The organism is Erythrobacter sp. S227 (genome assembly GCF_057364925.1).
Genome location: NZ_CP200280.1, coordinates 454,736 through 566,329, shown reverse-complemented (window position 1 = coordinate 566,329; position 111,594 = coordinate 454,736). Strand labels below are relative to the sequence as shown.

Sequence of the window (111,594 nt, the reverse complement as noted above, 5' to 3'; positions counted from 1 at the left end):
GCCTTTTCGAAGCCATGGCCACCCCGTTCGCCCTTGACCAGGTGACCATCGATGCGACCCTCTCAATGGGGCTTGCAAGCGACTATGATCCCGCTGGTCTGGACCCGACCCAGCGCACGCCAGAGGCCTTGATGCACCGCGCAGACATCGCGATGTATCAAGCCAAAAAAGAGGGCAAGAACCGCTATTTCTGGTTTGAGCCAAGCATGGAAAGCGAACTGCGTTTCCGCAACGAATTGGAAATGGGCATCCGCAGCGGCCTGAAGTCGAGCGAGTTTGTCCCCTATTACGAACAGCAGGTCGACCTCGAAAGCGGCGAGCTTATGGGCTTTGAAATGCTCGCTCGCTGGATTTCTCCCGAGCTTGGCGTGATCAGCCCGGAGGTATTTATCCCGGTTGCCGAAGAAATTGGTGTGATCACCGAACTTTCGGACCAGCTGATTGCCCGCGCCTTGAAGGACGCAGGCGAGTGGCACGATAGCATCACCTTGTCGATCAACATTTCTCCGGTGCAAATGCGCGACCCGTGGTTTGCGCAAAAGCTTTTGAAAATGCTGGTGCAACACAATTTCCCGCCACGGCGCCTTGAGGTGGAAATTACCGAGAGCTGTCTGCACGACAATGTCGACATGGTGCGCGGCATGATCCGTTCACTGCGCAATCAAGGGGTTCAGATCAGCCTCGATGATTTCGGGACAGGCTATTCCTCGCTCGAACAATTGCGCACTCTTCCCTTTGACCGGCTGAAAATTGACCGTTCGTTTGTGGGTGAGCTTTCAACACCGAGTGCAAGATCGCCGATTGTGGATGCGATTGTGTCGCTTGGCCGCGGCTTGGATCTGCCGATGACTGTTGAAGGGATTGAGGACGAGGTGATCCTCGGCCAGCTCAAACAGATGGGCAAATTGAAAGGCCAGGGTTTCCTTTATGGCCGGCCTGAAAGCGCCGAACAGGTTCGCAAGCGGTTGGCGCGGGCAGGCAAGCTTGCCCGGCCAAGTGAAGGCGATCTAGAGGCGCGCAAGCCATCGTCCACACCCATCACTCAGGACATTGAGGCAACAAAGTCGCGCAGTGCTTAGGAAGCGCGCTTAAGGGCGCTTGAGAGCGAATTCGCCGGTAAGACTGGACGCTAGCCCCCGCGATGCATAGATGCGCTCTCACTATGCGCACGCCCTTCATCAAGATGCACGGACTTGGCAACGATTTTGTCGTGCTTGACGCGCGCGAGACGCCTTTGCCAACGCTTTCTTCCAAGATCGCGAGCGCGATTGCGGATCGGCACACCGGAATTGGCTGTGATCAGCTTATCGTTCTGGAGCCGAGCGAGGACCATGCTTTTCGGATGCGCATCTTCAATTGCGACGGCAGCGAAGTTGAGGCCTGCGGCAATGCGACCCGCGCTGTGGCTCTCCTCCATGGTGAAGCTGCAATGATTGAGACCGCTGGCGGTGTTTTAGCGCTGGAACCGTCCAAGGGCGGCGCCACGGTCGATATGGGACTTCCCCGCTTCGATTGGGACGCAATTCCGCTGGACTATGCGATGGACACTTCCGCCATGCCGGTTGGCTGGGGCGAGCTCGAACATCCCGCCGCGGTGAATGTCGGCAATCCGCATGTGATCTTCTTTGTCGAGAATGCGGACGCGGTGGACTTGGTCGCGATTGGGCCTGAGATCGAAACCGACGCGCTTTTCCCGGCCCGCGTGAACGTCAACGTGGCGAGCCTTGCTGGCCCCGATCATCTGAAACTCCACGTTTGGGAACGCGGCGCGGGCCTGACGCGCGCTTGCGGCACGGGGGCGTGCGCAACGGCCGTTGCAGCAATCCGTCGCGGTCTTGTTGGCAACAGGGTCACCGTAACCCTCCCCGGCGGCGATCTCATCATCGAGTGGCGAGAGGGCGAGAGTATTCGTATGACCGGCCCTGCGGCAGAGAGCTTTCGCGGTGAGTTTGAATGGGAGGACTTTGCGTGAGCAAGCCTGAAGTCATCTCGCCCGAAGTCATTTCCTTGGGCTGCCGCCTCAACATTGCCGAGAGTGAGCGCATGAAGGCCATGCTCGGCGATGCTGGCGACGTGGTGGTCATCAATTCGTGCGCCGTCACATCCGAGGCTGTGCGCCAGACCCGCCAAGCGATCCGAAAGGCCCGCCGCGAGCGTCCCGATGCGCGCCTTATGGTGACAGGATGCGCCGCAGATATCGAGCGCGAGCAATTGGCCGACATGCCCGAGGTTGACGGCCTGATCGCTAACGAGCGCAAGCTGGACCCGCGCGTGTGGAATGTGCCTCTGCCAGAGGCCCCTCCCCCGCCCACGCGCACCAGAGCCTTTATCGCGGTCCAGAACGGATGCGACCACGCCTGCACCTTCTGCGTCATCCCGCAAGGGCGAGGCAAAAGCCGATCGATGACCATAACCGAGGTCCTGCGCGAGGTGGAACACCACCTTGAACTTGGTGCGAAGGAAGTGGTTCTGACCGGCGTTGATGTGACCAGTTGGGGGCATGACCTGACCGATACGCCGCCTTTGGGCGCGCTGGTCGAGGCTGTGCTCACCCGCTTCCCCGCCCTTGACCGCCTGCGGATGTCATCGCTCGACGGGATCGAGATTGACGACGTGCTGTTTGAGCTTTTCGCGAGCGAAGAGCGCCTGATGCCGCACCTGCACCTGTCGATGCAGCATGGCCACGATCTGATCCTCAAACGCATGAAGCGCCGTCATCTTCGCGGTGATGCGGTTGATCTGGTCACACGGCTCAAGGCGCGGCGCCCAGACATTGCCATTGGCGCGGACCTTATTGCAGGTTTCCCGACTGAAACCGATGAGCACCACGCAGCCAACCTTTCGATCATCGAAGAGCTGGATATCGTCCATGGCCACATCTTCCCCTATTCACCGCGCCCCGGCACACCCGCCGCCCGTATGCCGCAATTGGACCGCGCGATTGTAAAGGCCCGCGCGGCTGAGCTGCGCGAGACAGTGAAGGCGCGCCGTACGGCTTGGCTGAACACGCTTGTGGGCGAAACTCTCCCAGTCCTCGCCGAAAGAGACGGCACCGGCTATGCCCCCAATTACGCGCGGGTGACATGCCCGCCAAACGCCAATCCGGGCGAGATCATACCCCTCACCCCGCACGCCCTTGAAGGAGGAATGCTCATATGACGCAGAGCTGGAGCGAACGGCTCTTTAGCGGCTTTCGCAAGACCTCTGAGCGTATCGGCAGCAATCTGACGGGTGTTGCGACGCGCCTTGACGATGCGACGCTGGATGATCTGGAAGATGCGCTAATCGTGTCGGACCTTGGCCCGGCGGCAGCCGCGCGGATCCGCAAGAAGCTGTCAGACAAGAGCTTTGGCCTCGAGATCACTCAACAAGAATTGAAAGAGGCGGTCGCAGAGGAAATTGCAGAAATTCTGCGCCCTGTGGCAAAGCCGCTGGAGATTACCGCATTCCCCCGCCCGCAAGTCATCCTTGTCATCGGGGTGAATGGCTCGGGCAAAACCACCACCATCGCCAAACTCGCGCACCTCTTTACCGAAGATGATTACGGAGTGCTTCTAGCAGCCGGCGACACCTTCCGCGCCGCCGCGATTGGACAGCTTGCCACCTGGGCAGAGCGCGCTGGCGTGGACCTTGTGCGCGGGCCAGAGGGCGGAGACCCTGCGTCTATCGTCTTTGACGCAGTGAAGCAGGCAACCGACACCGGTATTGATGCACTGGTCGTGGACACCGCAGGGCGCTTGCAGAACAAGAAAGAGCTCATGGAAGAGCTCTCCAAAATCCGGCGCGTCTTGGGCAAATTGAACGAAGAGGCCCCGCATGACGTGGTGCTCGTGCTGGACGCGACCAATGGCCAGAACGCTCTCAGCCAGATCGACGTGTTCAAGGAAGTGGCGGGCGTCACCGGCCTGATCATGACCAAGCTCGACGGCACAGCGCGCGGCGGCGTTCTGGTCGCAGCGGCGGAGCAATACGGCCTCCCCATCCATGCGATTGGCGTTGGCGAAAAAATGGAAGACCTGCGCCCGTTCGACCCCGATCTGGTCGCGCGCGTGATTGCAGGGGTTGCCTGATGAACGAGACCACCGAGACAAAGAAGCAAGGCTCGGGCTGGCTAAATGTAGCGGTCGATTATGGCCCGCTGCTCGTGTTCCTTGGCGTGTACCGTTTCAACGCGCCCGCTGAACCGAACGCGGCAGGCGAACTCCTCGCCATCATCTATGGCACAGGCGCCTTTATGGTCGCCGCCGTCGCCGCCCTTCTCTTTTCCAAGTTTCGCCTTGGCAAAATCTCGCCGATGTTGTGGCTCTCCACCGTATTGATCGTAGGGTTCGGCGCGCTGACGATCTTCTTCGGCGATCCGGTCTTCGTGCAACTCAAACCCACCATCATCTACGCCTTCTTCGGCGTGGCGTTGCTGGCCGGGTATTTCAGAGGGAAGGCTCTCCTCAAAATCCTGCTCGAGGCTGCGTTCGAAGGGCTTTCGGAAGAAGGCTGGCTCAAACTCTCGCGCAATTGGGGCGTGTTTTTCCTGATGCTTGCAGGCCTCAACGAAGGTTTACGCGCCTATCTCGATTTCGAAGGCTGGCTCTGGGCAAAGCTCTGGGTGTTCCTGCCGCTCACCTTCCTCTTCACCTTCACGCAATTGCCCATGTTGCTCAAACACGGGCTCGATGTGGGGCAGGATGAGGACGAGAAAGACAGCGCCGCGGGCGAGTGAGTGAGCCCCGGTTCGCAGCGCTTTCCTACTTGGAAAAGAGCCGCGATACTGCCGCCCGCTCTTTCACAACTGAATCCCGTTTTCGCGCTCTGGCGCAAATGTGTCTCATAGCGTTTTGCCTACAAGGCGCTATTTTTTCATAGAGTTAACCGATTTCGTGTTGGGCCCTATGAGACACCGGTGTCTCATAGGCACGGTGCAAGCTTACTGGGGAGTGCCGGAATCACTGCCATATCCAAGCCGCAAATACGCCGCCATTGCCGCTTTGAGAAAGTCCTCTGCATCCTCGTGGCTGAAGAGAATTCCGACATCTTTGAAATTCAGAAACAACCGGTCGCCATCTCCGGTGAAAGTGGTGGTGCCAATAGAAATGACCGCCTCACCCTCAAGCTTGGCATGGTCACGTACGGTGCGCTTGAAATCAACTTTGGTGGGCATTCGGAATGACTTCCATTCAAAAATGAATTGGTGTACTACACTTGCAATACACCATGGAGAGTAACGTGCCATTTCCTTTGCTACCCGTCGATCAAGTTCGCCGAGAACTGCGTCGAATGGTCCAAGCTAACAAGCGGGATATGATCAGGAAGCTCGAAGATGTCTTAGATAAGACCAAAGGAATAGCCGCGACAGATGACACCAAGGGCGGCGAAGAAAAATTGCTCGCTTTCGAAGCTCATATGCAGGGTAAGATTCAGGATATCGATGGCCTTTACGAGCAGCTCTTTGCTTTCATCGAAAATGCCCAATTTCCAAAAGACTCAGCCTAAATCTCGACCTGACTGCCCAATTCCACCACGCGGTTAGTGGGCAGTTTGAAGAAGTCCATCGCGCTTGCCGAATTCCTCAGCATCCAGGCAAATATCTTCTCTCGCCAGATCGGCATGCCCGGCTTGTCGCTGGCCAGCAAAGTCTGGCGCGAGAGGAAGAAGCTGGTGTGCATCATGTCGAAATGCCCGCCGCAATAGACGCCCATGCCCTTAAGGCCCTCGGGCACATTGGTGTCTTCCATAAAGCCATAGCGCAGCACCGCGCGGTAGAAGCCATCGCCCATGTCGGTGTACTCGCACCGTTTGTCAGGATCGACGTAAGGCTCGTCCTGAATGTCGACGGTCAGGATCACGACGCGTTCGTGCAGGATTTTGTTGTGCTTGATATTGTGGAGCAGCGCGGATGGAACGCCCGCCTGGCTGCTCGCCATAAAGATCGCGGTGCCGGGGACACGCAGGGCGGAGTTCTTGGCAGATTTCGCGAAAATTTCCATCGGTAGGCTCCCCTCGCTCATCCGCGCACGCATCAACTTGCGACCGCGCGCCCACGTGGTGAGAAGGGTGAACGCCACAAAACCAACGGCCAGAGGGAACCAGCCACCGTCCGGCACCTTGGTAAGGTTCGCTGCAAAGTACGCTCCGTCAACGATCAGGAAGAGAAGCACAACGGGCGCTGCGTACCACCACTTCCACTTCCACACGCTGACGAACAAGAGGCCCATCAGAAGCGTGTCGATCGTTACCGCGCCTGTCACCGCAATGCCGTAGGCGCTCGCCAAACTGGAGGAACTCTGGAAGGTCAGAACAAGCACAATCACTGCCACCATCAGCGCCCAGTTGACGATGGGAATGTAAATCTGACCGCCCTCGGTCTCTGACGTGTGGAGGATCGAAAGGCGCGGCATAAAGCCCATTTGCACCGCCTGATGTGTGATGGAGAACGCGCCGGAGATAACCGCCTGGCTGGCGATAAAGGTCGCGACCGTGGCGAGGAATACGAGCGGCAAGCGCCATTCTTCGCTCGCGAGGAGGAAGAAGGGGTTCTGCACCACCACGGCGGCTTCTTCAGCCGGAAGCCCCGCAATCATGGCCCCTTGGCCAAAGTAATTGAGAAGGAGACACGGCATGACAAAGCCGAACCACGACAGGCGCATCGGTCCGCGGCCAAAGTGGCCCATGTCCGAATAGAGCGCCTCAGAGCCCGTCACCGCGAGGACGACAGCGCCCAAAGCAAGGAAGGCCACGAACCCGTCGGTGACAAAGAACATGACGGCGTAATAGGGGTTCAGCGCCCACAAAATGTCCGGGTTCTGGATGATCTGCCATCCACCCAGCCCTGCGAGCACGGCGAACCAGACGATCATGACCGGCGCAAACAGAGCGCCGACTTTGGCCGTCCCCCTCGCCTGAAGCATGAAGAGGAATACAAGGAGACCGAGTGCAATGGGGATCACATATTGCTGCAATCCTGCATCCACCACGGTGAGCCCTTCGACCGCCGACAGAACGGAAATCGCCGGCGTAATCATGGAATCGCCATAAAACAGCGAGGTCGCAAACACGCCCAGAAGGATCACAAGCCAGCCATAGGACGATTTGCCCATGTGCCGTTGCAACAGCGCCACCAGAGCGAGGCTGCCGCCCTGGCCCTTGTTATCGGCGCGCATGAGGATCGTCACATATTGGATCGCCACCACAAGCAGCATCGACCAGAAAATGAGGCTGACGACGCCAAGCACATGCATACGGTCAATCGCAACATTGGCGGTTCCGGCAAAGGTCTCACGGAAAGCATACAGCGGGCTGGTGCCGATATCGCCAAAAACGATGCCGATCGCGCCAACCGCCAAAGCGGCCTTGGAACCATTATGCGCATGGCCGCTGGAATGGGTATCCAGCGAAGAGCCGTCTGGTGTTGCTGAGGTTTCGCTCATTGTGTGCGATTATCCCGTGTCGTTGCCCGAACGAAGAGACTCAAGTGAGCCTTGCCCGCGTCCAAGGCCGCGCGCTCTACCACCGAGGGTTCGCCCCTGCAACACTGGCCTAGGGACAAGCCCCCTGTTGAAGCACCTACTGCAGCATGGGCGCATTGGCGATCATCTGATCGAGCCGCTCAACACGCGATTCAATCTCGGCCTTCCAAGGCGCATCATCGGGTGAGTTTTCAAGCAGGCGGGCCCACACCTCGCGTCCCGCAACAATCTGCCCGGTTTGAACCAATGACGTGCCCATGAAGAAGTCCGGACCAGGGTTCGTGGGGTCAATTTCACGAGCCTTTCCATAGGCATAATTCGCAGCAGGTGTCACAAACCCATCGGCATGCCCGGTAAGGGCCATGCCAAGCGCAAGCCAGCCTTCAAGGTGCTGAGGGTTCTCGCGAAGCCCTTTTCGAAGAAGTCCGGCGGCCTCGTCGAATTTGCCGCGGCGGGCATATCCATCGGAGAGGGTAAGATAGTCGGGCTTGGCGCGGGTTGGATCAAAAAGTGCAAGGCGCGCTTCGACCATTGCTTCGCCTGACTGCGCCTCAACCTGTGTCTCAGGTTGTTTGGGACTGCCGCTTTGGCCGGGCGATCCTGCCCATGTGTACCCCACAAGGCCAAGCAGAAGAGCCGCACCAAACACTGCAAAGCCCTGTTTTGGCATGCGCAGATAAAAGGCAGCGAGCGCAAAACTCACCAGAGTGAGGGCGAGGATGGCAAGCCATTGACCAATCATGCGGGCTCATCCCGATCCGAGCCGCGTTTGCCCAAGCGGCGCAGGAGCACAAAGCCAACAATCGCCAGCAGCAACAGCGGAATGGCGAACAGCGGCCATGTGGTGGAGCTCACGGTCGGCTCATAACTCACATAATCACCATAGCGTTGTACCAGCCATTCGCGCACTTCCTCTGGGCTTTCACCGGCAAGGAGCCGCGAACGGACCTGGTGGCGCATATCGCCAGCCATTGGCGCGTCACTATCGGCAATGCTCTGCGACTGGCATTTAAGGCAGCGCAAAGTGTACATCAGAGCGGTAGCCTCGGCCTCGAGAGCGGGGTCGTCCAGCTGGGTGTAGGCGTAAGGCGCTGGCGGCATGGCGCTTTGTGCGGCAAGCGGCGCAGCGATGAGCGCGAGAAGAACAACTAGCAAACGCATCATCCGACTTCCTCAAGCTTCTCAAGCAGCAGGTCGACATGGTTTTCCCGAATATCGCCAATGTGTTGGTATCGGATATTGCCCTCGGCATCGATTACGTAGGTTTCCGGCACACCCGATGCGCCAATAGCCAGCATGAGCTCGGAAATGTCATCGGCGCCAATGCGGGTGTAGGGATTACCATAGCGGCTGAGGAAACCGGACACGGCCTCTGGGCGGTCGCGAACGGCGATACCGATGATTTCGACGCCCTCTTCTTTCAAGCGTTCAAGGTGCGGCGCTTCGGCAATGCAAGGCACGCACCAGCTGGCCCAGATGTTGAGCAATTTGGGCTTCCCCCCGAGAAAGTCTGCACGCGACGCGCCGGGCATGCCGTCGAGCGCAGGAGGCAGTTCAAAGTCAGGCAGCGCCTCTTCGACCATTTGCGACGGGATCGCGGTCTGCTTGGGCTGGGTCAGTTGGTAACCGGCCACCCCTGCAAAGAACAGGAACAGCGCAAGCGGGATAAGGTAAAGAGGACGCATTATTCCGCAGGCTCCGGAGCTACGTCACCAGTGATAGCGTCTGCATCCTCGCGGCGCTCTTTGCCACGTTTGACTGCGCTGCGACGTTTGAGATCAACCCGCAAGCGTCCTATGATCGACAAGATACCGCCAAACGCAATGAGAAGGCCGCCATACCAGATGAAAGTCACAAACGGCTTCCACCAGATGCGCAGCTGCCAACGCGGATTGCCATTTGCATCAACCCCTGCCTGGTCGCCGATCACCGCATAAAGCTGGCCGTCCCAAGTGGTGAGGAGTGCGCTTTCGCTGGTCGCTTGTGATGGCGCCCAGAAATTGCGCGCCTGCGGGGTGAGGAGCACGCCCTCGCCATCGCCGCGTGTCGCAATCACGCGCGCTTCCACCGCGGTCCAGTTGGGTCCTGCGATTGGGTCAACGCTCTCCAATTCTATGGTCCAGCCTGCCACTTCCTCTTGCCCGCCTGCAGAAACTGCTGCGAGCTTTTCGGCTGTGAACGCGCTTTCGCTGGCCATGCCAAAAAGTGAGACAGCGACGCCGAAATGCGCCATCACCATACCCCATGTCGCCGTCGGTACACGCGAAAGTTTGCGCCCGCGAAGAGGCAGCAGCGCCCCAACGCCCAACGCCCCTGCAAAGGCGAGACCCAGAAGCGGGAGAATGTCATAGCTGCCAAAAAATGCGACAGCTGCAATGATGGCAATCGCGATAGCGGCAAGAAGCATCATCTCGAACTGGATGCGCGCAGGCTTGTCATCCTTCCAGCGCAGCAATGGGCCTACCGCCATCACCACGAACATGGGGATCGCAAAGATTGCACCGGCGGGGTTGAAGTACGGCGGCCCAACAGAAACGCGTACATCGAACGCCTCGGTAAAGACCGGGTAGAGCGTACCCAGCAAAACGATCGCAAGGATCGCGGAAAGCATCACATTGTTGAAGACAAGAGCACCCTCGCGGCTGGTCGCGGTAAAGCGCTTGCCTTCGGCGATGTGCCCTGCCCGCATGGCAAAGATGATAAGAGCGCCCCCAATGTAGAGGCCCAAGAGCGCGAGGATAAAGCTCCCCCGCTCCGGATCGACGGCAAACGCATGGACGCTGGTGATGACGCCTGAGCGGACAAGGAATGTGCCCAGCATCGACATGGAGAACGCGAGCACGCCCAGCATGATCGTCCAGGTCCGAAGGGCGTCTCTCGCCGCGAGGACGCTTACCGAGTGGAGCAGAGCGGTCGCTGCGAGCCATGGCATTAGCGAGGCATTCTCGACCGGATCCCAGAACCACCAGCCACCCCAGCCAAGCTCGTAATATGCCCAGTAGGAGCCAGCGGTGATGCCGAATGTGAGGAACACCCAAGCCCCCAGAACCCAAGGCCGCATGACCTTGGCAAAATCGGGCGTGACCTGCTTTGTAATAAGCGCGCCCATGCAAAGACTGAACGCAACCGACAGCCCGACATAGCCAATGTAAAGCGTGGGCGGGTGAATCGCGAGACCGATATCCTGCAATAGCGGGTTGAGGCCGGACCCTTCGGGCGCTGGCACTGGCAGACGCTCAAACGGATTCGAGGAGATCAGAAGGAAGGTATAAAAGCCAAGCGCAACAAACCCTTGAACGCTTAAGGTAGCAGACATGGTCTTTTCTGGCAGACGCCGCTCAAGCCCTGCGAGTAGGCCGCCGGAAAGCGCCAGAACCGCGACCCACAAAAGCATTGAGCCTTCGTGGTTCCCCCAGGTGCCTGTAAGCTTGTAGATGAACGGCTTCATCGAGTGGGAATTGGTCGCGACCAGCTTGATCGACAAATCGGTAATCGCAAAAGCGTAAAGCAGCAGGAAGAACGAAAGCGTTGCCAGAAACGCCTGCACCACCGCTGCGGGCCGCGCCAAGGCAACAATCGCCTCATTCCCGGTGCGTAGACCAAGCGCTCCGCCCACCATTTGCAAAACCGCAAGCGCGGTGGCGAGCCACAGGGCAGCGTGTCCGAGTTCAGCGATCATGTGGCTTTACTCCAACCCCGCCACGGTTTCCGCGTAAGCGTCGCTATTCTTGTGACCTTCTAGCCCTTCAAGCTCGCGCGGGACGTAATTCTCATCGTGCTTGGCAAGCAGATTGCTTGCAAGGAAGGTCCCATCCTCTTGCAAAGAGCCTTCGGCAACAACACCGGACCCTTCGACAAACAAATCAGGCAAAATGCCGCTGTACGTCACCGGGATCATGTCGTCGGTGTTGCCTGTGACCAGAAAGTTCACCGTGATCCCATCATCGGCCGTCTTGATGGAATCCGCTGCCACCATGCCGCCAAGGCGCACTGCTTGACCGACCGCTGGCGGCTCGGCTGCCATTTGCTCGGGCAGGTAGAAATAGTTCGCTTGGCTGCGCAGCGCCCAGGCCGCGATGAGGCCTGCGGCCACCACCGCAATCAAAGCAAGGATGACCAAGGTCATTCGCTGATGTTTGGCCTTCATTTGCGCTTCATCTCCTCGCGGCGCTTTTCCGCTTTACGCATCGTGGTGTAACTCCACGCGATAAGAAATCCCATAGCGACCCCGCCGACGGCGTACGCGCCGATCACAAAGGGCCAATGGTCCAATGCCTCACGCATTACGCGGTCTCCATGCCAGAGGGTGTGACAGGTGTCACATCTTCGTCCAAAGCGCGGCGGCGCAGACGCGCCTCGACCTGTTGTTCTGCAATAAGGGCGCGCATCCGCATCAACACAATCGCACCGAACAAAAGCGAGAAGCCCAAGGTCGAGATCAGCAGCGGCCAGAGGTATTCGGGATCAATCGAGCTTTTGCCAGCGGTCAGACTGGGGGGTTGGTGGAGCGAATTCCACCACACGACCGAACGGTTGATAATCGGCACAATAATCGCGCCCACAATGCCAAGGATTGCCGGGATCTTGGGCGAGCCACCCTCTCGCGCGGTTGCCTGCGCGAGGGCGATATACCCGCCGTAAAGGAAGAGCAGCACCAACATGCTGGTAAGCCGTCCATCCCATTCCCACCAGGTGCCCCACGTCGGACGGCCCCAAATGGAGCCGGTGGCCAGACAAATGCCGGTAAACACCATACCCGGCACCGCAATCGCGCGCGCAGAAAGACCTGCGAGCGGATGCTTCCAGATAAGCAGCGCAGCTGAGGAAATCGCAATTCCGGTCCATCCACCCATACCCAGCCAAGCGGCAGGCACGTGAATAAAGAGAATGCGGACAGTCTCGCCCATCAACCGGTCAGGCGCGACCGCCAAGAGGCCCCAGCCTATCGAACCAACAACCATAGCCAGCCCGCTCCAGAAGAAGAGCGGGGTCATCCAGCTTGCCAGTGACAAAAATCGTTTCGGGTTCGCGTAAATATGCAACGGACGTTTACCTCTTGCGAACCGTCATAGAGTGCTCAGCCGCCCTCGCAAGAGCGCAAACTTTGCAACAGCCCACGCAAACGTACTTATGCGCGGCCAATAAGTTCCTGAGCCATGCGATCAGCGACCAGATCGGGTGATTGGCCTGATTTGTCGCTTTCGTCCCAGACTTGGGTCAAACGGCCGGGAATACGGTCGATGCGCGCATTGATCTCTGCATCATCGGCGTTGTCGACGTGCCGCAGAACGTTGATGATCCCGCCTGCGTTGATCACGTAATCGGGCGCGTACAAAATACCGCGATCTTGTAGCATCTTTCCTTCGCTGCCCGTGGCGAGTTGGTTGTTGGCACCACCAGCGATGACTTTTGCCTTCAAGGCTTCAATCGATTGCTCGGTGATGATCGCACCCAAAGCATTGGGACTGACAATATCGGCCTCCGCGCTCAGAATTGCATCGGTGGAAACGGCAGTTCCGCCCAGTTCCTGCGCCATCGCGTTTGCGCGGTCCTGGTTGATATCTGCAAGAATAAGCTCAGCGCCCTCTTTCGCAAGATAGCGCGCCAAACCGCCGCCAACACTGCCCAGCCCTTGAACGGCAACGCGTACGCCGCGCATATCGGTCGCTCCAAGAGCGCGCTCGGCTGCAGCCTTTACACCAAGGAAAACACCGCGCGCCGTGTAAGGCCCCGGATCGCCGCCCTGCCCGGGAAGCCCCGCGACATGATCTGTGTGCGATTTGAGCGCAACCATGTCATCCTGCGACATGCCCACGTCCTGCGCGGTAATATAGCGACCATTCAGCCCTTCAACGGCGCGAGCGAAGGCTGCGAGCATGTCGGGCGTTTTGGTACGCGCTTCATCAGCAAGCAGCACCGCTTTCCCGCCACCAGCAGGAAGACCCGCCATGGCGTTCTTGTAACTCATCCCGCGCGACAGGCGCAGAGCATCGCGAAGACCGTCTTTGGGGTTTGGGTAATGCCAAAAGCGTGTGCCGCCGGCACCCGGCCCAAGATGGGTAGAGTGGACTGCAATAATCGCTGTGAGACCCGATGCATGATCGCGCACAAAATGCACGAATTCATGGTCGTCAAAATCGGCTTCGGTCCAAAAAGCAGTCATAAATCAAGGCCCCGCACATTGTCGGCGCGCCTCTTCATTGGACCCAGACGGGACAGTCCAAGGGGGAAAATGGGGCGATCGAGGGGTCTCGAACCCCCGACCTCCGGTACCACAAACCGGCGCTCTAACCAACTGAGCTACGATCGCCACATGCCCCGCACCATTGGATGACCATTGGGTCCTCTGCAAGAGAGCGCTGCGATGGGCGCCATTGCTCGAACAAGTGCCAAGGTCAAGACCGCTTTAGGCGGGCGCGAGCCAATTGCACAATGTCGCCAGCATTGGAAGCGAAAACTGCCATCAATCGCACTTTGCGCAATTATATTACACAAGGGTTTGTGCTCTATGCAGTCTTGCTTAGGCGCGCCCCGCTCCTAAACTCTCGAAATCATGGATGTGACCACTGATTCTGTTGCAGCAAACCTTGAAAAGCAGGCGGGCGCACAGCGCGTGCCCCACTCCAAGGTTGAGCTGTTTCAGATAAAGAACTTCCTCACGCCTGAGCACTGCAAGCAATTGATCGCGATGATCGATCATGACCGGCGGCCGAGCACAATCGCGGACCCCAATGGCGATGATTACTTCCGTACCAGCGAAACCTGCGACCTCGCGCGCAGGGACCCAGTGGTTCAGAAGCTCGATGCGCTGCTGCATGATCTGAACGGCATCAACCCGGCTCTGGGCGAACCGGTTCAGGGGCAACGCTATGACGTGGGACAGGAGTTCAAGCCGCACACGGACTATTTCACGCCCGGCACAGCGGATTTCGAGAAATTCTGCAGTGATTCTGGCCAGCGCACATGGACCTTTATGATTTATTTGAACGAGGTCGAAGCAGGCGGAGCAACCCGGTTCAAAGTCGTAGGCAAAACCTTTCAACCCGAGATTGGAAAACTCCTGTGCTGGAACAACAAACGCCCTGACGGAGAGCTAAACCCCAACACGCTGCACCACGGGATGAAGGTGAGGAAAGGCGTAAAATACGTCATCACCAAATGGTATCGGGAACGGGAATGGCCGTGGTAAACGGATCAGAGATTGTAAAAGCGGTCCATAAAGACAGCACGCACGCTTTCTCCAAGCGTCCCGTCTCCTCTATCCGCATCATTGCTGGCTTTGGTGTCGAAGGCGATGCTCACGCAGGTGACCGGGTCCAGCATTTGAGCCGAGTACGTGCGGACCCCACTCAGCCAAACCTGCGGCAAGTCCACCTCATGCACGCCGAATTGTTCGATGAGGTGGCGGAGAAAGGTTTTGCCATCAATCCCGGCGACTTGGGTGAAAACGTGACCACCCGAGGGTTAGACCTGCTTGCGCTTGGACGGGACACGGTCCTGCACATTGGCGAAGAAGCCGCGCTCAAGGTCACCGGCCTGCGCAATCCATGTGCCCAGATTGACGCATTCGCACCCGGCCTTCTCAAGGAAGTTGCGCTTAAGACGCCGCAGGGGATCGTGCGCAAAGCAGGTATTATGTGCGTTGCGATAAAAAGCGGCGAAGTGCGTGCAGGTGATCCGATCCGGGTGGAGCCGACCAAAGGCCCGCATATCCCGCTCGAACGGGTCTAACCAAACCGCCAAAAAGAAAGGGCGGCCCCGCAGGACCGCCCTCTTTCAATTCCAATCGGAAGCCGATTACTTTTTGAGTGTAAGGCCACCAAAGCGCTTGTTGAACGCTGCCACACGGCCGCCTTCCTGGATCTGACGGTTACCGCCGGTCCATGCAGGATGGCTTGTCGGGTCAATGTCGAGTGCGAGTGTCTCGCCCTCATTGCCCCAAGTCGAGCGTGTTTGGAACTCGGTACCATCGGTCATTTTGACCGTGATCATGTGATATTGTGGGTGCCCTTCGGCTTTCATCATCTTTATCCTTGTGAGCGTGCTCCGGTACCGACCGGAGTTGCTATAAAACTGGAAGAAGCGGCGCACATAACGCCGCCTCCGAAAATTGCAAGCAAACTTGCAAAATCAATCCTTGGGCGGATCAGCAATCATTGCGGTGAATTCGCATTCACATGTGGTTTTGCCCTCAACGCTGGCTTTGCCCTTGAACTTATAGATCGTGCGGCGTTGCTGCAGGAACTCAACTTCAAGGTCGAGCAGACAGCCCGGCGTCACAGGTGCGCGGAATTTTGCTCCGTCAATGCCCATGAAAATCACCAGCTTGCCAGTCCCGGAAAGGCCCAACGTCTCAATCCCGAGTATCGCCGCCGCCTGAGCCAAAGCCTCGATCTGAAGCACGCCGGGCATGATGGGAGCGCCGGGGAAATGCCCCTGGAAAAACTCCTCATTCATGCTCACGGCTTTCACCGCGTGGATGCGTTCATTCAGATGAATTTCGCGCACCCGATCCACAAGCAATAGCGGATAGCGATGTGGCAACGCCTTGAGGATTTTGTGAATGTCGTAGTCGGTTATCGGCTGCGCCGAAGTCTGCTCTTCACTCATATCCTGCCCCCTGCTCTTTCGCGCGGCTTAGCGGCCCGAAGGCGCAGCGGCTGGCTGCTGTTGCTGCTGCTGTGCGGCTTGTTGCTGTTGGATCAGCTGGGCACGAAGGAGGGTTTGCTGGATCTCCTGAAAGACCTGCGCTGCGTTCTGGGTCGGGCGATAGTTCGCTGGCGGAACGATCTGAACAGACGGCACGCGGGTGTTGAGCGCTGTCGTAATCTGCTGCGTGATGTCCGCGCCCTCTGCTGCGAATTGCAGCGTTTCCGGCTGCACAACGAGCACGATACGCTGTTGTGTCGTCACATCGGTCAGAGCCGTTGGATATTGCGCCAGAATTTGGTCCACTGCGAAGATGCGCGCGGCGTTCACCTGACTGCTGAGCGCTGCAACTTCCTGTTCAAGCGTCTGAATTTGTGGGAAATTCGCTGCACCCTGAACAGCAGGAAGTTCAGCATCGTCAAGCTGGCCGTTGCCGTTTGTGTCAAACGGCTGGAGCAGCTGTGTCAATTGCTGCTGCTTTGTCGTGCGCTGTTCGATTTGCGCAGCATAAGTCGTGCCTATCTGGTTGTAGGCGGTTTGAAGCGCGCTTGAACCAATGATGGCGCGGCTCACATCAGCGGTCGCGATGCGGCCTTCGACTTGAGCAGTCGCTGGCGAATCAGCGGCGAAAACGGCGCAAGCGGCGAGGCCTGCAGCACGCAGTGTTTTGGTGAAACGGGTCATTAGAATTGTGTTCCTACGTTAAACGTGAGTGTCTTTTCATCATCTCCCTCGACCTTGCGGATCGTTTGGGAGAAATCGATGCGGAAGGGACCAAAGGGCGAATTCCAGTTCACGCCGATCCCTGCGGTGACGCGAGGGCTGGACGAATCGCCAACAAAAATCTCGCGAACATTGTTTGAGCTAATCGCATTTGGCGTAACGCCATCAGCCGCGATCGGGTTGAGAGTATCAACAAAGTTGACCGATACGATCGGATTGCCGTTGTCATCAAAGGTCGGGTCACCATTGTCATCGAGGATCGGCGTCTCAATACGCTCAGCAAATACTGCGGTGCTATCCAGGACGGGTGTTTCCAGACCCCAAAGTGCGCCCACATCAACCCAAACTGATGGACGAAGACCCAATTCGCGTGCGCCTGTGCCCAGAGGGATCTCAATTTCGGCGCGGCCAAGGTAGTAGTAACGGCCGCCCAGCGCGTCATCACGCTGTTGCCGCCGCTCCTGGTTGAAGAGAACATTTCCGTCATCGTCGAGCAAAGCCAAAGAGCTCACATCGGGATTTGGAAGGGCAGCCTGACGCAGCACACGCGGCCCTACACCGCGAATGTCAAAGCCGCGGAATTGTGGTTCACCAAGGAAAAACCGGTCGGTGAGGAACACGTCATCAACGCCGACACCTTCGCGGTCACGCAAAGGAATAACCGCCCCGCCTTCAAGCGCGAGCGAGAAGATAAATCCGGTGTTGAACAGGTTCCAGAACTGACGCCCCTGACCTCGGAAACGCAGGTAGCGAACATCGCCGCCAAGTCCTGCAAATTCCGTGCTGAGCGAAACTTGCCGCCCCGCTGTTGGACGGAAGCCCGAATTCAAGGTGTTGTAGTTGACGCTAACGCCCACAATCGAGCTTAGGCGATTACCAAGTTGGTCACAAAGGAAGCGGCCAGCGCGTGCCGGATCACAAAAATCATCCGGGCTGTTCCCGAGAATGCCGTCGCCATCATTATCAGTAAAGAAGATGCCTTCATCCAGGCTGACTTCGTCATAGTTCAGCGTGTAGCTACCAACCAGGGACATGAACTCGGTCAGAGGCACACCGGCACGGAACGCGCCGCCTGTGGTGGACTGTTCAAACGTGTTGTTACGGTTGCCGTCAAACCGGTTGAAGCTGTTGAAGTCGCGGCGATAAATGTCCGCGCCTGCCGAGATGTTGCGGTCGAACAGATATGGCTCGGTAAAGCTTAGCTGTGCCGAACGCGAAAACTGCGAGAAGTTCAGCGACAGGCCAACAGTCTGGCCCCGGCCACGGAAGTTACGCTGGCGGATGGAGCCTGCGAGAATGAACCGCTCGATCGAGGAGAAACCGGCCGAAAATTGAAGTTCGCCGGTGGGCTGTTCTTCAACATTCGCTTCGAGCACGATCCGGTCAGGCGCGGAGCCTTCTACCTGGCTGACTTCGAAGTTTTCCTGGAAATAGCCAAGAGAGTTGATCCGTGCTGTGGTTCGCTGAACGCCAAGAGAGTTAAACGCATCACCTTCCGACAAACGGAATTCACGGCGGATAACCTTATCCTGGCTCAGCGTGTTGCCGTTCACATCGACGCGCTCGACATAAACACGCGGCGCCTGACGCAGGATGAAGGTGATATCCATCGTCAGATCTTCGGGATTACGGTTAAAACGCGGCTGTACGTCCGCAAATGCGTAACCGAACCGGCCTGCGAGCTCCGTCAGGGATTCGACCGTATCTTCGACGGTCTTCGCATTGTAAAATTCACCGGTCTGGATGCTGAGACCGCTTGCGAGCGCATCACCGTCAAAGTCGCGCAGCTGGCTATCCACTTCGACCTCGCCGAAGTTGTAGCGCTCGCCCTCCTCCACCACATAAGTGATGATGAAGTCCTGCTGGTCCGGCGTAAGCTCGGCCACGGCCGAGACAACGCGGAAATCGGCATAGCCTTCGGTCAGGTAAAACTGACGCAGCTTTTGCTGGTCAAAGGCCAGACGGTCCGGGTCATAGCTGGTGTTGGAACTGAAGAAGCGGAAGAAACGCGATTGCTTCGTCACCATCTCGCTACGCAGCTCGCTGTCAGAGAATTGCTCGTTGCCGATGATGTTGATCTGACGAACTTTAGACTTGGGACCTTCGGTAATTTCGAAGACGATATCGACCCGGTTCTGCGGGAGCGAGACCATCTGCGGCTCTACGGTCGCAGCAAAGCGGCCCTGACGCTTATACAGCTCGATAATACGAGCAACGTCCGCGCGGACTTTGGAGCGGGTGAAAATCTGGCGCGGGGCAAGGCGAATTTCCGGCAGGATTTTGTCGTTCTTGATCCGCTCATTGCCTTCAAGAACGATGCGGTTGATCACCGGGTTCTCGACAACATTGATGACGACATTGCCATTTTCAGCGCTGATATTGAAATCAGCAAAGAGCTCGGTCGCGCCCAAATCCTTAAGGGCCTCATCCGCGGCAGCAGATGTATATTCCTGCCCAACGCGAAGGCGGATGTAGGAAAGGATCGTGGTCGGCTCGAGACGTTCGGCGCCAATCACGTTGATCGAACGGATCGTGTTTGTTGATGGCGCTGGAGCCGGTGCAGGAGCGGGCGTAGGCTGTGCAGCAGGTGCCGTCCCATCTTGTGCGAAAGCCGCAACAGGAACACCAGCCAGCATAGTGGCACCAGAAAGAGCAAGACCAAAACGGCTCACTGCAGATTTGGCACCGGTATTTTTAGAAGACGCAAGGCTAACGCCTGCTTGCTCACAAAACTTCATGGATGATCTATCCCGTCCAACCCGTAGTCAATGCGCCTGCCCGAAACGCGTGTGGCTTGGCCAGATGGCCTCACCGCTCATTAAACAGCTTTCGCCTCTGCCCGATGCTGCGTGCAACGGTCAAGAAGGCTAAGCGCACTATGACCGGACAATACACGATTGCCCGCCCCCTTTCTTCGATGACCTGTGCCTCTAACCAAGCACACTCACGAAGCAAGCCCGATTTACGGGGCCCGGTTAGCTGCCGATTGGCAACAGATCTGTGATGTCATTCCAGGTCACAACGACCATGAACAACAGCACAAGCGCAATGCCGGTGCGATAGGCCCATTCTGTCGCCTGCGCTCCAACCGGTTTGCGGCGGATCGCTTCGGCGGCATAAAAGGCCAGATGCCCGCCATCGAGGGCAGGGATTGGCAAGAAGTTGATGAATGCCAAATTAAGCGAGATCAGAGCTGCGAAATTCACAAAGGCGAGAAAACCAAGACTCATCTGCTCGCCCGAGTATTTGGCGATCTTGACCGGTCCGCCCAACTCCTTGATCGAACGCTCTCCGGTGAAGATTTGCTTGATGCCTGTGACCATCATTCCGGTGATCTCCCAGCATTGCTCTGCGGCAAGCGGAATAGCGCCGAGAAGGCTAACCTCTTCAAATTCATACCGACCGCCCGCAGGGCCAACGCCAATCCGGCCAAGGACACTGACATTGCCAAAAGCGTCGACGTCTTCGACCCGCGCGGTGGTCAGAGGAATGTCCACTTCACTGCCATCGCGAAGGACGGTGAGGACCATTTCCTTGCCCGGATAAAGCAGGATGTTGGTGCGGATCTCCTCAAAATCGGAGACTGCTTCTCCGTCAATCTCGGTTATGGTATCGCCGATCTGCATGCCCGCATCGCGCGCGACCGATTCTTCGGCAAACTCACCCACGGTGCGCGAATCTTCGGCTCCTACAATGGTGGGATTGCCGTAAATGGCGAAAAACGCTGCGAAAATTGCGATTGCCACCACAAGGTTCGTGACCGGACCTGCGGCAACGATCAAGGCCCGCTTCCAAAGCGACGCGTTCTGGAAACTGCCATCATTGGCATGACCTTCAAGCGGCGCATCAGCGTTCGGAATGCTCGCGGGGTTCATATCGCCCTTGAACTGAACATAGCCACCCAGCGGCAGCCAGGAGAGCTTCCAGCGCGTGCCCTGCTTGTCGGTCCAACCCGCGATTTCCGAACCAAAACCAATGGAAAAGGCTTCCGCCTTTACTCCAAACCACCGACCGACAAGATAGTGGCCAAGCTCATGGACAGTGACCAGCGGCCCCAGCAAAGCCAGAAAGCCGATGAAGTACATCCAGAAAGGGGGCTGCTCAAACAAGGGGTGCGTGCTCCAAAGCCTCAGCGGCGCTTATCCGCGCTTCGCTATCTATTGCGAGCACATCTTCCAGAGTGCCCGGTGACCCGGCGTCATAGCGCTCTAACGTCTCCTCGGCTACTGCAGTAATGCGGCTGAACCCAATCTGACCAGCGAGGAAAGCCTCGACCGCCACTTCATTCGCAGCATTAAGAATAGCAGGAGCCGCCCCGCCCGCCTCAATCGCCTCGCGCGCAATACGGGTGGCGGGGAAAAGCTCTTCATTGGGCGCCTGGAATGTCAGTTCGCCAATGCCGGCCAGATCGAGCGGCTCGAGCGGGGTTTCCATTCGGTTAGGGTACGCAAGGCACGAAGCAATCGGCACGCGCATATCCGATGGGCCAAGCTGCGCCAGAGTTGAGCGGTCGCGGTATTCGACCATGGAATGAATGACGCTTTGCGGGTGCACCACGATCCTGAGGCGTTCCAGCCCAACCGGAAACAGGTGATGCGCCTCGATGTATTCAAGGCCCTTGTTCATCATCGTGGCGCTGTCGACGCTGATCTTTGCGCCCATTGACCAATTGGGGTGAGCCACCGCCTGCTCGGGCGTTGCGGCATGGATCGCAGCGGCATCCCAGGTGCGGAATGGGCCACCGCTTGCCGTCAAAGTGATCCTTGCGACATCTTCGATCTTTCCGCTTGCAAGGCATTGGAAGATGGCATTGTGTTCGCTGTCTGTGGGAAGCAGGGTTGCACCGTGCTTGGCGACAGCGCTTGTCATCACCGCGCCTGCAGAGACCAGCGCCTCTTTATTCGCAAGGGCGATAGTTCCCCCGCGCTCCACCGCTGCCATTGTGGGTGCCAGACCTGCGCATCCGACGATCGCGGCAACGGTCATATCAACCGGGCGTTTGGCCGCATCACACAAGGCCCCTGCCCCGCCAGCGGCAATAACGCCGCTGCCCTCAAGCGCGGATTTCAGCTCGGGCAGCGCGCTTTCATCGCTGACGACTGCGAACTTTGCCCCAAATTCGCGAGCAAGCTTTGCAAGCTCAGCAGCACTCGAGTGGGCGGTAAGCGCATCAACCTGCCAGTCATCCGGATTGCGGCGGATTAGATCGAGGGTCGAGGCCCCGATAGAGCCCGTCGCGCCTAAAACAGTGATTGTACGCACGATCAGAACCCCGCAAATGCTGGAACAAAGGCGAAGAGAAACAGCACGAAGAACACTGCGATAAATCCGTCGAGGCGATCAAACACGCCGCCATGGCCGGGAATAAGGTTGCTTGAATCTTTGACGCCCGCGCGCCGTTTCATCCAGCTTTCGAAGAAGTCTCCCCCTTGCGCGATGACCGCGATCAGAACGCCAGCGATCACGGCCCCTGCAAGGCTTCCGATCGAATAACCCGGCATTGCTGCTGCCGGTCCGAAATCCGCGGCTTCCACTGCCAAAGCCACAAGTGCCGCCGCCCCTGCCCCGCCGATAAATCCGGCCCAGGTTTTTGAAGGGCTGATAGAAGGGGCGATCTTGGGGCCGCCGATCAATCGGCCCGAGAAATAGGCGCCAACATCAACCGCGATGATGGGCACGAAGAATGCGAACAGCACCGACCACATGTCATAGCCAAGCGTTGCGCCATCTCCAAGCAGGAAACCCCAGCCATTGCGTACCGCAATCATCGCAAGAGCAGCCCCACCGACGTAAATCGCGCCAAAGAACTGCCATACAACCTCGCCTATGGCAGAAATGCCAAAGCCGCGTGCCAAGAGGTTCCATTCCCAAAGCACTAACCCTGCAAGCAAGATGACAAAGCCGATCCAGAACCAGCCGCCCAGCCAAAGAGCAATCACCGACACGGCGATCATCGCCACGGCCGACACGAACCTTACAGGCAGATCAGATGTTCTGGAGGGTTGCGCGTTATTCTGCGCAGCCTTTTGACCTTCAGCGTCCCCCATAGCGCCTCTCCCTTTGCGCAAAGTCTTCCAAAGCTTTGCTTAGGTGCTCAGGTTTGAAATCCGGCCAAAGCGTATCAACAAACAGCATCTCCGCATAGGCAGACTGCCACAGCAGGAAGTTCGAGAGCCGGATTTCGCCGCTGGTGCGGATCAGCAGGTCGAGCGGCGGCAAGTCTGCGGTATCGAGCTCGGCTGCGATAGTCTCAGGCGTGATTTCGCCTTTGTCCGCTGCCTTTGCCGCGGCCCGCGCAATCTCGTTTTGTGACCCGTAATTGAGCGCCACTGCCAGCGTCTGTGTGCCGCCTGCGGTCCGCTCCAAAGCATCTTCAAGCATGGCCACAATGTCAGGCGCAAGCCCGCGCCAATCGCCGATAATTTTCAGCTTCACATCGTTGGCGACAAACTCGGCCAGGTCCGATTTGATGAACTTGCGCATCAGGTTCATCAGGTCATCGACCTCATCGGTCGACCGTTTCCAGTTTTCCGAACTGAAGGCGTAAAGCGTCAGGCAATCGAGGTTCATCGGCTCCAGCGCGCGCACAAGGCGACGCACCGCTTCGACCCCGCGCTGATGGCCAAGGGCGCGCGGCATCGCCCGCTTCTTCGCCCAGCGGCCATTGCCATCCATGATGATAGCGACGTGCCTGGCACCTGTGTCTGAGCTCTTGCTCAAGCTCCACCCCTAAGTTCGCAGCCCGATGCCCATTATTGCGTCAGGATTTCCTGAACCTTCTTTTCAATCGCAGCGTCAATGTCCGCGACATATTTGTCGGTAAGCTTCTGAACCTCGTCTTCCAAACGCTTGCGCTCGTCTTCCGAGATTTCCTTGGCCTTTTCGTCGGCCTTGAGGCTTTCCATCCCGTCGCGGCGGACATTGCGCGCGGCGACTTTCGCCTTCTCGCCATATTCACCGGCAAGTTTTGCCAAGTCCTTTCGGCGATCCTCGGTAAGATCGGGCATCGGCAAGCGGATGGTTTGGCCGTCTGTCATCGGGTTCAAACCAAGGTTCGCTTTGGAAATCCCTTTCTCGACCGCACTCACATTGCTTTTGTCCCACACCTGCACGGCCAGCATGCGCGGCTCTGGTGCGGAAACGGTGGCAACTTGGCTAAGCGGCATCATCGCGCCGTAAACCTCGGCGACAACCGGATCGAGCAGCGCCACGTTCGCGCGTCCTGTGCGAAGACCCGAAAGGTCCCCTTTGAGCGATTCCACAGCGCCAGCCATACGGCGTTCGATGTCTGACTTGTCATACTGAGCCATTGCCCATCAGTCCTTTTGTACGATCGTTTGGGTGCCCTCGCCTGAGAGCACCTTGGCAACATTGCCTTTTTCACGGATTGAAAAGACCACTAGCGGGATATTGTTCTCGCGGCAAAGCGCAACGGCGGTTGCGTCCATTACCTTGAGGTTATCGGCTAGCACTTGGTCGTAAGTGATTGTGTCAAAGCGGGTGGCATCGGGGTTGTGCTTGGGGTCGCTGTCATAGACGCCGTCAACGCTGGTGCCTTTCAATAGCGCATCGCAGTTCATCTCAGCCGCCCGCAAGGCCGCGCCGGTATCAGTCGTGAAGAACGGATTGCCCGTGCCCGCTGCAAAGATCACGATCCGCCCTTTCTCAAGGTGACGCTCAGCGCGCCTGCGAATATAGGGCTCACACACGCTCGCCATCGGGATTGCGCTCTGCACCCGGGTTTGCACACCCGCCTGCTCCAAGGCGTTTTGCATCGCCAGCGCGTTCATCACTGTCGCGAGCATACCCATGTAATCGCCCGTCGTCCGGTCAAGCCCCTTGGCCGCCGCCGAAATACCCCGAAAGATATTGCCCCCGCCTATCACAAGGCAGACTTCGATGCCGCTGTCCTTGGCCGCCTTCACCTCTTCAGCAAGGCGCGCGACATATTCAGGGTCGATGCCATATTCCTGGTTTCCCATCAGCACTTCGCCTGAAAGCTTAAGGAGAACGCGTTTGATGGGAGGAAGGGTCATGACAGGATCGGTCTCCATGCAGGAATTTGCGCTTGACCCGAGCCCTTATCCGGCAGGCGCGATTATGCCAAGAGGGATGGTGTTAGGCGATGAGGATTACGGGTAAGAAAGGGAACACCAAACCCCAGGCTTTTGGAAAGTTCGGGTTTTCGGGTTTTCACTTATAGTTCAGAGCCCTGACCGGGAATTGACGCGATCAAGTGTCAACTTGCGTTTCGCCAGCTGCAAGCAGCAGCGCGCGGACGTTTAACCGCCGCCGAAATGCAAAGGGGACCAACGAGGAGAAAGAGCCGCGCTTGGGTTAGCAAATCAGGGGTATGTAGGAAAAGTGGACCTCGCCTGCCCCGCGCTCGTTCGGCCTGATGCTTCGACTAGCTCACAATGGGCGAGTGGTTTGCGGCAAGCTCTCCATCACCTCGAACCGAACTTTCGGCCATCCTGAACCCCTAATCCCCGAGTGAGCCGCAGCTACACAGCGCCATGGGGTGTCTTTGTCCGCTCTTAGACGCGCAAGGATGCCGTTAAACCACTCGAGATCATTGAGGACAGCTTCCGTGCCACCCTTTTCTTCCACCAAAGTGTCTAGTGCGCGGAACCCATTCTCGTAGAGCTGTTCGAAGGAGACTATCTCGCCGTCGAGAAAAGCCCTGCACACCCCATCGGCCTTGGAATAGCGCACAAGAACAGCAAGTTCAGTCTCTGCTACTGGTCCGTCAAATTCGCTGCCCTTTGCATCGGTAGAAAGTTCGTCGGAGGAGCTCGAAAGTAACTGCAAGTACTGTTCGGATCCCTCGAAGCCAATCTTGGTGTATGACGGCATTTCAGGCCGAAATCTCTGTTTCAGGAATGACATTTGGCTCACGACGTCGATAAAACGAGTGTCAGCCTGAGGTCTAATTCCAAGCTGGTAAATGCCCTTTGCCTCTAGTTTCTCAAAAGCCAACTGCCTCTCAGCGTTCGGAATCTCTTTGGCATCAAGCCTCAGTTTGCCGTTTTTAGTTATCTCAAGAATTAGGTAATATGGATCCTCACCATGAAGGATGGTTGGATCGGGATCACCCAACATTTCCCAGTCAAAAGTGGCAATAGGGTCAGCCGCTTGCTCCTGCGCACAAGAAGGAAGCAGAGCCAATACGGCAATTGTCGATGTAAAAAGGCTGCGCTTCAGTTCCATGCACCCATGACTAACAAAACAAGAGACAAACAAAAAGGCCGCCGCAGGTTTCCCCGCGGCGGCCTTGCCAATTCAATTGAAAGCGTATGTTGGCGCTTACCCGCCGACGGCCGCTGCAACTTCTGCTGCAAAGTCGCTTTCTTCTTTCTCGATGCCTTCGCCCAGCTGGAAGCGGACGTAGTCTTTCAAGACAACCGAACCGCCATTGTCCTTGCCGAACTTGGCAACCGTGTCTTCGACAGAAGTCTTGTTGTCCATCACGAACATCTGGCTGAGCAGAGCGTTTTCTTTGGCAAACTTCTTGATCGCGCCTTCGACCATTTTCTCTTGCACATTTTCAGGCTTGCCGCTTTCGGCTGCCTTTTCCTGTGCAATCGCGCGCTCGCGGGCGATAACGTCTTCGTCGAGACCGTCAGCGTTCAGCGCCTGCGGGAACATCGAAGCGATGTGCATGGCAAGCTGCTTGCCAAACGGCTCGAGCTTGTCGGCTGCAATGTCGCTTTCCAAAGCCACCAGAACACCGATCTTGCCGAGGCCTTCAGCGGCTGCGTTGTGGACGTAGGAAACGATTGCACCGCTTGTCACAGTCACGGTTTTCATGCGGCGAACCTGCTGGTTCTCACCGATGGTTGCGATGTTGTCGGTGAGCTTATCAGAAACGCTGCCACCGTCTGGGTAGCCAGCAGCTTTGAGAGCTTCAACATCGTCACCGTCTACGCCAAGCGCAACGGTGGTCGTCTTGCGAACGAAGTCCTGGAACTGGTCGTTCTTCGCAACAAAGTCCGTCTCTGAGTTTACTTCAACAGCAACGCCGCGCGTGCCTTCAACAGCAACGCCTACGAGGCCTTCAGCAGCGGTGCGGCTGGATTTCTTTTGAGCGGTTGCAAGGCCTTTTGCGCGCAGCGCGTCAACCGCTGCGTCGATGTCGCCATCAGCTTCGGTCAGGGCTTTCTTTGCATCCATCATGCCTGCGCCAGACAATTCGCGCAGTTTCTTCACATCAGCAGCGGTAAAAGCAGCCATGGTGATTTCCTTTTGATAGTTTGGGGGCGCCGGGTTGCACCCAAGGGAGGGTTCAAGCCCGGCGCGCTAGATTGGTTTTATGACAGCGCTCTGACGCGCTATCAGAAATGCGAACTTACGCTTCTGCAGCGGGTGCTTCTTCAGCGGCTGCCTCGGCAGGAGGCGTATCCATCGCACCGAAGTCTTGGCCAGACGTTTCAACAGCCTGACCACGACCAGCATTCGCTGCATCAGCAATCGCCTGACAGTACAAACGCACAGCACGGCTTGCATCGTCATTGCCCGGAATCGGGAACGCAATGCCGGTTGGGTCGGTGTTGGTGTCGAGCACGCAGATCACAGGGATACCCAGAACAGCTGCTTCTTTAATCGCGAGCTCTTCCTTGTTGGCATCGATCACGAACATCACGTCAGGGACGCCGCCCATATCGCGGATACCGCCAAGTGAAAGCTCAAGCTTGTCACGCTCACGGGTGAGTTGCAGAACCTCTTTCTTGGTGAAGCCGCTGGTGTCGCCTGAAAGCTGCTCTTCAAGGGTCTTGAGACGCTTGATCGAACCGCTGATGGTTTTCCAGTTTGTGAGCATGCCGCCCAGCCAACGGTGGTTTACAAAGTGCTGGCCCGATTGACGCGCCATCTCAGCGATAGGCTCTTGCGCCTGACGCTTGGTGCCAACGAACAACACCTTACCGCCAGCGCGAACGGTGTTCTCGACAAAGTCGAGAGCGCGCGCAAAGAGCGGAACGGTTTGTGACAGGTCAAGAATGTGAACGCCGTTGCGCGCGCCGAAGATATACGGCTTCATACGCGGGTTCCAACGGTGGGTCTGGTGGCCGAAGTGTGCGCCGGCTTCAATCAATTGCTGCATGGTGACGGTAGTGGTCGCCATAGGGTATTTCCTTTCCGGTTAGTCCTCTGGAAGGGCGTTTGTGACCGTTGGCGGAGATCCCGCCGTGGCACCGGTATGTTGCGCCTGCCATGTGAATTTCGCTTGCAGGTGATTCGCGCTGATTCGCGGACCGGTCGAAGCGAGTGCGGCGCACATAGGCGGGCTTGCACACAAAATCTAGTGTGTTCTTCAAGGAAAAGAACACAAATGGAACAAACTGCTTGACTAGGGCGGAACACTTAGTGAACAAGGCGAGAGAACAAAGACCGAACGAAACGTAAGACTCTAGGAGCCCATTGATGATTATTGCCATGATTGTGACATGCCTTTTTGTGATCACCGCTCTGGCGACAGGGCTCACGCTCCTCGACACATGGGTGCAGGCGCGTGCCGCATTCTGGCGCACGTTTCGTGAGCAGCAGCTCCTCGACGCAGGGTTTGTACCTCAAGTTGAGGCGAGCGAGCTAAGACTGCGCCAACCACTTCATCGCACTGCCCGCAGAACATCGGTTTCGCGGGCACGGCAGAGCGGCTTTGGTGGAGCAAAGCGGTCGAAACTCGGCGCTGCCCAGGCGTTTGGTTGATTTTTCAGTCACTACCAAGAACACGGTCATCGGCGGCTTTGGCGCGCTTGATCTTTCCGTATCGGATCAACGAATAGGGCATAAAGACGAGATAGCTCACGCTGATCGCACTCATGGTCCACCATGGCTCTAGTAATGCCGCAGCAAACCCGATTGCCACGAGTGCGATAAGCCAAATGCGAATATCGCGCTGAGGCCTGATCGCTGTCCAACTCAACGTCGCCATATTCGAGATGAAGAGCACACCGATTGTGCTGATCCAGATGGCATTGAAAACGGGATCACGAAAGATCTCCAGGCCCGTCTCAATCCATAGGCACAGCGGGGTCAGCGCAAGCCCGGCGCCAACAGGCGCAGGCACACCGGTCAGGAACCCCGCTAATTTGTGAGGCTGGTCATCGACATCAAGCTGCGCATTGAAGCGGGCAAGCCGCAAAGCGCAGCAAATGGCGAAGGCCAAGGCGGCAAACCAGCCGAAGCGGGTCAAATCATTCAACGTCCACAAAAACAGGATCAACGCAGGCGCCATCCCGAATGAAAGGGCGTCAGCCAGACTGTCGAGCTCTGCCCCAAAGCGCGATTGCGCGTTTAAAAGCCGTGCGATCCGCCCGTCCATTCCGTCAAGAATGCCAGCAACAACAATCGCCAAAACCGCAAATGACCAATTCTCGTCGATTGCGAAGCGAACACCGGTAAGCCCTGCACAAAGGGCAGCAGCGGTTATCGCATTGGGGACCATGCCCCTTAGCGACAGCCCGCCCTTTGCCTCGACGATGTCATCGTCCTCAAAGGTCGGCTCAATTGGCAGAGGGCCGTCAGCCTCGGCGGCTTTAGGCCCTACACGGGCAATGTTCGAGCTGCCCTCGTTCGCAGATGAAGGCTCGCTCACAGAAGGCCCGGCAGCGCAGCTATTGCGCTATCCCTTCAAGAAGTGCGGTGGCCCCAACCTCGGCAAGGATCGTCTCACCTGCCACAATCCGTTGTCCCATAAGGACCTTGGGCTGCGTGCCCGCAGGAAGATACACATCGACCCGGCTACCAAAGCGGATGAGGCCAACGCGCTGCCCTTTTGCAACCGTATCGCCCGGTTTCACAAATGGTACGATCCTGCGAGCCACAAGACCTGCAATCTGGGTAAATCCGATCATCAGACCATCGCTGCGTTCGATCAGGACAAGCTGGCGTTCGTTTTCTTCGCTGGCCTTGTCGAGGTCGGCATTCACAAATTTGCCGGGAATATAAACCACGCGCTGAACCGTGCCCGCAATGGGTGCGCGGTTGATGTGGACGTCAAAAACGCTCATAAAAATGGAGACACGCGTAACCGGCCCGGGCGATAAGCCAGGGACGCCCGACCCGTCATTACCCAGCATTTCCGCAGGCGGTTCGACCTCCTGGATAAGGGTCACAAGCCCATCGGCAGGCGCGACAATCGAGTTTTCATCCTGCGGCACGACACGCTCCGGATCGCGGAAAAACGCGAGGACGCCCAGTGACAAAAGCAGCAAAGGCCAGCCAATGAACTGCCATCCAAAGAATAGCGGAACCAGTGCAATCGCTGCTGCGATTACGCCGTATTTGCGCCCTTCGGGATGGATTGGGGGCCAACCCCAGCTTGCTTCGCCGCGGCCCTGATTATCGAGAATTTCACCTGCCATAGATCATCCATTTAGGCACTGCTTGCCTCGGGGACAACTGCCCCGTGATCAGCCTTGCGCTTTATCCCTTACCAATTGTGTGCTGAGCGCCTGCGATCAAGCAGTCTTGCGAACGAAGACAGTTCCAGCCGAATAGCCGGCACCAAAGCTGCAAATCAGCCCGGTATCGCCCGCCTTCAAATCATCGCTATGCGAGTGGAAGGCGATGATCGAGCCTGCTGACGAGGTGTTGCCATAGGTGTCGAGCACAGTCGGGCTTTCGTCATCATTGGCCTCGTGTCCCAAAACCCGCTGCGCAATCAAACGGTTCATCCCCGCGTTCGCCTGGTGCAGCCAAAGCCTGCGAAGGGTTGTTGGATCCATCTGGAGGCGCTTTGCTTCTTCGATGATCATCTCGGCAACCATCGGTACAACTTCTTTGAAAACCTTGCGCCCTTCCTGAATGAAAAGCTTGTCTGCATTGCCAGCATTCTCCGGCGATGCACGGTTCAAAAAGCCGAAATTATTGCGAATGTTGTTCGAGAAAACAGTTTTGAGCTTGGTGCTAAGGATTTCCCAATGCGTCTTGGGAGCGATCGCTTCATCCTCGACCAATACCGCCGTTGCCACATCACCAAAGATAAAATGGCTGTCCCGGTCGCGCCAATTGAGGTGACCTGATGTAATTTCCGGGCTCACCACCAGAACAGATTTTGCATTGCCAGCGCGCACATAATCAGCAGCGGTTTGGATACCGAATGTCGCCGAAGAACACGCCACATTCATATCAAAGCCAAAGCCCTCGATCCCGAGCGCCTGCTGAATTTCGATTGCCATGGCAGGATAAGGCCGCTCCATATTGGAAGCAGCGCACAGCACCGCGTCGACATCCTTCGGATCGCGCCCTGCCCGCTCCAGCGCCTGAAGCGCGGCGGTCACGCCAATCTCGCACATCATGGAGCGTTCATCATTGGAACGCTCATCCCAGCGCGGGCTCATAATGTCCGGATCAAGGATCGGTGCCTTGCTCATGACGTGGCGCGCTTTGATGCCGCTGGCCTTCTCGATGAAGCCCACAGAGGAATATGTGAGCGCTTCTACATCGCCCGCCTCGATTGCATCGGCATTGGCGGCGTTGAAGCGGTCCACATATTCGTTGAAGCTGGCGACGAGTTCCTCGTTGGTGATAGAATCTTCCGGGGTGAATAGCCCGGTTGAAGAGATAACAGGGCGACCGGTGAGCACCGCACCCTCTACCGAAATGTTTTCGTTTGTGACTGTGTCTTGCATGACGCGCACGAATAGGGCCGCTCTCGGTGTGCTGCAAGCCACCATTTCCGGCAAAGCCACAACCACGCGCCCGGCTCCACAAGAAGGCCATGCAATGCAGCACTGCTTGCAAACTCCTTGAGTTTGCGGCTCGGCCCGTCATAGCTCACTAGCATGACAGAATTCCTTTTGCTCGCCACTATCCTTCTTGCAGTCGGTGTTGTCGCAGTGCCGATCGCCTCACGCCTCGGTCTTGGATCGGTCCTTGGCTACCTAATTGCGGGTATGGCGATCAGCCCGGCGCTTGAGACGCTTGGCGTGGATGTGATCTCGCTTCAGCACTTTGCCGAATTTGGCGTGGTCATGATGTTGTTCCTCATCGGTCTTGAGCTTGAACCTCGAAAGCTATGGGAACTGCGCGTACGGCTTCTTGGCCTTGGCGGCGGGCAGGTGCTTATCACTATGGCGATCATGGCGGGCTATGCGCTCTTGGTGGACAATGCATGGCAAACCGCGCTTGCAGTGGGGATGATCCTCGCCCTGTCGTCGACAGCTATCATCCTGCAAACGCTCGATGAAAAGGGTCTGATGAAGACAGAAGGCGGGCAGTCCTCCTTCTCGGTTCTCTTGTTCCAGGACATTGCGGTCATTCCGATGCTGGCGATCATCCCGCTCCTCGCGATTCCCGAGCTGGCGGCGGAAGCTGCGAGCGCGGCCGGCGAACATGGCGGGGACGACCACGGGGGTGGTATCAATATCCTTGAAGGCCTCCCCGCTTGGGCTGCGGGCCTTGCGACCCTTGCCGCTATCGCCTTTGTGGCGTTTGCCGGAAATTACCTCACCCGCCCGCTTTTCCGTTTTATTGCAATGGCAGGCCTGCGCGAATTGTTCACTGCGACCGCTCTGCTGGTTGTGGTCGGTATCGCTTTGCTGATGACCGTGGTCGGTCTCTCCCCTGCGCTCGGGACATTCCTTGCAGGTGTTGTGCTCGCGAACAGTGAATACCGGCACGAGCTTGAGAGCGACATTGAACCGTTCAAGGGTCTTTTGTTGGGCCTGTTCTTCATCACCGTGGGCGCAGGGATCAACTTCACTCTATTGTTCGACAGTTATGCCAGTGTTCTGGGTTGGACCGCGGTATTGGTCGGCACCAAGATCGCAGTGCTTTACGCACTAGGAACCTTTTTCGGCATCAAGGGACAGGATCGCTGGCTCTTCTCACTGGGCCTTGCCCAAGCGGGCGAGTTTGGATTTGTTCTACTGAGCTTTGCCGTGGGCGCGCATGTTCTGCCCGTCCCTCTTGCTGATCAACTGCTTCTGATCGTTGCCATGTCGATGCTTATCACGCCGCTTCTGTTTATCTTCTACGACAAGGTGATCTTGCGGTATTATCAAAAAGGCCGCGAGCGTGCCTTTGATGATATCGACGAACCTTCCGACATCATTTTAGCGGGGCGCGGACGTGTTGGCGGGATCGTCGACCGTATGCTTGAAACCGCTGGATATCGCACGACGGTGATCGACTATTCCTCTGCCCAGATCGACCGTTTGAGCAAATTTGGCATTCGCACCTATTTCGGAGATGCCGCGCGGCCTGACCTGCTGAAATCGGCTGGAATTGATCAGGCCCGCCTGCTGGTGATTGCAATCGACGACAAAGAGGCAACCAACAAACTTGTCTCCCACGTCGTGAAGAATTTCCCCAATGTGCACATTGTCGCCCGCGCCTACGACAGAAGCCACGTGTTCGAGCTTTGGTCCCTTGGCTGCCGGGACATTATTCGCGAGACCTATGACAGCAGCTTGCGCATGGGACGGTCAGCATACGAAGCTCTCGGCATTTCAAGTGATCGGGCCAATGCGATGACCCAGAAATTCGAGGAACTGGATCGCAGCACTATGCTTCCGATGGCCGAGGCCTTCGATTTTGGAACGCCGCCATGGGAAAATGAGGAAATGATCGCTTTGATCAAAAAGCTACGGACCGAATGGGATCCTCTGTTCCGGGAGCAGATGGCCGAAATCATGGGCCAAGACGATCTGGAAGAATTGGATGAGTTCGACCAATTGGCAAAATCCGGCAAATCCTAGAAAGCCGGTCGGCTACTGACGCAGGAGATAGAAGCTGGTTTGGGAGCCTTTAGTGGGAGCCGGTGGTGGACAGGGCTGGATTCGAACCAGCGTACGCTTGCGCGGGCAGATTTACAGTCTGCTGCCTTTAACCACTCGGCCACCTGTCCACACATGGGCCTTGAATTAAACGCCGCTTCGGGCGTTTGCTCAATGAAGTAAGGCATATGCCTTGCTGCCGAGAGGCGCCCCTTTGGCGAAGCTGTGCTTGCCTGTCAATGGGGGTACTGGCACAGGCGCACTCGAAACACACATTAAGTGAGAGAGATATGGCAAAAGGTGATCGCAAACGCGTGCTGCGAGGTCGGGCTGGCCGGATGAAAGGCGGGCGCGGTTCGGGCAAAGGCACTGCGGGGGCTGTCCGCCTATGGGGCCGTCACCCGGTCGAGGCAGCATTGAAAAACCCCAACCGTCAGCACCGCAAGCTGTGGGCAACGCGCGAGGGTATCGAAACCTTGGACGGCGAACTACCCGCCGATTTCCCCGTGGAATATGCAGATGTCAGCGATCTTGCTCGCCTCGTCGCCAAAGATGCCCCGCATCAGGGCCTCGTGCTTGAATGCGAGCCTCTACCTGACGTGTTCCTTGATGAAGTGGCCACAGGTGATCCTGCGCGGCCGGTGGTGATTCTCGATCAGGTTACCGACCCGCACAATGTGGGAGCGATTCTGCGTTCGGCCGCCGCTTTCGGTGCTGCCTGCGTACTTACGCAGGACCGTCACGCCCCTCCCGAAGGCGGCGTGCTTGCCAAATCGGCATCGGGCGCGCTGGAAACCGTGCCTTGGGTGCGCGTGGTCAATCTGGCCCGCGCTATGGATGAATTGGCCGAGGCTGGATATTGGCGCATCGGGCTTGCCGGAGAGGCCGAAGCGACACTTTCAGACAGCCTTTCAAGCGGTCCGCTTGCTATCGTGCTGGGCGCCGAAGGCGAAGGTATGCGGCACAATATTGCTGGTCACTGCGATGCACTGGCGCGTTTGCCTATTTCTTCAAATATCGAAAGTCTTAACGTTTCAAATGCAGCAGCTATTGCACTATATGCTGTAGCAACCCGCTCATCCGATTGAGCGGGCATCTCGCAGGGGGAAGACAAATGACCATCGCGACCTCGACACGCACCTATGCAACCGCTCTTGTAGCGGGGCTATCGCTCCTCTTGACCGGCTGTTTCATTACGCCTGGCAAGTTCACATCCGAGCTTGTGCTTACACAAGATGACCGTTTCACCTTCACTTATGACGGCGAGATATTCTTCCTTGGTCTATCGAGTCTGGCCGGAATGGGTGCGGCAAGCGAAGAGTTTACGCCTGACGAGTGTTATGACGAAGAAACCTTTGAAGGCCGCGATTGCACCGAAGCCGAGCTTGCCGAGCAAAGGCAGGTTTGGGAAATGAACGCCCCTGTGCGGGCAGCCCAGGCGCAAGAGCAAGCGCAGCAAATGGGCGCCGTGATGGGCGGGATTGATCCCAGCGACCCACAGGCCTCTGCCGAATTGGTCGAGCTTCTTTCGCGTCAACGCGGATGGGAACGGGTTATCGACAAAGGCGATGGCGTCTTCGACGTCCGCTATTCGACCAGTGGTAGCCTGAGCCACGACTTCATGTTCCCGGTTATCGAAGGCTTCCCTACGACCAATCCATTCGTCCAGATCATCCTACGTGAAGGCAATCTGGTGCGGGTCAATGCGCCCGGCTTTGCCGCGCAAGATGGCTCCAACCCGATGGCGGGAATGATGGGTGGCATGGCCAGCCTTGGCGGCATGGCAGCTATTGCCAATCAGTCTCCTGATGGAGAAGAAATGCCGAACATTCCGACGCTTGAAGGAACCTTTACAATCATCACCGATGGTCAGATCAAGGCCAACAATACGGATGAGGGATCAAGCACTGGCGCCGTTGGCGAAAGGCTGGTCTGGGAGATTTCGTCGCGCACCAAATCTGCGCCAACCGCTCTCATCGACCTCGCCCCATAACTCGCCCCGTAAGGCGCACAAAAGAACAAGGCCCCGCCAGCTTTACGCTAACGGGGCCTTCAAATTCTTGTCTACGCTGTTTGCGTTTTCCATGCGCGCAAACGCGCGCAGAAACACTCAGTTCACAGCGTCTTTAAGACCTTTGCCTGCCTTGAACTTCGGCTGATTGGAAGCCTTGATCGGCATTGGTTCACCGGTGCGCGGATTGCGCCCCATTGATGCCTTACGCTTTGCAACTGCAAAGGTGCCAAACCCGACCAGTCGCACTTCGTCGCCGCCTGCAAGAGCTTTCTGAATTGCGTCAAAAACACCTTCGACAGCATTTGCCGCATCGCTTTTGGAAAGTCCGCTAGTCTCGGCGACCGCGCCGATCAGATCATTCTTGTTCATTCGCTTTTTCCCCTCGTACATCTAAGAACGTTCAGAGTGAATCATCCCCCTCGCATCGCGGGAATTGAGCCGTTTTTTTATGGGCTGTCAAAGCCTAATCGGGGTCAAAAGGCACTAAAAAGAGCCAAAAACCGCCATTTGCGATGAACTGATACCCGATTTTACAACACAAAGGCCGCCAGACGCATGATGCCTCTTCAACCGGCCAAATTCCCTAGCGTCAGTCAGCTTGGGCGATATCTCCTGAAAACACTTAGTGCGCAGTCGGGTTATCGCCGCCCGCAAGCACCTGAGCACCGGGCTGAGACGCAAGATCATCCGCTTCCGTCCATTCAATCGGCGCAGGCCGATCGATCAGAGCATGCTCCAGCACCTCGTCAACGTGGGCGACAGGAATGATCTCGAGCCCCTCTTTGACGTTCTGGGGTATCTCGGCAAGGTCTTTTACATTTTCCTCAGGGATGAGCACTTTTGTGATGCCACCGCGAAGGGCTGCGAGGAGTTTTTCCTTGAGCCCACCAATCGCAAGTACACGGCCACGCAAAGTGACTTCACCGGTCATAGCGATATCAGCATCAACTGCCGCACCCGTCAGGGTTGAAACGATACTAGTGACCATGCCCACGCCTGCGCTCGGACCGTCTTTGGGAACCGCGCCCTCGGGCAAGTGGATGTGGATGTTCTTGCGCTGGAACAGCGATGGTTTGATCCCGTACTGGGGTGCTCGGGCCTTCACGAATGAAAAGGCCGCAGAGACGCTTTCCTGCATCACATCGCCGAGTTTACCTGTTGTTTTGATCTCGCCTTTGCCCGGCGTCGTGACGCTTTCAATGGTGAGCAGTTCACCGCCAACGCTGGTCCATGCAAGGCCTGTAACCGCACCAACCTGAGGCTCGTCATCGCTCATCCCGTGCTTGAATTTGCGCACGCCAGCAAACTCGCCGAGGTTTTCTGGCGTGATTTTGATGGAAGTTGCCTCTTTCTCGAGGATTTTGCGAAGCGACTTTCGAGCCAAACGCGCAATCTCACGCTCGAGCGTGCGAACGCCGGCTTCACGCGTGTAAAAGCGGATGAGATCGCGAAGGCCCTCTTCAGTGAGCTCAAACTCGCCTTTCTTGAGCCCGTGCGCCTTCACCTGCTTTTCGATCAGGTGGCGCTGGGCAATTTCGACCTTCTCGTCCTCGGTATAGCCTTCAAGGCGGATGATCTCCATCCGGTCAAGCAGCGGTTGAGGCAGGTCGAGGCTGTTTGCGGTAGTCACAAACATGATGTCCGACAGGTTGAGATCAAGCTCAAGATAGTGATCCTGGAACTTGTCGTTCTGCTCCGGATCAAGCACCTCGAGCAGCGCCGATGCCGGATCACCGCGGAAATCCTGACCCAGCTTGTCGATCTCATCGAGCAGGAACAGCGGATTGCTCGTGCCCGCTTTCTTCAGATTGTTGACGATCTTACCCGGCATGGAACCGATGTAAGTGCGGCGGTGACCACGAATTTCCGCCTCGTCACGCACCCCGCCAAGCGATTGGCGCACGAATTCGCGGCCCGTCGCCTTGGCAATCGACTTGCCCAGCGAGGTTTTACCCACACCAGGAGGACCAACAAGGCAAAGGATCGGACCCTTTAGCTTGTTGGTGCGTGCCTGCACGGCGAGATATTCGATGATGCGGTCCTTGACCTTCTCAAGACCGTAGTGGTCTGCATCCAGAATCTCTTGCGCCTTCCCGATGTCTTTTTTGACACGGCTTTTCTTGCCCCAGGGAAGTCCCAAAAGAATGTCGAGATAGTTGCGAACAACCGTCGCCTCGGCGCTCATCGGCTGCATGCCCTTGAGCTTCTTGAGTTCAGCCTTCGCCTTGGCCTTTGCTTCTTTTGAAAGCTTGGTTTTCTCAATCTTTTCGGTGAGTTCGGCGATCTCGTCGCCCTCACCATCGTCAGAGCCGCCAAGCTCGGACTGGATCGCTTTCAATTGTTCATTGAGATAGTATTCGCGCTGCGTCTTTTCCATCTGGCGCTTTACGCGGCCACGGATTTTGCGCTCCACCTGAAGGACGGAAAGCTCGCCTTCCATAAAGGCCATGACCAGTTCCAGCCGCTTGAACGGGCTTCCCTCTGTCAGGAGCGATTGCTTGTCTGAAACCTTTGCACTGAGCGCGGCGGCGATGGTGTCAGCAAGCTGTCCCGCGTCATCAATATCGGACAGATCGACATTGTTCTCTTCGCCCATCTTCTTGTTCAGTTTTGCATATTCGCCAAACTGATCGGTCACCTGCCGCATCAGCGCAATGACCTCGGTTCCTGCAACAGTCTCCGGCTCCAGCACCTCGATCTCGGCGATCACATGACCGTCTTCGCTATGCAAAGCGGCAAGCTTCGCACGCTCTTTACCTTCAACCAGGACGCGAACCGTGCCGTCGGGCAGTTTGAGCATCTGAAGCACTTCAGCAATCACGCCAACATCGTAAAGGTCTTCGCCGTCTGGATCATCGCAAGCCGGGTCCAGCTGCGCGAGAAGGAAGATATCCTTGGAATCCTCCATCGCGGCTTCAAGAGCAGCAACGGATTTGTCGCGGCCAACGAACAGGGGCACGACCATACAGGGAAACACGACGATGTCGCGAAGGGGGAGAAGAGGGAATTGTGTAGTCATAATGTGCGATCCGAGACGGCCATTGGGGCGCGCCGTTTCATGGAATATGGGTAGCAGGGTTAAAGCCTGCAATGGGCGGCTGGACGAAGCTGTGCACAGTCTTGATCAAGACCGGAAACTACGCCCACTCATTGATATCGATCGCAGCCAAAGCCGCAGACATATCAGGGTGGCGCTTGGTGAAGTAACGTCTCGCCTTGCGGTGCACTGAACGAAGATAGGGCTTAAGTGCAGCGGGGATTTCTTCGTGACTCCCGAAATGGGCCTCAAAGACGGCAAGTGCTGTAACAAGCGCATTTTCAGACAAATATCCTGAAGCTTCAGAACTCCAGCCATGCATCGCACCATCCGAAAACTGGCTAAAATTGCGCGAGCTGTTCGCGAGGAAGACTCCAAACCCCAGATAGACTGCCATACAGTCTGTAGCATGTTCTTCTAAGTCATGACCGCCAGGCGGCATCCCAAGAGTGTGGATCAGTAAATGCGAAAGCTCATGCGCAAAAGTGGACACTAAGGCGTCCGGATTACTTAGAAGCGTGGGATCATAGCTGATCACCGGAGTGTTGCCTTCAACCCGGAACAAGCCCAGCGTGTTGCTCTGAGAATACGGACCCGTGGGCAGCCCCAAATCAAGGCGGTCACGGCGAGGCTCACCCTTCTCCAACCTGCATTCCCAAGCCGCGAGGCCTGCGAGCCGCTTGACTGCATCAAATAACACTGAGGCGGTCGATGCGCTTGTTAGAGCTTCATCATCGGGAAGAATAAGGCGAGGTTCGAAGCCGTCTAACCGGTCTTGCTCGCCCAAGGTTCGGTCGATCCACGCAAAGCATGCAAGCAACCATTCCAGTTCGTCACGATCAATGGGTGGAGATGGACCAAACAGCCCCATTCAATTGATCACCCCATTCCGGGCAGATTGAACCCCGGTGGCAGGCCCATTCCGCCTTGCATTTCTTTCATCTGCTCTTCTGACACGCGGTCGGCCTTGTCGCGCGCATCGTTGAATGCAGCGGTTACGAGGTCTTCGACAATGTTCTTTTCTTCGACCTTCATCAGGCTGTCATCGATGCTGACGCCCAGAATGCGGCCCTTGGCTGATGCGCGCACTTTGACAAGACCGCCGCCTGCTTGACCCTCGACTTCGATCGAGTCGAGTTTGACCTGCATATCGCCCATCTGTTTTTGGATGGTCTCTGCTGCCTGTTGTGCAGCTTGCAACATTTCTTCCATGCTTTTCATGGGGATACTCGTCCTTTTCTTAGTTCCAGTTACGCCCTGCCCTCGCGGTGCGGGCGACTTTTTCATCGGGGTCAATCAGTTCGCCTTCGGGGAAGGCTTCCAAGGTTGCTTGTACCAGCGGATGGGAGCGAATGCGATCCTGTGTTGCCTTAGCCTCGGCCTCTTGCGCCTCCCGCAGGCTCGGCTGGGCGTCCCCGCTTCCGCGTTCGATCTGCCAGCGTTTGCCCGTAAGCTTGAACAAAGCATCGCGAATGTCTGGGATCGGATCATCGTTGTATTCGTCGGCCTGCTCGAAAATCAGCCGTTCTGGCGCAAGTTCGATCACCCGAATACGGTCGCGCATCATTTGAGCCACGCGAAGTTGACCGCTGTTATCAACCTGATCGACAATTTCGCTCCAATCGAGAGACGATGCCAGCGATGCGCTGGCCACGGGTGCAGGAGCTTCCCCGGCGGAAGGCGTGACAGTCGGCGCAGCGCCGGTTGCTGCAATCTCTTCGATGCGTTTGGCAAGTTTGCCCGGATCAGGAAGCTCGCTCGCGTGGAGCACCCGCAAAAGCGCCATCTGCAAAGCCACCAATGGGTCAGGCGCCTGGCGCACTTCGTCATGGCCTTTAAGCATCAATTGCCAAAGCCGGTGCAATTCGCCTGCGCCAAGTTTCGATGCAAACTCGGCCAGAGCAACGCGCTCTTCCTCGCTTGGTGCATCGGGCTCGCCGCCGGAAACCTGTGCCACAGTGATCCGGTGCACCAGATCCATCAACGTGCGCATCAGTGCGAGTGGTTCGACGCCCAGCGCATATTGCTCATCGACCCCGGCAAGCAGGGCCTTCCCATCACCTGAAAGCAGGTGGGAGAGAATGCGCCGCTGTGCGCCTTTGTCCGCAAGGCCCAGCATATCGCGGACCCGCTCGGCGCTTACTCCGCCCGATGCGTCCATATCCGCATGGGCAATCGCCTGGTCGAGGATAGAAAGACCATCACGGACCGAGCCTTCGGCAGCCGCCGCGATGATATTGAGCGCCTCTTCCTCGGCCTCAACCCCTTCGAGCGAGCAGACTTTGCCAAAGTGCTCGGCAAGCAAATCTGCGGGGATACGGCGAAGGTCAAAACGCTGCGTCCGGCTGAGCACCGTTACTGGCAGCTTCTCAACCTCGGTGGTCGCAAACAGGAATTTGACGTGCGCAGGCGGCTCTTCAAGTGTCTTGAGCAAAGCATTGAAAGCATTGCGCGAAAGCATGTGCACTTCGTCGATGATATAGATCTTATAGCGCGCAGAGACCGCCGCATAGCGGACCTGCTCTATGATCTCGCGCACATCATCAACGCCGGTATGCGAAGCCGCATCCATTTCGATCACGTCGATATGGCGGCCTTCGGCAATGGCGGTGCAATACTCGCATTTGCCGCATGGATCGATTGTTGGCCCGCCCTGCCCGTCCTCGCCCACGCAATTGAGCGCCTTGGCAATCAGGCGCGCAGTCGAGGTTTTCCCGACACCGCGCACCCCGGTCATCAGGAAGGCATGCGCCAGACGGTCCCGCTCAATCGCATTGCCAAGCGTGCGCACCATCGGCTCCTGGCCAATCAGCTCGGAGAATGTCTGAGGCCGGTATTTGCGCGCAAGCACGCGGTAAGGCTGGTTTGTTTCAGTGGGTGTTGGAGCAGCCACCGGAGCGGGCGTTGGAGTCGGTGCAGGCGCAGGAGCGGCTTCCCCCATATCCCCTCTGCCAAACATCGAGTTTTGTCCCGCCGCCTCAAGCTCAGCAGCGCTCGGCCCCTTTTCCTCGGAACTATCGCCTGTATGCGTTTCGGGCAGGTCTGGGTCGGAATCGGTCATCACCCGACAAGCTAGGCGTTCGGCCCGCGTTTGTCATGGCAGTTAATGCAATGGAGCCCGACTATCCTCAACCTTGCCGATAGCTTCAACGATCGGTTCGTTTAGGCAAATAAACTCGACGCAATCCCAGCCGGTTGCGACTAGGTATGTTGGCTCTTCGTGGTTCATAAAACTCGAGAGTGTCCGATGTAATTCTGTCCCGGTCAGCCGCATCGTCGTCTTACCGACATCTGGCGACCATTCGTCCACCTGTTCTAAGTCATGTTCGTCATGAATCCGAACTGTGTCGGCGTCGGCCCGGATGCGATAGACGGTGCAGTCTACTTCACTGAAGACGAGAATTTCACAATCGCCCTCGTCGGTGTATTCTGAAAAATCGTACCGCGTTCCGTCAGCCAAGTGGATCCAGGCGCAGGACGGATATGTTACCCTTAGCAAGCTTAGCTTATCAGGGTGCACAGCCTCGAAGGGAGTTTCCCATCGGCTTGCCACAACGCGCGGTTTCTCAGTCATGCTGGAAATATAAGGAGCCGAGCGACCCGTCGCAATCCACCTGGGCTGCTTCCTTCCGGACCTGACCCGGTGAGCGAACGCAAACGTCCACCCGACTCCCAAGCCGACATATGGCGTGAAGCGGGCCGCGATTCAAGTCACTGTTTGGCCAAAATTAGCGGAAATTGTCGGCGTAGGCTTGAAGCTTGAGCCTCTTGGGAGGGGTCGCATGAATACGAACGATCAAGCCTTGCTTTTCCGCGTATTCCTTCGCAGCCTCTTTGCTAGGGAACTTCAGCTTCACCTGAGCCTGCGTATCACCGCTTCCGGTCCACCCCATAAGCGGGTCCGCGCGGCGCGCCTCGGTTTGCTCGAACTCAAGAATCCAGGTGTCGACCTTGGCCTTGCCAGACTGCATCGCGCTTTTGGGCTGCTGATAGATAATCGCGGTCATTGTGTGTCCCTTTGTCTTGGCAGCGCCCATAATCCAATATCATCCGCGATTGAAGGCGTTTTTGGTCCGAAGGCTGGGGATTTCCCCCCATGGTTCTTCTGGCCAGCGGTGTTTTGGGTATCTCCCCTTCATATCCTTTGCGACATCCGCCCACGATCCGCGCCAAAAGCCGGGCAGATCGCGTGTGGATTGGATCGGCCTTCCTGCGGGACTAGTAAGTTTTAATAGCAACGGTGTACGCCCGATCATCGGATGCGTATCAAGCCCGAACAAAGCCTGCACCCGAACCTCGACACTGGGCGCGTCATCGCTAGCGTAATCGACTGCGTGGCTTGTAGCGGCGGGCGATGTGAATTTGAGCGGGGCCTGCGCGTCGAGTTTCTGGCGCTCGTTCCAATCGATCACTCCCAATGCTGCATCGGCAACGCGCGCTGGAGATAGGTCCAGATCGCGGCGACCTTCGAGAAGCGGCTCCAGCCACAGCGCGCTCTGAGCTTTGAGATGCTCGACACCAAGCCCCTCCACCCCGGCAAATTCAGCGCGCGCAAGAAAGCCGCTGGGTAAAATTGCCCCCAAGTCATCCAGAGCCTTCTCCACAAGGATATCCACAAAAGCTTGGGGGTCAGGATCAGGTTCGGGACCAGTTGCGAGGACAATTGCACCAAGCCGACGCTCACGCTTGGCCTCGGCTCGCTTTTTCTCGGAATTCCAGCGAGCTATCGTGCGTTCCCGAAGTTCATTGGCAAAGATTGCTTCGACGCGTGCCTGCGAAAGCTCGGCAGCAGCAGTTATTCTTGCGCCTTTCGCCTGACCTTGCGCATCACCGATGACAATCCAATCGGCCCGCGCCAGAGGAGAGGCCGGATCAAGCTGGAACCCGCGTCCGCCAGCGCTGAGCCAGTTCTCCCCCGTCGCATCGCGCCTGCGCGCCACAAAATCGGGCCGCGCAAGGGCCAGGCACTCGGCAGCGTCGCAGTCGAATTGATCGCCCTCGTTGGTGTGCTTGCTGGCAAATTTGCTTGCGGTTTTGGCCCAGCCCGACGCGATGCGGCCGGCGCTTTGGGCTCTCCTCCCCCTGTCCCCGCGCCAACGCGACACGCGCTGCATCAGGTCTTCGCTGCGCCCGCCAAGCCCGCGTTCTTGCAAGAGCATGACCAGCCGGGCTGCTTCCTCGCCGCAACCCGCTCGCGCCCCATTCAGCACACAGGCGGCATGGTCCGGCGCCATCGGCATCGCTGCAATCGCTTCGCCCCATGGGGTAATGCGACCATCTGCGTCCAGCGCGCCCAGCTTGTTCAATGACGACTTGGCAGCAGCCACAGAGGCAGCAGGCGGCGCATCAATCCATCGCAACTGGGTGGGGTCACTCGACCCCCATTTCGCTAGTTTCAACACTAACGCGGTGAGATCGGCGGTCTCTATCTCCGGCGGTGCAAATTCAGGACGACCCAGATGTCCGCCCTCTTCCCAAAGGCGATAGGCGACACCCGGACCTTGCCTTGCCGCGCGCCCTGCCCTTTGGGCGGACGCCGCTTGGGAGGCGCGGCGGGTGACGAGATGCGTTGTGCCAGCGGCACGGTCATATTCGGCCATGCGCGCAAGGCCGCTATCGACCACCATGCTGACCCCATCCAAGGTGAGCGAGGTTTCAGCGATGGCGGTTGCCAGCACGACGCGCCTGCGGCCTTGCGGGTCGCGCGCGACTGCCTCGCGCTGCGCCGCCGGTTCGACCTGACCATGCAGAGGCAAAATGGGGGTGTCGGGCAGTTTGGCTTCAAGCCGTTCACGCGTGCGTTCAATCTCTCTCAAACCGGGAAGAAAGGCGAGGATATCGCCGCCCAGCACCCCAGCCTGCGCCCCAGCTCCTGCTCCTGCCCCATCGCGCCATGCCTGCATCACTCCGTTCACAACCTGATCCTCAATTCGTGCATTGGGATCGCTTCCCAGCCATTTGATCTCCAACGGAAAACTGCGTCCTTCGCTCTCGATCACGGGCGCATTGTCGGCAAGCAGCCCTGCAAAGCGCGTCCCATCAATCGTAGCCGACATGACGAGGACGCGCAGATCATCGCGCAGCACTTCGCGCGTCTCCAATGCAAGCGCGAGGCCAAGATCGCTGTCCAGATGCCGCTCATGCGCTTCATCGAACAATACCGCAGAGACATCGGCAAGCTCAGGGTCTTCGATCAGACGGTTCACAAGGATCGCCTCTGTCACAACGAGAATGCGGGTTCTGGCCGAGGTCTTGCTGTCGAGGCGGGTCATATAACCCACTGTCTCACCCGGCTTTTCGCCTAACATTTGCGCCATACGTTCGGCCGCGGCGCGCGCTGCGACCCGGCGCGGCGATGTCAGGATAATCTGCCCTGTACACCATTCCTGACTGAGCAGATCAGGCGCAACCGCGGTGGTTTTACCCGCGCCCGGCGGCGCGATCAGAACAGCGGCACCTTCACGTGACAAAGCCTCCCGCAAATCAGGAAGCACGTCATAAATAGGAAGATCAGGCATCACGCCCGGCTAGTTAGCGCGATCAGTACCCGCGCGCGACCGCAAATTGCGCGGCTTCTGCCATTGCTGCACGCGCCTTGCTGTCGGGGAAGATCGAGATCGCATCAATCGCCCGCTGTGCAAAGTGACGGGCCTTTTCGCGCGTGTCTTCAAGAGCATTATGCTTTTCAATGAGGCCGATTGCATGGGCCAGATCCTCATCGGAGGAACGGTGACCGAGGATCGCGTCTTTCCAGAACTTGCGCTCTTCAACATCGCCGCGAGCGTGGGCGAGAATTACCGGCAGGGTCATTTTGCCCTCGCGGAAGTCATCGCCCTGATCCTTGCCCATCTGTGCGGCATCGGAATCATAGTTGATTGCATCGTCAACCAGCTGGAACGCCACGCCCAAATTGCGGCCATAGTCTTCGAGGGCGCGCTCCTGCTCTTCGCTGCATTCAGCGACAACCGCGCTAATCTGGCTGGCGGCTGCAAACAGAGCGGCGGTTTTTGCGCCGATGATGTGGAGATAGCGCTCTTCGCTTGTCTCGATCTGCCGCTGAGACGACAATTGCGCGACTTCGCCCTCTGCAATCACAGCGGATGCATTACTAAGGATTTTGAGAACCTTGAGGCTTCCATCCTCTGTCATCAGCTCGAATGCGCGGCTGAAGAGAAAATCACCGACAAGAACCGTCGCAGGGTTGCCGAAAATAATATTGGCAGCCGCTTTTCCCCGGCGAAGCTCGCTCCCGTCGACTACATCATCGTGGAGGAGTGTTGCAGTGTGAATAAACTCGACCGCGGCGGCCAGCTTGTGGTGGCGCGTGCCCTGATACCCGACCAACTCCGCTCCTGCGAGCGTCAGCATGGGCCGCAGGCGTTTGCCACCACCTGAAATCAGATGGCCGGCAAGGCGCGGGATAAGCGGTATCTCGCTCTGCATCCGTTCGAGAATCACGGTGTTCACCGAGTTCATGCCATTTGCCGTCAAAGACAACATCGGCTCGATCGTCGGCTTCTTGCGGGGGAGAGGGACTACTTCCGCTGTCATGTTATCGGCCTTAGGGGGAGCGCGAGCCTGTTGGCAAGCGCTGAATTGTTGCTAGGTTTGCATGATATGTCTGACGATCCAAAACTCGCGAAGTTCCGCAAAAGTATCGACAATATCGATGCGGCCATCATCCACATGCTTGCAGAGCGCTTTCGGATTACGCAGGCGGTCGGGGAATATAAGGCGAAAGTGACGCTTCCCCCAGCCGATCCGGCACGCGAGGAACGTCAGATAGCGCGGCTGCGCAAGCTTTCGGAAGAAGCGGACCTCGACCCGGAATTCAGCGAGAAATTCCTGCGCTTCATAATCGACGAAGTGATCCGGCACCATCAGAAAGCGCGCGGGGAGTAGAACTCGCTTAGGCGTCGTTCTCATTAAGAAAGGGCACGGAGAGGGTTGTTACTCCGTGCCCTTCTTCAAGGCAGCCCGCGGGTCGGTTAGACCGCCTTATTCAGGGCTTTGGGGCACTTCCAGCCAGCTACGGGAGCGTTTGTAACCGTTGGATGCGCAGCGCCAGAATTGGTCCTTTTACCTTGGGCGACGTTGACGCGCACCGGTTGGACGGCTGCGCGTGGTGCTGCGGGTGACTGTCCCCTGGCTGCGTGTTCTGCTTGTCGAGCGCGAACCAACCGTTTTGCCGGCTGAATTGGTTACCGTCTGAGAGGCAGAACGGTTGCCGCGCCCGTCGCGGGTGCGCTCGCCGGAAACGCCAAAGGTGTTGCCTCTGCGGCCAGTGGCGGTGCCTTCAAAGGTTGAGCCATTTTCGCCGCGAACACGCTCGCCCGAAAGAGACCGGCTGTTGCCGCGCGGGCCGGTTTGGACAACGTCAACTGTCGCACCTGTATCTGTGCGCTGACGCACTGCACTGCTGGTAGCGGTGTTGCCATTGTTGAGGTTGGTTGCACTGCGTTCACGCGTCGCGGTGCCAGTTTCTGGATTGACCGTGGTTGTGGTGGCTGCACTTACGTTGGGGCCATCAAAGGTCCGTGTCCGGGTCTGCTCCTGAGCCACTGCGCCAGAAGCGGCGAGCGCAGCGATAGCAACAAATGTCATTGGGGTTTTCATATCGGGTGATCCTCATCTCTATGTGTCGGGTCCGTTTGTTTGCCAGCCATTGCTTGGTCCACCATCCGTGCGGGGCTGATACTTCTAAAGACGAAACAGTCCCGGAAACCCTTCGCGGCGCTTCAAAAAAGCTTGCGGGCTAAATTTTTGGATCAGGAGAGGGAGGGCCATCTTGTGCCTCCGCCTCGGCAGGGTCTGTCTGGGGTTTGACCTCTTCGACGGGCTCCTGCGATAATGGAGCCACACCACCCCCGCTGCGCCGTTCGCGAAACTGGCGAATTCTTTCCCGCCGCTCTTCAGGGGACATCTCGCGGAAACGACGGAGCCGGTCTGCGCCAAGACCCTCGGGGATATCCCTGCGAATGATATCGTCGCGCGATACTTGCCCCTCTTCCTCGAGAGTATTGCGCAAGGCATCGCGGCGTTCCTGCGTGCGCTCTTCGCGCCGCGCGTCTGCACTGTCGCGAAAACGTTCGATCCCTTCACGCAATCTCTGCTCTTGTTGGGGGGTCGGCGTGGGCAGACCCTGCGCTCCGCGTCGTTCAATCACTCTGTCGATGCGCCGGTCCACCCTGTCGCGGCGGTCCTCGCGGCGAATGTTGCGTTTGTCATCAACGCGGCGGAAAACCTCTTCGAGTTCCTCGGGCGTATCAATCGGCCCTTCGATCCGGGTGGGCCCTTCGCTTGACGGGGTAAGCGTTTCGACTGGACCTGAGCCCGGCGCAGAAGCTTGTGACTTTTCCTCAAACGTGATGGCGGACCACACTTCATCAGCACTGGGCACCTCGATACCCAGTTCATCCAGAACGCCAGTGGCGGCAGCGGTGGACGCAATGGCACCGGCAGTGACAACGCCGACAATGACCCGCCGAGTGCGCTGCCACCGGGGTTTTCGGGTAGGACGCAAGGATGGGAGCGCTGACGCACGGCCTCGCGTTCCCGCCACAACGCGATCCGCAAAGTCTGCGGACAGCTCTGGCACAGCGAAGTCGTCGAGGGTCTGCCTCATCGTCTCGTCCAAGGGGAATGGCTCTGTGCTCATCGTGCATCCCCTTGTTCGTGTGCCTCATAGGCATTTCGCAAGGCTGTTCTGGCCCGGTAAAGCAGCGATTCAAACGCTTTGATGTTCAAATCCATTGCCTCAGCCGCCTCAGAATTGGGCATTTCTTCGTAATATGTGAGAACAATCGCAGCGCGCTGTTTCTCTGGCAGCTGTTTTATCATTGTTCGGGCAAGGCTAACCTGCTCGCTCTCGACAATCCTTGCATCGCTCAATGGCGCGCCGTCTTCCTGCTCTGGCACTTCATTGCCCGCAATCCGTTTCGCAAGGCGTATCCGATCAAGCGCCAGATTAACCGTAACCCGCTTCAGCCAAGCCCCCAGATTGATCGAGCCTTGCGCATTCTGCGACAGTTTCGGAGCGTTGTCCCACAATCTGAGCAGCGCCTCTTGCACGATATCTTCAGCCTCCTGTGCCTCGCCAATCATGCGATAGGCGATGCGGTGTAGAATAGGTGAATGCTCTACGATCACCTCTCGAAACGCCGCTTCCTCGCGCTTCGCAATCCGCGCTGGGAGCCCAGCATCACGCGCAGCACTTTGGGCGGCAGAGTGCCTGCCGGAAGGTTCGCAGTCTGGGCTGGTCTGGTCGCCAGTCATCACGTTTTCGTCATCTCTGCTCTCTATAACGGAGCACAACGAAAAACCCTTCGCGCCTCACTGACACAAAGGCGATTAAGCGCGTGGCAGGCTGAGTTCGACCAGCAATCCGCCCAGATCCTCGCTCTCGTCAAGCGTGACTGAACCGCCGTAAATTTCGGCGACATCGCGTACAATCGCAAGGCCAAGTCCTGTGCCAGGTTTGCCAGTATCCAGCCGCGCACCGCGATCAAAAATGCGGTCCCGCTCTTCTTGGGGAATGCCCATGCCGTCGTCTTCGACCCAGATTTGGCACTGCTCTGAATCAGGCTCCACATCGAGGGTGACAAATACACTGCCACCGCCATATTTGGCCGCATTTTCAATGAGGTTGCCAAGGATTTCGTCCAAATCCTGACGCTCTATCGCGACCAGCGCGTCCTTGGTCCCGGCAATATCCAGTCGGCCGTTGGGATAAAGGCGCTCCACCGCGCGGCGCACAGCCTCTGCGCTTGCCCGCAGGTCGCTTCTTGCTTGACCAACCGCGCGTCTTCCGACCGCCCTTGCGCGGGCCAGATGGTGATCGACATGACGCTGCATCGTGCGGGTTTCGCGAAACACCGCTTCGTTGAGGTTGGGATCGCGCGCGGTCGCTGCATTGGTGAGCACCGTTAGCGGCGTTTTCAGTGCATGAGCGAGATTGCCAGCGTGCATGCGCGCCTCTTCGGCCTGACGCTCTGTGTGATCGAGCAGCGCGTTCACCTCATCGACTAGCGGTTCGACTTCGGCAGGAAGCGGTTCTGTGATGCGATTCTCGCCTGTGGTGCGCAGTTTCTGGATCGCTGCCCTCACGCGGCGAAGCGGTGACAGGCCATAGCGGATCTGCAAAAGCGCCATCACGATGAGGCCAAGACCGAGAACTGCAAAGCTCCAGGTGAGGATCAGGCGGACCTGCTGGATCTGATTGTCGATCTGGTCAGTCGCGCTTGCCACTGCAAAGGTCCAGCGCGTCTCGCTTCCCGGCAGGATCACGGTCCGCTCCGCAATACGAAGGGGCTCGCCTTCGAACTGGGAGGAATTGTAGATGCTGACATCGCTATTGAATGCCTCTGCATCGCCGCTCGCCTCGCGGCCATCCGCCTGCAAGGCCAAGGTCCGATCCCAAAGACTGCGCGATGGATAGGGTTCGTACCCTTCCCCGCTGATCTGCCAATAAAGTCCGCTGCCCGGCTCCAAGAACCGTTGATCACCAAGCGTGCGGTAGAACCAAACCTCGCCAAAACTGTCGATCTCGGCCGAAGCAATCATCGCAGTCAGCTGATATTCCAGCTGTTCATCGAAGTTGGAGACAACTTGACGCGTCAACGTACGCTCAAGCGCGATACCTCCGCCAAGAAGCAGTACGATAATCCAGACCGCCGCAATAAGGCCCATGCGCCGCGCAAGACTTGCGCGCGGCTCAGGTATGGCAGGTTTCACCGGCTCGTCCTGCACCTCGGCCTCAGGCGCAGATGCACCTTTGGAGACTTCGCGTGCAGACGCGTCTTTACCCTCAGTCTTGCCCTTAGGCTCGAGGTTGGTCTGCTGGGTCGTCGAGGCTGTAACCGAGGCCACGGATAGTTGTGATTACCTCTGCACCTAGTTTCTTGCGGATGCGGGTGACGAAGACTTCGATCGTATTGGAATCGCGGTCGAAATCCTGGTCGTAAATATGCTCGATAAGCTCTGTGCGGCTCACCACCTTGCCCTTGTGGTGCATAAGGTAGGAGAGCAGCTTATACTCTTGCGCGGTGAGCTTCACCGGTTCGCCATCAAGCGTCACCCGGCCAGAGCGCGTGTCCAGCCGGACCTGGCCAGCGGTAAGCTCTGATGAGGTGTTGCCCGACGCACGGCGGATAAGCGCGCGAAGGCGAGCGATGAGCTCTTCGGTCTGGAATGGTTTTGCGAGATAATCATCGGCGCCAGCATCAAGGCCGGCAACCTTATCAGACCAGCTGTCACGCGCGGTCAGCACCAAAACAGGGAAAGTCCGGCCTTCCTTGCGCCACATGCCAAGAACGGAAAGCCCGTCGATCTCGGGCAGGCCCAGATCAAGGATGCACGCATCGTAATCCTCGGTGCTGCCAAGGAAATGGCCGTCTTCGCCATCAGTTGAAAGATCAACCGCGTAGCCGTTTTGCTCAAGCGTCGACTTAAGCTGTTGTCCAAGGGTCGGTTCGTCTTCGACGATCAGGATGCGCATATTCCACCATCTTTACGTATGTTAGCCTCGAAAGGACTGCGCGTTTGCACCTCTCGCGTCAAGCGAGCACCACGGCGCAACCGCGCATTCGTCCCCGAGGAATTGAAAAGACTATTCATAAACGGACAGATCGTGACCGTTATTTCGACCGGCTGATGATACGGCCAGTGCGCGCATCGACGTCAACATAGCTTACCCGGCCTTCGCGGATGAACTTGAGCCTGTAGGCGCGTGCAGTGCTGTCATAAGAGGGGCCGAGATATTCGCTGCCGCCGCGCTGCATGCGCGGGACGATGCGGTTTTCAATCTCGCTCAAGGACAATTGGTTGCCTGCACGCATTTCGCGGCGAGCCGTGCCTTGATCCGACAGGCTTTGTTCCTGTGCCGTCACGCCAGCGGCAACAACCGAGGTTGCGCTGCCTGCGCCCAGCATCACCGTCAAAGCGGCACCGCCCATTGCGGCAAAAAGAAAGCGACGTTTCGTCATCGTGATACCATGCCTAGACTGCGCGCCTTGAACAAGTAGTGAATGTGCCCCGCGCTGGCCGTTCATAAAAGGGGCGCTTATTCACCGGCGCGCACCATCTCGTACTTGATCGAAAGACTGACGCCGGTGCTAACTTGCCCGGGCTGGACGGGGGCAGAAGCAACCATGTCCGCTTCGACCGGGGACGAACGCATCGCCATTTGCGCGACCGGACCTCGGCCTTGAATGCTCTCACTGACAGCAAGCACCGTCACCCCATCATATCCAAACATGGCGGCGTATTCCGACGCTCTTTCCTGTGCGCGCTCAATGGCGCGTTTGCGGGCCAGAGCCTTTGCTTCGGTATCGTCTTCAATGCTGAAACTCGGTCCCGAAAGATCCGTCGCGCCTGCCACCACCAATGCATCAAGCACAGCGCCCGTTTCCTGAACATCGCGCAGCTTTACGCTCACCCGGTTGGACACTTGATAGCCGCGAAAGACTTGGCGTTGATTGGGCCTATCGTAATCATATTGCGCGTTGAGATTGATGCCCGTGGTCTGGATATCCTTATCCGGTACGCCCAGCGCCTTGATCCGGTCGATCACGCTCTGCATTTGGCGCGCATTCATTCGCATCGCTTCAACAGCGGTTTTTGCCTGGGAGGTTACCCCCGCCCCGATCGTCACGAGGTCGGGCTGCGCCGTCACGCTTTCATACACCGAAAGTTCGATCACCGGTCCATTGGCCGAAATCTCGACCTCTTGAGCGTTGGCTGGAACGGGGGCCACAAGCAGTGCGGCGGCAGCGGCGCTAAGTGCGTAACGGATCATCAAAAATTCCTCCCTATCGCAGCTGCGTCTACAGCTTTGTGCATGAGCGCGCACTGAACCGGCTTGGCAGGCGTGATGCAAGCCCCTACTTGCGCAAACCCATGGCACAACCACCAATCCTCTCTTGGGAAGGTCTTTCCCTCCAACAAGGCGGCCGCTGGCTTTTTGGCGGACCTCAGCCGGGGCAAGGTGCCGAGCCGATTGACCTGCACATCCTGCCCGGGGACCGATTGGCTCTGATAGGGCGCAATGGAGCCGGTAAGACGACGCTTTTGAGGCTGATCGAGGATCGCATCGAAGCGGATCGGGGACAGCGCCGGGTAAAGCCGGGCACGCGCATCGTGTTTCTTGAACAAGAGCCCGATTTTGGCGCATTCGATACGCTTATGGATTTTGCGCTCGCAGGTGATGATGCGCCAGCCGCGCATGAGGTCGAAGCGATTGCCGGCCAGCTTGGCATCGACATGACCACCGATGCCGCGACCGCCAGCGGCGGCGAAAGACGCCGCGCGGCGATTGCCCGCGCTCTGGCGCAAGACCCGGACTTGCTGCTGCTTGACGAGCCGACAAACCACCTGGATTTGAGCGCGATTGACTGGCTCGAAGACTGGCTCAAGCGTTACAAGGGCGCCTTCATCACGATCAGCCACGACCGGACGTTTTTGAAACGCCTGACCCGGGCAACCTTGTGGCTCGACCGGGGAACCTTGCGCCGCAAAGAGGTGGGCTTTGGCGGATATGAAGCGTGGGAAGAGCAGGTCTATGCCGAAGAAGCGCGCGCGGCGGAACGCATGGATGCAAAGCTTAAGATCGAGGCGCATTGGCTGGAACGGGGCGTAACCGCACGGCGCAAACGCAACCAGGGCCGGCTCGAAAAGCTGCACCAGATGCGCGCAGCAAGAGCCGCGATGATTTCGGACAGCGGTTCGGCGAAGCTGAAGCTTGCCAATGATGAAGAGTTCAAATCCAAATCGGTTATCGTGGCGGAGGATATCTCCAAAACTTACGATGGCCGCGCGGTGATCAAGCCCTTCACCCTGCGTATCCAAAATGGTGATCGCATCGGGATTGTGGGGGCCAATGGCGCGGGCAAGACCACGCTTCTCAAACTGCTGACCAAAGAGATCGAGCCTGACAGCGGCACGATCAGCCATGCCCGCACTCTCACGGGTGTCATGATCGACCAGCAACGCAAGCTTCTGGAGCCGGGCGCGAGCGTGCGCGACATTCTGGCCGAGGGCGGCGACTGGATTGATGTACGGGGCGCGCGCAAGCATGTTCAGGCGTATCTCAAAGACTTTCTGTTTGATCCCAAGATCGTCGACACCAAAGTCGGTATTTTGTCGGGCGGTGAGCGTTCGCGTCTCCTTTTGGCGCGTGAATTTGCGCGCACCGCCAATTTGCTTGTCCTTGATGAGCCGACGAACGATCTCGATCTTGAGACATTGGACCTCCTCCAAGAAGTGATCGCAGACTTCGACGGCACCGTTCTCATCGTCAGCCACGACCGCGATTTCCTCGATAAAACCGTCACTGTAACCCTTGGCCTTGATGGAACAGGGCGCGTTGATATTGTGGCGGGCGGCTATGAGGATTGGGAGGCCAAGCGCCGCAAGCCCGTAGTAGGCAAGACCAAGGCTTCACGCGCTGAACCTGCCCAAAAACCTGCTGCGACCAAACCCAAATCGTCCGACAAACTCTCCTATAAAGACCAGCGCGACTACGAGCTGCTCCCTGCCCGCATCGAAGAGCTGGAGGCGGCGATTGCGAAGGGTGAGACGATCCTTGCCGACCCCGATCTCTTCACCAAAGACCCCAAACGTTTTGCCAATATCTCCAAAGGCTTGGAGAATGCCCGCGAGGAGAAGAACGCGGCCGAAGAGCGTTGGCTGGAGCTTGCAGAGCAGATCGAGGGGTGAGTGATCGCGCTCACCACTTGAACCTCCATAGCGAGATCAAGACCTGCACCATTTGCTCTGACCAACTGCCCTTGGGGCCCCGCCCCGTTGTCCAATTCTCGAACCAATCCCGCATCCTTATCATCGGTCAGGCCCCCGGCACCAAAGTCCACGCAAGCGGCGTTGCGTGGGACGATGACAGCGGCGACCGGCTGCGCGGGTGGCTTGGCCTCGACAAAGACGCGTTTTACGACCCTGACAAAGTCGCGCTAATGCCCATGGGCTTTTGCTATCCCGGCAAAGCCAAGGGCGGCGATGCTCCGCCCCGCAAGGAATGCGCGCCCCAATGGCATGACCGCATCCTGACGGCTTTGCCAAAGGAACGCCTGACGCTTTTGGTGGGCACTTATGCCCAAGCGCAATATCTGCCCCATACAAGCAAAGCCACTTTGACAACCCGCGTTCAGGACGGCGAGCAATTGAGCGAAACACTCGGCCCGGTGACCCCGCTGCCCCATCCATCGTGGCGCGTGCGCATGTGGATGGCGCGCAATCCGTGGTATGAGGAAGAGGTCCTTCCCAACCTCAAAAAACGCGTCGCTGCCCAACTTTTCTAAAGCGTTGTTTCTGCGCTTTTTATCGCAAGTTTTGACACACTTGACACACTGTCCAGGGGCAAAAAAGCCGCCTCACCTGATGCGATAGAAATCGGCCACCCTTTCCAGCGCCAGTTGCAGCACCAGTTTGCCACTGCGCGCAGGCCAGCCAAGGTCCTTTTCCGCCTGGGGCAAGCCTTCGCCTGCACACACCACGCGCCACAAAACGTCCTCCAGACCCTTGCCAGCAGACGCAATCGCCCCGTCAAAGCGCATCTTGGCCGACACCTGCTTTTCGCTTGGGGAAAGGCCCGCCTCGGCGCTTCCCGGATTGCCGGTTTTCACCCGCACCGGGTCCCACCGCATCGTCACATTGGGCGACAGTTGCGCGCGCTCATAGTCATTGCGCAAGGCCTCGCCCGCATCGAAAAGGCGATCCGACAAATGGCCGCGCGAATGCAGCCAGGCGATCGGGGATTCTCCCAGATTGACCGTGACAGTGCGGCGGCTTCCCTTGGCCCCGCTCCCCCGCTTTGGCCCTTCAGATGTTAACTCGATTTCTGTCAGTTTGCGCATGGCCTTACTCCTAAACTCACCACATCGGTAAAATCAGGACTTGCATCGCATCCGGTGATGTAGGAAAGTGAAAATCTCCAAATGGGTTATTTCGAAAGGCCCTTCAGATGATCAATCGTATCCGTGAAATCAGGAAAGCGCGCGGTATGACGCTCGCGGATCTGGCGGCCGCGTGTCAGCCGGAAACAACCGCTCAAACCATCGGCCGCCTTGAAACGGGTATGCGCAACCTCTCCACCAAATGGATGGAACGCATCGGTGCGGCGCTGGGCGTTGACCCTCAGGTCCTGGTCGGCTCTGACAAGGGACCGCGCGCGCAGGTCATTGCGCAGCTTGGACTTTCTGATCCCGAGGCGTTGAAAACGCCGCGCGATGCTGTCCTGCCAAGCGAGATGGCGGCACAGGAAGGCGATGAGCCAATGCTTGTGCTCGAAGTCACCTCCCCCGTGGGCGAATATCGCCCGGGCGATACAGTATGGTTGAGGCAAATGGACGCGTGGAGCGCGAAGGATGCGGACTTCCTTTCCGCCATGAACCGCGATTGCCTTGTCCCGCGCCCGGGTGGCCGATTTGCTTTTGGCCGGTTGATTGACCGGCGCGGGCCATTGGTGGGCATTTTACCGGCGCAAGCAGGGCAAAAACAGCAGGTTATCGACAATCCCGACTGGATTGCGGTCGCCGTCATGCTGGTGCGCCCCCTTTAGGGTCAGGACCCATCAAACCCACATTCGAGGTTTAACTCGTTAACTCACGCCCGCTATTCTTGATCTATCCACAGGAGACCACCCTTTAAGTGAAGCATGTCCTTTCTCTCAGCACGCTTTATCCCAATGCGGTGAACCCGCGTTTCGGGACCTTTGTGGCGCGCTCGTTAGAGGCATTTGCCAAGCGAGGTGCGCAAAAAGGGGACTGGCGGGTGAGCGTGGTCAATCCGATCGGCTTGCCGCCCGTGGCTTTGGGCCGATACCGCGCACTCGCAAAGCTGCCCGAACAATGCGAAGAACACGGCGTTGCGGTGCACCGACCGCGCTTTACGCTGATCCCGGCGGTGGGCGCGCGACGCAACGCCTCTGCCATTGCGAAAGCGGCCCTTCCCGTCGTTCGGCGCATTCATGCAGAAAACCCGATTGACCTGATCGATGCGCAGTTCTTCTTCCCCGATGGTCCGGCGGCCGCGTGGATTGCGCAGGAGATGGACCTGCCGCTGTCTTTGAAAGCGCGCGGGTCCGATATCACCTATTGGGGCACTCTCGATTTTGCGAGGGAGCAGATGGTCGATGCCGCCAACCGTGCAAACGGGCTTTTGGCCGTCAGCGGATCGATGGCCGAAGAGATGGCGGCGATCGGAATGCCGCGTCACAAAATTCAGGTCCATTACACAGGGCTCGACCGGGACCGTTTCCGCCCCCTCACCCACACCCAGCTACGCTCGCAATTGGGAACAGAGCTTGGCTTTGCGATCCCTGATAATGCGCCGCTTCTGGTCTGTGTTGGCGCGTTGATTGAGCGTAAGGGTCAGGACATTGCCATTGCCGCTTTGGCCCAGATTGAAGGTGCGCGCCTTGTCCTGGTGGGTAAAGGCGATGATGAGGTCCATTTGCGCGAGCTGGCGCGCGATTTGGGCGTTGCCGAGCGGGTTCATTTTGCGGGCTCTATCGACCACGACATGCTGCCTCTGGTGCTGTCCGCTGCCGATGTCATGGTGTTGCCGACCGCGAATGAGGGCCTTGCCAATGCATGGGTCGAGGCGCTTGCCTGCGGGACGCCGATTGTGACCTGCGATGTGGGTGGCGCGCGCGAAATCATCACCAATTCCACCGCAGGGAGGCTGGTTGAACGTAATCCCGAAAGCGTTGCGGCGGGCGTTCAAGCGGTTCTGAACAATCCGCCCATGCGTCAGGCGGTCGCCGCGATGGCAGAGAAATTCAGCTGGCAAACCAACGCAATAGAGCTTGCCGCCTATTACGAAGGTTTAGTGGTCCAGCGTTAGGCGCGAGGCGAGCGCAGGGCCAGGCTTAGAGCTCGCCCAGCACTTTCTTTTCCTGGAGGTCCGCCTCTGTTTCTTTGGGTACGAAGCTGTCCGATGTCACGCCCATCCACAGTAGCAGTGGCGAGGCCATATAGACGCTTGAATAGGTGCCCACGAACAGGCCGAATGTGATCGCTGCGACAAGGCCGAACAGGCTTTCTGGCCCGAACATAAGCAGCGGCACAAGCGCCACCAGAAGCGTGAGCGAGGTCATCACCGTACGCGCCAAGGTCTCGTTTACCGAGAGATCCAACAGCTCCGCCAGAGGCATTTTGCGGTACTTCTTGAGGTTCTCGCGAATGCGGTCGTAGACAACAATCGTGTCGTTCAAGGAGTAACCGATGATGGCAAGGATCGCGGCGATGATCTGAAGGCTGAATTCGATCTGGAACAGCGCGAACAGGCCCAAGGTGAGCGACACGTCGTGGAACAGGGCAAAAAGCGCGCCGACGCCAAACTGCCACTCGAACCGCACCCAGATATAGAGCGCGACCATGACCATAGCGGCAAGCAATGCGAGGGTCGCATCACGGCTGAATTCACCGGCCACCTTGCCCGAGACGGTCTGGTTTCCATCGGTGCGAACGTCTGGATAACCGTTTTGTATCGAGGCAACCACTTCGTCGCCGATGGCGGTGGCTGCACCGGGGGTCTCTTCTGCGCCCTCTGGCAGAGGCACGCGGATGCTTACCTCATTGGGAGAGCCGAATTCCTGAACGACGGGCGTTCCGTAACCCAGCGACGCAACCGTTTCGCGCAGCTCGCCAACGGGGGCAGCATTGCCCTCTTCAAAAGTGAGGCGAACTTCCTGTCCGCCGGCAAAGTCGATGCCGAGGTTGAGGCCGTTCACGGCAATCACGCCCCAGCTTGCAGCCATCAAGACGAGGCTCAAAATGAAAAACGGTAGGCGCAGGCGCAGGAATTTGATGTTTGTGTCTTGAGGGACGAGTTTCAGCAGTTTCATAGTCTTTGGCCCCTCTTAAATGTTGATGTCTTTTGGACGCTTCGAGGCGAGATAACCCGCCACCCACATCCGCGTTAGCGTCAATGCGGTGAAGACCGATGTGATCAGACCGATGACCAGAACAACGGCGAACCCGCGCACCGGACCAGAGCCGAACCAGAACAATAGCGCGCCGGCGATAAAGTTGGTGATGTTCGCATCGTAAATCGCGCGTGACGCCTCTTTATAGCCGTTCTCGACCGCGGTGATGACCTTGCGGCCCCGCTTTCGCTCCTCACGGATACGTTCGTTGATCAGCACGTTCGCATCCACCGCCGCGCCCACTGTCAGGACGAAACCAGCGATCCCGGGAAGCGTCAAAGTGAAATTCCCGATTGCCATCAGGCCAAGCAGAACCAGAACGTTGATGACAAGAGCGCCGGTCGCATAGACGCCAAACCGGCCATAGGTTGCGATCATCAACGCGACCACGGCGATGCTGCCGACCAGCATGGCGATCATGCCGGAACGGATGGATTGCTCGCCCAGCTCAGCGGAAACGGTGCGTTCTTCGATCACGGTCAGCGGAACCGGCAACGCGCCGGACCTCAGCTGGATCGACAATTGGTTGGCGCTGTCAGGGGTAAAGCTGCCCGAGATTTGCGCTGCTCCGCCAAGGATCGGCTCGTTGAAGAAAGGCGCTGAAATCACTTCGCCATCAAGGATGATCGCAAACCGCTCGCCCACGTTTTCGGTTGAGAGCTGAGCAAATTTTTGCCCGCCGGCCTGGTCAAACTGGATGTTGACGACATTCTCGTTGTTTTGCGGGTCAACGCCCGCCTGCGCGCCGGTGAGGCTGTCGCCGCGAATACCGCCCAGCCGTTTAACCGCCTCAAACCCGCCAGCAAATTGTGAGTCGCTGGCATAGGGGAAAATCTGGCTGCCCGGATTGGCGACGCCTGCTTCGGTGTTGCTGGGGAGCGCCTGTTGGTCGACCAGTTTGAACTCAAGCTGCGCCGTTTTGCCGAGCAGGTCCTTCAATGCCTGCGGATCTTCCAGACCCGGCACCTGCACCACAATGCGGGTGTCGCCCTGACGCACGATTGTCGGTTCGCGTGTGCCAAGCTCGTCAATCCGGCGGCGCACAACTTCCGTCGCGCTTTCCATCGCATTGTTCACGGCCACATTAAGACCGCTATCGGTCGGCACCAGCACAAGGCGCTGCGTGTCGATGACTTCGAGTTCCCACTCCTGGCGAAGCGAGCCATCGTTACCCATCATCAGCGGTTCAAGAATCCCGCGCGCCCGGTCGATGTCGGACGCGCTGTCCAAGAGGAGCGAAAGCCGCCCGTCGCTGCGCGAAGTATCGCCAAAGCGCACCTCCGGGGTTGCCCCGCGAAGCGCCGCCTCGACCGACTCTTCCATATTCTCGAGCCGCTCTGCTGCAACATCGTCGGGATCGGCTTCGAGCAGGAGGTGCGAGCCCCCTGCCAAATCGAGGCCCAGGTTCACATGAGGCACTTCGTCACCGGTGTCGACACCGGCCGTGGCCAGCAACGAAGGCAAAGCCGCCGCGACAAGCGCAAGGGTCAAAGCCCAAAGCGAAATTTTCTTCCAGAGCGGAGTATCAAGCATGAGCGCGCTTTGATCCTATAAAAGATGTATTGGAACTGTACCGCGCGCGATCACACCGATGCGCGCGGACACATTCTAGTCGTTAGCCGCCGGCTTTGAGCCCGGTTCGATGAGATCGGCGATGGTGTGCTTGACCGCTTTCACGCGCACATCTTTTGCCAGTTCGATCTCTGCGTAGGTGTCGTCTGTCTTGATGACTTTGCCGACCAAACCGCCCTGTGTGATGACCTGATCGCCCTTCTTGAGGCCCGATACCTTTGCCTGATGCTCTTTCTGGCGCTTCATCTGCGGACGGATGATCAGGAACCAGAAGATCACAACCATACCGACAATCGGCAACCAGTTGATCCAGGCTGGCGGAGCGTCGCCTGCGCCTGCGGCAGCTGCGGTGAGAAGTTCAAGCATGTCTTATAAAACCTATGTTCTGTTATGACGTGTGAGCGTGAGTGATATCGAAGTTCGGGTGGCCGCGACACGGTGGTCTGACGCCCCTGAATTGTCCTGATCCCACTCCCCAACACAATTGTTATCGGGCTTAAGTGGGCGCGCGTAGCAGCAATACAAGCGTGTCGCAATCAGCCCCGTAATTAAGGCGGTAAATCAAGGCTTCTGCGGACATGCAGATCAGCAAGCGTTCAATTTCGCCCCTTATCGCGCCTGATCAAGCTTGCCAGCGTGGAAGGAGCCGCTTATAGGCGCGCCTCTCCACCGGTTCGGGAAGTAGCGCAGCCTGGTAGCGCATCACACTGGGGGTGTGGGGGTCGCAGGTTCGAATCCTGTCTTCCCGACCAGTGGAGCTCTATAAGACACGTTTATCGAAGCCCCTTCGTCGGGAATGGTTGTCGCTTCGTCCTTTGTCGCTGTCATTTGAACGAGTTTTTTGATTTCAGGCGCGCGCAAGGAAATTTCATGACCCGTCTGTTTTCGAATGCCTCTTTTTATCGTGCAACGCTTGCGTCCAGCGCAGCATTTTTGGCGTTTGGTGCGGCCCCGGCATTTGCGCGCGACATTCCTGATACTGCGACTGCGGATACGGCAGCGGACACGGCAGCGAACAGGGTGGACAGCGAGGAAACCGGCGACGTCGTAGAAAACGAAAACGCCAGAGCAACCTTCACACCAGAGGATTTTGCCAATTTCGCCCCGCGCAGCGCAGCCGATATGGCGCGCCAGGTGCCCGGTTTTTCGATCCGCGAAGGGGATGGCGCACGCGGCCTTGGTGCAGCAGACACGAATGTTCTGATCAACGGACGGCGCATTTCGGGTAAATCCAACGGCCCGGTCGAAGCCCTTGGGCGTATTCCGGTCGAAGAAGTCGTCCGGCTGGAGTTGGTCGATGGGGCGAGCCTCGATATTGGCGGTCTCACCGGACAAGTATTGAACGTTGTCACCGCCAGAAGCGGCGGCATTACGGGGACATTTCGTGTCGCCCCGCAAATCCGCACAAGAGGCACCCCGCCCCGCCTTCTCGAAGGGCGCGTCTCATTTGCGGGCGGCGGGCAGAAGGACGAGTGGACGCTCTCTTTTGAAAACGATTCCAACAGGCGCGGCGATGATGGCCTTGAATTTGTGTTCGATGGCGCGGACACTCTGATCGATACACGCGAAGAGAAAGCCAATTTCGCCTTCGATACGATCAGCGCTTCGGGTTCATATTCGCGCGTTGCCGACAATGGAAACGTGCTGAACCTGACGGGCGAAGTTGCCGGTTTTATCCGCCGCAACCGCGAGATTTCCGAACGCTCCGGCACTATCGACCCGGTCGACCGCGTCCGAACGCTGCGCGACACCGAAGACGAATTCAACTTTGAAGTCGGCGCGGATTATGACTTTGCGGTTCTGGGGGCACGGTTGAAACTGATCGGCTATCACCGGTTTGAAGACAGCCCGACAACCTCATCTGTTGTCACAGAATTTGCCGATGGCAGCCCCGTGCAAGGCTCTTTGTTCACCCGCGACGCGGACGAGGGAGAGACGATTGCGCGCGGCGAGTTTACCTTTGGCGCAGCAGGCGGCGATATGGTCATTGCGCTTGAGGGCGTGAAGAACTTCCTCGATATCGAGGCATCGCTGGAAGTGCGCGATGGCCAAGGCGTGCTGCAACCTGAACTGCTCACCGGCGCGAACAGCCGCGTCGAAGAAGACCGCGCAGAGGCAACCGTCACATACAGCCGCCCGCTGACCTCAAATCTGCAATTGCAAACCAGCTTTGGCGCAGAATATTCGCGGATCAGCCAGGACGGGCCAGCCGGCCTCACACGGACATTTTACCGGCCCAAAGGCTTCGTCGCATTCGATTGGCGGGCAAGCGAGAGTTTCGATCTCTCCGGCCGGGTAGAGCGCCAGGTCGGGCAGCTCAATTTCTTCGATTTCATCGCCTCGGTCGATCTTGATTTCAACAATGCCAATGTGTCGAATGTGGAGTTGGTGCCCCCGCAGCTTTGGCGCTTTGAGCTTGAGGGCAATATCGGGCTCGGCGCGCTTGGCAGCCTTGCCTTGCGGCCATTCTATGAAGATGTGTCGGACATTGTCGATCTGATCCCGATTGATGGCGGCGGGCAGGCGCCGGGCAATATTCCCTCTGCAAGCCGTTATGGTATCGAAGGCGATGTGACGCTTTTGTCCGAGGGGCTCGGCTGGCAGGGTACACGGTTTGATGCAGGGTTCCGGCTTGCGAACAGTTCGGTGCGCGATCCTCTGCTGGGTTTCAGCCGCAACCTGTCAGGGTTTGAAACCGAACAGATCGACTTTGAGCTGCGCCACGATTTTGCCTCGACCAATTGGGCATCAGGGCTGACCGCGTTCTGGAACAATCAGGCCGAAGACGTGCGCCTCGACCAGATTAGGCTGCGGCGAGAGACTTTCGGCTTTGCGGGCTTTTACGTCGAGAACAAGGATGTCGAAGGGATGGTTGTGCGCCTTGCGATCAACAATATCCTCGATCGCACCAACAAGATTGACCGCACCGTTTTCCTCGACCGCGCCGCCGATATTGTTGATTTTCGCGAGGACCGCGACCGTACTTTCGGGCAGATCTTTACGCTCGAGATTGAAGGAACCTTTTAAGCCGACTATCGCGGGCTCCGCGATAAAGGACCTGTGATGAGCGACACCGCCACAATCAAAATGCGCAGCTGGCTGTTTGCCCCTGGCGACAGCGAGAAGAAGATGGCCAAGGCGATTGGTAGCGATGCGGATATCGCCCTTCTCGACCTTGAAGATTCGGTGGTGCCCGAGCGCAAGGCCGATGCGCGCAAGATGGTGGCAGACGCGATCACCGCTGCGCCTGACAAGCGCCGCATCTGGGTCCGTGTGAACCCGCTTTCAGGCGACTGGACCAAGGGCGACCTCGAAGCGGTGGTGGCCGCAGGACCGGGCGGCGTTTTCCTTCCCAAGGCAGAAGGCGGCCACGATGTTGTGACGCTGGACAACATGATAACGCCGCTGGAACAGGCCGCAGGGATCGAGGTCGGCTCCGTCAAAGTCGCAGCGCTCGTCACTGAAACAGCCGCCGCCATGTTCACCACCGGCACGTACGATGGGGCCCCCCGTCTTGCAGCAATGAGCTGGGGCGCGGAGGATCTGTCCAGCGAGCTTGGCGCAAGCGAGCAACGCGGGGTCGATGGCGAGTACACCCATGTCTTTGAAATGGCCCGCAGCCTGTGCCTGCTCGGCGCAATCAAGGCGGGCGTCATGCCAATCGAGACGGTGCAGCCCGAATTTCGCGATCTGGAGGCGTTGGAAGCCCGCGCGCGGCGCGTTCGCGCTCAGGGCTTTCGCGGGATGCTCGCCATCCACCCGGCCCAGATCGCGCCGATCAACGCAGCTTTCACCCCCAGCGAAGACGAGCTCGCTCATGCCAGAGCCATTGTTCAGGCTTTCGCCGACAATCCCACCGCAGGCGCGCTTCAACTGGATGGCAATATGATCGACCGCCCGCACTTGGCCCTTGCCCAAAGACTGCTTGCCGAAGCAGGCGAGTAGGACGTATCCGGTTATAGAATTTTCCTACACGAACCATTTTGGTTACCCATTAAGCGACTCACAGCAAGGAGCGCTTTTGTATGGGACTTCTCCAATCACTGATCGGCCCGATCACCAAACTGCTTGATAAGATTATCCCGGACAAAGAGGCGCGCGCCAAAGCGCAGCTTGAGCTGATCAAGCTTGAAGGCAGCCAGGAGATGGAGCTGATCGAGGCGCGCCTTCAGGCGATCGTTGCAGAGGCAAACTCCGCAGATCCGTGGACCAGCCGCGCGCGTCCAAGCTTTCTCTATGTGATGTATGTCCTGATCCTGACCGCGCTCCCGATGGGCCTGCTCAGCGCGTTTAACCCCGGGGCGGCGACAGACATCGCCAATGGCATGAACGCCTATCTCTCCGGCCTTCCCGAGCCACTTTATGCCCTGTTTGGAACAGGTTACCTTGGCTACACCGCCGCGCGGCAATGGGGTAAGGTCAAGGGCGTCGACAAATAGCTCCGTCAGGGCGCCCTCCCCTTCGTTAACCGGCGGACAAGAACTTGGCCCTATTGCACCCTCGATGCTCCAGCTTGCCTACATCAGTTCTGCAGCCGATACCCTCGGGTCTGGTGAGGTTTTCAAGATCATTGAAACCTCCGCCAGGAACAATGCGAATGCCGGCCTCTCCGGCTTTCTGATCTACGCCAACAACCAGTTTTTTCAGGTTATCGAGGGCCCGTCATCCGCCATTGATGAGCTGATGAAAAAGCTTCAGCGCGACACGCGTCACCACTCGATTCAAATCGTGCATAGCGCCCCTATCGCCGCGCGGTCATTCGCCAAATGGTCGATGAAGCGCGTTTTGGTGCCTGATGCACAAGGGCGGATCGAGCGATTGATGCCAGAGCTTGCCGCCGCCCCTGATGCGGTCAAGCGCGCGGCAAGCGACTTCCTCGAACTCGCCGTCGCTTAGGCATAGAGCACTTTGCGTAACCTGCGCGAGCAGTTAAAGCGGCGCACATGTCAGACACAGTTTACGTCCTCAACGGCCCAAACCTCAACCTGCTCGGCCTGCGCGAGCCCGAAATTTACGGGTCCACCACGCTCGACGAAATTGCGGGGATGCTAGAGGACAAGGCGCGCGAACACGGCCTTTTGATCGACATGCGCCAGACCAATCACGAGGGCATGCTGGTTGATTGGCTGCATGAAGCACAAGCAGAAGGCGCGCGTGCGGTCCTCCTCAATGCGGCGGCCTACACCCACACCTCCATTGCGCTGCTTGATGCGATCAAGGCGATCAAAACGCCGGTGATCGAAGTGCACCTGTCCGACCCCAAAACGCGCGAGGAATTTCGCCACATCTCCTATGTCGCAATGGCAGCGGCCAAAACGGTCGAGGGGCACGGCGCGGAATCTTACACCATCGCCTTGGACGCCGTGGTGTCGGGCGAAGTGTGATTGTGAATTTTGATCCGTGAACAGAATATTGCAGAATTGTGAACAATTGCCACTTGCCAGCCACAATTGGGGTGAATAGGCATTCCGGCATAAAGTGGATCACCTTAGAGGAAATACATGGCTGATAAAAAGCCGAGTGCCGGTGCAACCGGCATGAACATCGACACCAGTCTGGTCCGCGAGCTTGCGGAGCTTTTGAACGAGACCGGCCTTACCGAAATCGAAGTCGAAGATGACGATCGCAAGATCCGTGTTGCGCGTGGCGGTATGGTCACCAATGTTGCGGCTGCTCCTGCGGCGGCAGCTCCGGCACCAGCGGCGGCTCCGGCAGCGGCTCCTGCCCCTGCGGCTCCGGCTGCGGACGATCACGCGGACGCGTTCAAATCACCGATGGTGGGCACTGCCTACCTTGCGGCTGAGCCGGGCGCGCCTAACTTCATCAAAGTGGGCGACAGCGTCAGCGAGGGCGACACCTTGCTGATCGTTGAAGCGATGAAGGTCATGAACCCCATCACCGCCGATAAAGCGGGTACAATCAAAGCGATCCTCGTCGAAAACGCGCAGCCGGTTGAGTTTGATCAACCTCTCGTCGTTATTGGCTAAGCGGGCGAAAAACGCATGAGCATTAAACGCATCTTGATCGCCAATCGCGGCGAAATCGCGCTGCGCATCCACCGTGCGGCCCACGAAATGGGGATTGAAACGGTCGCGGTGCACTCCACCGCGGATGCCGACGCCATGCATGTGCGGCTGGCCGACCATGCGGTCTGTATCGGCCCGCCAGCAGCAAGCGAAAGCTATCTCAACCACGCCGCGATCATTTCGGCGGCTGAGGTTGCGGGATGCGATGCGATCCACCCGGGCTATGGCTTCCTTTCGGAAAACGCCAAGTTTGCCGAAATCGTCGAGGCGCATGACATCGCCTGGATTGGTCCAAAGCCAGAGCATATCGTCACAATGGGCGACAAGGTGCAGGCGAAGAAAACCGCAGGCGATCTGGGCCTGCCGCTGGTTCCGGGATCAGACGGCGCGGTTTCCGACCCTGAAGAGGCGAAGAAAATCGCAGCGGAAGTCGGCTATCCGGTAATCATCAAAGCGGCCTCTGGCGGCGGTGGTCGCGGCATGAAAGTGTGCGAGAGCGAAGACCAGCTCGAAACCCTGATGCAGCAAGCCGGAAGCGAGGCGAAAGCCGCCTTTGGCGATGCAACCGTCTATATCGAAAAATACCTCGGCAATCCGCGCCACATCGAATTTCAGGTGTTTGGCGATGGCAAGGGCAATGCAATCCATCTGGGTGAGCGCGATTGCTCGCTCCAACGCCGCCACCAGAAAGTTCTCGAAGAAGCCCCCTCACCCGTCATCGATCATGAAATGCGCATGCATATGGGCGAGGTCTGCTCCAAAGCGATGCGCGATATGGGATATCGCGGGGCGGGCACGATTGAATTCCTGTGGGAAAACGGTGAATTCTATTTCATCGAAATGAACACCCGCCTTCAGGTGGAACACCCTGTAACAGAGGCAATCACCGGCGTTGATCTGGTGCGCGAGCAAATCCGCATCGCGGCGGGTAAGCCTCTTTCGGTGACACAGGAAGACCTCGAATTTCGCGGTCACGCGATCGAGTGCCGGATCAATGCAGAGGACCCTTTCACCTTTGCACCGAGCCCGGGCAAAGTGACCTCATACCACCCGGCTGGTGGGATGCATGTGCGCGTCGATTCCGGGCTTTATGCTGGATATTCAATCCCGCCCTATTACGACAGCATGATCGCCAAGCTGATCGTCTATGGCCGCGACCGAGAAGGCTGCATCATGCGCCTGCGCCGTGCTTTGGAAGAAATGGTGGTCGAAGGCGTCAAAACCAACATCCCGCTGCATCAGGAACTGCTCAAGCAGACTGACGTTCTCCACGGCGATTATTCGATCAAGTGGCTCGAAGAATGGCTTGAGAAGCGAGAAAGCTAGGAAGCGTCAATCGCATCGATATAGTCCGATGCGGCAGACAGAAGCGCTTGATAGCGACCAAAAGCCAACCCATCGTTGCGGTTGCAAAGCGCGATTACGCTGAAATCTCTTGATGTGAAACGGGCAAAGTGCGCGTTGAAGCCAACCCAGCTACCGCTGTGTCCAACCACTCTTTCCCCTGAAGCGCTGATATTGACATTCATGCCATAGGCATAGCCGGTTTCTGCCTCGCCCTCTCCTCCCGGCAACTGTGTTTTGGCAACGTAAGGGGTGTGAAGCTTCGCCACAAAATCGGCACCACCTTCAATCGAGCCGGTCGCAAGCGCGGCATCCCACTTTGCCATGTCGACAAGGCTTGTGTGGACCCCGCCATCGCCGACCCAATCCAGATTGGTCATCCCGATTGTGAAGCTGCCGTCTTCATGGGCGGTATACCCTTGAGCGCGCCGTGGAACGATCTCGCGAACGTTATCGTAGAACATCGTTTCGTCCATGCCAGCAGGAGCAAAGATCGCCTCTTGCGCAAATTCACGCAAAGACTGCCCGCTTACCCGCTCAACCACCTGACCAAGCAGAAAGTATGCGATGTTGGAGTAGTTGAAACCTGCTCCCGCCTCATGTTGCAGGGGCTTCTCCGCTACTGCAGCCATGAACTGTCCGGTCGTCCAATAGTCCTCGGCACCGAAGCGGAAGGGTTCACCCGGTCGCACTTCAAACCCGCCATATCCTCCCATGCCGCTGATATGGTGAATCATTTGGCGGATAGTAACGACGCGCTCAAATTCGGTAAGCTCAGGGAGATAAGTTCGCACATCCTCGTCAAGATCCAATTGCCCACGCTCAGCCAGGAGGGCGATAGCCGCAGCTGTAAATTGCTTGGAGACAGAGGCGATCCGGAAGATCGAGTTTTCATCAATAGGAACGCCATGTTCGACATGAGCCATTCCGTATCCTTTCGCGAACAAAAGCTCCCCGCCGCGAGCGATGCCGACTGCACAGCCGGGTGACGTTCCGGACTGGAAAGGAGCAAAAACGGCATCAAGCCTCGCTTCTGGAGAAGGATCCTCGACCTGTGGTGTTGTAGCGCTGCCGTGGACTGGTAAAGCGATCAAGACTGCCAAAGTCGCAAGCTTCGAGATACAGTTCATTCCCTGCTCCCCGATTTGAACTGCTGAAAAAGGGACAACAGTTGTTCTTTCAACCAAAGCTCCATTCGACCAACAGCTTCCAAGACGCGATGAATACAGCCGTCGACACCTGCACCGACACTTCAGTCCACTCCTTCGGGCACAAAACTTGTCATTGTGCGTTGCATCATCGAAACCCCGTAACCGGGGCAAACTCCTCAAGGGATCGGGGACGATAATGGACGCAACCAATGGAATACCAAGACATCGCGGCAAAAGAGCGCACTGCCCTGCCTGCTAAACCGCCTTACGCCCCTATCCGTCGGGGCGCGCGAAAGACCCAGATTGTGGTCGTGGGCGGCGGCGCTGGCGGGCTTGAGCTTGTCCGGCGACTGGGCGCGAAATTCGGGCGGCGCAATCACGATATTATCCTTGTCGATCAGAACCTTTCGCACATCTGGAAACCGCTTTTGCACGAAGTGGCGGCGGGCTCGCTAGATGCCAATATGGATGAAGTCGGTTACCGCAGCCACTGTGCGCGGTGGGGCTATCGCTTCTTCCAGGGAAGCCTTGAAAGCATCGACCGGCAAGAGCGCACCATTCGCCTTGCCCCCGTGCTTGACGACAATGGCAAAGAGGTAATCGGCGCCCATACGATCCGCTATGACATGCTGGTTCTGGCAATGGGATCGGTGTCGAACGATTTTGGCGTACCGGGCGTAAAGGAGCATTGCCTGTACCTCGACAGCCGCGTGCAGGCTGACAAATTCCGGCGCAAACTCCTCAACCACTGTCTGCGCGTCAGCCGGGCGATGTTGGCCGATCCCTCCTCCGATGAACGCGTGAAAGTCGCCATCGTGGGTGGTGGGGCGACCGGTGTGGAACTGGCCGCGGAGCTCTACAATGCAGCGGCGGGCCTGAAGCACTATGGCCTTGAAGTGTTTGATGAAAGCCGCCTTGAAGTAAGCTTGCTTGAGGCAGGAGAGCGCATCCTTCCCGCCCTGCCCGAACGCCTTTCCAATTCGGCCCGTGAAGAGCTGACCGCGCTTGGCGTTGAAGTGCGCGAGGGTGTGCAAGTGGTGAGAGCGACCGACAAGGCTTTGATTACGAAAGACGGCGAAGAGATCGAGGCGGACCTTATGGTTTGGGCCGCAGGGGTCAAAGGCGCGGACTTTATCGCAAATCTTGGCCTTGAGGTGACACCGCGCAATCAGATTGTGGTGAGGCCCACCCTCCAGACGGTAACCGATCAGGATATCTTTGCGCTCGGGGACTGCTGCGCCTTCATCCCCGAAGACGGCGGCCCGCAAATTCCGCCCCGCGCGCAAGCTGCGCACCAGATGGCAGAGACTGTCTATCGCAACATCCGCCACCGTGAACGCGGCAGGAAACTGGAAACCTTCACCTATCAGGACAATGGCTCGCTCGTCTCGCTAAGCCGTTTTTCAACCGTGGGGAGCCTGATGGGCAACCTTGTGGGCGGCGCGATGGCGATCGAGGGGCGCATTGCCCGCTTTATCTACACCTCGCTTTACCGGATGCACCTGATCGGGATTCACGGCTGGATGAAAGGGCTTGGCCTGATGGTTATTGGCCGGGTGAACCGCATTGTACGGCCCAAGCTGAAGCTGCATTAGAGCGCGCTGGTCGCTTCAGGGGCTCACATGGTTCCGGCAAACCAGAACACGCGAGTGGTCGCCTCACCTTCGACCAATATGATCGTAAGCGGCCACGGACCGTCCTTTTCCATCTGCGATACAAACACGCGCGCTGAGCCGGTTGCTGGTGTCTGAAACCAGCTGTGCCCGGCCCAGGAAGGTGCATGGTTGATGGCTTCCAGATCAACGATCTCAAATCGCTCCGAAGACTTGCCACTTGCGTCCGCAACGAGCTCAAGCGCCGTGCTGCTGGGCAAATCAAAGCGTGCAATCTGCTGGCAGTCTATCCCGCATGTTTCATCGTAAAACACCTGCACCGCCCCGCTTGGCAGCCCAGCACCATCGGGAAGAAGTGCAATTTTGGCTATTTGCTCTTCGGGAACCTGAATTGCGGCGTCTGCATCCAAACAGCTGTAACATGCATCCAGAAAGGGTTCATTGCATGCGCCCAAAACCAGAAGCGGGCCAATCAAAGTAAGACTGCGCAACTTCAAGCCTGCCTCGCTTAGTCAAAGCTAAACCCAGCAGCCTCTGCTTCTGCGATGATCTCAGGGCCGGTTTTCATCGGGCTTTCCTGCGCCAGATCGAACCAGTCGGGTTTTTCATCGACGAAAATCTGCTGCTTGATCGGCACGCCGTTTGGGAGGTCAAACATCCCTGCCAGGAACGTGCGGTTACCGGTGGGCAGGAATTTGTACCAAAGGTGACTGCCGCATTTGGAGCAGAAGGCGCGTTCGGCCCACTTGCTCGATTGATAGGCGGTTATCTGCTCTTCGCCCTCAATCGTGAAATCATCCGCCTCGATCCCGGCATACATCGATCCGGTCCACGCCTGACACATGGTGCAGTGGCACACATCGACTTCTCTATGGGCATCGCGCATGGTGATCGAAACCGCGCCGCACAGGCATTTGCCTGTCAAAGCTTGCGCGATGTGATTGGAAGGTTCGTTCATCGTCTTCCCCCGACCTTCAAGCGTTTAAAGCGGAACTCCGGGTTCGTGCTTTGCGGTGCGAATGGTGAGCGAGGTTTTGACACTTGCCACATTGGGCGCAGGCGTAAGCTTGCTGGTCAGAAACTCCTGAAAACTCTGCAAATCCTGGCTAACAATCTTCAGGATAAAGTCGATCTCACCGTTCAGCATATGGCATTCGCGCACTTCGGGAAGGTGCGCCATATGCTCTTCAAATTCGCGCAAGTCCGCCTCGGCCTGGCTTTTGAGGCTCACCATCGCAAAAACGGTGATCGCAAAGCCCAGTTTCGAAGGGTCCAGATCGGCATGATAGCCGCGGATCACCCCGTCTTCCTCAAGACCACGCACACGGCGCAGACACGGCGGCGCGGTCAGGCCAACCCTTTGGGCCAGCTCAACATTTGTGACACGGCCCTCGGCTTGAAGCTCACTCAACAGCCGTCGATCGATCTCGTCCAGGTTCGCCATGTTCCCTTATCTCTCCTCAAAGGGCGGCGCGTTGCACCATTGCCCCCCATTTCAAATCCAATTGCTCAAATCTACCCACCAGATCCGCCGCTAATTTATGCGCCAATATTGGTGTCCGATTCGGACAATGCGACACAAGCGCTGGCTAATAGGGCAACAATCTTTTGCAAGAATGTGCCTAATAACTCGGCTTTGGACCTAATTTTATTATGTGTGCCAGCAATTGTCCCGCTTTGCAACGCACGTCAAAGCCGTTCTGTCGCACCTTTCATCGAATGCTATGCAACATGGTGCACAATCCTGCGCGGTGCTTGGATGATCCGACTCACTCAGCTTAGGTGCGCGTTGGGCCTCGACCTGCGTTAGGGCGTGCGTGCGCGCGGGCGCGCGGAGGTCTCGTGTAAGAACGGATCGGGCCTGCCCCTTTCGAATTTGGAGCCTGAATGTTCTTTGATGATCGCCTTGCTACAGTTCTGAGACAGCGCGCTCAGAGCGATGCAATGCGTCGCACCCAATTCAGGCAATTGCTCGATCTGTTGGGAGCAGAGCCGACGACTGCCCGCAGTTCTGGCCGCAGTTCGGGCCGCGATCCAAGCCTTGTTGCGGCGGCATGGATGCGCATGAACAAGCTTGCAGAGACGATTCCTGCCAAGGACAGGGCGCGCCTTATCTCCGAAACGGGGTGGAGGCTGCGCAATCCTGAACTGGTGGCCCATTTGGCCAATTTCGAGCCTGACGTGGCCTCTGCCGCCTTGACCCGTGCCCAATTGTCGAGCGAGGACTGGAACACTCTTATTCCGCGCCTGCCGGTAAGAGCGCGCGGCTTCCTTCGCCTCCGGCGCGATCTTCCGCAGGAGATGGAAGCAACGCTGGAGCGGCTGGGCATTCACGATCGCGGGCTTCCCAATCCGCAAACGGAAACTGCGCAAGCTGGCGCTGCAAACGAGGCAGTGCCGTTCGATGACGATCCGGTGGACGATGAGCCGCTCGATCTCGGCGCGTCCGATGAATTGCCCGGCTCGGACATTCCGGTGGAGGATATTCCCGAAGAACCGATGGTGAGCGCTCCTTTCGATGGCGGGTCCGATGAAGAGAGCGATACGACGTCGGAGCCTATTGCACCGCGGCGGCCGATATTCTTTCCCAAAGACAGGCCCAAAGACAGGACTCCGGAAAACACAACGGAGCCAGTGGAAACGGTCGAGGCCGAAGTCTTCGAGCCCAAGCCCTTCACCATCGAAGAGCTGCGCGAGATTGCCGAAGAGCCTCTCAACATTGACGAGCCCGCAGCGGATGACGAGATTTCGCGGGGCAATCCGGCAAGCGATGCCCCCATAACAGGTGAGGAGAAACCTCCCGGCCTGCTATCGCGAAAAGACGGGCGAAGCGAAATCTCGGCGCTGGTGGAGCGGATCGCCAACTTTCAACGCTCCCGCGAAGAGGCGTCCCCGTCCGATGATGAAGCGGCCGCAGAGCTTCCCGACAGCGACCGGCTTATGCCGCGCCTTCCGCTGGGCGAGGAAGACACCACACGCTCGCGCACCGTGCGCGGGTTTGCCTTTGCCGCCGATGCCGCTGGCCGGATTGAATGGGCCGAAGAAGACGTCGCTCCTATGGTTGTTGGAACCCGGCTGGTCGCACCTGCGCGGCTTCAGTCGGGAACACAGCAGAACTCACTGACAATGGCTTTTAACCGGCGCCAGCCGATGAAATCGGAGAGTTTCAAACTGGAAGGCGCGCGGGCCATTACCGGCGACTGGATCGTCGATGCACAGCCCCGCTTTAGCCAGATTGGTGGCTTTGCAGGATATGTCGGCCGAATGCGCAGACCGATCGAGGTCGCCCCGAGCGGTCCAAGTCCGGCCCAGCGCGAAGCCGATCGCATCCGCCAACTGCTGCACGAATTGCGCACGCCTGTGACCGCGGTTCAGGGCTATTCAGAGGTTATCCAGCAACAGCTATTCGGCTCTGCCCCGCACGAATATCGCGCTCTTGCGGCCGCGATTGCATCGGATGCTGCGCGCATTTTGTCAGGGTTTGAAGAACTCGACCGGCTGGCAAAGTTTGAAACCGGCGCGATGGAAGTGGAGGAAGGGCAGACCGATATTGCGGCCCTGACCCAGCGTATTATCCGCCAGCTTTCTCAAGTGCTTGATGCGCGCATGGCGGGAATTGAGCTTGCGTGGAATAGCGAAGCGCCGCTGTTCACCGCGATTGGCGAGGAAAGCGCTGAAAGCTTGATGTGGCGTTTTCTTGCAAGCGTTGGCGGAGGCTGCGCGGCGAGTGAAACCGTGCAGGCGCGGCTGGATGATTGCGGCGACCGTATCCGGCTGATCTGTGATTTGCCGATGCAATTGCTGGGCGAAGATGATCTGTTTGCAGCTGATGCACGCCCGTCAGGCACTGCGATCAGTCCGGGGCTTTTTGGCGCCGGCTTTGCGCTTCGCCTGGCCCGTGCAGAGGCGCGCGCGGGGGGCGGTGATCTTGCGCGTGAAAGCGATTCGATAATCCTGACCCTTCCCAAACTTGGAAGCGCCGAGGCAAGCGCTGCCGGAAACACCGGTTCAGACCTCGTCGGTCAGTAGAAAAATTTCAGTAATATCAGATATCTGCGCGTTCTTTGTGGCAGTGGTAAGGCATCGCTAAACACTGCCGTGTTACGGGTTGTCCATGAATTGGGCCACAATTCCTTCAACTGATGCGCAATCGTTTGTTTCAGACGAGCCAGACGCGCGTCCGCGCTCGATGACGTCGGCCCCTGCATCTGGCTCTGCGGCAGCATTCTCTACCGGTTTTGGCCGCCGCGCATTGCTGACCGTCGATACCGAAGAAGAATTCGATTGGAGCGGCCCGTTCACGCGCGATGACCATGGCCTCAACCATGTCGCCGCCCTCCCCCGGTTTCAGGCCTTTTGTGAAGGCATTGGCGCGCATCCGGTCTATCTGGTCGATTGGCCCATCGCCACTGATCCGGCAGCCGCCGAGATTATCGCAGACGCCGTGCAGCGCGGCACCGCAGATGTGGGCGCGCAGCTTCACCCTTGGGTAAACCCGCCGTTTGAAGAGAGTGTATGCCCGCACAATTCGTTCGCAGGAAACCTGCCGCGCGAGTTGGAGCGTGCCAAGTTTTTGGGGTTACGCGACAAAATTGAAAAGGCGTTCGGCGCCGCGCCGCTGATTTACCGCGCGGGACGTTATGGCCTTGGCCCGAACAGCGCTGACATCCTCAAAGAAGGCGGCATCAAGATTGATACATCGGTGCGCCCTTTGTTCGATTACAGCGCGCATGGCGGACCCGATTTTTCGCGTCACCCGCTGCATCCCTATTGGGTCGATGAAGCGCGCCAGTTGCTCGAAGCGCCAATGACTGTCGTTCACTCGGGCCCTCTTCGCAACATTGGCGAACGGTTGCAAAGGATGGGCAGCCAGATGCCGCCATTGCTTGGGCTGCTTTCCAAACTGGGCTTGTTCGAGAGAATCGCTCTCACCCCCGAAGGCGTAAGCGCCGATGAGGCCCTGCGCGCACTGGAATTGACGCTCGAGGCGCAGGTACCGCTAACGGTTCTGTCATTCCATAGCCCGTCGCTCGTTCCCGGCTACACGCCCTACACACGCAGCGAGAGCGAGGTAGAATTGCTTTATGACTGGTTTGCGCAAATCTATGGCCGACTGGCCGATGCAGGCGTCAAATCCGTCAAAGTCGAGGACGTAATCGCGGCGGCAGTGCGTTAATTTGGCACGCCTTTCCCCAGCTTTAAAAAATACCTGAAAAGCCCGCTTGTGGTTTTCGAATACTCGCTGTAGAGGCACCGCCAGTCTAGCCTTGGGTTTGGCTGACCGAACCCTTATCGGGCCTGTAGCTCAGCGGTTAGAGCTGGCCGCTCATAACGGCTAGGTCGCGGGTTCGAATCCTGCCGGGCCCACCAAGTTTGAGCTTGCCTTTCAGGCAGGTTTTGAGGCTAAGCAGGCTTACCAAGCTCGACACTTGGTAAGACGGATGAAATGTCGGGGAGTGGCGCAGCCAGGTAGCGCACCTGTTTTGGGTACAGGGGGTCGGAGGTTCGAATCCTCTCTCCCCGACCATTTCATCAGATTTTGGGCCTCCGCTTCAAGCGATCAACGCGGCCCTTCTCTCGATATTCTAGGTCAAACCTCTGCAGAGACTTCGTCTGCCTTTTCGAGCAGGGTGACAAGCTCTTTGGGCGGCATCGGCTTTGCGATGAGATAGCCTTGGGCATAATCGCAGCCATTCTCTCGCAGGAAGTCGAGGCATTCCTGTTCTTCGATGCCTTCGCACACCACCCTGAGGTCAAGCGAGTGCGCAAGGTCGATGGTTGAACGAACCATCAGACCATCACTGCGATTCTTGTGCGCGTTCTGGACAAAGGCGCGGTCGATCTTGAGCTCTTTGAGCGGAAGCTGCTGCAAATAGCTCAGCGTTGATTGGCCGGTGCCATAATCGTCAATCGAGATCAGCACGCCCAGCGCTCTGACGCGTTCCAGATTGCGCGCTGCGGCTTCCGGATCGCGCATGGCGGCGCTTTCTGTCACCTCGAAGATCAAACGCTCCGGAGGCACGCGCATGTCTTTCAAAACCCGCTCTGCCGCCGAAATGAAGCGTTCCGAGGTGATGAGGTTTGCAGAGATGTTGACGGCAGCTGACACCCCGATCCCTTGATCAATCCAGTTCAGCAGGTCCGAGATCGTGCGTCTCAGCACAAAGAGGGTCATGCGATCAATGCGGTTGGTTTCTTCTGCAAGCGGGATAAACAGGTCAGGCCGCATGTACCCGCGTGTCGGGTGCTCCCACCGCAAAAGCGCCTCGACGCTTTCGATACGGTCTGTCTCTAGCCGCAATTTGGGCTGGTAAACGACCTTGAGCTGCTCCGCGTCAATCGCCTCGTCAAGTTCACCCATAAGCGAAACGCGTTGTTCGATAATGATGGCTTCTGCGTCTTCATGCGCGTGCCAAAGCTTGCCCTCGTTGCCGGCATGGGCGGCTGCCCTGCTGGCTGCATCAAGATCGGCGCCTGACGCAATGCCGAAGGAGATGTGAACATCAACGCGTCTTCCCCCCACATCCAGCGGCTTTTCCATGGCATAAGCGATCTTTTCGCACGCATCGATAAGGTGGCGATAATCACCGCTGTGAACCCATGATATCATCCGTGTGTCGGTTCTGTAGGCCTGCGATATCGGATGAGCAGAGCGCATCCGGTCAACCAGCCGATCCATAAACTTGCCGAGCGAGTCCTGCCCCAGCACCGCGCGGATGGAGTCGAAGCCTTTGACAAAAGCAGTAACGGTGAAATCGGCTTCCTCGTGGGCGTGCTTCTCGAATGCCAATGCGTTTGGCATGCCAGTGGGTCCATCGACCAAAGCCTCTTGTCGCAGCGTCGAACGAACGATCCACGCGGTTTGCAAAAGGGCAGCGACAACAAGCACAAGCGCAGCCGGCATCACCTCGAGGACGGTGCGCGCTCCGTGGTAAGCAACTGTCTCTACGATGATCAGCAGGATCAATGAAGCACCAGTGCGTGCAGCGACTTCGATATAGCTTCCCGAGCGGACCACATTGATCGAAAGCAGGATTGCCAAAACGACAAGCGGCACGAAGCCGAGCTCGGTCATTGCTCCGGCTTTGAGGGTTTCAGCAGCCAGCGCCTGGATCGTCACGCCCGGGATTACGCCGTATGTGGGAACGCCGTACCGGTCGCCAAGCTCGATCGCTGTGGCCCCCACCAGCACGTCTTTGCCCGATAGCTGCGACTTGTCGAAATCGCCTTGTTCGATATCGATAAAGCTGTGGCGCGGGATTGTAGCGGGAACGACGCTGAAATCGATTGCAAAGTCCTGGCTGACAGCGCCGGAAACTCCGGCGATCTGGGCCGACAACGAGGGGCGTGGCGTGCCCTTGGTGACGGTGCCATACACCATGCGCCGTACGCGTGCGTCTGCGTCCGGGCGCACCGAAACAGAGGCAAGGCTGGTGTTTTCGCGAAGCGCGGGAATGGGCAGCGCTTCGACTTTCTGAGCAGCGGTTTCCGATGCCCCTTGCGCGAATGTTGGCAGCACAATCGACGCTTGCGAAGCGGCAATAGCGTCCGCGAAGGCGGCGTCGCCCTCGGCAGAAGCATGGGATGAAAAGTCGATATCGAAAACGACGGAACGCGCGCCCGCTTCATCCAACTGGTTGATCAGGCGCGCATAGTGATCGCGTGGCCAGGGCCATTTGCCCGACCGCGCAATGCTGGCTGCATCAACTTCGACGAGATGAAGATCGCCCGATGCCTGTTTCGAGACAAGCTGAACGACCCCGGCGCGCTGTTCATCCTCGAACATGCGCAGCCAGCCCGTTTGCGCGACCGCAACAGCCACAATGAGACTGGCGATGATAATCGCCCAGCTCTTCGCTTTCCCTGAAATGGCTTTCAGCATCAGATATATGCCTCTGTTTTTGTTGCGTGCGTTAGAATTGCACTACCAACAGAAGCTTGAGGATTAGTTGCGACCCCGGCCTGGGGTTCTGTCGCGAAGGTCGTCGAGCACCCCACGGCCCCGGTCGATCAAACGCTCGAGAGGGCTGCGGTTTTCCTCGTCAGCGGTATCGTCCATATCGTCTTCAACGGGATCGATGGGCTCCTCGACAGGATCTTCAAAACTGGCGTCGTCATCGCCCCGATCTGGGCCGTTTCCGTTGCCATTGCCCTTTCCATGGCCGTTGCCATCGCCGCGGCCGGGATTGTCGTCATCATCCCCGTCGTCGTCATTGCCGTTTCCACGATTGCCATCGTCATCGTCATCGCCACGGTCGTTGCCGTTGCCGTTGCCATTGCCGCGGCCGGGATTGTCATCATCATCCCCGTCGTCGTCATTGCCGTTTCCACGATTGCCGTCGTCATCGTCATCGCCACGGTCGTTGCCATTGCCATTGCCGTTGCCGTTGCCGTTGCCGCGGCCAGGATTGTCATCATCATCCCCGTCGCCGTCATTACCGTTTCCACGATTGCCGTCGTCATCGTCATCGTCGTCATCGTCATTGCCGCGACCGGGATTGTCGTCATCATCCCGATCGTCATCATTGCCGTTTCCACGATTGCCGTCGTCATCGTCATCGTCATCGTTGCCATCATCGCCAGCTGGCTCAGGCTCAGGCTCAGGCTCAGGCTCAGGCTCAGGCTCTGGCTCTGGCTCGGGCTGAGGTTCAGGATCGGGCTGGGGCTCAGGCTGAGGTTCAGGCTCGGGTTCAGGCTCGGGCTCTGGTTGAGGCTCTGGCTCGGGCTCCGAATCGGGTTCGGGCTGGGGCTCAGGCTCAGGCTCTGGCTCGGGCTCTGGCTCTGGCTCTGGTTCGGGTTCAGGCTCTGGCTCTGGTTCGGGTTCAGGCTCAGGCTCAGGTGTCGGCTCTGGGGCCGGAATGGACACAGTCGTCGGCTCTTCGCGTGGCTCTGTCGCAACCGGGTCAGCGGGTGGCGGCGCAAGCTCTTCTTCTACGATACCGGCAACCAGACTATCGACCGTGGACTCAACCTCGCCTGTCACCAAACCATCGGTAATTTCATCGAGGTCTGCCGTCTCGCTGCCCACGCTCACATCAATCACGACCGGCTCGGCCGTTTCCTCTTGCGGGATCACGGCGACCGTTTCGATCAATGGTGCTGCATTTGGTGACGGCGGCGCCGGGGCGCGGCTTTGCTGCTGCTGGGCAGGCTTTGTCACTATGCCGCGTTCAGGCGAATCGATCTGTCTGGAGACATCGCCTTCAATGCTAAGCCGGAAGCGGTCATCGGCTGCAATCATCGCCACTTCGCCCGGACGGATAAGATCAACCGCTCCGCCATCCAAAGTCGATGCCTCGACCGCGCCTTCGGTCACCTGCATCGAAGCGCCCGCATCCGAGACAGTGATGGAAAAGGTCGTGCCCTTCACCACAGCGGCCAGATATGGCGTGTCTACGCCGAAATGGGGATCAGGCTGTTTGCCGATGTTAAAGATCGCGCTGCCGAAATCCTGAATGATCTGAACAACGCCGCGCTCGCGTTTTTGCGGGGCAATCGTGATGCGCGTGTTGGGACGCACCGTCACGAATTCCTTGCCGCGTACAATAACTGCATTGCCGCCGCGGTTTGTCACGATCTGGTGACCGGCCGACAACAAAGCGCCGCGCTCTGCCGGGCGATCGCCTTCGGCTGTGCGGATAAAGACAGGTCCACGGCTTTCGCTGACCGTCCAAGGTCCGGATTGCGCAAATGCACTCGTGCTGGAAAGCAGCAGCGTCAGTGGCAGCAAAGTGCGCGGTGAAATTGGCATTCTTAGTCTCCTACACACTCTGCATCTAACTGGCGGACCTGAGAAAGCGGTAAGCGAACAAGCTTAATTAAGAGCTATCCTTGCATTGTGTCACACCCCTAAGGGCCCGAACTTTTGACCATTTGTTAGGGGCTAGTGCCTTAATGCACGCGCGTGGCTCGAAAGAACTCTCATCCGGTGCAGGGGTGCGTTAACTTCTGTTTGTTGGCGGCACTGATGTGTCAGCCATTGGCCGCGCAATCGAGCGTAGATCTTGCCGAGCCTGAACAATTCGAGGCGGAACCAACCCGACCGTTAGACGATGAAGCACCAAGAACGTCCGGTGTCAGCGTTGAGCGTCAGCCAACTCAAGTAAGCTCCCCATCGGGGCAAGAGTTCACGATCAGCTCGATCATCATCACCGGCAACAAAGCCCTTGGCGATGCCGAGTTTCTTGATCTTATCGAGGAATACACTTCGCGCCCGCTTTCCAAAGACGACCTGTCAACGCTGGCGACGAGGATCGCTGTAAGGGCGCGCTTTAATGGCTACATCTTTGCAACGGCCAGTGTCCCGAGCCAAAATCTGGACCTCGGTGTCCTGCGGGTGGTTCTGGATGAGGGCAGCATTGACGAAATCCGGCTCGAAGGAGCGCGCGATGCCGCAATTGCGCGCCAGCTCGCGCCGCTTGTCACCGGTGGACCGGTCACGCAGGCGGCGCTTGAACGGCGGCTATTGCTGGCTGACGATATCCCGGGCGTGCGCATTGTCGACACCCGGTATGAGAAAGAAGGCGAGCGCGGCGTTCTGATTGTGCAGGCAAGGCGCTCCGATGCTTCGGCCTATGCCGAGGTCCGCAACAACGGGTCACAGCAGGTTGGCCCCATTCGGGCGCGGATCGATGTTGATTTCAACGGGCTTTTAAGCTCGGCTGACGAAGTTGACGTGACGATCGGCACAACGCCGCTGCAACCGGGCGAACTGCAATTTGCGCGCGGCTCTTACAAAATCGTGGTCGATGCGAGCGGATTGGAGCTTGGCGCGCACCTTTCATATTCCCAAACGCAGCCCGGTGACTTCTTGTCCGAGCGCGAGATCGAAGGCCGCTTCCTTCGCGCCGGAGTAAGCGCCCAATATCCGCTAAAGCGCAGCCGCGACCTTAGCATCTGGGTGGTCAGCGAGTTTGAGGTGACCGAACTCAAACAGGACCGCGAAGGCGGGCTTGCCCGCCGCGATCGTGTGCCGACAATTCGAACCGGGCTTTATTCACGCGGCAAACTTGCAGGTGGCCGGTTCAGCGGCAGGCTTATCGCTTCGCGCGGGCTCGATATCCTTTCAGCAACCGACCCGGGCGATCCGCTCGCCTCGCGCGATGACGCATCGGCTCGTTTCACCAGCCTTTATGGCTGGTTTGCGTGGAGACGCTCACTCGCAGATTCTTTCAGCCTTGCCCTTGGTGCGCGCGGCCAGATTGCAAACAACCCTGTTCTGGCAACCGAAGACATCGGCATTGGCGGCACATCCTTCCTCAGAGGCTATGACTTTAACGAAAGGTCCGGCGACAACGGGATCATGGGCTTTGGCGAGCTGCGCTATGACTGGCGCGGAGAGGGCTTTTGGCTGCCGCGCGCGCAAGCTTACGTCTTTGCCGATGGCGGCGTTGTCTCCAATCTTGAAGACGGTTTTGGCAGCGGCTCGCTTGCCTCGGCTGGCGGCGGATTGCGCCTCAACCTGACGCGCGACCTCGATTTTGATGTGGAGGTTGCGGTTCCCCTGACGGGAGAGCGGCGCGACAGCGATAGCGCAGGCCCGCTGATTAACCTGCGCGTGGGCCAATCCTTCTAAAATCGCATGTGCCAGTGCTAGGCCGCCTGAGACGCTTGCAATTTCGAAGTGCCATCCAAAATCCATCCGGCAAGCTTGCCTGAAGGCATATCAGCAGCGGCAACGCCCAGCGCATGGACGGCATTCAACCGGTCGCGAGGTGCCCCTTCAGCCGGGTCCTCCAGGAAAACTTTCGCCCCTGTTTGCATCAGGATTTGCAAGCCCTTGGCACCGTCCGCTCCCGAGCCTGTCAAAAGCCCGGCATGCGCCGCGATGCGGGCGCGCGCGATCGAACCGAACAGAAGATCGGCGCACGGACGAATGCCCCCCACAGGATCACGCGCGGCAAGACGCAGTCGGGGCGGCGATCCTGCCTCGACAATGACATGGCTTGACCGGTCAAAAGCGAGATAGACCTTGCCCGGTTCGAGCAAAGCGCCATCGGCTGCTTGCGACACCTCGCATTTGGCGCTCGATTGAAGCTCGGCCAAGACCGGATCGACAAGGGCGCTCTCTGCATCAAGAACGATTGCCGTTGGCGGGCAGTTAGACGGGTAGGCGCAAATGATTTCTTTGAGCGAGCCGAGACCGGCCTCCCCGCACGCCATCGCCACAAGGCTGCCGTCGGGGTCGTAATCGGTCGGCGCATCGCCAGCGCCTTCTACAGCGCCCCCTGCCTGATCGGCAGCGGTCAGTTCGCCTTTTGCGGCGCGAATGACGATATCGCCAAGCTTGGCAACGGTTGCGTCAAACTCTTCTGGCGTGGTGCGCAAAGGTTTGGGAAAACAATGGACTGCGCCCAGTTCAAGCGCTTTTGCCGCTGTGCCCGAACCCGCCTGAGCGATGCTGGAGAGCATCACGACCGGCATTGGCCGGGTTTCCATGATTTCCTCAAGGAATTCCATGCCCGTCATCACCGGCATTTCAACGTCCAGGGTGAGCACGTCGGGTTTTAACTCCGGGATCATCTCGCGCGCTTCAGCAGCGCTGGAGGCGACACCGCAAACGCTTACGCCTTTGGCATTTTCCAGAATGCCGGAAAACAAAGCACGCATTGCGGCAGAATCATCAACGACCATTACTCTTGTATCACGCATAAGATTTCACATGTCCTCACGACAATAATGAACAAGCTCCACTGACCAACGCGCGTGGGACGGCACTGTGCAGCGGGAGATGCATGGTTAATCGCGAGCGGCCCAAGAATTCTTGTCGGTGGGCTTAAGGGCTCGCGCTTAGCCAGCCACAAAAGCGCTCTTCACCCCTTTTCATCTAACCCATCGCTCACGCACCTCGTGATGCCCGCTGATCCTGCGCCCGGGAGATTATCCTGCGTTCAGAAACAGCGGCGCGCGAGGCTCTGCGCCCGCGTTGGACCGACAAAGCCAAGGATACCGCCAAGATGAAAATTGCCCGAATATCCAGATTGGGAGCGATAGGCCTGGTCGCCCTTCTCTTCGTATCAGCAATTGTTGCCACGCTTGGCATAAACTCCATTCGCATCGGCGGCAGCTTGCACGCCGAAAATACACAGATGCATGATTTCAATGCCGATATCAGCCCGCCCCCCGCCTATCTGGTGGAAGCCTTTGCTCTGGCAAATGTGATGGGCGTGCACCCGGAAAGCTATGACATTAATGACAAACGTCTGGCCGATCTCGAGGCGCGTTATCGCGAGCAGACACAATATTGGGCGCAAAGCAGTCTTGATACAGATTTGAAGACTGGCCTTGCCGAAGCGGCAAGAACCGATGCCGCAGAATTCTGGGATACGGTCAACAACACACTGAAACCCGCGGTTCTGCGCGAAGATACGGTGACAACGCAAAAGGCGTTGGATGATCTGCTTTGGATTTACCGTGCGCACCGGTCGAAAATCGACAGTCTGGTCGAAGCGACGGCCACCAAACAGGCTGAACTCCAAGACGCCAGCAACAACTCCGTCATGATCACTTTGGCACTGCTTGCCGGCGTGCTTGTGATTCTGATTGGTGCGATGAGCACTGCGTCTATCGTCCTCTCGCGCAAGGTGCTGGTGCCGCTGAGTGAAACGGCGGAGACGATGGGAAAGCTTGCTGGCGGCGAGCTTGACTATGGCCGGACCACAAATCACCGCGATGACGAAATCGGGGAGATGACCCGGGCTCTTGAAACCTTCCGCGAGGCTCTGAAATCCGACCGGCTTCGTTCCGAAGAGCAACAGCAGGTTGTCTCGACCTTGTCCAAAGCCCTCAACCAGTTGGCGGCGGGCGATCTCGCTTATCGCATCGATGACACGCTAAAGGGCGAGCAGGCCGAACTTCGCATTGCCTATAACAGGTCCATCGAACAGCTTTCGCATATTATCAGCGATGTGCGCGGTTCGGCCGGCAGTGTGAACACAGGGTCCGAAGAGATCCGCGCCGCATCTGATGACCTTGCGTTGCGCAATGAACAGCAAGCCGCCAGCCTTGAAGAAACCGCGGCATCGATGCGCAATGTCACCGAACTGGTCAGGAAAACCGCCGAGAACGCAGGATCAGCCCAGGCGGCGATGAAGCAAACCCACCAGAAGGCAACAGATGGCGGCCAAGTGGTGAGCCGCGCGGTTGAAGCCATGGCGTCAATTGAAAAGTCGAGCCAGGAGATCACCCAGATCATCGACGTGATCGAAGGGATTGCCTTCCAGACAAACCTGCTCGCCCTGAATGCAGGGGTCGAAGCCGCACGCGCAGGTGACGCGGGCAAGGGATTTGCAGTCGTCGCCAATGAGGTGCGTGCCCTCGCCCAGCGCAGCGCCGACGCTGCAAGCAATATCAAGACGCTTATCTCCACCAGCACAAGTCACGTTGGGGACGGAGTTAGTCTGGTCGGTGAGACCGGCACGTTGCTTGAAGGGATTGTCGAACAGATCGGGGCAGTCACCGGCGAGGTCGAAAATATCGCCCGGATGGCGTCCAGCCAGGCAAGCAATCTGGAACAGGTGAACACCTCGGTTGAAGCGATGGACCAGATGACACAGCGCAATGCTGCCATGGTGGAGCAATCGACCGCCGCTGCCCGCTCGCTTTCTGATGAAGCAACACGCCTGCAACAGATGGTGTCCCAATTCCGGACCGCAGAGCCTTCACATGATCGCAAATCGTCCGCGTCATCGGCCACATCATCGACTGGGCCAAGGACGCAGAAACAATCGGTGGCCAAACCGCCTCAGACCCCAGCCGTTGCGAAGCTGCCAATCAGCAGACCGGCGGTCGCAGGCAACCTTGCGCTGGACCAGGCGTCAAGCGAACCTTTCGATGATCAGGACTGGAGCGAGTTCTGACGCGCCCATCAGCCCTCAGCCCCATACCCCATGCCCCTTGTCCTCTCAATCGCGGCACCGGCCGCCAATTCATAGGCCCCGGCAAGGTCGGAGAATACGATGAATACAGTCACCCTTCCCACCATTTGCGACCGTGCTGCGGCCCGCTCTTTGTATCCGGAACTGCTTGAAGCGGTTGGCGCAGCCAAGGTCACCGTCGAGGCCGGATCGGTGGAACGGATCGGGCAGGCGATGCTGCAATTGCTTGTCTCTGCCTCGGAAACGGAAAGCGGGATCAGCCTGCATTCGCCCAGCGAACCTCTCGTAAACGCGATCAGGCTTGCCGGGCTTGAAGTCAGTTTGGGTGCCGAAATTTCAGACGCAGGTGCAGCATGAACGACGATGATATCCAGCAGATTTTCTTCGTTGAATGCGAAGAGGCGCTTGAGGCAACGGAAACGGGTCTCGATGCCTGCAAGGCGGGAACGCATGACGATGAAACGATCAATGCGATCTTCAGGGGTGTCCACTCGATCAAGGGGGGCGCAGGCGCTTTCGGGCATACGGCGCTCGCGTCCTATACCCATTCCTTCGAGAACCTGCTTGGCGATATCCGCGAGGGGCAAGTCGCTCTCACCGCCGAGCTCACCAACCTGTTGCTCCTCGCGTGCGACCTGCTGCGCGACCATGTCGAAGCGGCGCGCGGCTCTGGCGAGGCGCCCGATGACACAGACCTGATCTCCAGGCTCGAGGCAGCGCGCGCCAATGCGGCCGGCTCCGGCGAAAATGCGGGCAATGCCGAACCGGCGTCCAACGATGCCGCTCCGGCGATGGCAGACGAAACGCCAATCGATGATTTCGACCTTGATGCCCTGCTTGATGATCTAACCGGCACTCCTGATGCAGTCGGGGATGCTGAGGAAAGTCCGGAAGAAGCGGCCAGCCCGTCTGATTGGTTTGTCCACCTTCGCCCGCACGCAGCGGCAATGAGCAATGGTGGTGAACCGCTCTTGTGGCTGCGCGAGCTGGCTAGCCTTGGGGGGACTTGCCAATTGTGCGAGCAGAGCGCTGTTCCCGGTCTCGATGATTTCGATCCCGAACAGGGATACCTTGGCTGGACATTCTGTATGCCCGGTGAGGTGACGCGCGACGCCGTTGCCGAGATCTTCGATTTTGCGGGCGAAGATTGTGGTTTGGCGTATGGCGATGAACCAATGCCGCCGATCCAATTGGGTGGAGACGATCAAATCACTCCCGAAGTATCCTCCGATGCCACCGACAATCCAGCGCCTGCGCCGGTTGAAACGGGGAAAGAGGCGAAAGCCGAAGCCGGCGTCCAAAGCGGGCAAAAGCCCCAAGAAACGGCAACCCCGGCCGACCAAAGCAATGCCCCGGCCACGCAAAATCCAAAGGCTCCATCTTCGCCAAGCAGTTCCAGTCCAGCCCACCAAAGCGTGCGGATTGATCTGGCTAAACTTGACCGCATGATAGACGGCGTCGGCGAACTGGTGATTGCACAGGCGATGCTTGCCCAGCGGCTAGAGAATGAAAACTTCGCTCATATCGAAGAGCTCGCCATGCTGGATACACTTATTCGCGATATTCAGGAACACGCCATGGCCTTTCGCGCCCAGCCGATAAGCTCGGTTTTTGGCCGTGTCCCGCGATTGCTGCGCGAATTGGCCGGAAACACCGGAAAGCACGTCAAACTCGAAGTGTCGGGCGAAGGCACCGAGCTCGACAAGACTGTGATCGAGCGGCTTTCCGAACCTATGACCCACCTGATCCGCAATGCGGTCGATCATGGCATCGAAAGCCCCGAGGATCGCGCAGCGGCAGGCAAAAATCCCGAAGGCACTTTAACGCTCTGCGCCGAACAGCTGGCCGGGCGAGTGGTCATTCGTATTCAGGATGACGGATGCGGGATCAACCGCGAACGTGTCCTTGCAAAGGCGATCGAGAACGGTGTCGTCCCCGAGGACGCAAACCTTTCCGATGAAGAGATTTGCCAGCTCATCTTTGCCCCCGGCTTTTCCACCGCTGCCTCTGTGACAAGTGTATCTGGGCGCGGTGTGGGAATGGATGTCGTGAAGTCCAACGTGCGCGATCTGGGCGGACGGATCACGATTGAATCGGTCGAAGGCGAAGGGACGACATTCAGTCTTGCCCTGCCTTTGACCCTCGCCATTTCGGACGGAATGATCGTCCAGTCCGGTGACCTGTCGCTTGTTGTGCCGCTCACCCATGTGATCGAAAGCCTGCGTCCATCGCCTGAAGATATCAAAGGCCTCGGCACCGAGCGGACAATGCTGAATGTGCGTGGCCGGTTTGTCCCTGTGGTTTCTTTGGGAGCAATGACAGGGGCCAAGGACTGGATCGATGATCCGTGCAAAGGCGTGATCGTCCTTGTCGAAACCGAAGGGCATGGTCAGGCCGCGTTGCTGGTGGATACGATCACCGATCAACGCCAGTTCGTGATCAAAAGCCTGGATGCCAATTTCCGCACCGTTGATGGTGTTGCAGGCGCAACGATCCTTGGAAACGGGCAAGTCTCGTTGATCGTGGATGTGGATCACACGGTCCGCTCGGCTGTTGCCCCTTCCTCGCTTGCGATTGCGGCCTGATGTCATGGAAAAAACAGCAACCAGATCAAGCGAAGGCATTTTGATACCAGGCATCAGCCCGCAGCTTTACAAAGAAGCGGACTTCAACCGGATTTCTGCGCTCGTCAAAACCGAGGCAGGCATTATCCTTTCTGCCAAGAAGAAGATGCTCGCCTATTCGCGGCTTGCGCCGCTGGTGCGTGAAAGCGGGATGCAGACCTTTGCCGAATATCTCAACATGGTCGATCACAATGAAGCGCAGCGAAAACGCGTGATTGCCGCGCTCACGACCAATCACACCTATTTCAACCGCGAACCTCATCATTTCGAGCATTTTGCAAAGGTCGTTCGCCCCGATTTGATCGCGCGCAGCCAGTCGAAGGACAAAGTGCGCATCTGGTCTGCCGGTTCATCAAGCGGAGAAGAGATTCACACCTTGATGATGTTCCTTCTGGGCGAGGAAAAGCAGGAGGGAAAGGCCATTGCGAAAGGCGATTTTCTTGTGCTTGCCAGCGACCTTGCCGCTCATGCGGTGAACGCGGCGCAGGCGGCGACCTATGACACACAGGCAGTTGGCAAACTGCCGGGCGCCCTTCGCAATGCATGGTGTGATCCGGTCCCCGGCGATGCCAAAGGCAGCATCACTATCGCAAAGGAAATCACCCGACTGATCCGCTATCGCCAGCTTAACCTGCTGCGCCCATGGCCGTTCAAAGCGCTGTTCGATGTGATCTTTTGCCGCAATGTGATGATCTATTTCGACGAGCCTACAAAAGCTGCGTTGATCTTGCGGTTTGCGCGCCAGCTGAAGATCGGCGGCTATCTTTACATCGGCCATTCGGAGCGCGTTTGCGGTGAAGCGAGCGACCTTCTCAAGCCGGTGGGCGCGACCATTTACCAGAGGATTGAAGGATGAGCATTCGCGTTCTTGTCGTCGATGACTCCGCCATGATGCGCGCGCTGATTTCGCGCAAGCTGGACACCGAACCCGATATCGAAGTCATCGCGACCGCCAGTGATGCCTCCGAAGCCCGCCAGCTCATCAAACAGCACGACCCGGACGTCGTCACACTGGATATTGAAATGCCGGGGATGGATGGATTGTCCTTCCTTGGCAAAATCATGGCCCTGCGCCCGACCCCGGTTATCATCGTGTCAGGCTCCACCCGAGCGGGCACACAGGCAACAGCGCGCGCGCTGCAATTGGGCGCGGTGAATTGTTATGCCAAATCGACGCGCGAACGCTCTATCCGTGACGATGACGGAGGCGAACTGGCGCGGCTCGTACGTGAAGCATCACAGGTCGTGATGCCCAAGCCCCGGTCGTCGGCGCAACACGCAGCTTCGTTTGCGTCTGGGGCTTCGTCCGAAACTCCCGCTATCCCTGCCAAGCCAAAGGTTTGGACACCGCCCGAACTGATCACAATTGGCTCATCAACCGGAGGGGTGGAGGCGCTGCACACTCTTCTTGCCGACTTTCCTGCAAATTGCCCGCCAACGCTCATCGTACAGCACGTCAACGCGACCTTCGCCCCGGCGATTGCCCAGAGCCTTGATAAAATCACCGCACCCAAAGTGGAACTGGCAGATAGCGATATCGTCCTTCGCCCTGGCAATATCTATCTTGCGCCCGGCGATGAAAAACACCTCGAAGTGGCAGGAGCAGGCGCGCATGGATGGCGCACAATCTTGCGAGCCGGTGAGCAGGACGCAGGCCACAGACCAAGCGTGAACAAACTCTTCGCCTCCGCCGCCAACATAGCAGGTTCAAGGGCGCTGGGAGTGTTGCTCACCGGCATGGGCGAAGACGGCGCGAAAGGGCTTTTGGCGATGGCCCGTGCCGGCGCTCGCACGATTGCGCAGGATAAGGCGTCTTGTGTTGTCTTTGGCATGCCGCGCGCGGCAATCGCGCTTGGCGCAGCGCAGTCGGTCTTGCCGCTGGGACAGATCGCTGCGGAGATATTCTCAGATCATGCCTCCCCCCGCACCCTTTTTGAAATCTCGCATAATGCAACGGCGGGCGGAGGATATCGTCGATGACGCCCCCTTCTGTCGCCCTTTCCAAACGAACAGTCATGCAAGGCGAAGCGGTCGCCAGCGCTGATGAAGGCGTGGTGTTGTCAACCGTTCTGGGCAGCTGTGTTGCAACGTGTCTTTACGATCCGGTCGCGCGCGTGGGCGGGATAAATCACTACCTTTTGGCAAAGCCTCTGGATCAAAGCATCGCGTGTTCGGACGGCTCATACGGACTTTATCTGATGGAGCTGTTGATCAATGAGATGCTCAAACTGGGCGCTGACAAGCGGAGGATGAAGGCGCGCCTTTATGGCGGTGCAAATATCTCGGCCGGTCTTGGCAGGATCGGGTCGGAAAACGCCCAGTTTGCGCGGCAATTCCTGCGCGACGAGGCGATCCCGACAGTGTTCGAAGATCTCGAGGGCAATTGCGCCAGACGGATCGAATTCAACCCCGCAAATGGCCGTGTGCGTGCGCGCAAGGTCGCAGGCGAAGCGCCGCCACCCGTCACCCCGATCAACACGATTAAGGACAATCCACGAGGCGGTTCGCAAGACCGGCTTGGTGATGTCGATCTATTTTAAGGTTCAAAGGAGCACATTATGGACACAGGTCAGCCATCAGCGCCCGACGCGTCATCATCACAAGTTAGAGTGCTGACGGTTGATGATAGCGCAAGCATGCGCGCACTTTTGCGTGCTGCGCTGACGTCGAGCGGGTTTGATGTCGAGCAGGCCGAAGACGGTCAGGAAGCGCTCGAATGGCTTGCAACCAACGAGGTCGACGTTGTGCTGACCGACATCAACATGCCGCGCCTCGATGGCTTCGGCTTGATTGAAAGGCTGCGCGAGACCGCCCTTCACGCCGACCGGCCGATCCTGGTGCTCACTACGGAAAGCTCCGATGAAAAGAAGATGCGGGCCAAGAATGCAGGCGCCACGGGCTGGATCGTCAAACCCTTTGACGCTGCAAAGCTGACCGCAGCCCTGCGACGCGTCGCCCATTAATCCCCACCATCGCAAACCCTTTTCCGGAGCGACCTTGCCATGTCCTTTGAATTGATCACTTTTGGTATCGCCAACCAGCTATTCGGCATCGACATTATGACCATCCGCGAAATCCGCGCCTGGTCTCCTGTGACCCGGCTGCCGCGCGTGCCAGACCATGTCGCCGGCGTCGTCAATCTGCGCGGAACAGTGCTGCCTGTGATTGACCTTTCCGTCCGGCTGGGCTGGCCTGCGACCGAGACCACACCGCGCAACCCAATCGTCGTGATCGAACACGAGGGGCAATCGCGCGGGCTTATCGTCCATGACGTCAATGACATTGTGTCGATTGATCCTGAATGCATGCAGCAACCCGATGCAGGATCGCAAGACACCGTCACCCACTTCCTCGAAGGGATTGCCCCGCTGGACGACCAGATGGTGATGGTCCTCGATCACAAGAAGCTTCTCGCATCCGACGAGATCGAGCTTGCTGCTTAACACCAACCTGATTTCCCGGACGCTTTCGCAATGACACATTCGACTTCCGACCTCCTCAAGGCGGCGGCCCATTCCTTGAATGTGATGGCCGCGCAAGTGGAGGAACTGGGCGCAGAGCTGGTGATTGATCCTGACGTGGCACAACGTCATTTGACCAGCCTGCAAAGCCTCGACCGTTGGAGCCAGCAGCTGGTTCAACTGGCCAATGTCATCGCAGCAGATGATCCGGTCTCAGCCGCAGATGACGTGACCCTGAGCGAGCTTCGCGACCACTTGCGCAAAGTCATTTAGTCGGGCGACGTCCTTTAAATAGACGCCGTCCTTTAGACAGGCGCCAGGCATCCGGCTTTCCCACATCGATATTGCCTCAGGCTGCGAACCCGCTTGTGTCTTTCAACGCGCGTTCGTCTTTTGCCTCTTCATTTTGCCGAAAAGGCTGATCGGTGTCGACCGCTGCAAGAATGTTTGGCAGTGACGCTGCATGTGCGCGGTCACGGCCCGCCCTTTTTGCGCTGAAGAGCGCCTCATCGGCCCGCCGGAAAACATCGGAGTAGCTTTCCCCCACTTGCCACTGCGCCACACCAAAGCTTGCGGTGAAGCGTTCTTCGGAGGAAAATCCTGCGATCGGTGTCTCCGAAAATCCAAGACGCAAACGATTGGCAAGAGACATTGCCGATGTCCCGGAACAGTTCCACACAAGAACGCAAAACTCCTCGCCGCCAATACGGCCCGCGACGTCTCCCGGTCTGATCTTGTCCTGCAAAACGCGTCCGAATGCGGCAATGACGCGGTCGCCTGCGCTGTGTCCCCAGGTGTCGTTCACACGTTTGAAGTGATCGATATCGCCTACCAGCAAGCTCACTTCGATCCGCTCCGCTTGTGCGCGTTGCAGCCTTTCCTCAACCTGCGTCTCAAACGCGCCCCGATTGGGGAGCTTGGTAAGCACATCGATAGTCGCCCCTTCGCGATCAAAGCGCATATTGTCGAGTGTCAGCATCGCGACCAGCGTAAGAACCAGTATCAAGGCAAGAAGCGAGGAGACGACGATATTGGCCGATGCGAAGAGGGAGGCCTGATACTCGGCCATGGTCATCTGGCTTTGTGCAAGGGTCGTGGCTGTCGGGCGGATCATTGCATAGGCTGCGAGCGTCAGGAAGACGTACAAGAGTACCCTGTCACCGCCATTGATCGGGGCCGTGCGCCACTTGTTTTGGGCTGCAAGGGCAAAGAACAATCCGGAACAGAAGTTTTGTGTCATCAACAAAACGCCCTGCTGCTCATAGATGCGTGCATAGTACAGAATCGGGGTTGCGACGATTGTCACCCCTAGCATTGCGAGCAATGGAAACGGTTCACCGTCGCGTTTGGCGACGCCCCATAGCAATGCCAGCAGTCCTATCGCGGCGTTCCAGTGAAACAGGAGAATATCGTAAGGCGCAAAATCAAAGGGAACCGCGCCTTGCAGGATGATACTGCCGCAAAACGAGAACGCCCAATAGGCAAAGCCAAGGATGTACAGGCGCGAGCGATCCTGCCACCAAAAGCCAAGCAGGATCGCGCAAAAAATCGCCATCATACCCGGGATAATAAATGTCAGTACCTGTGCTTGCACCTGGAGCCTCTTACGCAGAAGAGGTCATTCGCACACAACGGTAAACAAGGTATCAACTTACGCCTGCGCGAACTCGAAAGGATGTCGCGAGCAGATCGTGGGCTATTGCCTCAAGGCAGATGACCAATCGTCACTCTACCGAACGGCGACGCTCTGAAGATCTGGCTGACCGGTCTGTGTGCCGACTGGCTCGGGTTCAAAGCCAGACAAACGCTCGGCGTTTTCGACCCGGTTGCGGCCTTTGGATTTGGCTTCGTAGAGCGCCTCGTCTGCGCGTGCAAAAAGCTGCTCGTAAGTCTCGCCCGGTGTCGCGGTTGCAACGCCAAAGCTCGCGGTCAAACGAATGTCATCGTTCAGCCCGTCATGCGAAAGCTGCGCAAAAGCCTGCCTGATGCGTTCGGCCAGGCGTTCTGCGGGCTCATTGGGGCAATTCCATACCGCAATGCAGAACTCTTCGCCGCCGACGCGTCCTGCCGTATCGCATCCGCGCACCATCTCGTTGATAAGCTTGCCAAAGCTGGCAATCGCACGGTCGCCCGACTGGTGTCCCCAGATATCGTTGACCTGTTTGAAGTGATCGATATCGGCCACCACCAGACTAAGCGGAGCTTTTTCGACATGCGCCTTGGGAAGCATGGAACGCATCGAATCCTCGAAAGCAGCCCTGTTCTGAAGTCCGGTGAGAGGGTCCTGCTCGCTGCTTTCGCGCAGTGATTGCGTCCACTCTACGATCGTTGCTCCGATCAGGACCATCGCGCCCAAAATCGATTTCACCCCCAGCGATAGGCCGATCAGGGAATAATAGAGCGAAGAGCGATATTCTTCGGCAGGGATCGATTGTTCAAACATGACCGTGATTGTCGGCCTGAGGAAGAAATCCAAAGCTTGAAACGCGGTTGAAAACAAAATTGCAATGTCGAACCATTCGCGGCGACGCGCCGCCAATAGCGTCACAAAGTTGAGCATGAACATGCAGCCATAACCGATGTTCAAAAGGATCAGGCGCGGACCGACATCATTAGTCAACGAGACCGACAGTGCCAGCACAAGAGCACTAATCGCATATATTCCAAGCAGCGTCGGTATGTGTGCACGCTGCCCCACCCTTTCGCAGGTCGCAATGACAAATAGCGCAATACTGATCGTGTAGAAAAACTGTGTGGTATGGAAAGTATAGATTGCCTCACCTGGCAAAAGGTGAGTCACTAAAAAGCCCATTGCAAAAAACAAATAGCCAAAAGCAAAGCCCAAGACATGACGCTTCATCCCGGCAACTTTCCAAAACACAGCAAAGGTCGCTGCAAAAAGCAACGCCATCAAAGGCGTAAGCATTCCTAAGATCTGTGTTTGCATTGGTGCCAGGTCTCCTGAGTACTTGCGCTAGCCCAATAAGGTTAACACTGCCTTTCGTAAGAAACCCCTAGATTGCAAAACCTGCAATTTGCACACAACTTTCTGCAAAATGGCGATTTTTCCGGGACCAAAGCATGGTTGTCCCGATGCCTGCTTGCCCCTGGCGGTTCACACGCCTATTTGGGCGGGCAAAGCTACATTTCTTAAATTTCCGACCCAAAGGATCCGCCCCATGGCTGCGCAATACGCTTTCGTAATGAAAGGCATGACCAAGAGTTTCCCCGGCGCGAACAAACCGGTGCTCTCGAATATTAACCTGCAATTCTACCAAGGCGCCAAGATCGGCATCGTGGGGCCCAATGGTGCGGGTAAATCGACCCTGATGAAAATCATGGCCGGGATCGACACCGATTTCTCGGGCGAAGCATGGGCGGGTGAGAACATCACTGTTGGCTATCTGCCGCAGGAGCCGGAACTCGACCCGACTAAAACGGTGCTCGAAAACGTCAAAGACGGCGCGCGCGAAACCGCTGATCTGGTTGAGAAGTTCAACGCAGTGTCCGCGCAAATGGCAGAGCCTGACGCCGATTTTGATGCGCTCGGTGAAGAAATGGCCGAGCTTCAGGCGAAGATTGATGCGGTTGATGGCTGGACCCTCGACAATCAGCTTGAAATCGCGATGGAAGCGCTGCGCTGCCCGCCTTCTGATGCAAGCGTTGAGAACCTTTCGGGTGGTGAAAAACGCCGTGTTGCGCTGACCCGCCTGTTGATCCAAAAGCCGTCAATCCTGCTCTTGGATGAGCCGACCAACCACCTTGATGCCGAAAGCGTGGAGTGGCTGGAAAACCACCTCAAGGAATATGCAGGCGCCGTCCTGATGATCACCCACGATCGCTACTTCCTTGATAATGTCGTGGAATGGATCCTCGAACTCGACCGCGGCACCTACTACCCATACGAAGGCAATTACTCGACCTACCTCGAGAAAAAGGCCAAGCGTCTTGAGCAAGAAAGCCGCGAGGAAAGCGGCAAGCAAAAGGCTCTGTCACGCGAGCTTGAATGGATCAGGCAAACGCCTGCTGCACGCCAGACCAAGTCGAAGGCGCGTATCCGCAAGTTTGAAGAGCTTCAGGAAGCGCAAGCTGGCCGCGCGCCGGGTAAAGCACAGATCGTTATTCAGGTCCCCGAACGCCTTGGCGGCAAGGTGATCGAGGCCAAGAACATCTCAAAAGCTTACGGTGATAAGCTTCTGTTCGAAAACCTGTCTTTCATGCTGCCTCCCGGCGGTATCGTCGGCGTGATCGGCCCCAATGGTGCGGGTAAGTCAACTCTGTTCCGCATGATTACCGGCCAAGAGACCCCCGACAGCGGCACAATTGAAATCGGCGACACTGTCCACCTTGGCTATGTCGACCAATCGCGCGACGACCTTACCCCGACGAACAACGTCTGGGAGGAAATCTCCGACGGGCTCGATTACATGCAAGTCAACGGCCACGATACGTCAACCCGAGCTTACGTGGGCGCGTTCAACTTCAAAGGCGCAGACCAGCAGAAAAACGTCGGCAAACTGTCCGGTGGTGAGCGCAACCGTGTGCACATGGCCAAAATGCTCAAGCAAGGCGGCAACGTGCTCCTCTTGGACGAACCGACCAACGACCTTGATGTCGAGACCTTGGGCGCGCTTGAAGACGCGATCGAGAACTTCGCCGGCTGCGCCGTGGTAATCTCGCACGACCGCTTCTTCTTGGACCGCTTGGCGACGCACATCTTGGCGTTTGAGGGCAACTCACACGTGGAGTGGTTTGAGGGCAACTTCGAGGCTTATGAGGAAGACAAGCGGCGTCGTCTGGGTGATGCAGCGGATCGGCCTACGCGGTTGGCTTATAAGAAGCTGACTAGGTGATTTGGTGCAGATTGAAGTTTACAGTGACTCAGAAATGGCAACCGAACTCTTCGTAGGTGAGTTCGAAACCGTCCCGCGTATGGGCGAAACAATCTCGAAAGATGCCGGGGGTTATTTCGACTATTTTGAAGTCGTTGAAGTTTGGTATCGCGGAGATGCCCGCGGCAAATATCAAGCTTGTGTCTCAGTACGAACGAGCCAGTAGAGCTAAAGCGCTCACACCACAGTCACCCCGGACTTGATCCGGGGTCCCGCTTTTTCTTCCGCGCCTAAGTTAGCTGGATCCCGGCTCGGGGGCCGGGATGACGAGGGGGAAAGAGGGCCGGGATGACGATGGTGGGAGCGGGGCCGGAGCGGTAAATTGGCTAAATTCCTGCCAGATCGCCGAACAAATCTTCCCAATCGGGATTGGCGTTCTCGACCAGCTCGAATTTCCATTGCCGCCGCCAGCGCTTCACGCGCTTCTCAAACGCGATTGCTTCCTCGATTGATGCAAAGCTCTCGGCCCAGACCAGCCGCTTGAGGCCGTAGCGCGCGCAAAATTCAAAACCCTTGCCAGTCCGATGCTGGCTCACCCGAGCGGCCAAATCGCCGGTCACCCCCACATAGACGGTCCCGCGATACCGGCTGGTCATGATGTAGACCCAACCGCCGGACACAGCCCGCTCCTCACCCCCCAAACGCCGCATCCATCGCCGCACGCGCGCTTTCGGTTAGCTCCACGTAAGTCATGCGATTGTCGGTCTCGTGTGCAATGCGGCGGACTGCGCCTTTTTTCTGGAGCGCTTCGAGATAGCGCAACGTTGTCGTCGGGGCGATGCCGCCTTGCATGCCGAGCACCGAAACCGTCACCGCTTTGCCCTTCTGACCCGCTTCATAAAGCTCGAGCATCAAGGCCACTTCGGGTTTCAAACATGTGGTCAATCCAAGCGCACTCGCAAGCGCGGCGTCGCGCTCTCGAAAGTCGGACACGCAAGTGTCGCAACAGCCTGTTTCGGGCATACCGACGGGCAAACCACTCTCCGATAATGAGCGTATGAACCCGTTCCATACCGCTTCAAGGATCGAGCGCTGACACGGCCAGCTTTCGATGACGGACATGCATAACCGGTGAAGATATCGGAGCAAGTCCCTTGGCGTTTCTCCCTAACCTCAAATTAACTGTGCGCTTGTATCGCAACCTCTCAATTCCCGGGGGTTTCGTTTCTTGCGCGAGCTTTTGCTCTTCTTTTCAACGCCTTTGTTGACGCTGATTTTTGCGACCGCGTTTTTCATGATCTGGAGCCGCGACAAGCGGCGCACCGAAAATCTTGCGCTGTCCATCGGGTGGCTGTTGTTGACCTCGGGCTTTTCCATTTCACTGCTCAGCCCCGATTATTGGGGCCGCGCGATTCCGGCGATCACCCATGTGCCATACACGCTGTCTGCTGTGGCGATGTCGTGGGGCGTGCTGACCCGCATCGGGGCAAAGCCGCCGCTGGTCGCGCAATTGTGGATCGCGTTCACAGGCTTTGCGACGATGATGCTGGCGCAAAATGTCGGCAATTCGATTGTCACGGACATTTACATCACCAATCTCACCTGCGCTGCGATGATGATGTTGACCGCGCAACTTTTCGCTCAAGCCTCGGGCCGCGATCTGGTTGAGCGTTTCCTGCTCGTCATGCTCATCCTGACCGCGGCGCAGTTCTTTATCCGGCCAATTGTCTCTTTCATGTTCGATGGACCAATCGCTGCTGAAGCATACCGCCAGAGCGCCTATTACTTTGTGTTCAATTGGGTCTTTGCGGTTGGCTCCGTCCTGTTCGGCCTTGCCCAGATCGCAGGAGCCGTGAAAGATCAGGTGACCACGCTTCACCACAAGACTTCCCGTGATGATCTGTCCGGCCTTCTGGTTCGCGGCGAATTTGAAGCACAGGTCGAAACAGCCCTTGCCAAGGCCACTATCGAAGGCATCAATACTGCGCTTGTGATCGGCGATATCGACCATTTCAAACAGGTAAATGACATCTGGGGGCACCAGGCAGGCGACGGAGCGATTGCGGCCTTTGGCAAGATGACCGAGACCATGATCCGGTCGAGCGATATTGCCGGCCGTGTCGGGGGTGAGGAGTTTTGCATTCTGGTGTGGAATGCAGATGAGGACATTGCAGCGGGCCTGGCAGAGCGGCTGCGCGTTCGCACCAATTCGCTCGAAATTGGCAACGGCTCGCTCGACGTGCGGCTTACCGCCAGCTTCGGCGTTGCACAGCAGGAAAAGGGCGAAGGATACCGCGCCCTCTTCGCCAGAGCCGACAGCGCGCTCTACGCATCCAAGCAGGCCGGGCGAGACTGTGTCACCCGTGCAGGCCGTGCCGCACAATCGGCAAGTGACACCCTCGCGACCGGCAGCGTTAGCCAAAACGCCGGTTTCGCGGGCAAGGTCAGCCTTAACGATGATTTAACGCCCGATAGCGAAAGATACGCAGGTTAGATGAATATCAGATCGAGCGCGGGGACGAGCGATGACGGATAAGGGGGCAATTTTGGAAGGGATAACCGCTGGATTTGGCGCGATTGATCCGGCCTTTGCGCTTATTGGCGGAATTGCGATTGGCATTTGCATGGCCCTCGGGTTCAGGCAATGGCCGATCACACCGCGTCAGAAAGCCGATCCGCTCTCCGGTCTGTTTGCAAGAGAAACTCTGGATAGCCAACTGGCCCAAATCGCAGACCCCGAAGCGGTCTCGGAAAGAAGGGACAGAGAGGCTTCCGCGTTCAGAGCAAAGATGTTCGCCCGCCGCCCGGTAAAGGCTCCCGAGGTGGCCGAGGTGCCCCCTCACCGCGCAGAGCGTTACGACCACGCAGCCGTATTGGCTCATGTAGCCAAGGTGATGCGCGCTGGCACCGATCTTGGGAAAGACGCGCCTGTTGACGCTGATGCTGGGCAAGGTTCAGAGGCAGGCGATTGGGAAGAAGTGCTTTTGCTTCCCCCGCCCTCGACCAGCGCACCCGAAGAAGAGGCTGCCCAAGCCGCGTGAGCACTTAGCGGCTGTCAGGGTGAGACCCAGCGTCCGCTCCAACTGCCGTCTTGATCTTTTGCGAACTGGGCCCTGACGTGGCCCGTGTGCGCAAGATAGAGCCAATCGAGCTCTTCCAGCTCCACCAGCAGCACAGCGAAATTTGCGCGCGCAGGCACCAATTGCTCATCTGTTGGCTCATGGCCTTCGAATTCCGCAGGCAGACCCGATGTCGGCGTATCGCTTGCAGCGCCCGGCCCCTCGCCCAGATAGCAGCGGCGAGCAAAATTACTGCCATTGTCCCATGCGACATTCGTCACCGGGTCATCGCGCAAGATACGCCCCGTGCCCTTGGCCCTTATCTGGATCTTCGTGCCCTTGTCATAGAACAACACCGCCATGCGCGGATCAGCCTCGATCGCGGCCACTTTGGGTGCGCGCGTGTCGGTATGAAAGCGCAAGGTCCACGCGCCCGAATTGAACTCGCGAAGAACCATGCCGCGTGCATCGACATCGCTGGTCACGACCGCTGGCACATGCATGGGAGAACGGCGATCTTTGGCAGCGCGGATAAGCCGCTGCTTAAGGTCGGCTTCGACATCGGTCAGTGTTTCGAACATGGACAAAGGCCATTGAGACTTTGACCGCCCCCGTCAAGATGGCCACAATCATGGCGTTCATATTCAGACGCCCGAACATTAACGTAAGCCTAAACGGGTGGTTAAGCTTGCGCTCAGCGACTCAGCTCTAGAAGGGTTTCATCGAGACACTGGAAGGCTCGGTTTTACAAGGCCGTAAGTGGTGGGGCGGCAACACTGAAAGGCAAACTCATGGATTTAACGCAGTTCTTGCGAGGAAGCGCTCTATCGGCCCTGGCCATAACGCTTGTCTTTGTTGCACCTGCAGAAGAGGCTCAGGCTGAAGTGCTTGAATTCTCGGCTTCGGCTGCGACCGAATTTCAACCGGACCGGGCGGATCGCCGCGGTGACCGACGCGCCAATCGGGGCGAACGCCGTGCAAATCGCCAAGGCAATCGCCAAGAGCGACGGGCAAACCGTTCGGAGCGTCGCTCTGATCAACGAGCAGAGAGACGCTCGAACCGGCAGGAAAACCGTTCGGAGCGCCGTGCAAACCGCAATCCGCAAACGCAGGATCGCGCAGATCGCTGGGTCAATCGCGGTGATCGTGCACGTCAGAATGCTGAACGCCGCGTAGGCGAACGCCCAAACCGTGTCGAACGTCGCAGCGAGCGGCGCGGGGACCGGATTGACCGCAGAAGCGAACGCCGTGCCGACCGCGTTGACCGCCGTAGCGAACGCCGCGCAGACCGCGTCGAGCGTCGGGGTGATCGGCGAGCTGATCGTTTGGATCGGCGTGGCAATCCGCGTGCAGCGGACAGGGTCGATCGTCGTAGTGAACGGCGCGCGGATCGGGTAGAACGCCGGGGCGACCGCAGGGCTGATCGTGTTGAACGTCGGGGTGACCGCCGGGCAGATCGGGTCCGCAATGGCCGGTTCAATGATCGCCGTGTCAATCGCCGCGATGACCGCCGCATAAACCGCGCGGAACGCAGAGGTTTTCGTGATGGCGTGCGTTCGGAACGCCGCGCAGAGCGCAGGGCTGATCGCCGTGCCGACCGTCGCTTCCGCAATAACCGTGGCTTTTATCGCAATGATCGGGGCTGGCGCGACCGCAGGTATGCGTATGGCCGTGGCTATCGTGATGCCCGCCGCGATTTCCGCCGCTGGAACCGTCGTGGTTGGCGCAATGACCGCCGCTTTGGCTGGAGAAACTGGCGCGGAGCAAACCGCGGGATCTTCCGCTTGGGTCGTTATCACGCGCCGTTCTATGGCCACAGGTACAACCGACTGAGTGTCGGGTTCTATCTTGATAACCTGTTCTTCGGACAGCGCTATTGGATCAATGATCCGTTCGCCTATCGCCTGCCGCCCGTTTACGGCCCCTATCGCTGGGTACGCTATTACGACGATGTGGTTCTGGTCGATGTGTACACAGGCGAAGTGGTCGATGTAATCCACGATTTCTTCTGGTGATGACCGGAAGCCAAGACCTGAGTTAAGCCGGGTGCAAGTGGATGGAGAACCCTCGAAGGATCAATCCTTCGGGGGTTTTCTTTCGCGAAGTGCCGGTGCTACTCATCCGATTTATGGCGAAGACGCAAGACATCCCCGATCAGGACGCATTGAGGCGCATGGGCGCCAAGGTGCGCGAGCGTTTGGCCGCCAATCCGCAGGCCTATAAAATAGAAACCGACAAGGCCGAGCTCTTTGCCATCGGAGACTTTCTGACGCCGGAAGAGTGTCAGCGTCTGTGTGTGATGGTCGACGACAAGGCCCGCCCCTCATCTCTCCACGAGATGACCTATGAAAGCGGGTTTCGCACGTCCTATTCCGGCGATCTTGATCCCCATAACGCCTTTGTAAAAGACATCAGCCAGCGCATCGACCACGTGCTTGGCGTCAACGCAATCGTGGGCGAGCCAATCCAGGGGCAACGCTATGAGGAAGGACAAGAGTTCAAGCCGCATAATGACTGGTTCTATACCTGCGAGAAGTACTGGCTTGATGAGCGCAAACGCGGCGGTCAGCGCAGCTGGACTACGATGGTTTTCCTGAATGATGTTGAGGCAGGCGGAGAGACGCACTTCACCGATATTGGCATCAAGATCGAGCCCAAGACGGGCGTCCTGCTGATCTGGAACAACGCCCTGCCCGATGGCAGCCCGAATGAAGGCACCATTCACGCAGGGACGCCGGTCCTCAAAGGGACGAAATACATCATCACCAAATGGTACCGCACGCGAAAGTGGAAGTAAGCGGGCGAAAGTCGCCTACGCCTTCGCCAACGCCTCTTCGATCAATTTGCGGGTCGGCTCCACACCGTACAGCGCGATAAAGCTGCCCATGCGCGGCCCCTGCTCTGACCCGAGCAGCGTTTCGTAGAGCGCCTTGAACCAATCGCGCAGGTTTTCAAAGCCATAGGCCTCATTCTTGCCGATCTCATAGACCATCGTCTGCAAGGTTTCCGCGTCCGCATCCGCTGCGGCCTCAGCCAGTTTCGCGTCGAGTTCGCGCAGGGCCTCAACCTCACCGGCAACAGGCGCGCGCTTCTTGAGCGTGGGCACAATAAAGTCGCGGGTGTAGGCGACCGCTGCTTCGATCATGCGATCAAGATCAGCGTTTTTCTCTGTCTCACCCAGATAGCTAGCGACGTAACTCGCAAGGTTCTCAGCCGTGGCCTCAGCACCCAGCACGCTTGCAAGGTTAAGTAGCAAGCCAAAGCTCACCGGAACCGTGTCCCCAGCCCCCGGTGCCTCGGCGCCCGCAAGCGAGTGATTGGCGCGCAGCAAGTGCCAGACAGGATTGCCCAATTGCTTGTCGAGCGGCTGGTCAGCGAGGCGCTCGCGGAACTGCCAATAATCATCGACCGCACGCGGGATCACGCCGGTGTGAAGCTGCTTTGCGCTTTTAGGATTGGGGAAGATGTAGAAGCCGAGGCTCTCTTCGGTCCCGTACTCCAGCCATTGCTCAATCGTCAGGCCATTGCCTTTCGACTTGGAAATCTTCTCGCCCTTTTCATCGAGGAACAGCTCATAGATCAGGCCTTCAGGCTTATTACCACCCAGCACACGGGCGATCTTGCCAGATTGCACGCCGGTGTCGGTCAAATCCTTACCGTACATCTCGTAATCGACACCCAGCGCGACCCAGCGCATGGCGAAATCGACCTTCCATTGCAGCTTTGACTTGCCGCCAAGTGCGCTTTGTTCAATCACCTCGCCATCGTCATCGGTGAAGCGGATCGTGCCCGCGTCGGCATCCACGATTTCGACCGGCACTTGCAGCACAACGCCCGTCTTGGGCGAGATTGGCATGATCGGCGAATAGGTCGCCGCACGCTCTGCCCGAAGCGTCGGAAGCATGATGTCGAGGATCGCCTGATTGTTGCGCAGGACATTCTTCAACGCATCATCGAACGCGCCTGTGTTGTACCGGCTGGAACTGGCGATAAATTCATACTCGAACCCGAACCGGTCGAGAAACTCGCGCAGCATCGCATTGTTGTGCGCGGCGAAACTTTCAAACTTTTCAAACGGATCAGGGATGCGGCTTAAAGGCTTTCCAAGGTTCTCGGTCAGCATCGCCTGATTAGGCAGGTTTTCGGGCACTTTGCGAAGCCCGTCCATATCATCGCTGAAAGCGACCAGACGCGTCGCCTCACCCGTGAGCGCCTCATATGCCCGCCTCACAAAGGTGGTACGCAGGACCTCTTGGAACGTGCCAATATGCGGCAGGCCTGATGGACCGTAACCCGTCTCGAACAACACCGGCTCACCGTTTGGTTTGCCCTTGCCGCCCTTGCCATGCAGCCGTTTGTGCAGGCGCTGGGCCTCCTGGAACGGCCAGGCTTTGGAAGAACGGGCGGCTTCGATAAGTGCGGTGTCAGTCATAGGACCGGCGCATATCGGCATGGCGCGCGCGTGTGAAGCGATTTTGTGCAGGCGCGAAAATGTAATCTTTCGGGCCGCTACTTCGTAGCTGGATTCACTGCGGGTCTCCACGATGCGCCCATTCCCATGATTGGGCGTTCACCCGCAGGGTCGCAAGGGAGGGGCGGCCGGGCATGCCCTTACGGGACTGAGATGCCGGGTCGTCCCTCTTTTGTATTTCTACATATTGGATTGCAGAAAGCTCACCTTGCCATTGGTGATTTCGTAGTAGGAATTTGAACAGCATATCTCCTGCCCGTCTTCCAGCACATATCCGATCGAGACGACGATCGCTTCGCCATCAACACCGCTGCCGTAAACCCGAATGGCCGGTGCGCCTGGTTCAAAATTTAGGGCATAGAGCGCTTTGATCTGGTCATGGCCCACTGCTTCAAACCCGTCGGTTCTCACCACTGCGTCTTTTGTGAAAGTGGCGACAAACCTGTCGATATTGCCGGTGCGATAGGCGTCGATATGCGCCTGAACCGCTGCGATGCGGGCGCTGGTTTCGCTGACAGAGGCAGCTGACATTTCAGGAGCAGCGCTTGATCCCTGCCCCTGATTGCCGTTGGCAATCGCAGGCGCTGCAAGCATGGCGATGCACAAGGCGGTGGTCGCAATCTTGCCTGTTTTTCTGTGCATCGAAGGCTCCTTTACGTCTAAGCCACAGTACAATCGCGCTCATTCGTTTACATTGGGTTTAGCCGCCGCCATCAAGGGTCCCATTGTGAGCAAACCAAGCCCCCTTCCCCTGCCTGCAATGCATGCCAGCCATTCCGGCAACTGGATGCGTGCGGCGAATGGTTCTACCGAGGCCGCGTCGAAGGGCGATGCAATTATGGCGGCGGCAGATACGCCGGTGCTCTTGCTCAATGCCCCTTTGGTGGCCAATCGGCTGGGCTACCCTGACCTTTCCGGGCTCGACCTGCTCGAGCTTTTCGCCTTTGTTCACCCTGCGCGTTTCTGTGTGCCGACACCGCGCGGCCTTGCCTCTGCGCTCGGTCTCGTAGAACCGGCAAGCGATCAGGATGTGCCCGAGTTTCTGCAAACCGCAGCGGGCGCTTTGGCAGAGGCGTGCGAGGACCCGGAATGGTTTGAGCGTGCGGGCGCGTGGTCATCGCTGCAATCACTGGAAAAGCTTCGCTGGCCGTGGGCGCAAGTGATCAAACCGCACATCGCGAGGCCTGAAAAGGCGGAGCGGTGGCTGTTTTCAGCGCTTCCCGAGTGGGAGGAAGCAGGCGAGCGCGGGGCCCCGCGTCAGGTGGACCTGGCGCCAGATGATGTGCTGGCAAAACTTGACGCGCTGACCGGAGAGGGGTCAGAAAAACGCGAGGGTCAGCGCAATTATAGCCGCGATGCGGCCAAGATTTTTGCCCCGCGCGATGCCCGCGAATTGCCGCATGTAGCCTTGGCGCAGGCAGGTACGGGGATTGGCAAGACGTTGGGTTATCTTGCGCCCTCATCGCTGTGGGCGGCGCAATCGGGCGGGACCGTTTGGGTCTCGACTTTTACCAAGAATTTGCAGCGCCAATTGCGCACGGAGAGCCGCCGCGCATGGCCGGTAAAGCGCCCCGATGGCACACCGCCAGTGGTGGTGCGAAAAGGGCGCGAGAATTACCTCTGCCTTCTCAATCTCGAAGATGCGCTCCAAGGCGGCTTTGCAGGGCGTCCCGCGATCCTCGCGCAATTGGTCGCGCGCTGGGCCAGCTTTACCCGCGACGGCGATATGATCGGCGGAGACCTGCCCGGATGGCTGGGCACGCTGTTCCGCAAACGCGGGATTGCCGCCCTTACCGACCAGCGCGGTGAGTGCATTTATGCCGGCTGCCCGCATTACCGAAAGTGCTTTATCGAACGCGCGGCCAGAGACAGCGCACAAGCTGATCTGGTTATTGCCAACCATGCCTTGGTGATGGTCAACGCAGCGCGCGGCCGCGACCATGCACAGCGCCCCACTCGCGTTATTTTCGATGAAGGACACCATGTGTTCGAGGCGGCGGACTCCACATTCGCCGCGACCATTTCGGGTCAGGAAGCGATTGAACTCAGGCGCTGGATCCTCGGGCCAGAACGCAAGAACCGCGGACGCAGGCGGGGACTTTCCGCAAGGCTCGCCGATGTTTCGAGTTATGACGAGGAAGGCGGCGAGGCGATTGAGCAGGCTTGTGAGAACGCGGGCGCTCTTCCCGGTGAAGGCTGGCTCCAACGGCTGCACGAAAACGAACCGTCAGGACCAATAGAGGCGCTGCTGTCGGCGGTGCGGACCGTCACCTATGCCCGCGATGAAAAAGGGCAAGAGGCGGGATACGGGATCGAGACCGAGGCTAGCGGCCTCCCCGGCGAAGTCATCGAAGCGGCCAATATCGCCGCCGAAGCCCTTGCCGGTATTCGCACGCCCCTGATGAAATTGGGCGCGCGGCTCGAGACGATTATGGCCGATCCGCCCGATTGGCTTGATGGGCAAGGCAGAGCGCGGATTGAAGGGGCGCGGTTCTCGCTTGCGTGGCGGGTTGATCTGTTGGCCGCATGGGAATCGCTGCTGGTGCGCCTTGGCGGGCCTGCTGACCCCGAATTTGTCGATTGGCTTGCGGTGGACCGGTCCGACGCGCGCGAATTTGATGTGGCGATCCACCGCCGCTGGCTCGACCCGATGAAGCCCTTTGCCAAAGTGGTGTTGGAACCTGCGCACGGCGTGATGCTGACCAGTGCAACGCTTACTGACCGCATCGACAGCGAGGCGGGCGATCCTTGGGAAAGCGCCATTGCCCGCTCGGGCGCAGCGCATATCGAGAGCCAACCCCTCCTTACCCAAGCGACCAGCCCGTTCGACTACGCCAAACGCGCCGAGGTCCTGATCGTCACCGATGTGAAGAAAGGCGACCTGCCGGGCTTAGCCGGAGCATATGCGCGCCTGATCGAGGCAAGCGAGGGCGGCGTCCTTGGCCTGTTCACTGCGATCCGACGAATGCGCGCAGTCCATGGCCGGATTGCCGATCGTCTGGCGCGCGAAGGGCTCCCGATATACGCGCAGCATGTGGACCCGATCGATACGGGCACTTTGGTGGATATTTTCCGCGATGATCCAAAGGCCAGCCTGCTTGGGACGGATGCGCTTCGCGACGGGGTTGATGTGCCCGGACGAAGCTTGCGCTGCGTGGTGCTGGAAGCGGTGCCTTGGCCCCGCCCCGATATCCTTCACAAGGCACGCCGCGCTGCGGGCGGCGGCAGCAAGCATGATGACCGTATCATCCGCGCAAAGCTTGCGCAGGCCTTTGGCCGCCTAATCCGCAACAAGGACGACGCGGGCCATTTCGTCGTGCTCTCTTCTGCTTTCCCATCACGCCTGCTTTCTGCTTTCCCCGAAGGCACAATGGTGCGCCGGGCGACATTGGACGAAGCGCTTGAACGGGTTAGCAAGGGATTGATCGGCGAAGATGACCCCAAACCCGATCAAGGGGCTGGAATGTTGGACGATCAATTGCCAGATACATTCGCATGACCGGGCCCAATTCATGATCGAACCCAACTTATGATCGAGCAATGGGATTATCTGATCCGGCTGATTTCGATCGGCAGTGGTTTAACGCTGATCGCGATGGTGGTGGCAAGCGAAGTGCGTCTCGCAATTCGGGCACCCCTGATCGGAATGTTGGTCGGCGTGATTGGCTACATGCTCAATTCGACGCCCTTGATGACGTCCAACGGGCCAATCGATCCGTGGATCGACCTTGTGTCGCTTTCCACCCCGTTCTGGATCTGGCTGATGGGGCGACGGCTGTTCGAGCGCGAACCTGAACAACGGATCATGCTGGGCGCTGCTGCGCTGATGCTTCTCGGCTGGTTCCTCGCCAACTTCGTACCCATAGCTGGCGTCACAGGCTTTCTGCTGTTGCACACGGTTGCCCTGTTGCTGGTCGTGGACCTTGCGCGCGTTGGCATTTTCGAGCGCGACGACGACCTTATCGAAGAGCGCCGTATTGTGCGCCTGTGGCTTCCTTTGCTGGTGGCATTGCAAGCCGGGCAAATCCTGTTGGTCGAGATTCTGGAACTTGTTTCCATCGTCGATAGCCGCCACCCGGTCGTATCCTTGACCAACACGGTTCTCACCCTTGTGATCATGCTTTTCGCAAGCCTCACCCTGTTCCGGACCAATCGCGATCTTTTGCCGGTTGAAGGCGAGGAAGAAACCGCCAACCGCGATGAAGAGCTCATACCCGAACTGGACTTGTCACCGTCGGAAAAAGTCCTGCATGACAAGCTCATCGCCGCAATGGAGGAAGGGGCATACAGCACGCCGGGTCTGACGATATCAGCGCTCGCAGATCAGCTCGACACGCCCCCACACCGCCTTCGCGCGCTCATCAACAGCAGGCTCGGGCACCGCAATTTCTCGGCCTTCCTCAACCGCTACCGGATTGCCGAGGCGCAAAGAATGTTGTCATCGGGTGAGCACGTCGACTTGCCGGTGCTGACGATTGCGATGGACCTTGGTTACAATTCCCTACCCCCGTTCAACCGCGCTTTTCGCAGCATAACCGGTTCATCTCCCAGCGAATTTCGCAAACGCGCATTTGCTGACATTCCCATTGCGGCAGATGCTATCGCGGTTGATCAAAACTGAAAACACATGCTCGATTTTGAAATCGAGCGTGATTGTGCAAACCTGTTGAGACTTGGGGGTCGGTTAAGGGCAGTCATTATGGCGACCAAGCGAATGGGAGCTTTTGAATGACGACCCCGACAACCCTTAAAGCTGCGGAGCAAGCTAGTGCACCGACCTTCGAATATGCTGTTTCCCGCGTGTCCGAACACTTTGCCAATGTGCTGTATTTTGACCTCGGTCGTTATCTGATCGCGGCAGGGGCTCTCACGCTTTTCCTGCTCGTCTTTCGCAGCTGGTCGGACGCGCGGCGCATTCAACGCAAACGCAAGGCCTCGCGCGCAGACTATATTCGCGAAGTGCTCTCATCCTTTCGGACGGTTCTGGTCTTCGCATTTGTCACACTTGTCACTCTGGTCGGGCGCGAGATTGGTCTGATCGAGCTTAAGCTGGATAGCGCACCGCTTGTCACAATCGCATGGCAGTTTGCGCTGATCGTGCTGGTTCACGATGCCTATTTCTATTGGATCCACCGGGCAATGCACACAAAGGCATTGTTCAAGATCGCGCACCTACACCACCACAAATCGCGCACACCCACGCCGTGGACAGCCTACAGCTTTGCGACTTTGGAGGCCGTAGTTGAAGCCGCTTTCATGCCGATGTTCCTGATCGTGACAAGCGTGATCGGCATCCAATATGCCGGCCTCGCCCTGCTGTTCTTCTTGTGGCACATGATTATTCGCAATGTGATGGCGCACGCCGGAAGCGAGCTGTTCCCCGCTGGCTGGGTCGACAATCCGTGGACCCGCTGGATCAGCACCACCACGCACCACGATCTGCACCATTCTTCGGGCCACAATTACGGGTTCTACTTTACCTTTTGGGACCGGATGATGGGCACAGAGCACCCGCGCTACGCCGAGGAGTTTCGCAGACACGCAAAGCCCCTTTTTGGCCGCAAGCGTTTGCCTCAATTCTCGCGGTCCAAGGCTGAAAATATCAGCATTATCCTGGCGGCCATGCTTGCCGCGGTGACCACGGTGCACGGCTGGCTGATCGCGGTCGATCCCGGCCTTATCTGAACACCGCCCACTTACTTTGAAATTGGCCTTGCAGGTTCGGGGTACTCCTCGTGCCCGGACCTTGCACGCGGCAGTCTCCACGATACCGCCCTTCCCCAGCGGCCAAACACCGATGGGCGCAAAGTGTGAGACTGCCGCATTCCATTTGCTTTCAAGTCATGGCATGGGGAAGCAATCAATTCGCCGACATGCTTTGGGGACTGCCACTTGGCCAAATTATTGGGAATCCTGCGCCACGCAAAATCCGACTGGAGCGATGGCGCCAGCCGCGATTTTGACCGTGGTTTGAACGAGCGCGGGCACAAAGGCGCGGTCGTGATGGGCGACCATATCCGCGAAGACGGGCAAGTCTGGGACAAAGTCATCGCCAGCCCCGCACAGCGCGTAAAAGCCACTTTTGAGGTTGGTCTTCCTGAAATGGAGCTGACCTTTGACGAGCGGCTTTATCTGGCAAGCCCCGACACCATTTTCGAAGTTGTTCAGGAGCACGGCGGCGATGCCGACACGGTCCTTATCTCCGGACACAATCCCGGGCTCTACGAGACGATCCTTGAGCTGGTATCACCCTCGAATGAGAATGATTTGTTCAAAGAGCTCCTTATCAAATTTCCGACCGGCTCGTTTGCGATCATCGAATGCAATATCGACAGCTGGGCGGAGCTGAAGAAATTCACCGGCAAGCTGGTGCATTTCAAACGCCCGCGTGATCTTGATCCGGCGCTTGGTCCCGGAGATCATTAAAGCGCGACCTCTGACAGGCGATCTTACGCGGGGGGCAGATCGGCCTCGAGCGCGTCTGTGAGGATCTGGCGCGGCCCCGGCCCGTCTGCACCAAGCTTGTCTTCCGGATTGTAGATCGCGCATTTCTCAAGGCTGAGACAGCCGCATCCGATACATCCGTCCAGCCGGTCTCGCGTGCGTTCAAGGGCAGCGATACGCGCGTCGATCGAGGCACGGATTGCTTTACTGATGCGGCGCCAATCCTTTGTCGTGGGCGTGCGGCCATGGGGCAAATCGCGCATGACCCACTGTATCTGGGCAAGGCTCAACCCCAGTTTTTGCGCAATCAGAATAAAGCTCACCCGCCTGATGTCAGACCGTAAGTATCGGCGTTGATTGCCGCCTGTCCGGATCGGCTCCAGCAAGCCTTTGTCCTCGTAAAAGCGAATAGCAGAGACGCTCTGCCCGGTCCGGCGGGATATTTCACCGATGGGGATGAGGTCCTTGTGAGACAGCGGGCGATGCGAAGGCGGGCGTGTCGGGGGTGTTTTGGCCATAGCCCTCAATAGCGTATTCAAAGCTTGACCTCAACTTAGGTTGAGCTTGCACAGTAGTCCTACTTAGTGATTCGAACACGTGTCACTGCCCCTGAATAAAGGAGTAAAACCAATGGCTTTAGGACGAATTGAGCACGCCAACCTGACCGTCACCAACCCTGAGCGAAGCGCGAAACTTTTCCAGGAAATGCTGGGTTGGGAGGAACGCTGGCGCGGCAAATCACAATTGGGCGGCGATACGATCCACGTGGGAGAGCCACAAAATGGCGCGACCTATCTGGCGCTCTACACCAATGAAGAGGTGCGGGCCGATGCCGCAAGGCGGTATTCCAAAGGCCAACCGCTGAACCATGTCGGCCTGCTGGTCGATGATCTGGATGCAGCCGAAAAGGCGGTCGCAAGCGCGGGGCTCAAACCTTTTAGCCATGACGATTATGAGCCGGGCAAGCGGTTCTATTTCTTCGACTGGGACGGGATCGAATTTGAAGTCGTCAGCTACGAAGGAGCGGCGTCATGAACGAGATTATGCCGCGCGAGCCTATATTCCCTGAACAGCCCAAAAAACGCGCTAAACCTCAGCGACGCGTCCCCCCACCAACCCAGGGCTGGTCGGTCGGATCAATCGTGATGGCCGCATCCCATGGCTGGCAAAGGCTCTTCGCCTCGTCAGGCGCGCCCGACATCCATAGGCCATAATCATCGGGCGCAAGGATGACGGGCATGCGGTTGTGGACGCTCTCCACATCTGTGCCAGCGCTGTCGGTCATGACCATGGAGTAGCAGGTGCCGAACTCCTCGCTTTTGCGCCAGACGCCAGCAGCGGCAAAGGTTCCGGTATCGGGCAGTGACAGCCAGGTGCGGGTCTTTGCCCCCTTTGCCCCTTGCGCCTCTGCCCAGGCGGTGAGCGGGATAAGGCACCGCCGCCGCTCAAACGAGGCGCGCCAAAAGAAGCCATCGAGCTTGTCCGTCCGCGCGTTGTTGACGGGTTTGGGTTTCAAAGGCTGGCCGTTCTTGCCCTTCATCACGAGGGGGAAGCCCCAGCTCATCGTGCCCACCTGAT

109 protein-coding genes, 5 tRNA genes and 1 other RNA gene (2 of these 115 only partly in view) are annotated in these 111,594 nt (G+C 58.0%); 50 read left to right on the top strand and 65 right to left on the bottom strand.

Going from position 1 to position 111,594, the window contains the following annotated elements; translation table 11 throughout:
- The 5 genes from AC0V6Q_RS02705 to AC0V6Q_RS02685 all read left to right on the top strand — a co-directional run.
- Positions 1–1,079, top strand: partial view of a putative bifunctional diguanylate cyclase/phosphodiesterase gene (locus AC0V6Q_RS02705; RefSeq protein ID WP_486166889.1) — the 3' portion only. The gene continues 595 nt to the left of window position 1, outside the view; only the last 1,079 of its 1,674 coding nucleotides appear in the window; its start codon lies beyond the left edge, outside the window; it ends in the stop codon at positions 1,077–1,079.
- 83 nt (positions 1,080–1,162) lie between these two features.
- Positions 1,163–1,972, top strand: a complete 810-nt coding sequence (gene dapF, locus AC0V6Q_RS02700; RefSeq protein ID WP_486166888.1) for a diaminopimelate epimerase — start codon at positions 1,163–1,165, stop codon at positions 1,970–1,972.
- Positions 1,969–3,159: a MiaB/RimO family radical SAM methylthiotransferase gene (locus tag AC0V6Q_RS02695; RefSeq protein ID WP_486166887.1), complete on the top strand. Its 1,191-nt coding sequence runs from the start codon at positions 1,969–1,971 to the stop codon at positions 3,157–3,159. Before dapF ends, AC0V6Q_RS02695 begins: the two co-directional genes overlap by 4 nt.
- Positions 3,156–4,070 (top strand): signal recognition particle-docking protein FtsY, encoded by a 915-nt coding sequence (gene ftsY, locus AC0V6Q_RS02690; RefSeq protein WP_486166886.1) that lies wholly within the window; start codon positions 3,156–3,158, stop codon positions 4,068–4,070. The genes AC0V6Q_RS02695 and ftsY overlap by 4 nt, the downstream gene beginning before the upstream one ends.
- Positions 4,070–4,717: an inner membrane-spanning protein YciB gene (locus tag AC0V6Q_RS02685; RefSeq protein WP_486166885.1), complete on the top strand. Its 648-nt coding sequence runs from the start codon at positions 4,070–4,072 to the stop codon at positions 4,715–4,717. Before ftsY ends, AC0V6Q_RS02685 begins: the two co-directional genes overlap by 1 nt.
- A 204-nt stretch (positions 4,718–4,921) precedes the next feature.
- Here the strand turns inward: AC0V6Q_RS02685 and AC0V6Q_RS02680 are convergent, their stop codons facing one another.
- Positions 4,922–5,155, bottom strand: coding sequence for a hypothetical protein (locus AC0V6Q_RS02680; RefSeq protein ID WP_486166884.1), 234 nt, complete (start codon positions 5,153–5,155; stop codon positions 4,922–4,924).
- A gap of 65 nt (positions 5,156–5,220) precedes the next feature.
- On the opposite strand from AC0V6Q_RS02680, the gene AC0V6Q_RS02675 reads away from it, so the two are divergent.
- Positions 5,221–5,487: a hypothetical protein gene (locus AC0V6Q_RS02675; RefSeq protein ID WP_486166883.1), complete on the top strand. Its 267-nt coding sequence runs from the start codon at positions 5,221–5,223 to the stop codon at positions 5,485–5,487.
- On the opposite strand, the gene AC0V6Q_RS02670 is transcribed toward AC0V6Q_RS02675, so the two are convergent.
- The 10 genes from AC0V6Q_RS02670 to AC0V6Q_RS02625 form a co-directional block, all read right to left on the bottom strand.
- On the bottom strand, positions 5,484–7,421 hold the full coding sequence (locus AC0V6Q_RS02670) for a potassium transporter Kup (RefSeq protein ID WP_486166882.1): 1,938 nt from the start codon (positions 7,419–7,421) through the stop codon (positions 5,484–5,486). The genes AC0V6Q_RS02675 and AC0V6Q_RS02670 overlap by 4 nt on opposite strands.
- Positions 7,422–7,557: 136 nt before the next feature.
- Complete coding sequence (locus tag AC0V6Q_RS02665) at positions 7,558–8,202, bottom strand: tetratricopeptide repeat protein (protein ID WP_486166881.1); 645 nt, start codon at positions 8,200–8,202, stop codon at positions 7,558–7,560.
- On the bottom strand, positions 8,199–8,621 hold the full coding sequence (locus tag AC0V6Q_RS02660; protein WP_486169233.1) for a cytochrome c-type biogenesis protein: 423 nt from the start codon (positions 8,619–8,621) through the stop codon (positions 8,199–8,201). The genes AC0V6Q_RS02665 and AC0V6Q_RS02660 overlap by 4 nt, the downstream gene beginning before the upstream one ends.
- The gene (locus AC0V6Q_RS02655) at positions 8,621–9,145 is read right to left on the bottom strand and encodes a DsbE family thiol:disulfide interchange protein (protein ID WP_486166880.1); all 525 of its coding nucleotides are present in this window, start codon (positions 9,143–9,145) and stop codon (positions 8,621–8,623) included. The genes AC0V6Q_RS02660 and AC0V6Q_RS02655 overlap by 1 nt, the downstream gene beginning before the upstream one ends.
- Positions 9,145–11,139, bottom strand: coding sequence for a heme lyase CcmF/NrfE family subunit (locus tag AC0V6Q_RS02650; protein WP_486166879.1), 1,995 nt, complete (start codon positions 11,137–11,139; stop codon positions 9,145–9,147). The genes AC0V6Q_RS02655 and AC0V6Q_RS02650 overlap by 1 nt, the downstream gene beginning before the upstream one ends.
- Before the next feature lie 6 nt (positions 11,140–11,145).
- Positions 11,146–11,607, bottom strand: a complete 462-nt coding sequence (gene ccmE, locus AC0V6Q_RS02645; protein ID WP_486166878.1) for a cytochrome c maturation protein CcmE — start codon at positions 11,605–11,607, stop codon at positions 11,146–11,148.
- Positions 11,604–11,744 carry a heme exporter protein CcmD gene (locus AC0V6Q_RS02640; protein WP_486166877.1) on the bottom strand — a complete coding sequence of 47 codons (141 nt, stop codon included), beginning with the start codon at positions 11,742–11,744 and terminating at the stop codon, positions 11,604–11,606. The genes ccmE and AC0V6Q_RS02640 overlap by 4 nt, the downstream gene beginning before the upstream one ends.
- Positions 11,744–12,502: a heme ABC transporter permease CcmC gene (gene ccmC / locus AC0V6Q_RS02635; protein WP_486166876.1), complete on the bottom strand. Its 759-nt coding sequence runs from the start codon at positions 12,500–12,502 to the stop codon at positions 11,744–11,746. The genes AC0V6Q_RS02640 and ccmC overlap by 1 nt, the downstream gene beginning before the upstream one ends.
- 86 nt (positions 12,503–12,588) lie before the next feature.
- Positions 12,589–13,623: a Leu/Phe/Val dehydrogenase gene (locus tag AC0V6Q_RS02630; protein ID WP_486166875.1), complete on the bottom strand. Its 1,035-nt coding sequence runs from the start codon at positions 13,621–13,623 to the stop codon at positions 12,589–12,591.
- A 70-nt stretch (positions 13,624–13,693) separates the two neighbouring features.
- Positions 13,694–13,770 (bottom strand) — tRNA-His (locus AC0V6Q_RS02625).
- 243 nt (positions 13,771–14,013) lie between these two features.
- Here AC0V6Q_RS02625 and AC0V6Q_RS02620 point away from each other — a divergent pair.
- Entirely contained in the window at positions 14,014–14,649 is a 636-nt protein-coding gene (locus AC0V6Q_RS02620; protein WP_486166874.1) for a prolyl hydroxylase family protein, read from the top strand.
- Positions 14,637–15,191: an MOSC domain-containing protein gene (locus AC0V6Q_RS02615; protein WP_486166873.1), complete on the top strand. Its 555-nt coding sequence runs from the start codon at positions 14,637–14,639 to the stop codon at positions 15,189–15,191. The genes AC0V6Q_RS02620 and AC0V6Q_RS02615 overlap by 13 nt, the downstream gene beginning before the upstream one ends.
- Before the next feature lie 66 nt (positions 15,192–15,257).
- On the opposite strand, the gene rpmE is transcribed toward AC0V6Q_RS02615, so the two are convergent.
- From rpmE to rpsB, 13 genes are all read right to left on the bottom strand, one after another.
- On the bottom strand, positions 15,258–15,482 hold the full coding sequence (gene rpmE / locus AC0V6Q_RS02610; RefSeq protein WP_486166872.1) for a 50S ribosomal protein L31: 225 nt from the start codon (positions 15,480–15,482) through the stop codon (positions 15,258–15,260).
- Positions 15,483–15,590: 108 nt separating this feature from the next.
- Positions 15,591–16,070 carry a 3-hydroxyacyl-ACP dehydratase FabZ gene (gene fabZ / locus AC0V6Q_RS02605; protein ID WP_486166871.1) on the bottom strand — a complete coding sequence of 160 codons (480 nt, stop codon included), beginning with the start codon at positions 16,068–16,070 and terminating at the stop codon, positions 15,591–15,593.
- Positions 16,071–16,097: 27 nt separating this feature from the next.
- The gene (locus AC0V6Q_RS02600; RefSeq protein WP_486166870.1) at positions 16,098–16,793 is read right to left on the bottom strand and encodes an OmpH/Skp family outer membrane protein; all 696 of its coding nucleotides are present in this window, start codon (positions 16,791–16,793) and stop codon (positions 16,098–16,100) included.
- Positions 16,793–19,468 (bottom strand): outer membrane protein assembly factor BamA, encoded by a 2,676-nt coding sequence (gene bamA, locus AC0V6Q_RS02595; RefSeq protein ID WP_486169232.1) that lies wholly within the window; start codon positions 19,466–19,468, stop codon positions 16,793–16,795. The genes AC0V6Q_RS02600 and bamA overlap by 1 nt, the downstream gene beginning before the upstream one ends.
- Positions 19,469–19,807: 339 nt before the next feature.
- Positions 19,808–20,917 carry an RIP metalloprotease RseP gene (gene rseP, locus AC0V6Q_RS02590; protein ID WP_486169231.1) on the bottom strand — a complete coding sequence of 370 codons (1,110 nt, stop codon included), beginning with the start codon at positions 20,915–20,917 and terminating at the stop codon, positions 19,808–19,810.
- Between the two features lie 16 nt (positions 20,918–20,933).
- The gene (gene dxr, locus AC0V6Q_RS02585; protein WP_486166869.1) at positions 20,934–22,094 is read right to left on the bottom strand and encodes a 1-deoxy-D-xylulose-5-phosphate reductoisomerase; all 1,161 of its coding nucleotides are present in this window, start codon (positions 22,092–22,094) and stop codon (positions 20,934–20,936) included.
- Positions 22,095–22,096: 2 nt separating this feature from the next.
- On the bottom strand, positions 22,097–22,879 hold the full coding sequence (locus AC0V6Q_RS02580; RefSeq protein ID WP_486166868.1) for a phosphatidate cytidylyltransferase: 783 nt from the start codon (positions 22,877–22,879) through the stop codon (positions 22,097–22,099).
- On the bottom strand, positions 22,866–23,507 hold the full coding sequence (gene uppS / locus AC0V6Q_RS02575; protein WP_486169230.1) for a polyprenyl diphosphate synthase: 642 nt from the start codon (positions 23,505–23,507) through the stop codon (positions 22,866–22,868). Before uppS ends, AC0V6Q_RS02580 begins: the two co-directional genes overlap by 14 nt.
- A gap of 77 nt (positions 23,508–23,584) precedes the next feature.
- Positions 23,585–24,142, bottom strand: a complete 558-nt coding sequence (gene frr / locus AC0V6Q_RS02570) for a ribosome recycling factor (protein ID WP_486166867.1) — start codon at positions 24,140–24,142, stop codon at positions 23,585–23,587.
- Positions 24,143–24,148: 6 nt separating this feature from the next.
- The gene (gene pyrH, locus AC0V6Q_RS02565; RefSeq protein ID WP_486166866.1) at positions 24,149–24,868 is read right to left on the bottom strand and encodes a UMP kinase; all 720 of its coding nucleotides are present in this window, start codon (positions 24,866–24,868) and stop codon (positions 24,149–24,151) included.
- Positions 24,869–25,244: 376 nt separating this feature from the next.
- Entirely contained in the window at positions 25,245–26,042 is a 798-nt protein-coding gene (locus tag AC0V6Q_RS02560) for a hypothetical protein (RefSeq protein WP_486166865.1), read from the bottom strand.
- Positions 26,043–26,138: 96 nt separating this feature from the next.
- Entirely contained in the window at positions 26,139–27,065 is a 927-nt protein-coding gene (gene tsf, locus AC0V6Q_RS02555) for a translation elongation factor Ts (RefSeq protein WP_486166864.1), read from the bottom strand.
- A 115-nt stretch (positions 27,066–27,180) separates the two neighbouring features.
- Entirely contained in the window at positions 27,181–27,954 is a 774-nt protein-coding gene (gene rpsB / locus AC0V6Q_RS02550) for a 30S ribosomal protein S2 (RefSeq protein WP_486166863.1), read from the bottom strand.
- Positions 27,955–28,253: 299 nt separating this feature from the next.
- Here rpsB and AC0V6Q_RS02545 point away from each other — a divergent pair, with 299 nt between their 5' ends.
- The gene (locus AC0V6Q_RS02545; protein WP_486166862.1) at positions 28,254–28,538 is read left to right on the top strand and encodes a hypothetical protein; all 285 of its coding nucleotides are present in this window, start codon (positions 28,254–28,256) and stop codon (positions 28,536–28,538) included.
- Between the two features lie 4 nt (positions 28,539–28,542).
- On the opposite strand, the gene AC0V6Q_RS02540 is transcribed toward AC0V6Q_RS02545, so the two are convergent.
- The 3 genes from AC0V6Q_RS02540 to AC0V6Q_RS02530 all read right to left on the bottom strand — a co-directional run bounded on the left by AC0V6Q_RS02540 (position 28,543) and on the right by AC0V6Q_RS02530 (position 31,465).
- Positions 28,543–29,427 (bottom strand): CDP-alcohol phosphatidyltransferase family protein, encoded by an 885-nt coding sequence (locus tag AC0V6Q_RS02540; RefSeq protein ID WP_486166861.1) that lies wholly within the window; start codon positions 29,425–29,427, stop codon positions 28,543–28,545.
- A gap of 19 nt (positions 29,428–29,446) precedes the next feature.
- Positions 29,447–30,196, bottom strand: a complete 750-nt coding sequence (locus tag AC0V6Q_RS02535) for a phosphatidylserine decarboxylase (protein WP_486166860.1) — start codon at positions 30,194–30,196, stop codon at positions 29,447–29,449.
- 96 nt (positions 30,197–30,292) lie between these two features.
- Positions 30,293–31,465 carry a beta-ketoacyl-ACP synthase III gene (locus AC0V6Q_RS02530; protein WP_486169229.1) on the bottom strand — a complete coding sequence of 391 codons (1,173 nt, stop codon included), beginning with the start codon at positions 31,463–31,465 and terminating at the stop codon, positions 30,293–30,295.
- A 153-nt stretch (positions 31,466–31,618) separates the two neighbouring features.
- Here AC0V6Q_RS02530 and AC0V6Q_RS02525 point away from each other — a divergent pair, with 153 nt between their 5' ends.
- Positions 31,619–33,535 (top strand): cation:proton antiporter domain-containing protein, encoded by a 1,917-nt coding sequence (locus tag AC0V6Q_RS02525; protein WP_486166859.1) that lies wholly within the window; start codon positions 31,619–31,621, stop codon positions 33,533–33,535.
- A 63-nt stretch (positions 33,536–33,598) separates the two neighbouring features.
- Here AC0V6Q_RS02525 and AC0V6Q_RS02520 read toward each other — a convergent pair.
- Positions 33,599–33,684 (bottom strand) — tRNA-Tyr (locus tag AC0V6Q_RS02520).
- A 159-nt stretch (positions 33,685–33,843) separates the two neighbouring features.
- Here AC0V6Q_RS02520 and rlmB point away from each other — a divergent pair.
- Together rlmB and AC0V6Q_RS02510 are read left to right on the top strand one after the other, a co-directional pair.
- Positions 33,844–34,641, top strand: a complete 798-nt coding sequence (gene rlmB, locus AC0V6Q_RS02515) for a 23S rRNA (guanosine(2251)-2'-O)-methyltransferase RlmB (protein WP_486166858.1) — start codon at positions 33,844–33,846, stop codon at positions 34,639–34,641.
- 26 nt (positions 34,642–34,667) lie between these two features.
- Positions 34,668–35,546 carry a hypothetical protein gene (locus AC0V6Q_RS02510; RefSeq protein ID WP_486166857.1) on the top strand — a complete coding sequence of 293 codons (879 nt, stop codon included), beginning with the start codon at positions 34,668–34,670 and terminating at the stop codon, positions 35,544–35,546.
- A gap of 117 nt (positions 35,547–35,663) precedes the next feature.
- Here AC0V6Q_RS02510 and AC0V6Q_RS02505 read toward each other — a convergent pair whose 3' ends face one another.
- The 10 genes from AC0V6Q_RS02505 to AC0V6Q_RS02460 all read right to left on the bottom strand — a co-directional run bounded on the left by AC0V6Q_RS02505 (position 35,664) and on the right by AC0V6Q_RS02460 (position 46,155).
- Positions 35,664–35,936 carry an HU family DNA-binding protein gene (locus AC0V6Q_RS02505; RefSeq protein ID WP_034959160.1) on the bottom strand — a complete coding sequence of 91 codons (273 nt, stop codon included), beginning with the start codon at positions 35,934–35,936 and terminating at the stop codon, positions 35,664–35,666.
- Positions 35,937–36,189: 253 nt separating this feature from the next.
- Positions 36,190–38,586, bottom strand: a complete 2,397-nt coding sequence (gene lon / locus AC0V6Q_RS02500; RefSeq protein WP_486166856.1) for an endopeptidase La — start codon at positions 38,584–38,586, stop codon at positions 36,190–36,192.
- Between the two features lie 118 nt (positions 38,587–38,704).
- On the bottom strand, positions 38,705–39,475 hold the full coding sequence (locus AC0V6Q_RS02495) for a hypothetical protein (protein ID WP_486166855.1): 771 nt from the start codon (positions 39,473–39,475) through the stop codon (positions 38,705–38,707).
- Between the two features lie 8 nt (positions 39,476–39,483).
- Positions 39,484–39,825, bottom strand: a complete 342-nt coding sequence (locus AC0V6Q_RS02490) for a YbaB/EbfC family nucleoid-associated protein (RefSeq protein ID WP_034959166.1) — start codon at positions 39,823–39,825, stop codon at positions 39,484–39,486.
- A gap of 19 nt (positions 39,826–39,844) precedes the next feature.
- Positions 39,845–41,665, bottom strand: coding sequence for a DNA polymerase III subunit gamma/tau (locus AC0V6Q_RS02485; RefSeq protein WP_486166854.1), 1,821 nt, complete (start codon positions 41,663–41,665; stop codon positions 39,845–39,847).
- Between the two features lie 42 nt (positions 41,666–41,707).
- The gene (locus tag AC0V6Q_RS02480) at positions 41,708–42,064 is read right to left on the bottom strand and encodes a hypothetical protein (protein WP_486166853.1); all 357 of its coding nucleotides are present in this window, start codon (positions 42,062–42,064) and stop codon (positions 41,708–41,710) included.
- A 121-nt stretch (positions 42,065–42,185) separates the two neighbouring features.
- Positions 42,186–42,280: signal recognition particle sRNA small type (gene ffs / locus AC0V6Q_RS02475), an RNA gene on the bottom strand.
- Between the two features lie 52 nt (positions 42,281–42,332).
- Positions 42,333–42,611, bottom strand: a complete 279-nt coding sequence (locus AC0V6Q_RS02470) for an ETC complex I subunit (RefSeq protein WP_486166852.1) — start codon at positions 42,609–42,611, stop codon at positions 42,333–42,335.
- 39 nt (positions 42,612–42,650) lie between these two features.
- On the bottom strand, positions 42,651–45,122 hold the full coding sequence (hrpB, locus tag AC0V6Q_RS02465) for an ATP-dependent helicase HrpB (protein WP_486166851.1): 2,472 nt from the start codon (positions 45,120–45,122) through the stop codon (positions 42,651–42,653).
- Positions 45,123–45,144: 22 nt separating this feature from the next.
- Complete coding sequence (locus tag AC0V6Q_RS02460) at positions 45,145–46,155, bottom strand: polyprenyl synthetase family protein (RefSeq protein ID WP_486166850.1); 1,011 nt, start codon at positions 46,153–46,155, stop codon at positions 45,145–45,147.
- A 66-nt stretch (positions 46,156–46,221) separates the two neighbouring features.
- Between AC0V6Q_RS02460 and AC0V6Q_RS02455 the strand changes: the two genes are divergently transcribed.
- On the top strand, positions 46,222–46,506 hold the full coding sequence (locus AC0V6Q_RS02455) for a chorismate mutase (protein ID WP_486166849.1): 285 nt from the start codon (positions 46,222–46,224) through the stop codon (positions 46,504–46,506).
- A 177-nt stretch (positions 46,507–46,683) separates the two neighbouring features.
- Here AC0V6Q_RS02455 and AC0V6Q_RS02450 read toward each other — a convergent pair whose 3' ends face one another.
- From AC0V6Q_RS02450 to AC0V6Q_RS02420, 7 genes are all read right to left on the bottom strand, one after another.
- Positions 46,684–47,208 (bottom strand): hypothetical protein, encoded by a 525-nt coding sequence (locus AC0V6Q_RS02450; protein WP_486166848.1) that lies wholly within the window; start codon positions 47,206–47,208, stop codon positions 46,684–46,686.
- A 151-nt stretch (positions 47,209–47,359) separates the two neighbouring features.
- The gene (locus AC0V6Q_RS02445; protein WP_486166847.1) at positions 47,360–48,262 is read right to left on the bottom strand and encodes a hypothetical protein; all 903 of its coding nucleotides are present in this window, start codon (positions 48,260–48,262) and stop codon (positions 47,360–47,362) included.
- Entirely contained in the window at positions 48,259–48,879 is a 621-nt protein-coding gene (locus AC0V6Q_RS02440; protein WP_486166846.1) for a sigma-70 family RNA polymerase sigma factor, read from the bottom strand. Before AC0V6Q_RS02440 ends, AC0V6Q_RS02445 begins: the two co-directional genes overlap by 4 nt.
- Positions 48,880–48,954: 75 nt before the next feature.
- Positions 48,955–50,292, bottom strand: a complete 1,338-nt coding sequence (locus AC0V6Q_RS02435; protein WP_486169228.1) for a sensor histidine kinase — start codon at positions 50,290–50,292, stop codon at positions 48,955–48,957.
- A gap of 130 nt (positions 50,293–50,422) precedes the next feature.
- Positions 50,423–51,100: a response regulator transcription factor gene (locus AC0V6Q_RS02430; protein WP_034959185.1), complete on the bottom strand. Its 678-nt coding sequence runs from the start codon at positions 51,098–51,100 to the stop codon at positions 50,423–50,425.
- 139 nt (positions 51,101–51,239) lie between these two features.
- A complete protein-coding gene (locus AC0V6Q_RS02425) occupies positions 51,240–51,587 on the bottom strand; it encodes a PepSY domain-containing protein (protein ID WP_486166845.1) in 348 nt (115 codons plus the stop codon).
- A gap of 77 nt (positions 51,588–51,664) precedes the next feature.
- Entirely contained in the window at positions 51,665–52,399 is a 735-nt protein-coding gene (locus AC0V6Q_RS02420) for an SIMPL domain-containing protein (protein ID WP_486166844.1), read from the bottom strand.
- A gap of 101 nt (positions 52,400–52,500) precedes the next feature.
- Here AC0V6Q_RS02420 and AC0V6Q_RS02415 point away from each other — a divergent pair, with 101 nt between their 5' ends.
- Both AC0V6Q_RS02415 and AC0V6Q_RS02410 read left to right on the top strand, forming a co-directional pair.
- On the top strand, positions 52,501–54,318 hold the full coding sequence (locus tag AC0V6Q_RS02415) for an ABC-F family ATP-binding cassette domain-containing protein (protein WP_486166843.1): 1,818 nt from the start codon (positions 52,501–52,503) through the stop codon (positions 54,316–54,318).
- On the top strand, positions 54,315–54,914 hold the full coding sequence (locus AC0V6Q_RS02410; RefSeq protein WP_486166842.1) for a uracil-DNA glycosylase family protein: 600 nt from the start codon (positions 54,315–54,317) through the stop codon (positions 54,912–54,914). Before AC0V6Q_RS02415 ends, AC0V6Q_RS02410 begins: the two co-directional genes overlap by 4 nt.
- A gap of 72 nt (positions 54,915–54,986) precedes the next feature.
- Here the strand turns inward: AC0V6Q_RS02410 and AC0V6Q_RS02405 are convergent, their stop codons facing one another.
- Entirely contained in the window at positions 54,987–55,469 is a 483-nt protein-coding gene (locus tag AC0V6Q_RS02405) for a DUF6456 domain-containing protein (protein ID WP_486166841.1), read from the bottom strand.
- Positions 55,470–55,576: 107 nt separating this feature from the next.
- Here AC0V6Q_RS02405 and AC0V6Q_RS02400 point away from each other — a divergent pair, with 107 nt between their 5' ends.
- Positions 55,577–56,173, top strand: a complete 597-nt coding sequence (locus tag AC0V6Q_RS02400) for a helix-turn-helix domain-containing protein (protein WP_486166840.1) — start codon at positions 55,577–55,579, stop codon at positions 56,171–56,173.
- A gap of 89 nt (positions 56,174–56,262) precedes the next feature.
- Positions 56,263–57,459, top strand: a complete 1,197-nt coding sequence (locus tag AC0V6Q_RS02395; RefSeq protein ID WP_486166839.1) for a glycosyltransferase — start codon at positions 56,263–56,265, stop codon at positions 57,457–57,459.
- 25 nt (positions 57,460–57,484) lie between these two features.
- Here AC0V6Q_RS02395 and secF read toward each other — a convergent pair whose 3' ends face one another.
- The 3 genes from secF to yajC form a co-directional block, all read right to left on the bottom strand.
- Entirely contained in the window at positions 57,485–58,462 is a 978-nt protein-coding gene (secF, locus tag AC0V6Q_RS02390; RefSeq protein ID WP_486166838.1) for a protein translocase subunit SecF, read from the bottom strand.
- Between the two features lie 15 nt (positions 58,463–58,477).
- Positions 58,478–60,076: a protein translocase subunit SecD gene (gene secD / locus AC0V6Q_RS02385; protein WP_486166837.1), complete on the bottom strand. Its 1,599-nt coding sequence runs from the start codon at positions 60,074–60,076 to the stop codon at positions 58,478–58,480.
- A gap of 75 nt (positions 60,077–60,151) precedes the next feature.
- Complete coding sequence (gene yajC, locus AC0V6Q_RS02380) at positions 60,152–60,481, bottom strand: preprotein translocase subunit YajC (RefSeq protein ID WP_486166836.1); 330 nt, start codon at positions 60,479–60,481, stop codon at positions 60,152–60,154.
- A 309-nt stretch (positions 60,482–60,790) separates the two neighbouring features.
- On the opposite strand from yajC, the gene AC0V6Q_RS02375 reads away from it, so the two are divergent.
- From AC0V6Q_RS02375 to accC, 8 genes are all read left to right on the top strand, one after another.
- A tRNA-Pro gene (locus AC0V6Q_RS02375) sits at positions 60,791–60,867 on the top strand.
- 118 nt (positions 60,868–60,985) lie between these two features.
- Positions 60,986–63,142 carry a TonB-dependent receptor plug domain-containing protein gene (locus AC0V6Q_RS02370; RefSeq protein WP_486166835.1) on the top strand — a complete coding sequence of 719 codons (2,157 nt, stop codon included), beginning with the start codon at positions 60,986–60,988 and terminating at the stop codon, positions 63,140–63,142.
- Between the two features lie 36 nt (positions 63,143–63,178).
- Positions 63,179–64,060: an HpcH/HpaI aldolase/citrate lyase family protein gene (locus AC0V6Q_RS02365; RefSeq protein WP_486166834.1), complete on the top strand. Its 882-nt coding sequence runs from the start codon at positions 63,179–63,181 to the stop codon at positions 64,058–64,060.
- A gap of 80 nt (positions 64,061–64,140) precedes the next feature.
- Positions 64,141–64,554 carry a holin family protein gene (locus tag AC0V6Q_RS02360; protein ID WP_486166833.1) on the top strand — a complete coding sequence of 138 codons (414 nt, stop codon included), beginning with the start codon at positions 64,141–64,143 and terminating at the stop codon, positions 64,552–64,554.
- Positions 64,555–64,618: 64 nt separating this feature from the next.
- Positions 64,619–65,011 (top strand): BLUF domain-containing protein, encoded by a 393-nt coding sequence (locus tag AC0V6Q_RS02355; protein WP_486166832.1) that lies wholly within the window; start codon positions 64,619–64,621, stop codon positions 65,009–65,011.
- Between the two features lie 47 nt (positions 65,012–65,058).
- Positions 65,059–65,499, top strand: a complete 441-nt coding sequence (locus AC0V6Q_RS02350) for a type II 3-dehydroquinate dehydratase (RefSeq protein ID WP_486166831.1) — start codon at positions 65,059–65,061, stop codon at positions 65,497–65,499.
- Positions 65,500–65,616: 117 nt separating this feature from the next.
- Positions 65,617–66,102, top strand: a complete 486-nt coding sequence (gene accB / locus AC0V6Q_RS02345) for an acetyl-CoA carboxylase biotin carboxyl carrier protein (RefSeq protein WP_486166830.1) — start codon at positions 65,617–65,619, stop codon at positions 66,100–66,102.
- A gap of 15 nt (positions 66,103–66,117) precedes the next feature.
- Positions 66,118–67,467, top strand: a complete 1,350-nt coding sequence (gene accC / locus AC0V6Q_RS02340) for an acetyl-CoA carboxylase biotin carboxylase subunit (protein WP_486166829.1) — start codon at positions 66,118–66,120, stop codon at positions 67,465–67,467.
- Here accC and AC0V6Q_RS02335 read toward each other — a convergent pair.
- The gene (locus AC0V6Q_RS02335) at positions 67,464–68,615 is read right to left on the bottom strand and encodes a serine hydrolase domain-containing protein (RefSeq protein WP_486166828.1); all 1,152 of its coding nucleotides are present in this window, start codon (positions 68,613–68,615) and stop codon (positions 67,464–67,466) included. The genes accC and AC0V6Q_RS02335 overlap by 4 nt on opposite strands.
- Before the next feature lie 296 nt (positions 68,616–68,911).
- Between AC0V6Q_RS02335 and AC0V6Q_RS02330 the strand changes: the two genes are divergently transcribed.
- A complete protein-coding gene (locus AC0V6Q_RS02330) occupies positions 68,912–70,231 on the top strand; it encodes an NAD(P)/FAD-dependent oxidoreductase (protein ID WP_486169227.1) in 1,320 nt (439 codons plus the stop codon).
- A 23-nt stretch (positions 70,232–70,254) separates the two neighbouring features.
- On the opposite strand, the gene AC0V6Q_RS02325 is transcribed toward AC0V6Q_RS02330, so the two are convergent.
- Genes AC0V6Q_RS02325 through AC0V6Q_RS02315 form a run of 3 tightly spaced genes read right to left on the bottom strand, consistent with a single transcriptional unit; the run spans position 70,255 to position 71,693 of the window.
- The gene (locus AC0V6Q_RS02325; RefSeq protein WP_486166827.1) at positions 70,255–70,746 is read right to left on the bottom strand and encodes a hypothetical protein; all 492 of its coding nucleotides are present in this window, start codon (positions 70,744–70,746) and stop codon (positions 70,255–70,257) included.
- A gap of 11 nt (positions 70,747–70,757) precedes the next feature.
- A complete protein-coding gene (locus AC0V6Q_RS02320) occupies positions 70,758–71,207 on the bottom strand; it encodes a GFA family protein (RefSeq protein WP_486166826.1) in 450 nt (149 codons plus the stop codon).
- Positions 71,208–71,231: 24 nt separating this feature from the next.
- Positions 71,232–71,693, bottom strand: coding sequence for an Lrp/AsnC family transcriptional regulator (locus tag AC0V6Q_RS02315; RefSeq protein ID WP_486166825.1), 462 nt, complete (start codon positions 71,691–71,693; stop codon positions 71,232–71,234).
- Between the two features lie 500 nt (positions 71,694–72,193).
- Between AC0V6Q_RS02315 and AC0V6Q_RS02310 the strand changes: the two genes are divergently transcribed.
- The 4 genes from AC0V6Q_RS02310 to AC0V6Q_RS02295 all read left to right on the top strand — a co-directional run bounded on the left by AC0V6Q_RS02310 (position 72,194) and on the right by AC0V6Q_RS02295 (position 75,776).
- On the top strand, positions 72,194–74,278 hold the full coding sequence (locus AC0V6Q_RS02310) for a histidine kinase dimerization/phospho-acceptor domain-containing protein (protein ID WP_486166824.1): 2,085 nt from the start codon (positions 72,194–72,196) through the stop codon (positions 74,276–74,278).
- Between the two features lie 85 nt (positions 74,279–74,363).
- Positions 74,364–75,425: a polysaccharide deacetylase family protein gene (locus AC0V6Q_RS02305; protein ID WP_486166823.1), complete on the top strand. Its 1,062-nt coding sequence runs from the start codon at positions 74,364–74,366 to the stop codon at positions 75,423–75,425.
- Positions 75,426–75,543: 118 nt separating this feature from the next.
- Positions 75,544–75,619, top strand: a tRNA-Ile gene (locus tag AC0V6Q_RS02300).
- A gap of 80 nt (positions 75,620–75,699) precedes the next feature.
- A tRNA-Pro gene (locus tag AC0V6Q_RS02295) sits at positions 75,700–75,776 on the top strand.
- Positions 75,777–75,839: 63 nt separating this feature from the next.
- Here the strand turns inward: AC0V6Q_RS02295 and AC0V6Q_RS02290 are convergent.
- Entirely contained in the window at positions 75,840–78,131 is a 2,292-nt protein-coding gene (locus tag AC0V6Q_RS02290) for an EAL domain-containing protein (protein WP_486166822.1), read from the bottom strand.
- 63 nt (positions 78,132–78,194) lie between these two features.
- Positions 78,195–80,000, bottom strand: coding sequence for a FecR domain-containing protein (locus AC0V6Q_RS02285; protein WP_486166821.1), 1,806 nt, complete (start codon positions 79,998–80,000; stop codon positions 78,195–78,197).
- A gap of 216 nt (positions 80,001–80,216) precedes the next feature.
- On the opposite strand from AC0V6Q_RS02285, the gene AC0V6Q_RS02280 reads away from it, so the two are divergent.
- The gene (locus AC0V6Q_RS02280) at positions 80,217–81,824 is read left to right on the top strand and encodes a ShlB/FhaC/HecB family hemolysin secretion/activation protein (RefSeq protein ID WP_486166820.1); all 1,608 of its coding nucleotides are present in this window, start codon (positions 80,217–80,219) and stop codon (positions 81,822–81,824) included.
- Between the two features lie 17 nt (positions 81,825–81,841).
- Here the strand turns inward: AC0V6Q_RS02280 and AC0V6Q_RS02275 are convergent, their stop codons facing one another.
- Entirely contained in the window at positions 81,842–82,900 is a 1,059-nt protein-coding gene (locus AC0V6Q_RS02275; RefSeq protein ID WP_486166819.1) for a chemotaxis protein CheB, read from the bottom strand.
- Positions 82,901–83,205: 305 nt separating this feature from the next.
- Between AC0V6Q_RS02275 and AC0V6Q_RS02270 the strand changes: the two genes are divergently transcribed.
- The 9 genes from AC0V6Q_RS02270 (at position 83,206) to AC0V6Q_RS02230 (ending at position 91,483) form a co-directional block, all read left to right on the top strand.
- Positions 83,206–85,107, top strand: a complete 1,902-nt coding sequence (locus AC0V6Q_RS02270; RefSeq protein WP_486166818.1) for a methyl-accepting chemotaxis protein — start codon at positions 83,206–83,208, stop codon at positions 85,105–85,107.
- 99 nt (positions 85,108–85,206) lie between these two features.
- The gene (locus tag AC0V6Q_RS02265) at positions 85,207–85,482 is read left to right on the top strand and encodes an STAS domain-containing protein (RefSeq protein ID WP_486166817.1); all 276 of its coding nucleotides are present in this window, start codon (positions 85,207–85,209) and stop codon (positions 85,480–85,482) included.
- Positions 85,479–87,710, top strand: coding sequence for a chemotaxis protein CheA (locus tag AC0V6Q_RS02260; RefSeq protein ID WP_486166816.1), 2,232 nt, complete (start codon positions 85,479–85,481; stop codon positions 87,708–87,710). The genes AC0V6Q_RS02265 and AC0V6Q_RS02260 overlap by 4 nt, the downstream gene beginning before the upstream one ends.
- A gap of 4 nt (positions 87,711–87,714) precedes the next feature.
- Positions 87,715–88,605 carry a CheR family methyltransferase gene (locus AC0V6Q_RS02255; protein ID WP_486166815.1) on the top strand — a complete coding sequence of 297 codons (891 nt, stop codon included), beginning with the start codon at positions 87,715–87,717 and terminating at the stop codon, positions 88,603–88,605.
- Positions 88,602–89,729: a protein-glutamate methylesterase/protein-glutamine glutaminase gene (locus tag AC0V6Q_RS02250; protein ID WP_486166814.1), complete on the top strand. Its 1,128-nt coding sequence runs from the start codon at positions 88,602–88,604 to the stop codon at positions 89,727–89,729. Before AC0V6Q_RS02255 ends, AC0V6Q_RS02250 begins: the two co-directional genes overlap by 4 nt.
- Positions 89,726–90,289, top strand: a complete 564-nt coding sequence (locus AC0V6Q_RS02245) for a chemotaxis protein CheD (protein WP_486166813.1) — start codon at positions 89,726–89,728, stop codon at positions 90,287–90,289. The genes AC0V6Q_RS02250 and AC0V6Q_RS02245 overlap by 4 nt, the downstream gene beginning before the upstream one ends.
- Before the next feature lie 18 nt (positions 90,290–90,307).
- Positions 90,308–90,712, top strand: coding sequence for a response regulator (locus AC0V6Q_RS02240; protein WP_486166812.1), 405 nt, complete (start codon positions 90,308–90,310; stop codon positions 90,710–90,712).
- A 39-nt stretch (positions 90,713–90,751) separates the two neighbouring features.
- Entirely contained in the window at positions 90,752–91,192 is a 441-nt protein-coding gene (locus AC0V6Q_RS02235; protein WP_486166811.1) for a chemotaxis protein CheW, read from the top strand.
- A gap of 30 nt (positions 91,193–91,222) precedes the next feature.
- Positions 91,223–91,483: a hypothetical protein gene (locus tag AC0V6Q_RS02230; protein ID WP_486166810.1), complete on the top strand. Its 261-nt coding sequence runs from the start codon at positions 91,223–91,225 to the stop codon at positions 91,481–91,483.
- Between the two features lie 76 nt (positions 91,484–91,559).
- Here AC0V6Q_RS02230 and AC0V6Q_RS02225 read toward each other — a convergent pair whose 3' ends face one another.
- Together AC0V6Q_RS02225 and AC0V6Q_RS02220 are read right to left on the bottom strand one after the other, a co-directional pair.
- The gene (locus tag AC0V6Q_RS02225) at positions 91,560–92,804 is read right to left on the bottom strand and encodes a GGDEF domain-containing protein (RefSeq protein WP_486166809.1); all 1,245 of its coding nucleotides are present in this window, start codon (positions 92,802–92,804) and stop codon (positions 91,560–91,562) included.
- Positions 92,805–92,939: 135 nt separating this feature from the next.
- Complete coding sequence (locus AC0V6Q_RS02220) at positions 92,940–94,157, bottom strand: GGDEF domain-containing protein (protein WP_486166808.1); 1,218 nt, start codon at positions 94,155–94,157, stop codon at positions 92,940–92,942.
- Positions 94,158–94,389: 232 nt separating this feature from the next.
- On the opposite strand from AC0V6Q_RS02220, the gene ettA reads away from it, so the two are divergent.
- Positions 94,390–96,063 carry an energy-dependent translational throttle protein EttA gene (gene ettA / locus AC0V6Q_RS02215; RefSeq protein ID WP_486166807.1) on the top strand — a complete coding sequence of 558 codons (1,674 nt, stop codon included), beginning with the start codon at positions 94,390–94,392 and terminating at the stop codon, positions 96,061–96,063.
- Between the two features lie 365 nt (positions 96,064–96,428).
- On the opposite strand, the gene AC0V6Q_RS02210 is transcribed toward ettA, so the two are convergent.
- The gene (locus AC0V6Q_RS02210) at positions 96,429–96,752 is read right to left on the bottom strand and encodes a GIY-YIG nuclease family protein (protein WP_486166806.1); all 324 of its coding nucleotides are present in this window, start codon (positions 96,750–96,752) and stop codon (positions 96,429–96,431) included.
- A complete protein-coding gene (locus AC0V6Q_RS02205; protein ID WP_486166805.1) occupies positions 96,733–97,164 on the bottom strand; it encodes a hypothetical protein in 432 nt (143 codons plus the stop codon). The genes AC0V6Q_RS02210 and AC0V6Q_RS02205 overlap by 20 nt, the downstream gene beginning before the upstream one ends.
- A gap of 106 nt (positions 97,165–97,270) precedes the next feature.
- On the opposite strand from AC0V6Q_RS02205, the gene AC0V6Q_RS02200 reads away from it, so the two are divergent.
- Together AC0V6Q_RS02200 and AC0V6Q_RS02195 are read left to right on the top strand one after the other, a co-directional pair.
- Complete coding sequence (locus tag AC0V6Q_RS02200; RefSeq protein WP_486166804.1) at positions 97,271–98,536, top strand: GGDEF domain-containing protein; 1,266 nt, start codon at positions 97,271–97,273, stop codon at positions 98,534–98,536.
- A 31-nt stretch (positions 98,537–98,567) separates the two neighbouring features.
- Positions 98,568–99,083 carry a hypothetical protein gene (locus tag AC0V6Q_RS02195; protein WP_486166803.1) on the top strand — a complete coding sequence of 172 codons (516 nt, stop codon included), beginning with the start codon at positions 98,568–98,570 and terminating at the stop codon, positions 99,081–99,083.
- Between the two features lie 14 nt (positions 99,084–99,097).
- Here AC0V6Q_RS02195 and AC0V6Q_RS02190 read toward each other — a convergent pair whose 3' ends face one another.
- On the bottom strand, positions 99,098–99,682 hold the full coding sequence (locus AC0V6Q_RS02190) for a pyridoxamine 5'-phosphate oxidase family protein (protein WP_486166802.1): 585 nt from the start codon (positions 99,680–99,682) through the stop codon (positions 99,098–99,100).
- Between the two features lie 210 nt (positions 99,683–99,892).
- Here AC0V6Q_RS02190 and AC0V6Q_RS02185 point away from each other — a divergent pair, with 210 nt between their 5' ends.
- Both AC0V6Q_RS02185 and AC0V6Q_RS02180 read left to right on the top strand, forming a co-directional pair.
- On the top strand, positions 99,893–101,116 hold the full coding sequence (locus tag AC0V6Q_RS02185) for an RcnB family protein (protein WP_486166801.1): 1,224 nt from the start codon (positions 99,893–99,895) through the stop codon (positions 101,114–101,116).
- A 113-nt stretch (positions 101,117–101,229) separates the two neighbouring features.
- Entirely contained in the window at positions 101,230–101,898 is a 669-nt protein-coding gene (locus tag AC0V6Q_RS02180) for a prolyl hydroxylase family protein (RefSeq protein WP_486169226.1), read from the top strand.
- Between the two features lie 15 nt (positions 101,899–101,913).
- Here the strand turns inward: AC0V6Q_RS02180 and AC0V6Q_RS02175 are convergent, their stop codons facing one another.
- On the bottom strand, positions 101,914–103,533 hold the full coding sequence (locus AC0V6Q_RS02175; protein ID WP_486166800.1) for a lysine--tRNA ligase: 1,620 nt from the start codon (positions 103,531–103,533) through the stop codon (positions 101,914–101,916).
- Positions 103,534–103,752: 219 nt separating this feature from the next.
- The gene (locus tag AC0V6Q_RS02170) at positions 103,753–104,214 is read right to left on the bottom strand and encodes a nuclear transport factor 2 family protein (RefSeq protein WP_486166799.1); all 462 of its coding nucleotides are present in this window, start codon (positions 104,212–104,214) and stop codon (positions 103,753–103,755) included.
- A gap of 145 nt (positions 104,215–104,359) precedes the next feature.
- On the opposite strand from AC0V6Q_RS02170, the gene AC0V6Q_RS02165 reads away from it, so the two are divergent.
- The 4 genes from AC0V6Q_RS02165 (at position 104,360) to AC0V6Q_RS02150 (ending at position 109,998) form a co-directional block, all read left to right on the top strand.
- Entirely contained in the window at positions 104,360–107,071 is a 2,712-nt protein-coding gene (locus AC0V6Q_RS02165; protein WP_486169225.1) for an ATP-dependent DNA helicase, read from the top strand.
- Positions 107,072–107,101: 30 nt separating this feature from the next.
- Positions 107,102–108,193, top strand: coding sequence for a helix-turn-helix domain-containing protein (locus tag AC0V6Q_RS02160; RefSeq protein WP_486166798.1), 1,092 nt, complete (start codon positions 107,102–107,104; stop codon positions 108,191–108,193).
- Between the two features lie 107 nt (positions 108,194–108,300).
- Complete coding sequence (locus AC0V6Q_RS02155; protein ID WP_486166797.1) at positions 108,301–109,257, top strand: sterol desaturase family protein; 957 nt, start codon at positions 108,301–108,303, stop codon at positions 109,255–109,257.
- Positions 109,258–109,464: 207 nt separating this feature from the next.
- Positions 109,465–109,998, top strand: coding sequence for a SixA phosphatase family protein (locus AC0V6Q_RS02150; protein WP_486166796.1), 534 nt, complete (start codon positions 109,465–109,467; stop codon positions 109,996–109,998).
- Between the two features lie 23 nt (positions 109,999–110,021).
- Here the strand turns inward: AC0V6Q_RS02150 and soxR are convergent, their stop codons facing one another.
- The gene (soxR, locus tag AC0V6Q_RS02145; protein ID WP_486166795.1) at positions 110,022–110,534 is read right to left on the bottom strand and encodes a redox-sensitive transcriptional activator SoxR; all 513 of its coding nucleotides are present in this window, start codon (positions 110,532–110,534) and stop codon (positions 110,022–110,024) included.
- Positions 110,535–110,646: 112 nt separating this feature from the next.
- Here soxR and AC0V6Q_RS02140 point away from each other — a divergent pair, with 112 nt between their 5' ends.
- Positions 110,647–111,051 (top strand): VOC family protein, encoded by a 405-nt coding sequence (locus AC0V6Q_RS02140; protein ID WP_486166794.1) that lies wholly within the window; start codon positions 110,647–110,649, stop codon positions 111,049–111,051.
- Between the two features lie 58 nt (positions 111,052–111,109).
- On the opposite strand, the gene AC0V6Q_RS02135 is transcribed toward AC0V6Q_RS02140, so the two are convergent.
- A protein-coding gene (locus tag AC0V6Q_RS02135; protein ID WP_486166793.1) for an SOS response-associated peptidase crosses the window boundary here: on the bottom strand, positions 111,110–111,594 show its 3' portion. The gene runs 148 nt beyond the window's last position; 485 of the gene's 633 nt are visible here — the last part of the coding sequence; the start codon falls outside the window, past its right edge; the stop codon is at positions 111,110–111,112.

What these genes read in the sequence shown, in the direction of transcription:
- dapF (WP_486166888.1), top strand. Translation starts at nt 1,163, where the DNA reads ATGCGCACGCCCTTCATCAAGATGCACGGACTTGGCAACGATTTTGTC.
- ftsY (WP_486166886.1), top strand. Translation starts at nt 3,156, where the DNA reads ATGACGCAGAGCTGGAGCGAACGGCTCTTTAGCGGCTTTCGCAAGACC.
- AC0V6Q_RS02685 (WP_486166885.1), top strand. Translation starts at nt 4,070, where the DNA reads ATGAACGAGACCACCGAGACAAAGAAGCAAGGCTCGGGCTGGCTAAAT.
- AC0V6Q_RS02680 (WP_486166884.1), bottom strand. Translation starts at nt 5,155, where the DNA reads ATGCCCACCAAAGTTGATTTCAAGCGCACCGTACGTGACCATGCCAAG.
- AC0V6Q_RS02670 (WP_486166882.1), bottom strand. Translation starts at nt 7,421, where the DNA reads ATGAGCGAAACCTCAGCAACACCAGACGGCTCTTCGCTGGATACCCAT.
- AC0V6Q_RS02665 (WP_486166881.1), bottom strand. Translation starts at nt 8,202, where the DNA reads ATGATTGGTCAATGGCTTGCCATCCTCGCCCTCACTCTGGTGAGTTTT.
- AC0V6Q_RS02660 (WP_486169233.1), bottom strand. Translation starts at nt 8,621, where the DNA reads ATGCGTTTGCTAGTTGTTCTTCTCGCGCTCATCGCTGCGCCGCTTGCC.
- AC0V6Q_RS02655 (WP_486166880.1), bottom strand. Translation starts at nt 9,145, where the DNA reads ATGCGTCCTCTTTACCTTATCCCGCTTGCGCTGTTCCTGTTCTTTGCA.
- AC0V6Q_RS02650 (WP_486166879.1), bottom strand. Translation starts at nt 11,139, where the DNA reads ATGATCGCTGAACTCGGACACGCTGCCCTGTGGCTCGCCACCGCGCTT.
- ccmE (WP_486166878.1), bottom strand. Translation starts at nt 11,607, where the DNA reads ATGAAGGCCAAACATCAGCGAATGACCTTGGTCATCCTTGCTTTGATT.
- AC0V6Q_RS02640 (WP_486166877.1), bottom strand. Translation starts at nt 11,744, where the DNA reads ATGCGTGAGGCATTGGACCATTGGCCCTTTGTGATCGGCGCGTACGCC.
- AC0V6Q_RS02630 (WP_486166875.1), bottom strand. Translation starts at nt 13,623, where the DNA reads ATGACTGCTTTTTGGACCGAAGCCGATTTTGACGACCATGAATTCGTG.
- AC0V6Q_RS02620 (WP_486166874.1), top strand. Translation starts at nt 14,014, where the DNA reads ATGGATGTGACCACTGATTCTGTTGCAGCAAACCTTGAAAAGCAGGCG.
- AC0V6Q_RS02615 (WP_486166873.1), top strand. Translation starts at nt 14,637, where the DNA reads ATGGCCGTGGTAAACGGATCAGAGATTGTAAAAGCGGTCCATAAAGAC.
- rpmE (WP_486166872.1), bottom strand. Translation starts at nt 15,482, where the DNA reads ATGAAAGCCGAAGGGCACCCACAATATCACATGATCACGGTCAAAATG.
- fabZ (WP_486166871.1), bottom strand. Translation starts at nt 16,070, where the DNA reads ATGAGTGAAGAGCAGACTTCGGCGCAGCCGATAACCGACTACGACATT.
- AC0V6Q_RS02600 (WP_486166870.1), bottom strand. Translation starts at nt 16,793, where the DNA reads ATGACCCGTTTCACCAAAACACTGCGTGCTGCAGGCCTCGCCGCTTGC.
- bamA (WP_486169232.1), bottom strand. Translation starts at nt 19,468, where the DNA reads ATGCTGGCTGGTGTTCCTGTTGCGGCTTTCGCACAAGATGGGACGGCA.
- rseP (WP_486169231.1), bottom strand. Translation starts at nt 20,917, where the DNA reads ATGTACTTCATCGGCTTTCTGGCTTTGCTGGGGCCGCTGGTCACTGTC.
- AC0V6Q_RS02580 (WP_486166868.1), bottom strand. Translation starts at nt 22,879, where the DNA reads ATGGGGGACGCTGAAGGTCAAAAGGCTGCGCAGAATAACGCGCAACCC.
- uppS (WP_486169230.1), bottom strand. Translation starts at nt 23,507, where the DNA reads ATGGATGGCAATGGCCGCTGGGCGAAGAAGCGGGCGATGCCGCGCGCC.
- frr (WP_486166867.1), bottom strand. Translation starts at nt 24,142, where the DNA reads ATGGCTCAGTATGACAAGTCAGACATCGAACGCCGTATGGCTGGCGCT.
- pyrH (WP_486166866.1), bottom strand. Translation starts at nt 24,868, where the DNA reads ATGACCCTTCCTCCCATCAAACGCGTTCTCCTTAAGCTTTCAGGCGAA.
- AC0V6Q_RS02560 (WP_486166865.1), bottom strand. Translation starts at nt 26,042, where the DNA reads ATGGAACTGAAGCGCAGCCTTTTTACATCGACAATTGCCGTATTGGCT.
- tsf (WP_486166864.1), bottom strand. Translation starts at nt 27,065, where the DNA reads ATGGCTGCTTTTACCGCTGCTGATGTGAAGAAACTGCGCGAATTGTCT.
- rpsB (WP_486166863.1), bottom strand. Translation starts at nt 27,954, where the DNA reads ATGGCGACCACTACCGTCACCATGCAGCAATTGATTGAAGCCGGCGCA.
- AC0V6Q_RS02545 (WP_486166862.1), top strand. Translation starts at nt 28,254, where the DNA reads ATGATTATTGCCATGATTGTGACATGCCTTTTTGTGATCACCGCTCTG.
- AC0V6Q_RS02535 (WP_486166860.1), bottom strand. Translation starts at nt 30,196, where the DNA reads ATGGCAGGTGAAATTCTCGATAATCAGGGCCGCGGCGAAGCAAGCTGG.
- AC0V6Q_RS02530 (WP_486169229.1), bottom strand. Translation starts at nt 31,465, where the DNA reads ATGCAAGACACAGTCACAAACGAAAACATTTCGGTAGAGGGTGCGGTG.
- AC0V6Q_RS02525 (WP_486166859.1), top strand. Translation starts at nt 31,619, where the DNA reads ATGACAGAATTCCTTTTGCTCGCCACTATCCTTCTTGCAGTCGGTGTT.
- rlmB (WP_486166858.1), top strand. Translation starts at nt 33,844, where the DNA reads ATGGCAAAAGGTGATCGCAAACGCGTGCTGCGAGGTCGGGCTGGCCGG.
- AC0V6Q_RS02510 (WP_486166857.1), top strand. Translation starts at nt 34,668, where the DNA reads ATGACCATCGCGACCTCGACACGCACCTATGCAACCGCTCTTGTAGCG.
- AC0V6Q_RS02505 (WP_034959160.1), bottom strand. Translation starts at nt 35,936, where the DNA reads ATGAACAAGAATGATCTGATCGGCGCGGTCGCCGAGACTAGCGGACTT.
- lon (WP_486166856.1), bottom strand. Translation starts at nt 38,586, where the DNA reads ATGACTACACAATTCCCTCTTCTCCCCCTTCGCGACATCGTCGTGTTT.
- AC0V6Q_RS02495 (WP_486166855.1), bottom strand. Translation starts at nt 39,475, where the DNA reads ATGGGGCTGTTTGGTCCATCTCCACCCATTGATCGTGACGAACTGGAA.
- AC0V6Q_RS02490 (WP_034959166.1), bottom strand. Translation starts at nt 39,825, where the DNA reads ATGAAAAGCATGGAAGAAATGTTGCAAGCTGCACAACAGGCAGCAGAG.
- AC0V6Q_RS02485 (WP_486166854.1), bottom strand. Translation starts at nt 41,665, where the DNA reads ATGACCGATTCCGACCCAGACCTGCCCGAAACGCATACAGGCGATAGT.
- AC0V6Q_RS02470 (WP_486166852.1), bottom strand. Translation starts at nt 42,611, where the DNA reads ATGACCGCGATTATCTATCAGCAGCCCAAAAGCGCGATGCAGTCTGGC.
- hrpB (WP_486166851.1), bottom strand. Translation starts at nt 45,122, where the DNA reads ATGCCTGATCTTCCTATTTATGACGTGCTTCCTGATTTGCGGGAGGCT.
- AC0V6Q_RS02460 (WP_486166850.1), bottom strand. Translation starts at nt 46,155, where the DNA reads ATGACAGCGGAAGTAGTCCCTCTCCCCCGCAAGAAGCCGACGATCGAG.
- AC0V6Q_RS02455 (WP_486166849.1), top strand. Translation starts at nt 46,222, where the DNA reads ATGTCTGACGATCCAAAACTCGCGAAGTTCCGCAAAAGTATCGACAAT.
- AC0V6Q_RS02450 (WP_486166848.1), bottom strand. Translation starts at nt 47,208, where the DNA reads ATGACATTTGTTGCTATCGCTGCGCTCGCCGCTTCTGGCGCAGTGGCT.
- AC0V6Q_RS02445 (WP_486166847.1), bottom strand. Translation starts at nt 48,262, where the DNA reads ATGAGCACAGAGCCATTCCCCTTGGACGAGACGATGAGGCAGACCCTC.
- AC0V6Q_RS02440 (WP_486166846.1), bottom strand. Translation starts at nt 48,879, where the DNA reads ATGACTGGCGACCAGACCAGCCCAGACTGCGAACCTTCCGGCAGGCAC.
- AC0V6Q_RS02435 (WP_486169228.1), bottom strand. Translation starts at nt 50,292, where the DNA reads ATGGGCCTTATTGCGGCGGTCTGGATTATCGTACTGCTTCTTGGCGGA.
- AC0V6Q_RS02430 (WP_034959185.1), bottom strand. Translation starts at nt 51,100, where the DNA reads ATGCGCATCCTGATCGTCGAAGACGAACCGACCCTTGGACAACAGCTT.
- AC0V6Q_RS02425 (WP_486166845.1), bottom strand. Translation starts at nt 51,587, where the DNA reads ATGACGAAACGTCGCTTTCTTTTTGCCGCAATGGGCGGTGCCGCTTTG.
- AC0V6Q_RS02420 (WP_486166844.1), bottom strand. Translation starts at nt 52,399, where the DNA reads ATGATCCGTTACGCACTTAGCGCCGCTGCCGCCGCACTGCTTGTGGCC.
- AC0V6Q_RS02415 (WP_486166843.1), top strand. Translation starts at nt 52,501, where the DNA reads ATGGCACAACCACCAATCCTCTCTTGGGAAGGTCTTTCCCTCCAACAA.
- AC0V6Q_RS02405 (WP_486166841.1), bottom strand. Translation starts at nt 55,469, where the DNA reads ATGCGCAAACTGACAGAAATCGAGTTAACATCTGAAGGGCCAAAGCGG.
- AC0V6Q_RS02400 (WP_486166840.1), top strand. Translation starts at nt 55,577, where the DNA reads ATGATCAATCGTATCCGTGAAATCAGGAAAGCGCGCGGTATGACGCTC.
- secF (WP_486166838.1), bottom strand. Translation starts at nt 58,462, where the DNA reads ATGAAACTGCTGAAACTCGTCCCTCAAGACACAAACATCAAATTCCTG.
- secD (WP_486166837.1), bottom strand. Translation starts at nt 60,076, where the DNA reads ATGCTTGATACTCCGCTCTGGAAGAAAATTTCGCTTTGGGCTTTGACC.
- yajC (WP_486166836.1), bottom strand. Translation starts at nt 60,481, where the DNA reads ATGCTTGAACTTCTCACCGCAGCTGCCGCAGGCGCAGGCGACGCTCCG.
- AC0V6Q_RS02370 (WP_486166835.1), top strand. Translation starts at nt 60,986, where the DNA reads ATGACCCGTCTGTTTTCGAATGCCTCTTTTTATCGTGCAACGCTTGCG.
- AC0V6Q_RS02365 (WP_486166834.1), top strand. Translation starts at nt 63,179, where the DNA reads ATGAGCGACACCGCCACAATCAAAATGCGCAGCTGGCTGTTTGCCCCT.
- AC0V6Q_RS02360 (WP_486166833.1), top strand. Translation starts at nt 64,141, where the DNA reads ATGGGACTTCTCCAATCACTGATCGGCCCGATCACCAAACTGCTTGAT.
- AC0V6Q_RS02355 (WP_486166832.1), top strand. Translation starts at nt 64,619, where the DNA reads ATGCTCCAGCTTGCCTACATCAGTTCTGCAGCCGATACCCTCGGGTCT.
- AC0V6Q_RS02350 (WP_486166831.1), top strand. Translation starts at nt 65,059, where the DNA reads ATGTCAGACACAGTTTACGTCCTCAACGGCCCAAACCTCAACCTGCTC.
- accB (WP_486166830.1), top strand. Translation starts at nt 65,617, where the DNA reads ATGGCTGATAAAAAGCCGAGTGCCGGTGCAACCGGCATGAACATCGAC.
- accC (WP_486166829.1), top strand. Translation starts at nt 66,118, where the DNA reads ATGAGCATTAAACGCATCTTGATCGCCAATCGCGGCGAAATCGCGCTG.
- AC0V6Q_RS02335 (WP_486166828.1), bottom strand. Translation starts at nt 68,615, where the DNA reads ATGAACTGTATCTCGAAGCTTGCGACTTTGGCAGTCTTGATCGCTTTA.
- AC0V6Q_RS02320 (WP_486166826.1), bottom strand. Translation starts at nt 71,207, where the DNA reads ATGAACGAACCTTCCAATCACATCGCGCAAGCTTTGACAGGCAAATGC.
- AC0V6Q_RS02315 (WP_486166825.1), bottom strand. Translation starts at nt 71,693, where the DNA reads ATGGCGAACCTGGACGAGATCGATCGACGGCTGTTGAGTGAGCTTCAA.
- AC0V6Q_RS02310 (WP_486166824.1), top strand. Translation starts at nt 72,194, where the DNA reads ATGCGTCGCACCCAATTCAGGCAATTGCTCGATCTGTTGGGAGCAGAG.
- AC0V6Q_RS02305 (WP_486166823.1), top strand. Translation starts at nt 74,364, where the DNA reads ATGAATTGGGCCACAATTCCTTCAACTGATGCGCAATCGTTTGTTTCA.
- AC0V6Q_RS02290 (WP_486166822.1), bottom strand. Translation starts at nt 78,131, where the DNA reads ATGCTGAAAGCCATTTCAGGGAAAGCGAAGAGCTGGGCGATTATCATC.
- AC0V6Q_RS02285 (WP_486166821.1), bottom strand. Translation starts at nt 80,000, where the DNA reads ATGCCAATTTCACCGCGCACTTTGCTGCCACTGACGCTGCTGCTTTCC.
- AC0V6Q_RS02280 (WP_486166820.1), top strand. Translation starts at nt 80,217, where the DNA reads ATGTGTCAGCCATTGGCCGCGCAATCGAGCGTAGATCTTGCCGAGCCT.
- AC0V6Q_RS02275 (WP_486166819.1), bottom strand. Translation starts at nt 82,900, where the DNA reads ATGCGTGATACAAGAGTAATGGTCGTTGATGATTCTGCCGCAATGCGT.
- AC0V6Q_RS02270 (WP_486166818.1), top strand. Translation starts at nt 83,206, where the DNA reads ATGAAAATTGCCCGAATATCCAGATTGGGAGCGATAGGCCTGGTCGCC.
- AC0V6Q_RS02265 (WP_486166817.1), top strand. Translation starts at nt 85,207, where the DNA reads ATGAATACAGTCACCCTTCCCACCATTTGCGACCGTGCTGCGGCCCGC.
- AC0V6Q_RS02260 (WP_486166816.1), top strand. Translation starts at nt 85,479, where the DNA reads ATGAACGACGATGATATCCAGCAGATTTTCTTCGTTGAATGCGAAGAG.
- AC0V6Q_RS02255 (WP_486166815.1), top strand. Translation starts at nt 87,715, where the DNA reads ATGGAAAAAACAGCAACCAGATCAAGCGAAGGCATTTTGATACCAGGC.
- AC0V6Q_RS02250 (WP_486166814.1), top strand. Translation starts at nt 88,602, where the DNA reads ATGAGCATTCGCGTTCTTGTCGTCGATGACTCCGCCATGATGCGCGCG.
- AC0V6Q_RS02245 (WP_486166813.1), top strand. Translation starts at nt 89,726, where the DNA reads ATGACGCCCCCTTCTGTCGCCCTTTCCAAACGAACAGTCATGCAAGGC.
- AC0V6Q_RS02240 (WP_486166812.1), top strand. Translation starts at nt 90,308, where the DNA reads ATGGACACAGGTCAGCCATCAGCGCCCGACGCGTCATCATCACAAGTT.
- AC0V6Q_RS02235 (WP_486166811.1), top strand. Translation starts at nt 90,752, where the DNA reads ATGTCCTTTGAATTGATCACTTTTGGTATCGCCAACCAGCTATTCGGC.
- AC0V6Q_RS02230 (WP_486166810.1), top strand. Translation starts at nt 91,223, where the DNA reads ATGACACATTCGACTTCCGACCTCCTCAAGGCGGCGGCCCATTCCTTG.
- AC0V6Q_RS02220 (WP_486166808.1), bottom strand. Translation starts at nt 94,157, where the DNA reads ATGCAAACACAGATCTTAGGAATGCTTACGCCTTTGATGGCGTTGCTT.
- ettA (WP_486166807.1), top strand. Translation starts at nt 94,390, where the DNA reads ATGGCTGCGCAATACGCTTTCGTAATGAAAGGCATGACCAAGAGTTTC.
- AC0V6Q_RS02210 (WP_486166806.1), bottom strand. Translation starts at nt 96,752, where the DNA reads ATGCGGCGTTTGGGGGGTGAGGAGCGGGCTGTGTCCGGCGGTTGGGTC.
- AC0V6Q_RS02205 (WP_486166805.1), bottom strand. Translation starts at nt 97,164, where the DNA reads ATGTCCGTCATCGAAAGCTGGCCGTGTCAGCGCTCGATCCTTGAAGCG.
- AC0V6Q_RS02195 (WP_486166803.1), top strand. Translation starts at nt 98,568, where the DNA reads ATGACGGATAAGGGGGCAATTTTGGAAGGGATAACCGCTGGATTTGGC.
- AC0V6Q_RS02190 (WP_486166802.1), bottom strand. Translation starts at nt 99,682, where the DNA reads ATGTTCGAAACACTGACCGATGTCGAAGCCGACCTTAAGCAGCGGCTT.
- AC0V6Q_RS02185 (WP_486166801.1), top strand. Translation starts at nt 99,893, where the DNA reads ATGGATTTAACGCAGTTCTTGCGAGGAAGCGCTCTATCGGCCCTGGCC.
- AC0V6Q_RS02180 (WP_486169226.1), top strand. Translation starts at nt 101,230, where the DNA reads ATGGCGAAGACGCAAGACATCCCCGATCAGGACGCATTGAGGCGCATG.
- AC0V6Q_RS02175 (WP_486166800.1), bottom strand. Translation starts at nt 103,533, where the DNA reads ATGACTGACACCGCACTTATCGAAGCCGCCCGTTCTTCCAAAGCCTGG.
- AC0V6Q_RS02170 (WP_486166799.1), bottom strand. Translation starts at nt 104,214, where the DNA reads ATGCACAGAAAAACAGGCAAGATTGCGACCACCGCCTTGTGCATCGCC.
- AC0V6Q_RS02165 (WP_486169225.1), top strand. Translation starts at nt 104,360, where the DNA reads ATGCGTGCGGCGAATGGTTCTACCGAGGCCGCGTCGAAGGGCGATGCA.
- AC0V6Q_RS02160 (WP_486166798.1), top strand. Translation starts at nt 107,102, where the DNA reads ATGATCGAGCAATGGGATTATCTGATCCGGCTGATTTCGATCGGCAGT.
- AC0V6Q_RS02155 (WP_486166797.1), top strand. Translation starts at nt 108,301, where the DNA reads ATGACGACCCCGACAACCCTTAAAGCTGCGGAGCAAGCTAGTGCACCG.
- soxR (WP_486166795.1), bottom strand. Translation starts at nt 110,534, where the DNA reads ATGGCCAAAACACCCCCGACACGCCCGCCTTCGCATCGCCCGCTGTCT.
- AC0V6Q_RS02140 (WP_486166794.1), top strand. Translation starts at nt 110,647, where the DNA reads ATGGCTTTAGGACGAATTGAGCACGCCAACCTGACCGTCACCAACCCT.